Origin of the sequence: Streptomyces paludis (assembly GCF_003344965.1) — a bacterium.
GTDB classification, from domain to species: domain Bacteria; phylum Actinomycetota; class Actinomycetes; order Streptomycetales; family Streptomycetaceae; genus Streptomyces; species Streptomyces paludis.
The window spans coordinates 4,012,806-4,127,775 of sequence record NZ_CP031194.1; the positions used below are offsets into that span (position 1 = coordinate 4,012,806).

Here is a 114,970-nt window from a genome sequence, read left to right on the forward strand (position 1 = left end):
ACGAGCGAGCCGCAGAGGCGGCGCCGCCCCACACTGCGCCACGCCGTCGGCCTCTGCGCCCTGCTGCTCGGCGGCGCGCTGCTGCTGGGCGCGGGCGCCGGTCTGGCGGACGTACGGGGGACGACGGCCGACGAGCGCGCGTTCCGCGCGGCGGAGCCCTGCCCGGCGGCGGCGCGGGCCGGGGCCGACTGCCTGCGCGCGGTGCCCGCGTCCGTCGAACGTACGGTGACCAGGGAGAACGGGCGGGCCGGGACGACGTACCGGCTCCGGCTGACCGGGGGCCCGGACGTACCCCACGAGGTGGACCTGCCCGACGCGGGCCCGTTCCTGAAGCGGCTCAAGCCGGGCGACGGTGTGACGGTCACCATGTGGCGCGACTACGCCACCACCGTCACCAAGGACGGACACGTCCAGCGGACCACCGACACTCCGGAGGGCGAGCCGCAGTTCATGACCGCCCTGTCACTGGCCCTGCTGGCGTTCGGTGTCTACGCCTGTTATGCCGGTGTGGTCCTTGTCCGCCCGTCCCGGACGGTGGGCGGGGCGCTGCCCGCGCACATGGTCCCGCTCGGGGTGTTCGCGATGGCCGCCGCCGTGTTGACGATCCCCACCGTGATTGTGGGCGATGTCGCCAACCCGCTTGTACAGGGCCTGAGTTGGCCGGTGTTCCTGCTTCCCGCCGGATGGCTGCTGCGCCACCTGCACCGCAGGGGCCGCGCCCGCCGCCGTGTGCGAGTGGGTGGTGTGTAAACGAACACACCACCCACCTGCACAGAAGACGACCGAGGCGCCGAACTCGGCACTCAGAAAAGCCCCTTGTACCCCTGCCAGCCCGTGGAGATCTTCTTCCGGGCCCCGAAGGACCCCTTGCCGTTGCCGTGGTAGCGGTAGAGCACACCGGCCTTGTCGCGCGCGACCAGGTCGTTCCGGCCGTCGCCGGTGATGTCACCGACACCCACGATCGCGTTGTACGAGGCTCCCCAGCCGGTGGACACCGCCACCCGCGCCCGCAGCGTGCCCTTCCCCGTACCCTTGCCCGTGCCCTCGAACCGGTACAGCGTGCCGTTCTTCCCCCGGGCCAGGATGTCCCCGAAGCCGTCGCCGGTCAGATCGCCCGCGCCGACGATATGCGTGTACGCCGACCAGCCGGAGCTGATCTTCTTGCGGGCGGCGAGCTTGCCGTCGCCCTTGTTGGCGAAGAGGTAGAGATCGCCCGTCGACTTCTTGCGGGCGACCAGGTCCGTACGCCCGTCGCCGGTCAGATCGCCGGGCGCGGTCAGCATGTCGTACGCGTTCCAGCCGGTGCCCAGCGAGGTGTGTTTGTGGGACGGGGTGTACGGGTTCCCGCAGCGGCCCGCGTACCGGCGCAGCTCGCCCTTCGGCATCCGTACGAGCAGCTCGGAGCAGCGGTCGCTGCCCATGTCGCCGAACGGCACGGCGACCGAGCCGGCGGGCCAGCCCGAGCCGGACAACTTCGAGTCGAAGGCGCCCTTGCCCTTGGTGTAGTGCAGGGAGAGCGTCCCCTTGGCGTTGAGCGTGAGCAGCTCGCCGTAGCTGTAGCCGCCCTGGTCGTGATGGCCCTGCCGGGCGCCGGACAGAACGATCTTGCCGCTGGTGCTGTACGTTCCGGCGCCCTCGGTGGCCGTGGCCGTCAGCGTCCAGGTGTACGAGCCGTTGTAGGCGTAGGCGCCTGCCGCGTCCTTGCCGTTCCAGTCGACGTTGGCCTCAGTGGTGCCGGCGCCAGTACCGGGGCCGGTGAACGTACGGACAGCGCGCCCGTTCGCGTCCTTCACGCGGAAGGTCCACTTGACGGGCTTGCTGAAGCCCCAACTGCTTTTCCAGTTCGTGTACTTGAGATCCACGCCGGGTTCGTCCACCTCGGACTCGGTCCGGGTCAGCGACTGGGACGGCACTCCGCTGGGGACGATACGCACACTGTCGTCGGGGCCGACATAGGCGATGTCCCCGCCGAACTTGTCCACGGCCCAGGTGAACCGGCGCTGGTCGGCGGTGTCACCGGCCGGCAGCTCCGCGATCGCGCGCGGTGCCGCGCTCCTGCCGGTGTGGAAGTCGGTGAGCAGCAGCTTTCCGGCGGTCCTGTCGTGCTGGACGAGGTAACCGTCACCGACGAGGGCGGGCCCGGACGGCACGGTGAAGCTCTTCTTCGCCGTACGGTCGTAGACCCCGGCGCGCGCGGCCGGGCCTGGGCCGCAGTTCCAGTAGACGAAGCGGCCGACGGCCCGCAACTCCTTGATGACACAGCCGGATCCGGTGGCGTACGACCCGAGGGCCTTGCCGCTCTTGATGTCGGTGAGGGTGACCGTACCGGCCGTGGCGCTCGCGCTCCAGAGCTGGGCGGCCCAGATGGAGGCGGCGACGGGGGTGCGGGTGATCCGCTTCACCAGTCGGCGGTACTGCGGGACGTTGTCGATGTACTGCTTGCCGGTCGACTGCGCGTCGTAGACGAAGTAGCGGCCGGAGATGTCGACGATCCGCGCGCCGGTGACGGCGGGTTCGATGCCGTGGTGGCTGTTGGGGCCGGTGAGGATCTGGACGCGTTCCTTGCCCCTGTCCATGAAGACATGGCCCGCATTGCCGTTGCCGGCCCCCACCAGGGGTATGCAGCCACCCATGTCGCAGGGCACTTCCTTGGCGTACGCGTCGTCGCCGAAGGGGCCGACGTATCCCATGGAGGTACGGGCGGACGCCGTCGAGCCGTCCGCCGCGATCTTCCGGACCGCGACGAACCGGTCGCCGTACGCGCCGCGTTCGACGGTGTGCAGGATGCCGCCCGAGAAGTCGATCCCCCAGACGCCGTCCGTCGGTACCGGGGTAGATATATCAGCCGCGCCGCCGGCACCGGCCGCACCGGCCGCGCCCGCCGTCCCCGCCCCGGTCAGCGAGGTGAACCCCGCGACCAGCGCGGCCACGGCGGCCAGGGCCGTGCCCCGGCGGGCCGGCTTCCGATTGCCCAACAGGGCAAGACGTCTCAAAGAGGATTCCCAAGTGGTCGATCCGCCGGAGCGGTATGTCCGACCGCCGTTGCGGCGGTACGGGTGGAACCAGGGTGTGGGGCCCCTTGATCGTCCCTGATGGGGACATTCGGATCCTAGCAACTGGCAACCCTCCGCGCATTGGTGGCGACTTGAAGCTGCCACACCATCCCCAACCCCCCACCGATCCCCTACCCAGGGAGCCCCCCATGCGCAGACCCCTTGCGCGGCTTCTCACCGTCCTGGCCGCCTTCATCGCCCTCGTCGCCACCCCCGTCACGTCCGCGTCCCCCGTACTCGCCGCGTCCGCCGTACCCTCCGTACCCGCCGCGCAGGCCGCCGACAACTGGAACCCGCCCTCGAACCTCACCCAGCCGCTGAACGAAGTGTGGAACCACGTCTCCACGACCTACCCCAACCTCTACGGCTTCCGCAATTACGGCTGGGACCAGGTCATGGCCAACAGGGGCAGCATCAACTACTGCGTCCGCTGGGAGTCCGACGCCCCGGTCAGCGCCGCCCTGCGCGACAGCGTCCACGCCGCGCTGAAGCGGCAGTTCGCCAAGTGGGCGGCGGCGATGGTGGAGAACGGCACGGGCCACAACGCCTGGCCGTACACCACTGTGCCGGTCAACATCGTCGGCTGGGCGGTGAAGAACCGTTCCACACTCCAGTGGACCGACAACTCGGTCGACATCTACGCCGGCAACCTCGACGGCGGCGGCGCCCCGCAGTGCGCACCGGACTGCGGACGCTTCTTCCACCAGAACGGCGACTACTCGCGCTGCCCCGGCGGCGCGGCCCGCCACTACGACCAGTCGCTCTGGCTGACCAAGGGATTCCAGGGCGGCGCGGGCGGCGACTGGGGTCAGCGCGTCGGACAGGAGTACTTCACGGGCGCGCTCAGCCAGGAGAACATCCACATCTATCTGCACGAGGTCGGCCACACCTTCGGGCTCGACGACTTCTACGACTGGACGCCGACCGGGCAGTGCTGCTTCCTGATGAAAGCGGGCAGCGCCACGCAGATCACGGAGTTCGACAAGTGGATGCTGCGTGACTTCTGGCGCCATGTGAAGAGCCGCTACGGCCTCTGACAGCAAGGCTGTTGGGTCTCTGGCGGCCGTCCGGTCGCGAGAGACCCAACAGCCGCCCGCGCAGTCGCCCCCGCCCTTGCCCGCGCCCTCGCTACGATCGGCCGTGTGCGCGCAAACATCGTGATTGCCGAGGACGACGTCAAGCAGGCCGAACTGGTGCGCCGCTATCTGGAGCACGAGGGCCACACGGTCACGGTGGTCGAGGACGGCCTCGCGGCCCTTGAGAAGGTACGGCAGGGAGACCCCGACCTGCTTGTGCTCGACGTGATGATGCCCCGGGCCGACGGGCTCGACGTCGTACGGATACTGCGTGCCGAGGGGCGCGAGGTGCCGGTGCTGATGCTGACGGCGCGCAGCACCGAGGACGATCTGCTGCTCGGCCTGGATCTGGGCGCCGACGACTACATGACGAAGCCGTTCAGCCCGCGTGAGCTGATGGCCCGCGTACGGACACTGCTGCGCCGCAACCGGCGCTCCCCAGAGCCGAGTTACGCGCCAGCGCCAGCGCCAGCGCCCGCTCCCGCGCCCGCCGCGCCCACACCCGCATCCGCCTCCCCCATCCCCGCGCCCGTCTCTACGCCTGTCCCCGCTCCCGACGCGGCCGGCGAGACGCTGTCGGTGGGCACACTCACGGTGGACCTGGCCCAGCACGAGGTCACCGTCGACGGCGCGCGGGTGCCGTGCACCCCCGGTGAGTTCCGTATCCTCGCCGCGATGGCGGCGGAGCCCCACCGTGTCTTCACCCGGCAGCGGCTCCTGGAGGAACTGCACGGCTTCGACAAGTACGTCAGCGGCCGTACCGTCGATGTGCACATCATGAATCTGCGCAAGAAGATCGAGCGCGTCCCACGGCGGCCGGACCGGCTGCTCACCGTCTTCGGCGTCGGCTACAAGCTGACGGACCCCGCGAAGGGCATACGTCATGCACCGTCCTGACCAGCAGCGGGAGAGCGACCAACGGCCGTCGCGGCAAACGCTGTTGAGGCTGCCCCTCCGTAAGAGCCTGCTCGGCCGGATGCTGACCGTGTCCGTGCTCGTGGCCTTCTGTTCGGTCGCCGCCACCGCCTGGCTCGCGGTGCAGACGACCTCCGGCGCGATCCGCCAGCAGCAGGGCCAGAGCCTCAGCTCCGACGCCAAGATCTACAACACCCTGCTGGGGTACGCGGCCACCCACCCCGGCTGGGAGGGCGTCGACGCCACCGTACGGAAGCTGGCCCGCGAGTCCCACCGCCGGATCGCGCTGACGACCCAGGACCGGCGGCTGCTGGCGGATTCCGCCCTGGCAGCGCCGCCGGACGCCTCGTCCGGGGCCGCGTCCTCTGCCCACTCCAGCACGTCGGCCGGCACCTCGCCCGCCGCCCCGCTGCCGGCGCAGGCTTCGGCGGTGGTCGATCCGCTCTCCGTCGACACCGTACTGGTGCCCGGCGCCACCACCACGACTGTCGCGACCATCGCGACCGCCGCGGGCGCCGACCGCGTAGATCCGCGCGCCGTGGGGCCGTTCCTGCTGCCCGAGACGGAACGTGCCGAGCTGCGCCGGGCCGCCAGCGCGAGTGTGGAGTGCCTCAACGCGATCGGCATCGCCGCGGATGTCGTAGAGAGCCCGAGCGGACGGCCCCGGCTCCAGTTCGTGAGCAGCGGCACCAACAGCGCCACGGAACAGAGGTGTCTGACCTCCGAACCGGACGGTCCCACCGCGACCGAGAAGAAGGCCCTCAGGGCGCTCAACGGCCTGGCCGACGCCTGTCTCGAACGCCAGGGACGCACCGGCGTGAAGCTGAAGCTGAACCTGAATCTCTCCTGGGACCGGGGGTACGACAGGGCCGACGCGGGGGACGGCGTGTATGTGGGGTTCGACAATGTGTACCCCGTCCCCGTGGACGAGTCGGACGCGATGAACGCCAAGAGGGAGGCGGCCAAGCGGCAGGCGGCCGATGAGCAGGTGACCGAGGCGCGGGTGGCCGAGGCACGGGCGGCCAAGGAGCAGGCGGCTGAACAGGCGGCACCTGAGCAGAAGGATGTCCCGGGGCCCGAGCCCGAGCCCACGGCCGAGACCCCCTGGACCGGCACCCGGCCCGCGCAGAAGCCCGTGGCCCGTGACAGCGGATACGACCGGGCCATCGCCACCTGCGTCGGCAGCGCCCGCCGCGAACAGCTCACCTCGTACGTCGCCGGGCCCGCCCTGCTGTTCATCGACGACCCCGGCGCCACCGCCAGCGCCCCCGGCTTCGACCTCTCGCCGGCGAACACCGGGCGCATCGTCGGGGTCACCGCGCTGGTCCTCGCGCTCACCGTCGGCGCCTCGGTGATCGCCGGGGCCCGGCTCGTACGCCCGCTGCACGCGCTGACCGGCGCGGCACAGCGGATGCGGGACGGTCTGGACTCGGCGCCCGTGCCGGTCGGTTCGGACAACGAGATAGGCCGGCTGGCGGCGGCCTTCAACGACATGGCCGTACACCGCGCCCGGCTTGAGGAGCAGCGCAAGGCGATGGTCAGCGACGTCGCCCATGAACTGCGTACCCCGCTGAGCAATATCCGCGGCTGGCTGGAGGCGGCGCAGGACGGTCTGGCCGATCCGGACCCGGCGTTCGTCTCCTCGCTCCTCGAAGAGGCGGTGCAGCTTCAGCACATCATCAACGATCTCCAGGATCTGGCGGCGGCCGACGCGGGCGCGCTGCGGCTGCACCCGGAGCCGGTGTGCGTGGACGAACTCCTGGGCCAAGTCGCCGCCGCGCACCAGGCGTTGGCGGATTCGGCGGGCGTCGCGCTGGCGGTGTCCCCGCCGGAACCCGGCACGGATCAGCCACGGCCGCATGGCGACCCGGTCCGGCTGCGCCAGGCCGTCAGCAATCTGGTCTCCAACGCGGTACGCCACACCCCGCCCGGCGGCCGGGTGACACTGCGTTCGTACGTCACCGACCCCGGGGACGAGGTGGCCCTGGAGGTGGCCGACACCGGCAGCGGTATCCCGGCGGACGACGTTCCGCATGTTTTCGACCGCTTCTGGCGGGCAGAGAAGTCCCGCAGCCGGAGTACCGGCGGCAGCGGTCTCGGTCTGGCGATCGTCCTCAAGCTGGCCGAGGCGCACGGCGGGACGGCGGGTGTGGTGAGCACCGAGGGGGAGGGTTCGGTCTTCACACTACGGCTGCCGGTCGCGCCTGACGGAGCCCAGGCCCAGAACGCGGTCGAGAACACCGTCTCGAAGGCCGTCGAGAACACAACAGAAACCTGATGCGATACGCATGGCGTTCTGACAGCTTCCTCACAAGTTGTCGCCAGTCTTGAGCCCTGCCCGGACCCGGTGTGTTCCACCGTCCGGGTACCACGAAGGCCGAGCTGGAACTGGAGCCATACATGTCCCGCCACTACCGCCTGCACTTCGCAGTCCTCACCGCCCTCACAGCCGGTGCCCTGCTGGTCCCGGCCGCCGCGGCCGTCGCCTCCGACGGATCCGGCCCGGCCACCGGGGCGTCCGCGGTGCCGAAGGAGTCCGTACCCGACAAGGAGCGCCTGGCGGAGAAGGAGAAGGCCGCCGCCGACCAACGGGCGAAGGAGCCCGCCGACCAGCGGACCTTCCCGAAGGAAATCGCGACCGGGGAGATTCCGCCGGAGAAGGCGAGGCAGATCGCGGCCGAGAAGGCCAGGGCCGACGGCGTGTGGCCGCGCGGCTCCGTCGCCGCGGGCGAGGCCCCGGCCGGGAGCACCGGCACGGCCGCCCTCGCCGGCTCGGCGGCCGGCACACTGCTGCTCGCGGGCGCCGGCACCTTCGTACTGCGCCGCCGCTCGTCCCAGCGCCCCACCGCCTGATACGGCACAGCGGTGGCGCCGCCTTACACCGGGCGGCGCCACCGCGCCTTTCCCGTACCCCGCCGGTATCCCGCCCGTACCCGTCCGTCCCCCACCTTCTCGGCAGCCCCGCTCTGGAGTCCGCTGTGTCCCCTGCGCTTGCCCGACTGGCCCTCGTCGTCCCCGCGGTCCTCACGCTGCTGACCGGCTGCTCGTCGACGCCCAATACGGCCAACACGGCCGGGACGGCCGCCCCGCGCCCCTCCACTTCCCTCTCCAGCCCCGCCACCACCACGGTCGGCACTCCCACCCCCTCGCGCGGCGCGCCCACCGAGGTCACCATCCCCTCGATCGGGATCAGCGGTCCCCTGATGGAGCTGGGTCTCAACGCGGACGGCACGGTCGAGGTCCCGCCGCCCGAGAAGGGCATGACGGCCGGCTGGTACGTCGGCGGTCCCGCGCCCGGCGAGGCCGGTCCCGCCGTCATCATCGGCCACAACAGCACCCGTTTCGGCAAGGCCGTCTTCCACGACCTCCACAAGATTTCCAAGGGCGCGGACATCACCGTCGCCAACGACCGCGGAAAACCGGTGCACTTCACCGTCACGGACACGGAGAGCGTCGGCAAGGGCACCTTCCCCACCGAGAAGGTCTACGGTCCCACCGACGAACACGCGCTGCGGCTGATCACCTGCGACGGCGACTTCGACGCCGAGGGCCACCCGGTGAACAACCTCATCGTCTACGCGACCCGCACCTGACCTACCCCCCCCCGCTCCCCCCACGCCCGTGTCACAGTGGGGGGAGTGTGTTGCCTGCGGGAAAGGGGATCCGGCCCATGCGCATCGGCGACGTGGCCGCGGCAGCGGGAGTCAGCACCCGGGTGCTGCGCTACTACGAGCAGCAGCGGCTGCTGACCTCGACCCGGACACCGGCGGGGCACCGTACGTACGAGGGCACGGCGGTGGAGCGGGTCCGGCTCATTCAGTTGTTCTTCCGCGCCGGGCTCTCCAGCCGGACCATCCGCGAGGTGCTGCCCTGCGTGGACACAGGCGAGGCCACACCGGAGCTGCTGACGCTCCTGGCCGCCGAACGCCAACGCGTGGAGGGGCAGATCTCCGACCTGTTCACGGTCCGTGACCAGCTGGACATGGTGATCCAGGCCACGGTCGACCCGGACTACGACTGTGACGCCGCGATCAACCACTAGCTACCAGCGGACTTGCACTTGACATTGGTGTCAAGTCTTAGCGTCCGGAGTGGAGCCGGCGAGCGCGCCGGAATCCATCAAATGGGTGCAGGAGATGACGACGATGAGTGAAGCGTTCGGTTTCCGTACATTCGGCGGCCCGGAGGTCCAGGAGTTCTTCGACCGCCCGGACCCGGTGCCGAGTCCGGCCGAGGTCCTGGTGCGGGTCACGGCCGCCGGGGTGAACCCCCTTGATTTCAAGCTGCGTTCCGGTGCCCTGCCGGGGTTCTACGGCGAGCGGCCGTTCCCGCAGGTGATGGGGGCGGAGGCGGCCGGTGTCGTGCTGGCGGTGGGCTCGGAGGTCGAGGGGCTGGCGGTGGGTGACGCGGTGTTCGGCATGGCGTACACCGGGGCCGGCGCCTACGCCCGTACCACGCTCCTGCTCGGTTCCCACACGGCGCGCAAGCCCGAGGGGCTCCGCGACGACTGGGCGGCGACCATCCCCGTCGCGGCCACCTCCGCGCTCGACGCGGTGGACCAGCTCGACCTGCCCGAGGGCACGACCGTACTGATCAACGGGGTCGGCGGCGGTGTCGGTATCGCGACCGCGCAGGTCGCGCGCGACCGTGGCCTGAACGTCATCGGTACGGGCGGCCCCACCAAGCGGGCGCTCGCGGAGGCCGTCGGTGTGACGTTCGTCGACTACACCGAGGGCCCGGTCGTCCCCCGGCTGCGCGACCTCGCGCCGGACGGGGTCGACGGCCTGGTGGACCTCGTCGGCGGCGCGTCCCTCCGTACGGTGGCACCGCTGGTGCGCGAGCCGAAGTACATCGTGTCCGTCACCGACGGGACGGTGACCGAGCTGGGCGGCGAGATGGTGCGCCGCCGGGCGGCCCGGGCGGACCTGGAGCGCGCGGCGGCGCTCATGGTGGAAGGGCGGCTCGACCCCCATGTCGTCAGGACGTACCCGCTGGCGCGGTCGGCCGAGGCCCTGGCCCTCCTGGAGGACGGCCACGCCGTCGGCAAGATCGTCATCGACATGACGGAGTGACCCGGCGCTCCGGTGACCCGGTGACCAGGTGATCCGGTGACCCCATGACTGAGGGGCGCCCGGGGCGACCATAGCGGCCACCCCGAACGCCCCGTCGTACCGCATCAGACGCGGTACGGGCAGGTCACGTCAGACCAGGTCGAACCGGTCCAGGTCCGACACCTTGGCCCACGCCGCGACGAAGTCCTTCACGAACTTCTCCTTCGCGTCGTCGCTCGCGTAGACCTCGGCGAGCGCGCGCAGCTCCGAGTTCGACCCGAAGACCAGGTCGGCCCGGCTGCCCGTCCACTTGACCTCGCCCGTGGCGTCGTCGCGGGCCTCGAAGGTGCTCTGGTCCGGCGAGGTCGCCGTCCACGTCGTACCCAGGTCGAGCAGGTTGACGAAGAAGTCGTTGGTCAGGGTCCCGGGGGCGTCCGTGAGGACACCGAGGGACGACTCTCCGTGGTTCGCGCCCAGGACACGCAGGCCGCCGACGAGGACCGTCAGCTCGGGGGCGCTCAGATTGAGCAGGTTGGCCTTGTCGACCAGCAGGTACTCGGCCGGCAGCCGACTGCTCTTGCCGAGGTAGTTGCGGAACCCGTCGGCGGCCGGCTCCAGCGCGGCGAAGGACTCCACGTCCGTCTGGTCCTGCGAGGCGTCCACCCGGCCCGGGGTGAAGGGGACCTCGACGTCGAAACCGGCGTCCTTGGCGGCCTTCTCGACACCCGCGGCGCCCGCGAGCACGATCAGGTCGGCGAGGGAGACCTGCGCGCCGCCGGTCCGGGCGGAGTTGAAGGACTCCTGGATGCCTTCCAGCGTACGCAGCACGACCGCGAGCCGGTCGGGCTCGTTGACCTCCCAGCCGGCCTGCGGCTGGAGGCGGATCCGCGCGCCGTTGGCGCCGCCGCGCTTGTCGCTGCCGCGGAAGGAGGAGGTGGCCGCCCACGTGGTGGAGACCAGCTGGGACACCGTGAGGTCCGAGGCGAGGACCTGCTCCTTGAGCGCGGCGATGTCCGCGGCGCCGAGGGTCTCCCCGTCGGCCTCGGGCAGCGGGTCCTGCCACAGCAGGGTCTCGGACGGGACCTCCGGGCCGAGGTAGCGCACGACGGGGCCCAGGTCGCGGTGGGTCAGCTTGAACCAGGCGCGGGCGAACGCGTCCGCGAACTCGTCCGGGTTGTCCAGGAAGCGCCGCGAGATCTGCTCGTACGCCGGGTCGAAGCGGAGCGAGAGGTCGGTCGTCAGCATCGTCGGGGCGAGGCTCTTCGACGCGTCGTGGGCGTGCGGGATCGTACCGGCGCCCGCGCCGTCCTTCGCGATCCACTGGTGCGCGCCGGCGGGGCTCTTCGTCAGCTCCCACTCGTAGCCGAACAGGTTCTGGAAGAAGCCGTGGCCCCACTGCGCCGGGGTCGACGTCCAGGTGACCTCAAGGCCACTGGTGATCGTGTCGACGCCCTTGCCGGTGCCGAAGGTGCTCTTCCAGCCGAGGCCCTGCTCCTCGATCGAGGCGCCCTCGGGCTCGGCGCCGACGTGGTCCGCCGGGCCGGCGCCGTGGGTCTTGCCGAAGGTGTGGCCGCCCGCGATGAGGGCGACGGTCTCCTCGTCGTTCATCGCCATCCGGCGGAAGGTCTCCCGGATGTCGCGGGCCGCGGCCAGCGGGTCCGAATTGCCGTTCGGGCCCTCGGGGTTGACGTAGATGAGGCCCATCTGGACCGCGCCGAGGGGGCTCTCCAGCTCGCGGTCGCCGGAGTAGCGCTCGTCGTCGAGCCAGACCTTCTCGGGACCCCAGTACACGTCCTCGTCGGGCTCCCAGACGTCCGCGCGGCCGCCGCCGAAGCCGAAGGTCTCGAAGCCCATCGACTCCAGGGCCACATTGCCCGCGAGGATCATGAGGTCGGCCCACGAGAGGCTCTGGCCGTACTTCTTCTTGACCGGCCACAGCAGCCGGCGGGCCTTGTCGAGGTTGCCGTTGTCCGGCCAGCTGTTCAGGGGGGCGAAGCGCTGCTGGCCGGCGCCGCCGCCACCGCGGCCGTCGCTGATCCGGTACGTACCCGCGCTGTGCCACGCCATGCGGACCATGAGCGGGCCGTAGTGGCCGAAGTCGGCCGGCCACCAGTCCTGGGAGGTGGTCAGCACCTCCGCGATGTCCTGTTTCACGGCCGGGAGGTCGAGGGATTTGAACGCCTCGGCGTAGTCGAACTCCTCACCGAGCGGGTTTGCCACGGCGGGGTTCTTGGCGAGGATCTTGAGGTTGAGCCGCTCCGGCCACCACTGGCGGTTTCCGCCGCCCTGAGTCGGGTGCGGGGCGCGCCCGTGCACGACGGGGCAGCCCCCTCCGCCCTCGGTCTTCGCGTCTACGGCGGTTGCGTCATGGTTCTCGGTCATGGGAATCCTTCCGGACCAGCTCGATCGCGGTGCTCACGGTGCTCAGGGACTGCGGTGGTCTGCGGGGTCTGCGGTGGTCTTTTCGGCTCTCGGGCTCTGCGGCGGTCTGCGGGTGGAGGCCGTAGTGGAGTCGTCCCGCCCTCTTGGCTTATCGCCGGAGTCGATCCTACAATGGACAGAGTCCAAGTCAAGAAGCGAGCCAGCTCCACATTCCATCGGAATCAGGACAGCACCCACCGGCCGCCCGCCGGCGAACGGCGAGTGTCGCGGGTGTGAGCGATGAGCAATGAGCGATTGAGGTGAACCGACCGACATGAGTGATCTGCTGGAGCGGCTAAGAGGGCGTGGCTGGCGGCTGACCTCCCAGCGGCGCGTGGTCGCGGAGGTTCTCGACGGCGACCATGTACACCTCACGGCCGACGAGGTGCACGCCCGTGCGGCACGGCGGCTGCCCGAGATATCGCGTACGACGGTTTACAACGCGCTGGGCGAGCTGGTCGCCCTCGGCGAGGTCATCGAGGTCTCGACGGACGGCCGCGCCAAGCGCTACGACCCCAATGCGCGCCACCCGCACCAGCACCTGGTGTGCTCCGGCTGCGGCACGGTCCGCGACGTCCACCCGACGGGCGACGCACTCGCGGACCTGCCCGTGGAGGAACGATTCGGCTTTACGGTGGCGCAGGCGGAGGTCACGTACTGGGGCGTGTGCCCGGAGTGCGCTGGAGCGGCGGGCAAGGGCGAGTAGCGGCCGGGGGCGAGTGGCAGCAGGGGCGAGTGGCCGGCCCCTGAACCGGCCCCCGCCGCGACCCTGCGCCCCGTAGCGCGCTCCCGTAACGCTGCCGCCCCGGCAGCGCTCGGCGGCTCACACGGGCGTCAGCCGAAGCTCCACGCCTGGCTGCGTGTGCCCCGGCAGGCCCACATCTGCAACGGGCTCCCGTTGGTGGTCCGCCCGTCCAGGACGTCCACGCATTTGCCGGTCTGGGTATTGATCACTTCATGCGCCGCGCTGAGCCGGAACTGCTGGGCCACAGACCCGTTGCAGGTGGTCAGTTGGACCCCCGCGCCATCGTCCTGCGAACGCCCGACGACATCCATGCACTTGCCCCGGGTGCGAATGGTCCCGTCGGACAGGGACTTCCAGGTCTGGTTGGCGGACCCGTTGCAGTCCCAGAGCTGGAGCGGCGTGTACTCCTCGGGATCCGCGTGAGTGAGGTCGACGCAGCGGCCCGACGCGTCGCCCCGGATGGCGACCCCATCGGCAGGGTTACGCGGTGCCGCCTTCTCCGTGGAACCGCCGCTGCCGGTCCCGCTGTCGGTCCCGCTGCCGGCGGCGGGCGAGACGGGCGGCGATGACGCCGCGGAAGGCGTTACGGACGCGGACGCGGAGGTGTCCGAGGAGGGATCCGCGGAAGCCGATGACGAGGCGGAAACCGATGGCGACGGCGACGCCGAAGGCGATGCGAGTTCGTCGGTCCCGGCCTCGCCCAGCTCGTCGTCACCGCGCTGCTCCATGGCCGGAACCGTACGTGGCTCCGAGGCGCTGAGGCGGTCGTCACCCCCCGACCGTAAGAGAAACGCGGTGCCGACAAGCGCCGCGCACAGGACGACCGCCCCCGACACCAGAACCCCGCGAGCCGCGAACCACGACCGACCGCCGGACGCCCCGGAAGCCCCCGCGAGGCCCGCCGGAACCTCCGGGGCGGCGCCACCGCCACCGGTCCCACCACCCCCGCCCGCTGCCCCCGCGCTCGCCGCGAAAGCGAGCCCGGCGGCGAAGCCGTCCGCGTACACGGTGTCCGCCGAGGCGCTGTCCGCGCCGGTCGCGGGCTCCTCGATCACCTCGGACACGGCGGCGGCCCGCCTGCCCCCGGGCGTTCGCGCCGGCTTGTCCGGCTTCTCCTCGGGCCTGGCCTTCCCGGCGGCGGCCGTGGCTATCGCGGAGGATCTCGTCGTCCGACGGGGGAGGGACGGACCTGCCGTCGGGTCGTCGGGAGGAGCGGTCATGGGGTCCTTCCAGGGGTGAGCCTTCGCATCGATGTCGGCCCCGTCGCCCCGGCCGTGCCGGAAGCGGTCCGTGTATCCCCAACTCCTGCTGCCGTCAAGGCAGTTACGTCGGAGAGGCCGGATGCAGAATATCCGAGCCCCCGGAACGCACCACGACGGCGCGCCCGGCACGAAAGCCCGTCGGCCACCGCCCGGCGGTGACGGCAGGTCACCCCGGGACCGCGATACGTACTTCCTTCGAGTCGGCGCGTTAATGCGCACTTTGCTTCATTTGCGTTGACCTCCGGCGTCACGGGAAACAATTTCCCAACGAGCCGAAAGATGTCGAAAGATGAGAGCGGAGGAAGGGCGGAGGATGCGAACGGGCGTGTAACGAAAAGGAGTTGAGCGTCTTCATGGTAGGGTATTAATGAATTCACAGGGCGCCGCGAAAAAAGGGGAATGGCGTGAATACCGAGAAGGTTACGGCTCGACGTCTTACGGCCGAGGAGGTTTCAGGGTTGGGTCTCCAGGACGGCATCTTCGTCTCGGCAGAGACGGATGGCCTTCCTCTCGACTGCTACGCCCCGGCTTTCCTCACGGAGCCGGGCAAGAATTTCGAGGGAGGGTCCTTCACCGCGAGGACGGCTTTCGGTGAGGAAATTCATATCCTCCCGGACAACGCCGAAGAGGGCGGTATCTGGATCGCGGACAAGGCGGGGGAGGAGATCGAGGTCCTCCAGAGCGCCGGTGTTCTCCTGAACCTGGCCCTCTTCGTACCGAACGGCAACAAGGAATCCCTGGAGGCGCTCTACGCCTCCGCGCGGGACGCCTTCGGCGCGGGGATCGTCCAGCGCTGGAGCGAGGAGACCGTAGAGGTGCCGGACGTCAAGGTCGACCTCTACGAGGAGCCGGCCCGGGGCCGCAAGAACACGAACGGTCAGAACCGCGACCGCCGCGCCCTGGACATCTACCCGACCCGAGTGCGCTTCCTGGAGCCCAGCGAGGGCTGGCGGTTCATCGTCGAGCCGCACAAGGAGATCGTCGACGACACCCCGACGATCTGACCCAGCAGCACCCAGCAGCACCCTAGAATCCGCAGAATCCGCGCCGGGGCGGTAGACCCCCTCCCGGCGCACCAGACGCCCGGCCGGAACCTCCGGCCGGGCGTCCGCGTCGTATCGGCCTTTCAGTCTTTCGCTCTTTCCGCCTTCCGGACGGCTCAGTTGGCGCAGCCGCTGGCGTTGTGGCGGCAGAGAGAGCCGATGGTGTACGTGCCGGCGAGGTTGCCCTGACCGCCGGAGAGCGTGCTGCCGATACGGTCCTGGTAGCTGAAGGCCCGGTAGTAGTGGTAGCGGTAGGACGTGCGGTTGTAGACGGACTTGGTGACGGTGCCGTTGTTCATCCAGGAACACTGCTCCCGGGCCCGCGGGTTGAGCGCGTCGTTCCACTGACACCTCGACCCCGTACCGCCCGTCCCGGACCAGAAGCAGATCCAGCCGGAGGCGCAGTCGGAGTACGCCTGGGCCCCCACCTCGCCGGCGGCGGTGTCGAAGCCGATGGCCTCGCCCGCACCCAGCGAGACCGCGGTGACCGCCGCGGGGGCGGGTGCCGCGGGCGCCTCCTGGGCCTGTGCGGTCGGGGCGATCACGAGGCCGATGGCCATCAGACCTGATGTCGCGAGAACGGCGAGTTTGGCACGGAAGGACACGGTGATTCCTTTCACGAAGGTGAGGGGCTGACCGCATACCGACGACTTCGCGGCATTGGCGAGAGGGCGTCGGTTCCGGGTTGGCACGGAGTCTGCCCCCGAGAAGAAGGCGGGGGGAATGCTGAGCGCCTGTCCCGGACAGGCCGCGCTGTCCGGCCTGGTCATAGCCCTGTCCGGACGCTTCCGGACAGCTTCGGACGCTTTCGGCGGCCGTCCGGCGAGGGGCCCGTGGCAAGGGAAAGGCCGAAAAGGGGCATTGTGCGTATCGGGGAAGTCGGTGAGGATGCCCGTTATGCACGACAAGGGGGATGCTTCACCATGTACGTCGGCGGAAACCGCCGAATTCGTCGCACAGTTACGGTTGCTCAAGCAGCGTTCGGGGCTGACCTACCGGCAGTTGGAGCAGCGGACAGCACGGTGCGGGCACCGACTCGCGCGCAGCACCCTGGCGGACACGCTCCGCCGGGAGACGCTGCCAAGAGCCGAGTTCGTGGACGTGTTCGTCCGGGCCTGCGGGCAGGGGTCGCGGGTACGCGTATGGCTGGGCGAACGGGAACGCGTCGCGGGGACCGAACCGACGGAGAACCCAACCGCCGCCCCCACCACCAACGGAGGCCCACCCCCTCCCCCCTCCTCCCCACCAGAGCCGGCGCCCAAGATGCCACAGGGCCGCCGAAGGCCAGGCGGGCCACCGCCCTGGCGCCGCGCATCGCTCCTCGCCTGCATCACGGCGGTCACGGTCCTGGGAGTAGTCCTGTGCGTAAGGCTCTTCACCACCGGCGAGACGGCACGCGAGCGCGCGCCCGGCGCCGACTGCTCGGAGACCCTCAGCCCGGGAGCGTACGGCCCCTGCGTACGCCAACTACAGCTGAACCTGCGGCGCCACTCCCTGGACCTCCCCGTGGACGCCTCCTTCGGCCCGATCACCAGAGCACGCGTAGCGGCCTTCCAGGCGGCGTCCCAACTCCCGGTGACCGGCGTGGTCGACGCGACAACCAAGGAGGCCATCGACCACCAGGACTCCCCGATCGCCGCCCAGGCCGACCGCTGGGGCCCGGACCGAGTGGAACAGCACCTGCGCGCGATCTTCCCCGAGGCCCCCGAGACCGCCGTCGCCCTGATCCGCTGTCTGTCGAACCTGGACCCGATGTGGGTCCGACAGACGGACGAAGAAGTACGCACAGACGAGGGAGAGCCAACGACCTGGCGCTGGGGCCTGTTCCAGCTCACCGACCAGCAAATCAAGGACTCCGGCGGATCACGCCGCTCCGCACTCGACCCCGAATGGAACATCCGAGCCGGCCGGGATTTCTGGGAACGCAACCAGGGCTTCGGCTCTTCAACATGCCACTGACAACCCCGAGATCCACGACAAAGCACGGTACCCAAGCGGCGACGACGGACGCGCGGGCATCCTTCCCGGACGATGAAGCATGGCCGCGGACCACCGGCGCGACGAGGCTTGCGGCATGACACAAAAAGACACAACGCAGACGCCCACAACACACACGGCCACGCCCCGTACGGAAACGACGAGCCCCGCAAACACGGCGGTGCTGGTGACCGGCGGCTCCGGCAAGACCGGCCGGAGGACGGTGGCGCGCCTCCGCGAGCTGGGCGTGGAGACCCGGGCGGCCTCACGGTCCGGGGAGACCCCCTTCGACTGGGCGGACCGGACGACCTGGCAGGCGGCCCTGGACAAGGTCGACGCCGTCTACATCGTCCCGCTGGACACCTCGCCCTCCCCGACGCCCGCCTTCGTAGAGCAGGCCGTCGCGAGCGGGGTGCGACGGCTGGTGCTGCTCTCGGCCCGGGGCGTGGACGTGCCCGGCTACTTCGGCCCCTCCTACGAGGGCGGCGGCCCGCACATGGAGAGCGAGGCGGCGGTCCGGGCGTCCGGTGTCGCCTGGACGATCCTGCGGCCCGGCTGGTTCGCCCAGAACTTCAGCGAGGGCTTCTTCCTCGACGGCGTACGGTCCGGCGAACTCGCCCTCCCCACCGGCAGCGGGACCGCCGCGTTCGTCGACGCCGACGACATCGCGGCGGTCGCCGTGGCGGCCCTGACCGAGGACGGTCACAACGGCGAGGTGTACGAACTCTCCGGCCCCCGGGCGCTGGGCATCGCCGACGTACTGGACGAGATCGCGAAGGCGACCGGCGTACGCGCCACATACGTTCCGGTGCCGGAGCCCGCTTTCCGGGCCGGGCTGGTGGCACAGGGACTGCCCGAGGAGGAGGCCGCGCTCTGGACCGACGCGATGAAGCCGATTCGCACCAGCCAGGAGGCCCCGGTCACGGACGGCGTACACAGAGCCCTCGGCCGCCCACCCCGCGACATCACCGACTTCGTCCGCACGGCGTCCGAGGCAGGCGCCTGGTCCTGAAAAACAGCGGGTGCCGCCCACGACTCCTCAGCCCGCCGGCACGTTCGGGTACTTGCTCACGCTCCGTGAAGTGTGCACCGTAAGCGACGGTTGACCGCGACAGACCAGGGCCGACGATCCGCTCCCACCCAGGCGCCGGGGCTGTCGGCCCGAGACGCTCCAGTAGGCTGCGGCGGCCATGGACACGCACGCCGAACCCGAGCAGACCTGGCACAACACGAATGCTGCTGGTCCGCCGATCCGGCAGCTGTTCCGGGACGTCATCGCCGACCGTCTGCCGGGCCCCAGGCCGCCTCAGGCCGCGATGCTGTTCGGCGCCGAGGCCGACCCCTTCTGGGACGACCGGAGCTTCCTCGGCGATTTCTACAACGAGATCCTCCACCAGGACACCTGCCGGCCCGCCACCGCTGACGGCCTCGCTCTGGTCACAGCCCTCGCAGTCGACGACCGTATTCCCGCCCGACACCGGTTCCAAGCCGTCGAACTGCTGGTCAGAGCTGCCACTGTCAAACACTGCTCCTGGAAGGATTCTGGCTCAATTCCGTGAGGCGGGCACGGAGTGTGACAGCCGAGTAGATGAGCCACCCAACGGCGCATGGACCGCGGTCAGTCCTAGCGCCCTCCCGGCGGCTGCTTGGTCAGGAGTTGTTCAGCTGCCTCGATCGCTTCTTCCTTCAGTGCCTCGACGGAGGCATCCCAGCTGTCGTCCCAGCTATCCAGGTTGAGCGCGCACGAGACGAGTGCCTGGAGGTCTTCGGGATGGTTGAGGTCGTAGGCGACGTCGGTCCGGATCAGGTGGGTGCCGGTCGCGGGATCGAGAGATCCGTCCACGATCTGACCGGCGATCCAGTAGGCCATGGCCCACTTCGCGGCCCGGGGGTCGGCTGGCGGCTGGAAGAGGAGTCCGAGTTCTTCCAGGACCTGGTCGAAGAGAGCAGGGGCTTCCGGTTCTTCGCTCTGCAGGAGGCCGGCGAGCATCGCGAGCGATGGACTCTCAACCCCAGCTATGAGTGCGTCCAACCCCACCTGGATGAGACGGTCGGATCCAACATGCTGGCCGAACGCCCTCTCGTGAGCTATACGGCTGAGCTGCTGGAGAGCATCGTCGTGGTGCATCTCGGTCTCTCCATTGGCGACATTGGCGACTGTGGCGAAAGCCTTTTCCACAGTCGTCAAGCTAACGCCATCCAGTTCCCTCATCTGCCGTTTGAGGATCTTGATCCGGTTGAAGTGTTCTTCGACCACGCCGGAGTTCCAGGACAGGGGTGAGGCCGGCGATCACAGCGTCTCGGTCTCTGTCGATGCCTGGGCAGGCCGTTCTGGCGACGGCACCGAGTTGTTCGGAGCACCGTTTTCCCTGGCGCTCGGTGAGCATCTGGGTGAAGGACCGGACGTGGCTGGTGAGCGCGTCAAGTTCGGGGCAGTTGGCCAGTGCCGCCTCCGCGGGACGCGGCCCCGGCCGTGGCACCACTGGCTTCGATACGTACGGTCTCGTCGCTCGCGTCCACGGACACCACCGTTACGTCTGCGACCGACGGGAACAGCAGCTCCATCCCAAGTCGGTTGCGGGCGTCAGCCATCACTCAACGTCCGTATTTCACGGAAGTTGAGCCAGAACCCGTAGAAGTGAACGAAGCCACGCCCCGGCCCGACACGGCGCCGTCAGGTACGGGGGCGGTGGCGGCCCCCTGCCGGCCGGTGGCCGCCTCCCGCTGAGCGGTGGCCGCCTCCTGCCGGTAAGCGCTCGGGCTCTCGCCCCGGAGTCGCTTGAACGCCGTACTGAAGCCGAACGCGTCCGCGTAGCCGACCCGCCGGGCCACCGCCGCCACGGTCAGTTCCGGGCGGGTCAGTAGATCGGCGGCGAGCGTCATCCGCCACTCGGCGAGATACGCCACCGGCCCGCTGCCGACCAGTTCCGTGAACCGCTTCGCCAAGGTCGTCCTCGACACCCCCGCCCGGCTCGCGAGCCGCGCCGTCGTCCACGGGTGCGCCGGATCCTCGTGGATCGCGCGCAGGGCGGGCCCCGCCACCTCGTCGCCGAGCGCGCTGTACCACCCCGGCGGTTCGGCCTCCGGGCGGTCGAACCAGTCCCGCAGTGTGCACACCAGCAGCCAGTCCAGCAGCCGGTCGAGTACGGTCTGGTCCCCCGGCCGGCCGGTGCCGATCTGCGTCTCCAGGTAGTCCCACATCGGCGAACAGTCCTGCTCGTCGGAGACCACCAGGACCGGCGGCAGGGCGCGGAGGAGCCGCTGCGGAACCTGCTCCCGTACGTCGTAAGCGGCAGCCAACAGCACAGTAGAACCACCGAGTTCGCGATCCCGGCCTGCAGAGTCCGCAGTGTCGGTGTCGGTGTCGGTGAAGCAGAACGGCGCGGGCCCCCGGACGACCGCCGTCTCGCCGAGTGCCACGTACCGCGCCTCTCCGTTCTCCGGCACGATCCATCCGGCGCCACGCAGCGGTACGAGCAGAGTCAGATACGCGCCGTCCGTGAACGGCAGCGACCACGGCGGCCACAGCACCGAACGGCCGAACACCGCGCCCTTGCCCCGTACGCCCCGCAACAGCTCGTCGAACACGTCCATGGAGCCAACGATAGGCAGCACCACGGGCGGACCGGACGATCACCTATGCACGACGGACGGACAACCGTGGGCCCGACTCGCCGCCCGGCTGCGCGACACGAGCACCGCCAAGATCCGGTCCGCTTCCCGCCGACAAAAACGCCCCGAGCCCCGCGGCACCGGCATATCAGCCCTGCACGCCACCGCCCGCCTGCGCAGCGCCCTCGCCGACTCCTTCGGCCGCGCCAGCCTTCTCGCGCATCTTGCGCACCAGCTCAGCCTTCTGGTCGGCGGCCCCCTTACGGTCCAGGTTCCGGTGCGGACCATTGTTCTGCCGCTCGGCACGAGACAGCCTCTTACGCTGGCCGCCCCCCATGCCCACGGGGTTGTTGATGTTCTTGCTCACGGTCATGGTTTCTCCCGGAATGAGGTCAAAACGACAAGGAAGCCCAGGTCCCTGCCCTGGGGCTTAAGTATGGAGCGGGTGACGAGAATCGAACTCGCGCTCTGAGCTTGGGAATCCACGGCGCTCCGGAGCGCCGGGAATCCACGGCGCTCCGGAGCGCCACAGGGCTCTGGCCAGGGATTACTTGGGTCTACGGGCCGTGCTGGTTGCGGTCGACTGACCGCTTCTGACCTCGGCGTACCGCCCTAAAGGGCTGGGATGGGGCTGGAGCCATTGGGGGGACCGAAGACTGCTCCGGCGGCCCGGTTCCGCTTGTGGCGAGGGACGATGCGGCCAGTGTTGCCGCGCGGTGTGTTGAAGTGAACACATCCATCGGGGTGCAGTCGTTGGTGTTCCCGCCGATGAGGGTGAAGGCGAGCGGCCGGCCGACGGCGTCGCATGCCAGATGGATCTTGCTGGTCAGGCCACCCCGCGAGCGTCCGAGCGCCGTGTTGCGGAGCCCCCTTTTCGGGCCCCGGCGGCACCGACGGTCCTCCAGCCGCTTCCGCCCCCGCAACGACTCGGGCAGCAGCGGCCGTACGAACTCCCACTTGACAGAGGTGCCACCGCTCATCCAGGTCGGTGACCCGCACTCCCTGACCGTCGCGCCCGACGAAACGGGCCCGACCGGGTGCTGCCCGAAAGTACCAGGGACCGGCTCCTCCGCGTCCCGTCCGGACAGGAGAAGAGAGGGGTGCCGATCGGACGCCGCGCCCGGGTGGGACCCCCGCCAACAGACGCCGGGGATCCCACCCTGTGCAAGGGCGGACGGCCTTCACGTGCCGCGTCTGACGCCCTCGGGAGTGAGGGCGTATCAGGGACGGACGACGCAGGTCGCCAGCAGACAGATATTCGCCCCCTGCGTCTGGCTGGATCCGCCACTCCCGGCAGAATCACCGACGGTGCAGCGTGCCAGCAGGCACAGATTCCCGCCTTGTATTCCGCGGTAGATGTTCGACAACGGCCTTGAATCGGTGCTTTGTTGGCCGCGGTCTTCGGCACTTGTCGTCGTGCGTGCCGAATCAACGGCACCGAATGCGTTCGCGCCGGTCGACACCGACATGAGCAGAGCGCCGGCGGCCACTGTCGCGGTGGCCAGGCGGGTGATGGATACAGGAATCCTCAACTGCACTCCAAGTCTCCTACCGAACAGATGTGTTGCGCACAGATTCGAAGCCGCGTGCTGTCGGGTTTGGTGTCCCACTCATCTGTGACGCAGGTCTCATCCTTCCCGTCTTGTGCAGTTGTGAAGAGTGAATGACCAGCTCGTGTGCACTGGGTCACATGGGCAATCCAGTTGATCCGCGACTCCGAACCTCTTCTTGCTAGCGCGATTGCGGCGATGTCGATGACGGGCGCGAGGTCTGTGTGCTTGAAGGTCCGGTCCACTTCGCGAGCGCGTACAGCATCCGAGGCGCCATGTGACGGCGTCGGCCGGACCGATCCGGCCCTGTTCTCAGCCCTGCCCTGCGGCTTCCCTCATTTCCCCAGCCGCTTCCCAGGCCCAGTGCAAAGGTGAAAACGGCGTGACCGCATCGCAGGACCCCACTTCGGCGAACAATCCCACTCGCACTCTTCCCCTCACTGCCGCGCAGCGCGGCCTGTGGTTCGCGCAGCAGCTCGATCCGGCCAATCCGGCGTACAACATCGCCGAATACGCTGACGTAAGGGGCGATTTGGACACGATGCTCCTCGGCAGAGCCGTACGGCATGTCAGCGAGGAGTCGGAAGCCCTGCGGGTGACATTCGGTGAACACGACGGCGTTCCTTTCCAGGAAATCCACCCGGACATTCGAATAGACGTTCCTCTGGTCGATCTCTCCGGCCATCCGGAGCCCCTGCGTGAGGCTCAGCGCCTGATGGAGGCGGATCTCGCTCGGCCCGCCGACATCGCCACTGGCCCCCTGGTGCGGCTGACGCTGTACCGGCTCGCCGAGGCACACCATCTCTTCCACCAGCAGGTGCACCACCTCGCGCTGGACGGGTACGGCGCGGCTCTCGCGCTCGCCCGGATCGCCGAGGTCTACACCCACCTGGCCACTGCCCCCGACGAGCCGGTGGAGCGGCGTGCCGCCCCTCTCGGTCCCGTCATCGACGAAGAGAACGCCTACAGGTCCTCCGACAAGTACGCGGAGGACGGGCGCTACTGGGCTGACCACTTCGACGGCGCCCCCGCTCCGACGAGCCTGCACGACGGCTCCACGACGGTTGCCGGTCCGGGGCACGGGTTCCTCGCCGTGCGGCGGGAGCTGGACACCGCTCGCAGCGAGCGTCTGCGCGCGGCGGCCAAGACCGCGGGCGTGGCCTGGCCGACCTTCTTCATGGCCGCGATGGGTGTCTACCTGCACCGGAGCCGCGGACTGGGGGATGTCATCCTCGGGCTGCCGGTGACGGGCCGCCGTACCGCTGTCGCCCGCACCACTCCGACCATGCTGTCCAACGTCCTGCCTCTGCGGCTGGAGATCTCTTCCTCCGACACGGTGGCGGACATCGCCAAGCGGGCCTCCGCCGAGGCCAGAAGGGTGCTCAAGCACCAGCGCTACCCGTCAGAGGGCCTCCTGCGCGACCGCAGGCAGGACGGCTCCACCGCCACTGGTTCCGGCGGTGCACCCATCGGCGCCCGTGAGCCCCTGACAGGCCCGTCCGTCAACGTCCTCGCGTTCGACGACCGGCTCCGCTTCGGCCCGCACACCGCGACTCTGCACAACCTCTCCGTCGGTCCGGTCGACGACCTGGTGATCGCCGTGCACGCGTCGTACGCGGACGGCGGGCTGCGGATCGACCTGCTGGGCAATCCCGGTCTGTACACCGCACGCGAGTTGGAGCAGCACCACGACGCCCTGTGGCGGCTCGTGGAGGCGTTCGCCGACGACCCCACCGGCCAGCTCGGCGCGCTGCCCATCGTTCCCGAAGACGAGCGCCGGCGGGTCATCGGGCTCGGCTCGGGAGAACCCGCGGCCGAGCCGCGGGAGGGATCCCGGACCGGCACGCTTCCCGAACAGTTCGCCGAGCAGGCGCGGCGGACGCCGCATGACACCGCTGTCGTGTGCGCGGAGACCCGTCTGACCTTCGCCGAGCTGGACGCGCGTGTGTCGGCGCTCGCGGCCGAACTCGGCGGCTGCGGCGCCGGACCCGGTACGCGCGTGGCTGTCGGGCTGCCGCGCTCCACCGACCTGGTGGTGGCGATGCTCGCGGTGATGCGCTGCGGCGCCGCCTATCTGCCGCTGGACCCGTCCTATCCCGCCGACCGCGTCGCGTTCATGCTCGCCGACTCCCGGCCGGTGGCCCTGGTCGCCACCACCGGCACGGCCGCCGCCACTGATCCGGGGCGCACGCTGCCGCTGGTGGACCCCGCTGCTCCGGTGGCCGAGCCCGCCGGCCGGCCCGTACATACGGCCATGCCGGGACCGAAAGACGCCGCGTACGTCATCTACACCTCCGGTTCGACCGGCCGTCCCAAGGGTGTCGTGGTCGAACACCGCTCGCTGGCCAACCTTCTGGAGCACCACCGCGGTGAGGCCCACGCGCACGCGGAGCAGTCCCTCGGGCGCCGCCTGCGTGTCGCACTCACCGCCGCGACATCGTTCGACGCCTCCTGGGACCCGGTCCTGTGGATGGTCGCGGGCCACGAACTGCACATCGTGGACGACGAGACGCGCCGTGACCCCCAGGCGCTCGTGGACTTCCTGGTCGAGCGGCGGATCGACGCCATCGAGACCACCCCCACCTACCTGCGGCAGATGATGGCCGCCGGACTGCTGTCCGCCCCCGCGCACCGGCCCCGGGTCATCGCGCTCGGCGGCGAGGCCGTCGACGACGGGCTGTGGAACGAACTCGCCTCCCACCACGATCTGGTGGTCTTCAATTTCTACGGCCCCACAGAGACCACGGTGAACGCGGTCACCTCACGTATCGCGGGCGACAGCCCCGTCATCGGCCGCCCGGTCGCCGGCGCCCGCGCGTACGTGCTGGACACCGCCCTGCATCCGCTTCCGGTCGGCGCGGCGGGGGAGTTGTACGTCTCCGGCGAAGGTGTCGCACGCGGGTACGCGGGGCGTCCCGGACTGACCGCCGAGCGGTTCCTGCCGGACCCGTTCGGCCCGCCGGGGCTGAGGATGTACCGCACCGGCGACCTCGCGCGGTGGAGCGAGAGCGGCGCGCTGGAGTTCCTGGGGCGCGGTGACAGCCAGGTCAAGATCCGGGGCTACCGGGTGGAGACCGGCGAGATCGAGTCGGCGCTGAGGTCACTGAGCGGGGTGCGGGACGCGGCGGTCGTCCTGCGCCCGTCACCAGACGGCACGGAACGGCTCGCCGCCTATCTGGTCACCGGGCCTGACCGGGACGACGAGGCCGTGGACACCAACGCGTTCGATCAGTACGACGCGTCCGGCCTCCACGCCGTGCGCGACGCCCTCGTCGAGCTGCTGCCCGAGCACATGGTGCCCACCGCGTACGCCGTCCTCCCGCGGCTGCCGCTCACCCCCAACGGCAAGCTCGACACCGGCCTCCTCCCGGCCGCGACCCCGCTCGCCGCACGCGGCGGCGCGCCGCGCACCCCCGAGGAGGAGTCGATGTGCGCCGTCTTCGCCGAGTGCCTGGAGGTGCCGGCCGTCGGGCGGGACGACAACTTCTTTCTCCTGGGCGGTCATTCCCTGCTCGCGACCCGGCTGGTGAGCCGTGTCAGGGACCGCTTCGGCTCCGAGGTGCCCATCCGGGCGCTGTTCGACCACCCGACTCCCGCCGGGCTGGTCACCGCCCTGGACACGAGCGCTCCGGTACGGCCACCGGTCGCCGCCGTCGAGCCGCGCCCCGCGCGGCTGCCGCTCTCCTTCGCCCAGCAGCGGCTCTGGCTGCTGGACCGGATGGGCCAGGCAGGCACCGCCTACCACCTGCCGATCGCGTTGCGTCTGTACGGGCGGCTCGACCGTGCCGCGCTGGCGGAGGCCCTGGGGGATGTGATCGGGCGGCACGAGAGCCTGCGAACGGTCTTCGGGGAGGACGAGGACGGGCCCCACCAGCGTGTGCTGCCCGTCGAGCAGGCCGGCGTCCCGCTGGTGACAAGGCCGTTCCCGGCCGGAGGCGACCCGGTGCGACCGGACGACTCCGACTTCCCGCTCGGCTCCGAACCGCCCCTGCGGGCAGAACTGTTCACCGGCTACCCGGGTTCGGACACCGCCGACGAGCACCTCCTGGTACTGACGCTCCACCACATAGCCGCCGACGGCTGGTCCATGGGCCCGCTGTTGCGCGACCTGTCCGACGCGTACGAGGCCCGCCGCCATCTCAAGGCGCCCAACTGGACGCCGCTGCCGGTCCAGTACGCCGACTACACGCTCTGGCAGCGTGACCTCCTCGGGGACCCCCGCCAGGCCGGCACCCTCGCCGAGGGACAGCTCGCCCACTGGTCCGCCGTGCTCGACGGTCTCCCGCCCGAGGTGACCTTCCCGGCCGACCGGCCGCGACCTGCCCGGCACTCCGGCCGGGGCGGGGCCGTACCGGTCCGGATCGACGCGGTCACCCATCGCGCCCTCGCACGGCTCGCCGGGGAGTCGGGCACCAGCACCTTCATGGTCCTGCACGCCGCGCTCGCCGCGCTGATGACCCGGCTCGGTGCCGGTGAGGACATCAGCGTCGGCACCCCGGTGGCCGGCCGCCCGGACGACGCGCTGGCCGACATGGTCGGCTTCTTCGTCAACACCCTGGTGCTGCGCACCGACACCTCCGGCGACCCGGACTTCCACGAGCTGCTCCGACGTGTCCGCGCGGCCGACCTGGCCGCCTACGCCCACCAGGACCTGCCCTTCGAGCGGCTGGTGGAGGAGCTGAGGCCGTCCCGTTCGTCGTCCAGACACCCCCTGTTCCAAGTGATGCTCAGCCTCAACAACGCGCCCGGCGCTCGCGGTTCACTCGCGGACCTCACCCTCCGGCACGACACGTCGATCGGCCGGTCCGGCGCGAAGTTCGACCTCACCTGGGACCTGGCCGAGCTCAAGGACGCCGAAGGGGAACCCAGCGGTCTCACCGGTGAACTGGAATTCGCCGAGGATCTCTTCGACCGCAGGACGGCCGAACGGTTCGTGACTCACTTCGGCGCGCTCCTCAGCACGCTGGTGGAGCGTCCGGACCAGCCTGTGACCGACTCCGTGTTCCTGTCGGGAGAAGAGCGCAGGGCCGCCGTCGACGAACTGCCGAGGGCGACGGCCGAGCCGTCCACCTCCTCCGGGATGCTCCTCAACTCGCCCGCGCACGGGCCCGACTGGACCATCACGGACATCCTCACTTCGCGGGCCACCGCAGATCCCGGCCGTACCGCCGTGGTCGACGGGGCGGACTCCCTCACCTTCGGCGAACTGCTGGCCCACAGCGAGCGGCTCGCCAGGACCCTGTCCGAGGCGGGCGTGGAACGCGGCGACCGGGTGGCCGTCGCGCTGCCCCGGACGGCACGGTACATAGCCGCCCTGCTGGGCGTGCTGCGCGCCGGGGCCGTCCATGTACCGCTGGACCCCGCCCATCCCCGCGCCCGTAACCAGCTCATCCTCGACACCGCCGATCCACGGCTCGTGCTGACCACACGCGCGACACGCGACGCGCTGCCCGGGACGACGCACCCGAGGCTCGAACTCGACGAGCAGGCGTCTCCCGAGGACCCGGCCGGCCTGCTGCCCGAACCGCCGCGCGCGCAGGACGCCGCGTACGTCCTCTACACCTCCGGCTCCACCGGCCGGCCCAAGGGTGTCGTGGTCGAGCACCGCTCGCTGTCGAATCTCCTCGCGAGCCACCGGGAGAGGCTGATGGGCCCGGCGGAGGCCGCGAACAACGGCCGCCCGCTGCGCGTCGCCCTCACGGCGGCCACCACCTTCGACGCGTCCTGGGACCCGCTGCTGTGGATGGTCGCGGGCCACGAACTGCATCTCGTTGACGACGCGACCCGGCGCGATCCGGAAGCGCTCACCGCTTTCCTCCACCACCGCTCCGTCGACGTGGTCGAGACCACCCCCTCCTTCTTCGAGCAGCTGCGCGCCTGCGGACTGTTCGCCCAGGGCAGGCCGCGCCCCCGGGTCCTCGCGCTCGGCGGAGAAGCCGTCAACGACACGCTTTGGGACGAACTCGGCGCACTGCGCGACGTGGCCGTGTGGAATCTGTACGGGCCCACCGAGGTCACCGTCGACAGCGTGATGGGCCGGATCTCGGCGGGCACCCGCCCGCACATCGGCCGACCGGTCGCCCACACCCGCGCACGAGTGCTCGACGCGCGGCTGCAGCCCGTGGCGCCCGGCGCGACCGGTGAGCTGTATCTCGCGGGCGCGGGGCTGGCCCGCGGGTACGAGAACGCGTCGGGTGCCACCGCCGCCCGCTTCCTGCCCGACCCGTACGGTGCTCCCGGCGCCCGGATGTACCGCACCGGCGACCTGGTCCGGCGCCGCGAGGGACGACTCGAATTCGTCGGCCGGGCGGACGGACAGACCAAGGTGCGCGGCTTCCGGGTGGAGACCGGCGAGGTGGAGGCGGCGCTTCTGCGCCACAGCGACGTGGTCCAGGCCGCCGTCGCGGTGCGGACTGACGTCGCCGGAGCGGGACGCCTCGTCGCCTGGGTCGTCCCCTGCGACGGGCAGCGGCCGGCCGCTCGTGCGCTGCGGGCCTTCGTCGCCGAGCGGCTGCCGGAGTACATGGTGCCGTCATCGATCGTGCCCGTCCCCGGCCTTCCGCTGACCGTGCACGGCAAGGTCGATTTCGACGCGCTGCCGCACACGGCTGCGGAGGGCGAGCGGGACGGCATCGACCGACCGGACAGCGGCGCGCCGCGCTCGGCACAGGAGGAGATCCTGTGCGCGCTCTTCGCCGAATGCCTGGAACGCGAAGAGGTCTCCCGCGACGACGACTTCTTCGAACTCGGCGGCCACTCGCTCCTCGCCGTCCACGTCATCGGCCGTATCCGGGGCGCCTTCGGTGTCGAACTGTCCGTGCGAACCCTCTTCGAGGCGACCACCCCGGCCGCGCTCGCCGAGCGGCTGGACGACGCGGGCGCCGCGCGCCCCGCCCTGCGGCGGGCCTCCCGGCCGGCCCGGCCACCGCTGTCACCGGCCCAGCGCAGGCTGTGGTTCCTGCACTGCATGGGGTCCGACGACGCCGACTCGGACGCCGCCTACCACATACCGATCGCCGTACGGCTGACCGGGCACCTGGACCGCGACGCGCTGCGCGCCGCACTCGGCGACGTCGTGGCGCGGCACGAGAGCCTGCGCACGCTGATCCGGGAGAACGAGGGCGAGCCCTTCCAGGCCGTACTGGACCCGGGCGACGCACGCCCCGAAATGCCCGTGACGCCCTTGGCCCAGGCCGTCGGAACGGCGCACGACGGGACCGACGAGGACATGCTCAACGGGGCGCTGCGCGCGTCGGCTGCCCGGCGGTTCGACCTGTCGGCCGGGATACCGCTGCGAGCGGAGCTGTTCGAGCTTGCTGCCGACCGGCACGTACTTCTGTTGACGGTCCATCACATCGCGGCCGACGGATGGTCGATGGGCCCCCTGGCCCAGGACCTCGCCGGCGCCTACGCGGCCCGTGCGGGAGGCCGAACCCCCAACTGGGCTCCGCTGCCCGTGCAGTACGCCGACTACACACTCTGGCAGCGTGCCCTCCTCGGCGCCGACGACGAGGCCGACTCCCTCTCTGCCCGTCAACTCGCCTATTGGGCGGGTCAGATGCGCGGAGCCCCGGAGGAGACCGCGCTGCCCGTCGACCGGGCCCGGCCCCAACGGTCCACCGGACGCGGCGGCACGGTCGGCGTCGGCCTCTCCGTCGGCACGGCCCGCGCCGTCGCCGCGCTGGCCAGGCAGTCCGCCACCAGCACCTTCATGGTCCTGCACGCCGCGCTGGCGGCGTTGCTGAGCCGGATCGGCGCGGGGGACGACGTCACGATCGGCACACCGGTCGCCGGGCGCACCGATGAAGGACTGGACGGACTCGTCGGCTTCTTCGTCAACACCCTTCCGCTCCGGGTCGGCTTTGACAGCTCGGCCGGCTTCCGCGAGCTGCTGGCCGAGGTACGGGAGACGGATCTTGCCGCGTACGCCCACCAGGAACTGCCCTTCGAACGCCTGGTGGAGGAAGTCCGGCCCAGCCGCTCACTGAGCCGCCACCCGCTCTTCCAGGTCATGCTCACCCTCAACAACACCCGTACGCCTCAGCTCGACCTGCCCGGACTGCACGCCACGATGGACGGCGTCGAGACGGGCGGAGCCAAATTCGACCTGTCGTTCAGCTTCACCGAACGGCCCGGGAGCGACGACGGCGAACGGCTCGACGGCACACTGGAGTACGCCCGCGACCTGTTCGACGAGTCGACGGCACTGCGGATCGCCGACTGGTTCCGCCACCTGGTGGACGCCGCCGTCGCCGAGCCCACGACGCCCGTGCGCGATCTGCCGCTGTACGGCAGCGCGCAGGAGGCGTCACTCATCGGCGACACCGAGGTACCACCCGCCGTCGAGCACACCGTGCTCGACCGTTTCGCCAGGACGGTGGCACGCTCCCGCAGCGGCGACATCGCCGTGAACGCGCCCGACGGCAGGCTGTCCTTCCCCGAACTGGCCGCCCGCTCGGACCGTGTCGCGCGGCTGCTCACCTCGGCGGGCGTCGCGCCCGGCGACGTGGTCGCGGTGCTGCTGCCCCGTTCGACGGACTCGATCGCGTCGCTGCTGGGTGTGCTCAAGGCGGGCGCCGTCTACGCGCCGATCGATCCGGGCCTTCCCGCGGCACGCGTCGAGGCGATCCTCGACGACGCCCGTCCTCGCCTGGTCCTGACGGCGCCGTCCACCGGCGACCTGATCCCGCCGGGGAGTCCCCGGCTGATCCTCGGCGCGGACGAAGGAGCCGGTGAGCCGGTGGACGTGGCCGAGAGCGGAGTTCCGGGTGGCGGCACCGGTCGCCGTACACCCGGCCCCGACGACGCCGCCTACCTCATCCACACGTCCGGATCCACCGGGCGGCCCAAGGGGGTTCTCGTCGCACACCGCTCCCTGGCGCGGCTGCTGGAGCACCACCGGCGGGACCTCTTCGCTCCCGCCGTACGCCGTACCGGCCGGAGCCGGCTCACAGCCGCTCTCACCGCCGCCCTGTCCTTCGACGCCTCGTGGGACCCGGTGCTCTGGATGATCGACGGGCACGAGCTGCACCTGTCCGACGACCTCACCCGGCGCGACCCCGAAGGGCTCGTCACCGCCGTACGCGCACACAGGCTCGATGTACTGGAGACCACGCCCAGCCACGCGCGCCAGCTCCTCGACGCCGGCCTGCTCGACGGTGACCACCGCCCCGCCGTCCTGATCCTCGGTGGAGAGGCCGTACCGCCCGCGCTCTGGGCCGAGTTGCGCGCGGTCCCCGGCCTGGACGCCCGCAACTTCTACGGGCCTACCGAAGCCACCGTCGACACCTTGACCGCCCAACTCGTCCACTCCGAGCGGCCGGTGCTCGGAACGCCCGTCAGCGGAACGCGGATCCGGATCCTCGACGACGGACTGCGGCCCGTACCGACCGGAGTCACCGGGGACCTCCACCTCGCCGGTGACAGCCTGGCCCTCGGCTACCTCGGCCGTTCCGGCGAAACCGCCGCCCGCTTCCTGCCCGACCCCTACGGTCCCCCCGGCACCCGGATGTACCGCACCGGGGATCGCGTACGGAGATCCGCGGATGGGGGAATGGAGTTCGCCGGCCGTACGGACGGCCAGATCAAGGTGCGCGGCTTCCGGGTCGAGACCGGCGAGATCGCCGCCGCACTGCGTGCACACCCCGACGTCGCGCAGGCGGTCGTCGTCCCGGGGCCGGACGGCGCGGACGACGGCGCGGACATCCGGCTCGTCGCCCACCTCGTTCCCGCCGATGCCGACGAGAAGGCAACCCTCGACCTCGCAGCCGTACGCGCGCACGCCGCACGCCACCTGCCCGCCTACATGGTCCCGTCCGCCTGGACGATCCTGCGCACGATCCCGCTCACCGCCAACGGCAAACTCGACCACGCCGCACTGCCCGTCCCAGTCACCGCGCCACGGACCGACGGAACCGCCCGCGGGCCCCGCAACCCCCGCGAGGACATCCTCTGCACCCTCTTCGCCGAAGCCCTCGGCGTCGAACAGGTTCTCATCGACGACGACTTCTTCATGCTCGGCGGTCACTCCCTCCTCGCCACCCGGCTCATCGCCCGGATCCGCGCCACCCTCGGTGTGGAGGTGAGCATCCGCGCGCTCTTCGAGGCGCCAACCGTCGCCGCCCTCGCCGAGCGTCTCCGGGAGGGAAACGGGAACGCCACCGAGGGCAGCTCCCTGACCACGCTGCTCCCGCTGCGCACCACCGGCGCCCGGCCGCCGCTGTTCTGCGTCCATCCGGCGGGCGGCCTCGCCTGGTCGTACGCGGGGCTGCTGCCCCACCTGGACTCCGACCAGCCCATGTACGGTCTCCAGACCCCGAATCTGGACGGCACCGCTCCCTTCCCCGACAGCATGGAGGAGATGGCCGCGGTCTACGTGGCCGAGCTGCGCCGCGTGCAGCCGCACGGCCCTTACCACCTGCTCGGCTGGTCCTTCGGCGGCAACCTCGTCCAGGAGGTCGCCGTACAGCTCCAGGAGGCCGGCGAGCGGGTCGCGCTGCTCGCCATCCTGGACGCGTTCCCGCTCGCGCCCCTCGACGATCTTGACAGCGCCGGCCGCGACACCGTCTTCCGGGCGCTGCTCAGCAACCTGGGCGTCGACGCAGCCGCGCTCGACGGAGCGGCAGCCGTGGACGCGGCCTCCGTGCGCGAGGAGTTCCGCCGCATCGGCAGCCCGCTCGGCGCGCTGGAGCCCGTCACCATCGACGCGATGGTCGACAACTTCGCCGGCCAGGCGCGGCTGATGCGTGTCTACACCCCGCGTGTCTTCCAGGGACCCGCGCTCTTCTTCACCGCCACCGAGGGCCGTCCCCGCGACACCTTCGGCCTCGGCCTCTGGGCGCCGTACATCACCGGCCACATCGAGAACCACGACGTGGCCTGCGCCCACGCGCAGATGATGCAGCCCGCCGCGCGGGAACAGATCGGCGCCACCGTGGCGGCAGCCCTGCGCGCCACACACCACACCACACCAGGAGAAGCGTCATGACAAACCCGTTCGACGACCCCCGCACCCAGCACCGCGTCCTCGTCAACGACGAGGGCCAGCACGCCCTGTGGCCTTCCTTCGCCGCACTCCCGGCCGGCTGGGAAGAGGTCTTCGGCCCGGCAGCCCAAGACGCCTGCCACGACTACGTCGAGCAGAACTGGACCGACCTCACTCCCAGGAGCGCACGCATCGCGGCCGTCTGACCCCACCGCGACCACCACCCGTCGCCTGCCGCACGCCGAAGAAAGGCTGAGATGACGTCCTCACCGATGCCCCCCGTGGCGCCGATGCCACCCCCGCAACGGCCCACCCGCCTCACGGGCCAGGACCACGGTCACGCGATCCGCGCCGAGGGGCTGACAAAACGCTTCGGTGACAAGAAGGCCCTGGCCGGGGTCGACCTGGAAGCGAGCGCCGGGACGGTCCTGGGCGTACTCGGCCCGAACGGTGCGGGCAAGACCACCACGGTCCGCATCCTGTCCACATTGCTGCGCCCCGACAGCGGCCGGGCCTGGATGGCGGGCCGCGACGTACTGAAAGACCCGGAGGGCGTACGTGAGAACCTCGGCCTCTCCGGGCAGTACGCGGCCGTCGACGAGAAGCTCACGGGACGCGAGAACCTGTACCTCGTAGCCCGCCTCTACGGCATGCGCCGCTCGACCGCCAGACGCAGGGCGGCCGAACTCCTCGCCCGGTTCCGGCTGGAGGACGCCGCGGACAAACCCAGCGGCACCTTCTCCGGCGGCATGCGTCGCCGGCTCGACCTCGCGGGTGCCCTCGTGGCCCGCCCCGCCGTCGTGGTCCTGGACGAGCCGACCACCGGCCTGGATCCACGAGGCCGGGCCGACACATGGGTGTCGATCCAGGAACTCGTCGCGGCCGGCACGACCGTGCTCCTCACCACCCAGTATCTGGAGGAGGCTGACCAACTGGCCGACTCCATTGTGGTGATCGACCAAGGGAAGGTCATCGCACGAGGCTCGGCGGCCCAGCTCAAAGCACGGGTCGGCGGCGAGCGGCTGACCCTGACGGTCGGGAACTCGCAGGCGTACACGCGGACGTACGAAGTGCTCGACGCCCTCGGTCCGCACCGACCCGAACTCGACACCCGCACCGGCCGGTTCACCGTCGCCACCGAGCGCGGGGCACAGACACTGGAGCACGCCCTGAGCTGCCTGCGGCTGGCGGGCATAGCCGTACAGGAAGTCGAACTCGCGCCTCCCACACTCGACGACGCCTTCCTGGCACTGACCGGACAACCCGCCACCGGTCCGCAAGGGCCGCCGGAAGAACACGAGTACCCGCCGGCCGGATCCCCACCGGACGCTTCGGCCGAGACACCCGCCGAGCAGACCGTCCAACTCCTCGCCACCGGGCGCCGCCCATGAACCGCGTGGCGCGCGACGCGTGCATCATCGCCTGGCGGAACCTGCTCAATCTGCGGCGCACACCCGGCTCGGTCATCGCCGCGCTCGTCCAGCCGGTCATGTTCGTCCTGCTCCTCGCGTACGTCTTCGGCGGCAGCCTCGGAGGCGCCGACTACCGCACCTTCCTGATGGGCGGCATCTTCGCCCAGGCCGTCACCTTCAACGCCGCCTTCACGGCGCTCGGGCTGGCCAACGACATGGACAAGGGGATCGTGGACCGGTTCCGCTCACTGCCCATGCCGCGCATGGCGGTGATCCTCGGCCGCACCCTGTCCGACCTGATCATGAGCGTCGTGACCCTGGCCGTCACGTCGCTGTGCGGTCTGCTGGTCGGCTGGCGTATCGGGACATCGCTGCCCGAAGCCGCGCTGGCCTACTTCCTGATCCTGCTCTTCGCGTTCGCCATGTCCTGGGTCGGCGCCACCATCGGACTGATGGCGCGCAGCGTGGAGGTGGCACAAAGCGCCGGCCTGATCTGGCTGTTCCCGGTCACCTTCGTCTCCTCCGCGTTCGTCTCCACGGCCACTATGCCGGGCCCGTTGCGTACGGTCGCCGAGTGGAACCCGGTGTCGGCCACGGCCACGGCCGTGCGGCAACTCTTCGGCAACCCGCCCCCCGCCGGCATCCCGCTCGGCGAAGCGTGGCCGGTCGTCAACGCGCTGCCGTACGCCCTGGTGTGCGCGTTCGTCATCACCGCCGCCTTCATGGGGCTGGCACTGAGCAGATTCCGCAGGATCGTGGTGAGCTGAACACGCGGCTCACCACGCTCTCCCTGGTCGTACCGGCGGGAACGGTCTTGTACGGCGTGGACATGGGGAAGCGCAGTGTGGAGCGGTCGCCGGAGGCGCCGTGCACGGTGACCGACGGCTGGCTCAACGATGCCTGGATCACGCGCAGTCCGGCACGGTCGGTGGAGGCGGAGAGCTGGCCGGACAGCTTGATACTGGGACGAATGGTCCCGGAGGAAGCAGTCACAGGTAGTGAGCAGTAAGAGCGGCATGAGTAAGCGGTACGCGGCCGAGTTCAAGTGGGACGTGGTCGCCTTGGTGTTGTCCTCAAAGAAGACGGTCACCGAGGTCGCGAGGGATCTGGGAGTGAGTCCGGAAGGGCTGCGCGGGTGGGTGAAGCAGGCGAAGGCCGACCGCGGTGAGGGACCCGCCGGGGCTTTGACCAGCGCGGACCGTGGGAAAAGCGACCGCCTTCTTCGCTCAGGACAGGATGAGGTAGACACCGTGGCGCGGTGTCGTTTCATCGATGCGGAGAAGGCGCCGGAGGGTAATTCTTCAGGTCACAGCGTTGCGTTTCTCTGCCGTGTGCGGGGAGTGCCCCGGTTCCGCCTCCCACGCGCGCAGGGCGTCGCGGCCCGCCCGGACGGTGCGGGAGCGGGCCGAGGAGGTGCTGGTGGGCGAGATCCGAGTGCTTCACGCCGGATCTCGCGGTGCCGCAGGGCCCCGCGGATCCACGCCGCCCTGCGACCGGGACTTCACCGCGCCCCGGCCCGGGATGCGGCTCGTCGGTGATATGACTGAACTCGGCACGCTGGAAGGGAAGTTGTATCTGGCGACCTGTATCGATCTCGCGACGCGGGAGGTGGCCGGCTGGGCGATGGCCGACCACCACCGCGCCGAGCTGCCGGTCGCCGCCTTGCGGATGGCGGCCGGGCGTGGCGGTCATGCACACGGATCGCGGCAGCGAGTACACGAGTGACGAATTCCGCAGCGGAATAAGCACGTTGCGCATGAGGCAGTCGATGGGGCGCGTCGGCTCTTGTTACGACAATGCCGCCGCGGAAAGCTGGTTCGCCCTCCTGAAAGCGGAGACCGGTACGACCGTGTGGGAGACCCACCAGGCCGCCCGGGCCGACATTTTCCGCTACGTCGAGGTCGAGTACAACCGCAGCCGGCTCTGTCGGCACCCCGACTACGGGTACGTCACCCCGTTCGAAACGAGATCCTTGCTCAGGCAGAGCCTCGCCCCGGCAGCGTAAACACCCGCTGTCCAGTTCGCGGGGGGAACTTCACATGCCTTGACGATGCTGGCGAGCTTGCGCTGGGTCTGTGCCCGGCGGGTCTCATTGCCTAGTTCCCGGCGCCGCCCGAGCTGCGCCGCCACCTTCAGTGGTTCGCCGAGAAGGAACCGGACGGACTGCTCATCGTCGGAGAACGCGGAGCCGCCTTGCGCCGGTCATCCTTCGGGCGCAAGTGGCGCAAGGCGCGGACCGCGGCGGGCCTGCCGGACAGCTTCCGCTTCTACGATCTCCGCCACACCGGCAACACCCTGGCGGCGGACTCGGGCGCGAAGCTCAAGGACCTCATGGTCCGGGCGGGCCAGTCCAGCCCCAAGGCACAGCTGATCTACCAGCACTCCAAGAAGAAGCACCAGCGCAAGCTCGCGAAGAGCATCGAAGCCGAAGTCCGGCAGCAGCGCGGCGAAGCAGCCGAGCAGGCCCAGGCGGAGACGCGGAAGCACTCCGGCTGAGGTCGTGGCGGCCACGTCCGTCGCGTTGTGGCGGAGGCGGCACCGTTCAGCAACAGCGGTTCTGTCTCCGCTCCACGCTCCCGGCGGGGTTTGCGGGCAGCCGCATCGCTTTCGCAATGCCGCAACACCCCACACCCGTGTGACCCAGTTCACAGGAAACGCGTCTCGCCATTCGAGGAGTTCGGCGCAGAAAGGCTGGTGGAGGGCTGGCCGGACAAGAAATGGTCTAGGCAGCAACGAAGCCCCGGGCCGCTGGCCTGGGGCTCTTCTTTGGAGCGGGTGACGAGAATCGAACTCGCGCTCTGAGCTTGGGAATCACCCGGTACTCGGGTAGGCGTGTAGGTCCTGACCTGCGAATACGCCCGCTGACGGTGCCGTTCAGGCTGCGTCGGCGCAACCCTTGTTGACCGCTGTTTACCGCTCCTACTGGCACGTTATGGCACGCCCCCTCCGCGGTCGGGAGAGACGGGATCGCCTCGCGACTGCTGCTGAACGAATCAGCAGCAGTCGCGAGGTGAGTTCCGTCGGTGACGGGTGGCATGCTCGCGGCCATGAGTCTGAACATTTCGTTACGGCGGGCGCGGTGGGGTCGGCGTAGAGACCGCTACTGGACCAGGCGGAGCACCGGCCTCTGTTCCTGGACACCCAGCAAGTCCCGCACCCTCGCGCTTGTCCAGGCCAGTTCATGTGCCAGTTGAGGAACCGAGAGGCTCGCTTCCTTGGCAGCCAGCTCGAAGGCTTGCCCAAGCAGCGAAGGCCGCTCGCCGGGGAAGTTCGAGACTGATTCGGCGGTGAAGCCCGGCTGGCCGTCGAGGGCGCGTAGGCGTTGATACGTCCTGCTGGCGGTGGCGTCGGAGATCAGCCCCAGCTCGCGGCATCGGTAGACGAGCGAGTGGAGGGAGACTCCCCAGATTCCCCTGAGCTCGGCCAGGCGTGCAAGATCCATTCGCCGTGGCAGGAACGGCAGGATGCTGTCCTGGGGGGTCAGGAACTCGGCGGCGAAGGCATCAGCCTGCTTCTCCTGACGGCTGTCACCGGTGGCATCGCCGTGGAGCACAAGGTGGCCCAGCTCATGGGCAGCCGTGAACCGGTGTCGGTAGATGTCATCGGCCCGGTTGGCGGTCAGAACGACGAGCGGCCGCGCGGCCCGGGTGGAAAAGGCGTCCACGCTCGCGGCGGAAGGATCATTGGCAGGTGGCATGACCACCACGATCCCGTGAGATTCCATCCGCCTCACCAGGTGCGTGACAGGGCCGTCGCCGAGGCCCCAGCGCCTGCGCAGTTCGCGGGCGGCGGACGCGGGGTCGGTAGACAACTCCTCGCCGGGGTGAACCTCCCCGCCGGCGAAACCGGGCAGATCGACGATAGGCAACTGGATCCGCTGTTCCAGCGCGTACGTGAGCTCCCAGACCTGCTCGGCGAAGGCGAGCGCACGCTCTCGCTGGGACTTCGGGGTGCTGCGCAGGCTTCGGAAATGCGCCATGGAAGCGTCGAGTCGATTGGCCGGCCTTCCCAGCAGGAAGAACGTCACCGGAACTCCGAGGATCTCCGCGAGCCGGGGGATCAAGTCAGGTCGTGGCTTCGACACTCCTGTCTCGTACTGACCCACGGCGGCAGGCGTCACCCCGAGCTGGGCGGCCACGTCCTTCTTCGTCATCTCCGCCAGCCGACGGGCTTGTGTCAGCCGGGTGGGATCGAAGGCGTCGGAAACGGCACGTGGCGTGGCGCCTCGTTCTTCCGTACCGGGAATGAGGTCTTGCTTAATGGGTCGCATCGCCTTCGCTGGTCTGGTCCTTGACGGGTTCTGCCTCAGTCTGCGCGGGTACGTGCAGGGCCTGGTCCGAGGCCGTACGAGAGGACAGCGTAAGGGTGGGTTCGGTTCCGTCGGCGAAGCTGGTGTGTGCGGTGACCTGGTTCGGAATGCTGATCGGCCGCAGGGTGTACGAGGTGACCGCCTGAGGCAGGTGGAGCGGCTCTGGATCGGTGGCCCATTCCAGCTGCCGGTTCATCCCGAGCGCCGCGATGCCCCAGTACGCCTCAAGAAGCTCCGAGGCGTTGCAGGCGAAGGGCACCAGGATCAGCTGGGTGCCCTGCGGGACGGTCGCCAGAGCACCGCGCGGTTCGGCGGTCGGGACGGCCGGTCCGAAGTCGAGGTCGAACGGGTCCTGGGTGTGCTTCGGCGCCGGTGCGAAGGTGAAGAGCTCCTGTACCAGCTGGGACTCACTGGGGATGCGCGCGGTGCGTACGTCCGACTTGGTCTTGGAGTACCGGAACGGGTAGAGCAGCCCGTTGCCGATGAGCATCAGCTCGTAAGAGAACCCGAACGGCTTGACCGCGCGGGCGCCGGGCAAATCCTTGAGTTCGTCCTGCAGCCGCTCGTACTGGTTCTCATATCGGCTGGTGCCGTACGTGCGGGTGGTACGGGATGCGGCTTGTTCCTGTGCGGCCTGTGCGTTGGCCTGCATGTTGCGAAGGCCCTGCCCGACGCCGAGGCGTACAGCTGCTGCTTGCTTGCCGAACACGTCGGTCGCCCACTGTGAGGAAGGCATACTCATGCGGACGACTCCTAGGGTCGGACTACGCATCGAAGCATTTCAGTGCAGTCTCGACTTTAGTTGATGTCGAAGAATTTGCAAAACTGCTTTGGTGCTCGGCGTGCTCTTGCCCACGGGCCGAGTCCAGGAGCCTTCTCTCCGACTGCTGTGGCATGCCAACGAGGCCGATCTCGGAGTGTGTTGGCCCGGCAGGGCGTCATGGAGGATTTCCCGGGCGTAGGGGGCGTCGAGCACAGCGCGTGCGGCGGCTGCTGGGTGGGGTGAGCTGATCGGACTGGGCGCGGGGCGTATGCCGCTTCCCCTTGGGAGGATTGCATTGGCCGGTCCGAGAGTTGGCTTGGATGCCGCATCGGTACTTCGCTGACGGATGCGGCGGTGCCCAGCTCTCTTCGGGTGGAAGCCTCAGCGAGTACGGCAACTGGTCCCCGTAGAGGCTGCGACGCTGCTGCGGATGACGCGGTCGCTGACGTGTATTGCGGTTGTCATCTCGTCGTGAGGATGGGCGGGGACCGCGCCCACGCCGAGCGCGCAGGCATGGAGGAGAGCACGGCAGTTCCGCGCTTCTCAATCGGTCGCGAGGGCGGTGAGCGAGGGGTGCACGAGGATCTCCCGGGCCGCGTACCCGTCGGTCGTTTTCATTGTCCGGCGGTGCAGGTCCGCGACCACCAGTCGCGCCGCCGGGTCTTCGGGGGAGGCGATTGCGTCCAGTGCTGTGAGGCCGAGCCGGGTGTTGAAGACGGTCATGCCCGGCTCGGCCGCGCGGTCGAGGCAGTTGGACACCAGGTCCCGCAGATGGCGATGGAACGGCTGGCCGGCGGCCCGGCGGGTCAGTACAGTCAGGCAGTTGGTAACGGCGTCCTCCCACGGCTGGCCCGGTTCTGTGCAGGACAAGAGGTCCTCAGCGGCGGGTGCGTCACCGGCGGTGAGGGCCGCGAGGACGGCGACCTGGCGGTCGTCGACGTGGACGAGCGCCTCGGCCCAGCGCCCAGCGGTGGTTAGGGCGCGTGTGCCGTCGGCGGGGAGGACGCTCTCACAGCCAGGTGCGGACGTCGTGGCGGTCGGCGGCGGTGGCTACGAGGTCCGCGGGTATGGCGATGCCCTCGACCTGGATGGAGTTCGCCGTGGTGGCGGCGTTGAACAGGATCAGGAGGCGGTGGCGGGCGTCATCGGCCTGCCTGGCTCGGAGCTGGAGGCGGCCGACGTTGACGACGGGTTCGAGGGCGCGGATCGCGGCCGTCGCGTTCAAGGGGGCGGCGTGCAGGTAGGCGGTGGTGTGCTGGTGGCACATCGTGCGGGCGATGGCCAGGGTGCCGACGTCTGAGGCGAGCAGGGCGGCCTGGTTGTAGACCGTGGAGGCGATGCTCGGGTTGTTCTGATTGATGGCGGTGTTGGCGAGTTCGGACAGTGCCTGTACACGCTGGGGAAGGGGGAGGTAGGTCGGGCGGGGGCGAGCGACGAGGGGGAAGCGCCGGGCTAGGGAGTCAGGGAGTTTCCACACGGTCTGCGGTGCTCCTCTCGGTGGTGGTGGGGTTGGGGCCGAAGATGACGGTCGTAGCGGCGGCCGTGAGCGTGGCCTGTGTGGCGTAGGGCAGGCCGATGCGGTTCCAGGCGAAGATCACGTGGTGGGCCTGGACGTCACGTAGGCCGCGGTGGAGTTGCCCAGAGTCCGAGAGGCACGGACTGCCGTGCCAATGCCTTCCGGCAACTCGTCCCTCAAGCTGTTCGTCGCACTGCTGAACGTCCGGGGCCCTCCGGCTCTACTCGTCCCGAGAGGCCCCAGGCAAGGTGTACACAAACTCCTTGCCGCCGCCATCGGGGCCGGTAGTACGTTCACGCTTGAGAGCCCCTGCTTCGACCAGACGCTTCAGCCGGTTGTTCGCGTTGGATGGCGAGACGCCCATGGCTTCGGCGAGAGAGGTCGCCCGAAAGCTACGGAGCTGACGTGCATGCTCGTATGTGTCTGCCAGCAGTGTCACGTCTCCGAGAAGGAGACCCTTGTCGCCGTCTACCGCGATCTGCTTGCGCCGCTCCAGGCAGACAGCAACTGCATCACGTGTCTCTTCATCCAACCCGACCAGGTGGACACCTGCGACGCCGCTATCACCCGCGGCCAACGAGAGGTAGAACTTCCCGAGGAATTCGTCGGTAAAGCTGTTCGTCATCGCCGTGACGCCCGTGAAGTCAATGATCAACAGGGAGGCCGAGCCGCATGCGCGGACGTGGGTCTCCAGCGCAGTACGCGTGCTGGCGCCGTCATCACGAGTGAAGAGAAACGTGCCGCGGTCACGGACAGTGAACCTGGACGACAGCTTATCCTTGGTCGGTTTCATTGAACAAATTTAAGCACGCGCGCCTATGGCGCGAGGGCTACTCGCAACCACGCCCAAGTGCCCTCTACCCAGTCGGGGGAAGACTCCCTCCGGGATCCGCGAATGGTGGCCGGTCGCAGGCGAGTACGGACAAGTCCATCACCGCTGCGCAGCACGAGACGTGCGGGGTTGGAGGCTCCCGCCTGGGCCAGCGCATCAGTTAGTCCATGACCTCGCAGTTCGTCGGTTCCGCTTACGCCCGGTTCTAGCGCCCGACGCAGTGCGTCAACGCTCGTCATGACCCCTTCGTGTATCGGGTTCCTCCGCAGGTGACCTAGTACGCCGACACCGGTGTCACAGATGGCCACCTCCAGCCCCCGTTCGCCGGTCGTCCTGCCGGTATAGGTCTGAGCGGCGATGAACGCCGCCGATGAGTCGGCGCCATGGCTGACCGCGTTGTCGATGAGTTCACCAACGCTTCGGGAGACTCGCCTGCCGGCAGCCTCGCCCAGAGCGGCTTCGGCAAGTCGTCCAATCCGCTTCCCTACGTTCCCGACCGTGTCAACGGTCAGGGGGCTGGTCTCAAGCAACACGGACCTGCGGTCGTTGCGGATGTCGAAGGGCAGATGACCAACGATCCGTGTCTCAGGTGGTAGGCACCCGATGAGATTCATGCGCTGGACATAGGACGCCACGCCGGCGCTGGCCGGAAGTCTCAGTTCAATTCCCAGCCCGGCCGTACTCCCCTTACGGGCAAGTGCAGCAACCGCAGCAAGGTCGAGAGGGCTGGCGAAACACAGTCGTCTGGCGTCGACGACAAGATCTGGGCCAGCGTCAGCGAAAGCACGCAGCTTCCTCCGAAGCAAGGGGCGGCGACCGACCAGTTCGAGCATCACAGCACGTCACGATGCCAGTCCAACCGCTGTGAGCGCGAGGAGATCACCCGATCGTGTGAACGTGGCCCCTGAAGGGGCATCAGACTGATACGCTTTCAATGACGTCAATGAAAGCGAGGGAAAATGCAGCACACCACGTACTTCGACGCCTTCCTCAAGGGCCGGGTCAATCTCAGCGATGCCAAGCTGAACCTGCTTGACGTGCGAGTCGATACGATCTTCGGGGTTCTCAAGGCTGACGCGGAGATCGGCCACCTGGTCAGGGGCAAGAAGCCCCAAGGCTCGTGGGCCCAGCGCACCATCATCAACCCGGTTGGTGACAAGGAGTTCGACGCCGACTTCATGCTCGACATGAAGGAGAACGCCGACTGGGCGCACAGTCCTAAGCTCTACATCGAAAGCGTCTATGCGGCACTCCACCGGCACAGCACCTACAAGGGCATGCCCCACACTCGCAAATGTCGGTGCGTCCAGCTCAGCTACGCGAACTCGATGCACGTTGACATCGTTCCCTACGTCCGGCTCGCCAGCGGTCGCGAGGTCATCGTGAACCGGGACGAGGACCGGTGGGAGGACACTAATCCGGCAGGCTTCACGGCTTGGATGCAGGCGAAGGACGCGATCGCGGACGGCAATCTCCGTAAGGTCATCAGGCTGATGAAGTACCTGCGCGACCACAAGGGATCCTTCACCGGCACCAGGTCGATCATCCTCACCACCCTGCTCGGCGAGCGGGTCTCCGAGTTCTCCAAGCCCGCCAACCCCGGCTACTACGGCAACGTCCCCACCGCCTTGCTCCACATCGTCAGCGACCTCGACGACTGGCTCCAGCAGCGCCCCTTCAAGCCCTCTATCCCTGACCCTTCGGGCTCGGGGGTGACCTTCGATCACCGGTGGGACCAAACCACTTACGCGTACTTCCGCGCGCGGATCCACGTCCACGCGGCACAGATCCAGAGTGCCTACAGGGAGACCGATCCGGCGAAAAGCGTTCGTCTGTGGCAAGAGGTCTTCGGCGACCGCTTCCAGGCACCGGTCACTTCAGGCGGTTCCAAGTTCTTCGTACCGGTACCTGCCATCACGACGGTTACCAGGACCGGACGCGCGGGATGACCAAACGCAAGCCGCTCCCCACGAGACTGACACCGTGGCAGACCCAGGTCCTGAACGACCTGCGGTCTCTGGCTGCCAAGCAGCCACACGATCTGCGCGTCACCGATCAATCTGCAGCGACCAAAGGCGGTCTCGTCGGCTTTGGGATCCGGCTTTGCACCGCTGGATTGGCCGCAGAAGAAGCGGGGATGCCGCTGGAAGACGAGGAAGATTTCCTCGTGGTCGTATCGGACGACTCGCTACAGGCTCCTATGGTGGAGGTAGGTCACGACCGTTTCGCCGGCCATCCGCATGTGCTGCAAGGCCGACGGCTGTGCCTGTACCTGGATCCCTCCCGTGAATGGGATCCGGCGGGCGGCATCACCGCCGTTCTCAACAGGCTCTGGGACTGGCTTACGGACGCCTCATCTGGTCGTTTCAATGCATCCACAGCGATGTATCACGCCGTAGGCGGGGTTCTTCACCGCACTCCGGGCACACCGACCATCGTGGTCCGCGAGTCTGGCTCCGATCGGAGCCTCCAGTCTGGATGGTTGAAGCCCAGGACATCAGACCGACTAGACCTGACCTATCAGTGCGAGGGTGAGGACGGGATGCGGGTTCCGGTCCTCACCTCCACGACTCATCTGCCATACGGGGCAGGGACCACCCTCGCGGAGTTGGTCGCCCTCCTCAACGCACCGTCCTTCGGTCAGAACACGGCCCGGCTTTCGCACCTTTCCGAGCGATCCGCAGCTTTTCTGACCGCGCTCGCGGCCGGCGCTGCCAAGAGTCCACAGGACAGCCCGCAGTACTTCGTCGTGGCTGTGCCCCATCCAGTGGGAGGACCTCATCATCTGCTGGGAGGTCGCCTAGCCCCGCCCACCGCCAACGTCTTTCGGCAGCGGGTGAGGCAGCATGGTGCGGCCGCCGTCCCTCTCAGCCTCAGGGCGGTCGACCTAGAGGCTCCCATTGAATGGTGCACGATGTCCGACGAACGCCAGGCAGTAACGACCCGACGGGATACCGGCCGGCCCGTCAGTTCATTCCGCGGCAAAAACGTGCACGTGTGGGGATGTGGCGGCATTGGATCTTGGGCAGCCGAATTTGCTGCCCGCGCCGGAGTTGCTCAGATCACCCTGTGCGACCCGGGAACCGTCACCGGCGGCTTGCTCGTCCGCCAGAACTACACCGAGAACGATATCGGCCGCGCCAAGGCTGACGCACTGGCTCGCCGCCTCAGCGATATCAGCGATCGTCTTATCGTGAAAGTCATACCGTGGCTCTCGCTCGAAGCAGCCACGCGGGCTGTGAATACAGCAGATGTCGTCATCGATGCCACAGTGAGTCTTTCCGTCAGTCGCCTTCTTGACGGGCTCGCCAGCCACTCCGACCGTAGTGCAGTCCTTGCCCAGATCGCGACCGATGTACGGACCGGGAGCCTTGGCATCCTGGCCGTGTCAGCCCTCGGTGACAGTGCCGGCCCGGCCGCCATCGACCGTCAGGCCGGGCCGGCAGTCCTGGGCGATCCGCAGTTGGAGCTCTACCACTCGTTGTGGCAGGAGCCTTTAGAGGGGGACGAAATGGTACCCACGCGCGGCTGTTCGGTGCCCACTTTCCACGGCTCGGCCGCCGACGTGGCCTCGGTGGCCGCCAACCTGGTCATTCTTCTGGGCACCCATCTGAGCACGCAGCTCTCCGGTACACACCTCTGCGCGCTGCCGCACGCGCATGGGGGGCCCGCACACCGCTTCCTTGAGCACTCGTGAATCCTGGCCCGTCGGAAGCTTCAGTCTCCCCTTTGTCGGTGCTGAGCCCGATATCCAAGGTGCGCCAGTATCTGCCATCCAATCGTTCGTAGATCGCCAGCTCGGGATGCACTTGATGGTGATGGAGACGCCCGAGCGCTATGGCGGCGGACAATGGGAGAGCCGGGAACATGTGGAGCCGACGGATAGTTGTGGGGGCTGACTCCAAATCGGCCAGGAAAGTGCGGACACAGGCGACAAAATTCTCCAAAGAGCTTCGGTGCCCGAGGACATCGGGAGCGCTAGGTATTGCTGCGGGCCTGATTTCGTAACGGCGCAGGCCCGCCAACTCAACAGGTACCTCAGCCGGGTTGACAGTGCCCGAGATGCTCAACACAACAACTTCATCAGGCCCGTGCGGGGCCGCATGGTCGAGACGGCTCACGAAATCAACGACTGGAGCCGAGTCCTGCCAGCACCAGGATTCGTCGTGGCGATGGCGCTGATAGATCTCGGTAGGCACCGTGTCATCAAGGCGCGAGCCGAGGTGAATCAGCAATGGCAGCCGGGCGAAGCCGAAGACGCTGAGGTGCCTGACATTGTCGCTGGCGATCCCCCGTTTCAACTGGTGTTCGATCACATCATCGATCACTGCAGTGGCGAGCCGATAGTAAGAACGGCTCCGGTCCCCAGCACTCCACGTCACGTCCGGCCGCCTGGCGGACTCGCCAGGTAGGGGCCGCAAGTCAATCTCAATACCGTGCCGGGAGTACGACTCCAGGAACAGCGGGTACCGCTTCGCGGCGACTACGACGGTTGCCGCCGTCTGCCTCGACAGCTCGACCTCGTGGCCGTGGACCTGGCCAACCATCCGAAGCACGGTGGTTGTGCGGTCTGCGCTCAGCCCAGTGACGTATCGGATTCGGTCCTCGTGTGAGCGTTTGAGTTCTCTGAGAACACCCACGGTGAAAACATCCAAAGTTTCGACTGCATCGAACTCTTTGTGCTCGTCCGCACAGACCAACATCAAGTTGTCTGCCGATTCACGGTCATCCAGCTCGCTTGCACCCCGCGGTGAGAGAGGACTGTTGTGCCTGCCGACGATGTGAGCAAGTTCGCCCAACCGCAAGGTCCTGGCGGTCATACCCCCGTCCAGGAGATATCGGTTGCAGATCGCGCACCGCCCACCAGCGCGGACCCACACCTCCTGTCGCACGAGGTTGGAGATGGAGCCTCCGCGCTGCGAGCGTTCTGTCCTGCTCATGGCTTCCTACCGTGTCACAACTGGTTACGGACGCACGACGCTACGCCTGGGATGTCGGCCTCGGAAACTACTAGGTTCGATCGTCCACAGAAGTTTGGCAGCTTGTTGACGGGTCCTCATGAACGAGCTGGGCAAATGTGCGGGGATCCGGCCTCCGAACTATTCCCGCGTCGGCCTCGGGGTGGGGGCTTCCCCATCTCGCCAGCTCTGTTGCTCTCGAGGAAACTGCGGCAGACTCCAGTCGCACTCACTAGCATGTGGGCAAGACTCCCCGCTGAGAGGCGTACGTGGCCAACACCCGTAACCAGCAAGTCCTGGCAGCGCATAAGGCGAAGTTCGAGCAGCGAGTCCCCGGCGGACGGGAGTTCAACAAGATCCTACGGGATATGGGCGCAGAGGCATATCGGTTCAAAGAGGATCAATTGGACCGGGCGCGCTGGTGGATCTATATCACCCTGCCCGCCAACGTCGGAGAGACCTTCGACCTACGCCTCGATGTCCTTTGTCTTTCTGTTGCGTATGAGAGGGTGGAGCCACGAATTCTCACCCTGGTCGCGGAACGACTGCACGACCGCGACGCCCGGGTCGACCCGGACTTCGCCATCCTGCTGACCTCAGATCCGGGCGCGGCTGACCTTGTTAAACGACGCCGTGGCCAGCTCGCTATCCTGACAATTAACTCGGACGAGCTGATCAACGGGTCTGGGACAGGGCTTCGCGATCGAATTGCGGAGATCATGGTCACTCACGACCACTACGATCTAACGCGTCCCATCACCGAACCCGCTGCGTTCTACGGCCGGCAGGCCGAGGTGGCAGAGCTCGATTTCGCCTTGGATCGGGGGCAGTCTGTCGGCATCTTCGGACTGCGCAAGGCGGGCAAGACCTCGTTGCTCAACTTCGTTTCCCGACAGCGTGAACGCATTGGCAAGCCGGTGATCTGGTTGGACATCAGCGTGTTGCAGACAGCCGAGGCGTTCCATCTTGCCTTGCTGGAGAAGTGCCACGAGATCGTCCGGAAGCTCGGGGGAAAGCCACCTCGGTTGATGACGCTCACCCGGGACGGCAACCCCAATCCGGCAGTTCAGACCAGCGGCTACTGGATTCGCGACCTAAATGTCCTGTTGGATGCACTGCCAGACCGCTTGGAACTATTCATTGACGAGATTGACCAGGCGTGGCCTAGCCGCTCCAATCTCGGAGTGGAACAGGCGGCCGCGGTGATGAGGTGTCTCATCCAGTTGCGTGGTGTGGTCCAGAGCCGAGAGGCCGAGGGTAATCACGGTATCGGTATTGTCTGCGCTGGGGTGGATCCCGCCATCTTTGAGAGGCCGCTGCACGAAGGGCGCGACAACCTGCTGTACAAGTTCGCGAGGCTGGCCTTCCTTTCCCCGATGAAGCGTAGCGAGATGGGGGAGATGGTCCGTAGTCTCGGCAAGCGTATGGCGCTGCGCTACTCGGACCATCGCACGATCGACTTCCTCTTCGAAGAGTTCGGCGGCCACCCACTCCTCACGCGGAAGGCGTGCTCCGTTGCGGCCCGCAAGCGCCCCCGGAACGAGATCCCCTGGCATGTCCCACTTTTCGCGCTGGAAGAGGCATCAGAGATGCGGGGGCCCAACACGCCCCAGTCGGAGGTGGCGGACGTGTTGGCTTCCTTCACCGAATGGTTCGGAGACGAAGCCGCCATGCTTCCGCTGTTGTGGTCCGACGAGCCGCAGGAGAGCGCAGAGGCTAAGGAATGGGCTCGGAACGAGCCCGACATGGCCGCGCACCTGATGTCGTACGGCATTACTGACGAAAACTGGGCTCCGCGGATTCACGCCATGCGGGCACTGGTGGTGAAATGAAACTCTTGCCCTCGCAGCGGCAATGGGTCCAGGCCGTATGCGAGTACTTGATTGACGGGGAAATCGTCATTGTCCGGGGGATACCGGGCTCGGGCAAGACCACTCTACTCAACGCGGTGGCGCGGGAGCTGGGGGATACCAGCGTGTCCACCTGGGGGCGCAGTTACACCGAGCAGGACCAGGACACGCGCGGCGCGGACTTCCAGAAAGGGGTCCGCGAGGCGCTCGACAGACACGGTACGGCGCATCTCCTCTTCGATGACTACCCACATGCTCTTAGGCGGTCACACGGACTGCGGTTGCAGCGGCAGCTGCTGCATCTGCTGGTCGACGGCGAGGGTGCGGTCGACATTGGCGCCTTGCTGACGGGGCGCTGGGCGCGAAGCATGCACCTGGTCAGCAGTGGTTCTCCTCTGGTGGCGCGGGCTCGGGTGATGCCTTTGCCCCGCACGGCCGAGACCGACTTCAAGGCCGTCGGTTACACCCAGTCGGTGGATGCCGTCGTGGCCGTAGGAGGCAATACCGCGCTGCTGGGGATGGTGACCTCGGTCTTGGGCAGGCCCGCCCTCCACCAGGTCTGTGAGGCAGCTGAGCTGCGTGCCCCTGACTGGGTCAAAGACGTACCGTGGGATGCAGTCCAATGGATCAAGGAGGTGGTGCGCGACGGGCCTGCCACGTTACCTCCAGACGACTTCGCGGCCGAAGCCCTGGCTCCTTTGGTCTTCTCGGCGAGCGACGGGCGGTATGACGTGGTGAGCGCGTTGCGTTCCAGCGCGGCTCTCGCCGAGCTGGACGGCCGGGCTCCGACATGGCCCGATCGCTGGGTGGAGTCGGTCGCCACCTTCTGCGGGCTCCTTTCCGGTGCACCGGCGGTCCTGTGGGTGGATCGCTACTTGGCCGTCGACCCACCAACGCTGCTGCGGTTCATGCAGGATGTTCGTGCGACCTGCGGCACCCAGATCCGGATGCTGATCGCTAAGGACAAGGCCCAGAGAGTCGACGCCTCCGTTGCGGCTGCCTTGACTGCGCTGGACTGCGAGATCAAGACAATGCATCCAGGGGATCGCAAGCAACTCCACGACCGACACCTCATCTTCCTGGGAGGTGGTCAAGGCGGTGTGGTGATGCCAACGGGTGGGGTCGTGCTGTGTAAGGATCCCCCCGGATCGGCTATGGCCGTTCAGGCCCGGCTGCTTGACCAGAACCTGATACGCGGCGCCTGGGACAGGGGCTGTCTGCTTGGCACGCTCTGAACTCCGATTCGCGACCACCGTATTTGCGGTCTGTTTGGGACGATTGACGGGTTACGCGATGCCCCGCCAGCGCCAAGGCCCTTGCCCTGCGCGGCCTCGGAGGCAGTCCACCCGGTGTTGGGCTTCCTGGCGCCATTCGGGGTGGGTCGCCGCGTGTTGGGCGGCGTAGGTCGTCATGCGGAGTTCTCTGGTACGGCGCATGGTGTTGTAGCCGGGCCATTGGAGTACGTCGGTGCCGTACGTCGTGCAGAACTCGTCGTATTCGGTGGGGGTGATGGTGCCTGTGGTGGTGAGTTTGATCGCGGTGGAGACGAGGTCCCATTCGGGTGGGCCTTGGGAGCAGCGTTCCAGGTCCAGGAGGATCGCATCGGCGCCGTTGAGGGGGCGGGCGATGTTGCCGGTCCAGGCGTCGCCGTGGACTACGCATTCGGGGAGGCCGGGTGGTAGTTCGGTCCAGGCTGCTCGGAGTTCGGTCAGGAGGCTGTGCAGCCAGGTGCGGTCGGGGGCCGAGAGGGTGGTGGCGGCGTCGATGCGGTCGCTGATGCGGATGAAGGGGTCTAGGTGGCCGATGGGGAAGTTGGGGAGGGGGAGGGCGTGGAGTTGTTTGAGGAGGGTGGCCACGTCTAGGACTGTGCCGGTTCCGTGAGGTGGTAGTTCCTCCCAGAAGGTGACGGGGCGGTCGTCGGCGAGGACGGGGGAGTGCAGCCCGGGGTAGGGGCGTACCGCGGGTATGCCGGTGGTGGTGAGCCAGCGGGCCAGGCGTAGTTCGCGTGCGGAGTGGTCTTGTTGGCCGGGTTTGGCGATTCTGGCGACCAGGCCGCCGGGTAGGCGCCAGATGGCGTTCTCGGCGAGGCGTATGGGTTCTGCGCCGGTGGCGTCCAGGCCGGCGGTGGCGCAGGCGGCCAGGAGTGCGGCGTACGTCTCGTGGCGGGAGCGGCCGGTCATGCGGGGACCGTGGCGGTGACGCGTTCGCGCAGGGTGGTGGCGTTGTGGTTTCTGGGGTGTTTGGCGGCGAGGCGGCCGAGTTCGCGTACGTCGTCGGCGGCGCGTCGGGAGTGGAGGTTGCCGACTTCGGAGAGGGCGCGGTGGCCGATGGCGGCGGCTTGGTCGGGGTCGCCGGTGGCCATGGTGAGGGAGGCGAGCTTGGTGCGGCTGATGGCGCGGGAGCGGGCGTAGAGGTCGTCGTGGCCTTTGACGGCGGTGGTGAGGCGGCGGGTGGCGTGGCGGGGGTCGTGGCCCAGGAGGGCGAGGTCGAAGAGGGCGTGGCCGGTGTCGCCGTGGTGCTGGGCCTCGTCGTAGTACGTCATCCAGGGCGGGTCCTCGTCGGGGCGGGCCTGGGCGAAGGCGTCGTCGGCGGCGCCGACCGCGGCGAGGGTCTGCTGGGCCTGGCCCATTTTGGCGAAGGCGCGGGCGCGCGCGGAGTGGAGCATGGCGCGTTCGGTGGCGGTAAGGCGGTCGGAGCGGGCGAGGCCCAGTTCGGCGTAAGTGAGGCCCTGGTCGGGCTCGCCGATCCAGACGGCCTGGCGGGCGAGGAAGGAATACGACTTGGCGCGCAGATGCCATTCGTTGGCTTCCTCGGCGCAGACGGCTGCGAAGCGGAAGGTCTGGCGGGCGTCCGCGTGGGCGTAGGCGTCGAAGTGGCTCGCGGCGACAACGATGCCGAGGCGCGCGACCGCGGCGAAGAGCACGGGGCGTAGCTCCGTCGGGCACTTCACATGGAGTAGGTCCTCGGCCCACAGCATGGCGGTGGTCGCGGTCTGCTTGACGATGCCGTCGCCGCCGTACTGGTTGTCCAGGCGTGAGATGAACGCCGCGGCCTCGATCAGTTCGCGGATGTCGTGCGGCCGGATCTCCGTGGGGAGCCGTGCCGGCTGGGTTGGCTGGAGCAGGCGGGCGGCGCCGGGCACCGCGAGCGCGGCCAGTCCTGGTACGGCGAGGAAGCTACGGCGGTCCACAGATTCGATGCCCCCATGCGTGAGCGATGCGTCTGCTGCAAGCATGCGTCCGCGCCGGGAGAGATTCCGAACGGGGGAGGGTTGTTGGGCGGAAAAGTTGTCATCAGCGGCCTTTTTGTTGTCATCGCCGAAGGCGTGACCCCACCCCCTTTCGAAAACTCCGCCCGTTCCCAACGCCTTGTCCAGGGCGAGTGCCGTCTCGATACGGCAGTTGTAGTCGCCGACCTCGATACGGCGGATGACCTCGCGGCTGACGTGCGCTTTCGCGGCCAGTTCCTTGATTGACCAGCCGACGACCTTCGTCCGCCAATAGCGCAGCTCGACGCCGAACCAGGCCCTGGGTGACGTGCTCCCATCGAGTTCCTTCGGCGGCTGCGGCATGCCCTCTCCTGCCCTTCTCATGACAACTCTCCTGAAGTTGCCATTGGTTACTGCACGGACGCGCTTCGTGAGGCGCACATTGAAGTTGAACCATTCGTACCCAGTACACAGCGCTCCGTGAACTATCCGCTGCAGAAATGGAATTCCCGATGCCTGAACTTCTCGCCCAGACGGCGGTGCAGGACGCGTTGGGCCAGTCACCCTCCGGTCGCTCGCGCACCCTCGGCGCCCAGTGGGAGGCCACGCTGACCGTCACGGAGCGCGGCATCGCATACATACGGCATGCCGTCCGCGCCCACCTCCGGCGCTGGGACCGGGAGGACGCCGAGGCGGTCACGCTGCTCGGCGTGTCCGAGCTGCTGACGAACGTGCTGCGGCACGCCGGCACTCCGGAGGCGCGGATCGCCGTACGGGCCGAATCGGCCGCCGTGTACGTCGTCGTCAGCGATCTCGACCGGCGGTTTCCGGTGGTCGGCGCCGCCGATCTCCTCAGCGAGGACGGACGCGGGCTCGCGATGCTGGAGGCCCTGGCGGACGGGTTCGGGGTGACGGCTACCCCTTCGGGCAAGGACGTGTGGTTCCGCGTCGCCCGTAGCGGAGCGCGGCGGCCAGGTGGTCGGGGAGGCGGCACATGACGTGTCCGGAGAGCCGGGAGTGGACCGGTCTGACGGCCCTTGTCCACCGCCCCTGGGAGAGCACGCACCTCGTGGGCCCGGGAATGCTCCGCGCCTCTCTGGACCGACACCGGCCCGCGCTGCCCACGATCGACGTCCCGTCCCCCGGTCGCCTTGCCTGCCGGCTGCCCGTGAGCACTTACGTACCTTGATGAGGAACAGCCAATATGGAGCAGTCGCGCACCACCCCTGACCAGCGGAGACTTCACTTTCCGGAATCCAGCACCGTGCCGTTCGTCGCCTCTTGGAGCGGTGAGAAGGCCGCCGCCCCGGGCGTGATCGCCACCCGGCGTGGCGTCGCCTACGCGGACGAGACACTGCACGATCGCGACACCGCCGGCGTTCTGTGGACCCGGTACGGCGTCGCCCAGGGGCGCGGCGAACCGCTGTACGGCAGCATCCATCCGCTGCGGCAGCGACGCGCGATGCGGCGCGGCCTTTGCCAGGTGTGCGCCGGTCCGCCGGACCGGGACGAGCTGGGCGTGCTGTGGTTGCTGGACGACGGCCGCGACGAACGTTCCGACTGGCCCGAAGGCGAGGTCACCACCCATCCGCCGGTCTGCCTCCCGTGCGCGAAGCGAGCGGTACGGGCCTGTCCTCGCCTGCGTATCGACCATGTCGCCGTACGCGTAAGGCACTTCATCCCCGACGGCGTGTACGGAACCCTGTTCCGGCCGCGCGGTGGGCGCCTGGAAGCGGGCGAGGACGTCGTCACGTACTACGGCGACCCTGCGATCGGGTGGGTGATCGCCGGACAGCAGACGGCGACCCTGATCGGTTGCACGGTCGTGAACCTCACTGATTCAGGGGGGGGTTGGAATTCGTGACAGCGCACGGAGCTGGCAAGCCCACCTGGGCGGTCGACATCGGCGGTACCAAGACCCTGCTCGGCCGTCTCGGCGGTGGCGTACTGACGGTGGTGGCGGTGATCCGTACGCCGGATGATCCCGCTGTCCTCGCTGCCTGGTTGAGGCGCCAGGTGCCCGGACGAGTCGCTCGGCTCGGCGTTGCCTTCCCCGGCGGGCTGGACGAGGACGGTCGCGTGACCGCGTGGCCGAACCGCCCGGAGTGGGTGGGGTACGGGCTGCGCGACGCGCTCGGCCGGATCGCGCGCGCCGTCGTCCTCCGCGATGACGGCGAGAGCGCCGCCGCCGCTGAGGCCATGTACGGGATCGCGCAAGGGCGCCCGGACGCGCTCGTGGCTGTCCTTGGGACCGGGCTTGGTGGCGCGCTGGTGCTCGACGGGAAAGTCCGCCGATCTGCGCCGGCTGATCCACGCACCTTGGGGCATCTCGCTGCACTACCCGAGGGCTCGTGCGGCTGCGGTGGTACGGGCTGCGCTCAGCTCGCGCTCCGTACACTCCCGCCCGACGACCGGCTCGGAGACGGGCTGGAGGGCTGGCCGGACGGCCTGAGGCTGGTCGCTTTTCTCGGGGATCTGGTCCGGTTCCTGTCCGTACCGACGGTTGTCCTGACCGGTGGCCTGCTGGCTCGGCCGGTACTGCGCGCGCAGATGCGCGTACGGATGGCCGCGTGCGGTGTCGAAGTCCTCGTCCCCGCCCGACCGGGGCTGTCGAGCCTCCTTGGTGCCGCAGCACTGGAGATGGCGGGATGAGCGGCGCGAGCGACCTTGTGAGAGCAGTGCTGTTCGACCTGGATGGCACCCTGGCCGAGACCGCGCACATCACGGCGGCGGCGCTGACGTGGGCATGTGATCAGACGGGCGTGGCCGGTGGTCCGCCGACGGCGGAGTTCCACGCGCTGTCCGGTCTGCCTCTGGAGGAGATCGTCGGTCGGCTGGGGCTGCCCGAGGCGGTGGCCGAGCTGTACCGGAAGGCGGCCGGCGCCAGGGTCGCCGAGGCCCGGCTCTTCCCCGGCGCGCTCACCCTGCTCAGCGTCTTGCGCGCCCGGGGTGTACGGGTCGGTGTGATCACCGGCAAAGACCGTCCCCGGACCCTCGCCACGCTCGACCACCTGAAGATCGCCGATCTGGTGGAGGCCCTCGTTACCCCGGCCGATCCACCGGCTCCGAAGCCTTCGCCCGAGGGTGTGTGGTGGTTGTGCCGGCACTTCGGGGTTCCAACGGAGTCTGCGCTACTGGTCGGTGACTCCGAGGCCGACATGGCGGCGGGGCGTGCCGCCGGCATCCGTACCGTCGCCTGCGGCTGGGGAGTCGGCCGCTCCGAGGCGTTGGCCCGGCACCGCCCCTGGCGCGCGCTCACTCGTTTCGGTGAGCTGACGGTCCTGCTGGACGGCCTCACCACGCCCCCGACCAGGCTGGACGGAGGCGCACCGCGCACCTGATGGCCCAGCCCTGCCCCTTACCGACTGACCAGGAGATCACCCTCATGGTTGCCACAGCTGTACCCGTCCCCGGTTCGAAGTCGATCACGAACCGCGCCCTCTTCCTGGCCGCCGCCGCGCAAGGCCGGACCGTCCTGCGCCGACCGCTGGTGGCCGACGACACCGAAGCATGTGCCGAGGCCCTGAACCGGCTCGGATACGCAGTCAGTACGGCCGACCCGGACCGGTGGGAGATCGTCGGCCGCCCGGTCGGACCCGCGCCGAAGGCCGAGGTGCACACCCGGGACGGCGCGACCGGCGCCCGGTTCCTGCCGGGCCTCGCCGCCGCCGGGTACGGGGTGTACCGCTTCGACGCCTCGGAGCAGATGCGCCGCCGCCCCATCGCCCCGCTGCTGGACGCCCTGCGCCAACTCGGCGCGCGGATCGACGGCGACCGGATCCCGTACACCCTGTACGCGGACGGCCTGACCGGCGGCGAACTCACCCTGGACGCAGGGGTGTCGAGCCAGTACCTGACCGCGCTGCTGCTGGCGGGACCGCTGACCCGGGAAGGGCTGACCATCAAGGTCACCCGGCTGGTGTCCGCCCCGTACATCGAGATCACACTGCGCCTGATGCGCACCTTCGGTGCCACCGTCGAGCGCGCAGGCGACATCTTCCGCGTCGAGCCGGGCGGCTACATCAGCCCGGGTACGCTCGACATCGAACCGGATGCCTCGACCGCCAGCTACTTCCTGGCAGCGGCGGCGCTCACTGGTCGTACGGTCACCGTCCCCGGCCTGGGCGCCGACTCACCCCAGGGTGATCTCGGGTTCGCGACCGTCCTGGCCGACATGGGCGCTGACGTCTCCATCCAGGCGGATGCGGTCACCGTCACCGGGCCGGAACGGCTCGCCGGCATCACCGTCGACATGCACCACATGTCCGACACCATGCCCACGCTGGCCGCGATCGCGCCGTATGCCACCGGTCCCGTACGGATCGAGAACATCCACAACACCCGCGTCAAGGAGTGTGACCGTCTGGAGGCGTGCGCGGTCAATCTGCGGACGCTCGGGGTACCGGTGACTACGGGCGACGACTGGATCGAGATCAGCCCCGCGCAGCCCATCGGCGGCCGGGTGGAGACGATGCGCGATCATCGCATCGCGATGGCGTTCTCCGTTCTCGGACTGCGCGCGCCCGGCGTCGAGTTGGACGACCCGGAGTGCGTGATCAAGACCTGCCCCGACTTTCACGGGTTGCTGTCCGGGCTCGTCGAGAGCTGGGAGCGCGCGCAGTGAGCCGGGGGTGGCGTGTGCTGGTCGTCGGCTGCGGCTGGATATCCAGACATGTCCACCTCCCCTACCTGGCCGGACTCCGCGCCACGGGCGGACTGCGCTCCCTGTACGTGGCCGACGCCGACCCGGACCGAGCGACGCGGGCCGCTCGGGACTTCAGCGCCGAGGTGCACACCGGGCCGCTGGAGCGCGCTAGAGCCGATCTTGTCCTGGTGGCCACACCGCCGGCCGACCATGCCACCCTCACCCTCCGGGCGCTGGCCACCGGCGCGCGGGTGATTGTTGAGAAGCCGCTTGCGCTCACCACCGGCGACGCGGCGGCGGTCCTGGCCGCAGCGCGCCGTCATGGGGGCTGGGTCTACCCCCTCTATACGATGCGCCACCGCCCGGAGGCTGCGCTCATCCGCCGCAGCGTGCTTGCTCAACGCATCGGTCCAGTAAGGGAGATGCGCGCCTCGTGGCTACGCCGAGACGGGGTGCCCGCCACACAGGGAGGCACGGAGGCTGGCGTGTTGTGGGACCTCGGCTCCCATCTGGTGGATCTCGCGCTGTGGCTGCCGGACTGGTACGGAAACACCGGTAAAGCACGTGCCGAACACCAACATCCGGCGGCGGCCACCGGCGAAGTCCCTCATGCCGGCTGGCAGCACCGGGAGCGAGCGAACCAGGCAATTGCGGCGCCGAAGTGGCACGGCGTACGGGCCGAGGCCACCCTCGACCCGGAGCGCCGCCTGCACTTAGAGGCGTCCTGGGCCGCCCCGGGAATCCGGCGGGATCAGTCCCGTATCGACATTGTCGGCGAGCAGGCGACGCTGACATGGCACACGGTGTTTGGCTGGAGCCCCGACCGGCGCACCGTACCCGCCCCCACTCTGTGGATCACTGACGCCGACGGCCGCGAACAGGTACTTCTCCACCACCAGCCACGCGACCCGTATGCCGAGTACACCGCCCAGCTGGACACCGCCTTCACCGCTCTCACCGCTCCCACCAGCGACGATGCCGTGGGCCCGCTGGAGGCGGCGTACGCGAGTACCGCCCTCCTGCACGCGATGCAGACCAGCCTCGACACGGCCGCGCCGGTCCCTTTCGACATTCGCAACTGACCACCCCGACTCCCCGAAGGAGCACCGAACCATGCCCCTTGCCCTCCTCGACGGCCCGCCGACCCGCACCCGCCCCTTCGCGCCCTGGCCGTCCGTGAACACCGCCACCCGCAAGGCCCTCGTCGCCGCGCACGACTCCGGCACGTGGTGGCAGAACGGCAACAGCGCCGCCGAGGAACTGGAGGCGTGGTTGGAAGCCGAGTTCGAACGCCGGGCCATCGCCGTCTCCAGCGGCACCGCTGCCCTCGGACTCGCCCTCGCCGCTCTTGGCATTGGACGCGGCGATGAAGTCCTCGTGCCTGCTTGTACGTTCGTCTCCTCGGCTGCCGCCGTCAGTGCACGCGGCGCGGTGCCGATCCCGGTCGACATCACCTCGGACACCCTCACACTGGATGCAGGGATCGCCGAGACGGCGGTCACCAGCCGCACCCGCGCGATCGTCCCCGTCCACCTGGCCGGACACCCCGCCGACCTGACAGCCATCACAGCTCTCGCGCGCCGTCACCACCTCGCGATCATCGAGGACGCGGCGCAGACCGTCGCCGCCTCTTGGGCCGGCACCCGCGTCGGTACCGCCACCGATGCCACCATCCTGTCCTTCCAGGCCGCCAAGCTCTTACCCGGTGGCGACGGCGGAGCCCTGTTGTTACGTGACGAACAGACCGCCCGCCGAGCCGAACGACTAGCCAACTGCGGTCGCCCGCGCGGCAGTAGCGCCTACGACCACGAACTCCTCGGGAGCAACGCCCGCATCAGCGTCTTCGCCGCCGCGCTGGTCCTCGCCCACACCCGGACGTACGAGCACATGTGGCGCGCCCGCGAGGGCCAGTGGCACGCACTGGCCGAAGCGCTGGTGGGACAGGGGCACGGCGGGCTGCTCGCCGAGCCGCACCCGGAGGCTACCCGTCACGACCACTACGCCGTCCTCGTACGACTCCCGGCTTCCCTGACCGAGCGCGGGGTACGCGCTTCCACCTTGGCGGCGGCACTGGCGGCGGAGGGGATCCCGTCCAGAACGCTATTCCCGCCGTGGCAGGCCACCCCCGCCTACCGCGACGATCCGCAGGTCAACGCCGTGCCGACCCCGCGAGCGGTCGAGGTCGCCGCTACGACCGTAGCTCTGCCGCATCAGCTTCTGCTGGACCCGTACTTCCCCACGCAGACGGCCGCCGCCCTCACCAAGATCATTGCGGCCGGGGATGACCTGATTGCGTGGCAGCAGGTCTGATGCTGCCTTCGACTATCGATCCTGAACGAGTGGTCCTCGAAGTTCCGCACCTCGGCCATGCCCGGCCGCCGTGGCGGTGGTTCGAGATCGACCTCGACCACATCACCGACCACGACCTCATACGTACGCCGCCCACGACCCATCCGGTTCGGGCGAGCGCCATGACCCGGCACCACGAGCCCGAGGCCATCGCCCGCCACCTGGCGCGCCCACGCAGCTCGGCCGTCACTCATGTGCAGTTCGAGGTAAGGAACTTGGGCGAGGCGCGCCGTACCACCGAACTCATCCGTGCTGCGGGCTTGATACCGCTCCCCGCAATCCACTGCTCTGAGCCACCGCGCGACACAGACGACTTACGGCGCCCGATCGCGCTCCTCGCTGATCTTGGAGCGCCGCTGATCAAGCTGGCCTACCCGGCCCTGGACCCGCCCCACATTGCCGCCGGAATCGCCATCCTCACCGAGCCCAGAGCATTCGCAGCCGAGTTGGCGCTGATTCCCATGGGCAAGCCCGAAGGCCGCGCCGCCGCCTACGGGGCCGGTTCCCGGCTGATCTGGGCCCCGCCCCAGCCCGACGGCGAACGCTGGACCGCCGACCAGCTTTTCCCACGCCTCGTCCCTTCCCCTTTCCTCTGATCCGAAGGAAGGTCGTCATGCCTCACCCGCAACACGCCGACGTCCTCGTAGTCGGCGCCGGAATCATCGGCGCCACCACAGCCCTCGCTCTCGCGGACCACGGCCGGACTGTGCTCTGCGTCGGCGAGCCCGCTGCTGTCTTGGGTACGGCGTCCAGCGCCGCAGGGGCCATGCTCGGTGTCCTCGGCGAAGTCACCGCCGACCAGGACACCGTTACGGACAGCCTCGACGAGGCCGAACTGCACCTACGCCACGACTCGTCAGCAGCCTGGCCGGCTCTCACCGAGCGGATCGCCGAACTCACCGGTGCCCAACCTCAGATCCATCGGGGTACGGCGGTGATCGCCACTACCGCCAAGGCCAGCGACCGTACGAACCTGGCCGCGATCCGCTCCGCCGCCGAGCGCCTCGACCTGCCCTGCCACTCCATCGCCCCTGCCGATGTTCCCTACCTGGCGCCCGCACCCGGCCACGAGACGACCGACGCGCTGTGGCTGCCCCACGAGGGGCACGTCGACACCAGCACCCTGCTGCCCGCTGTCCACCGAGCCCTCGCAGCTCACCCACGCATCCACCTTCTGACCTCCCGTGTCCGCGAGATCAGCCACAACGGCCGCCACACCACCGGTGCCCAGCTCTCCGACGGCACACGCGTCCGCTCCGAGCACATCGTCCTGGCCGCCGGAGTGGCCACCCAAGAACTCCTCGACGGCCTCGGCCCGATCACCGGCGTCGTTCCCAGGCTCCTGCCGGGCAAGGGCACCAGCCTGGTCTTCCGCGAGCCCGGCCACCCGCTGGAGAACATCGTCATCCGCACGCCCAACCGCGACTTCGCCTGCGGTACCCACCTGATCGGCCGCGCCGACGGCCACCTCTACCTCGGCGCCACCAACCGGATCGCCGACACCCCGGGCGCTACGGACCTCCCCACCGGCGGCGAACTCCTCGGCCTGCTCGACGGCGCCGTCCACGAAATCAACACCGCCCTGCGCACCAGCGCCGTCACCGAGTCCCGCCACGGCATGCGACCCCTGGCCACCGACGGCCGCCCGCTCATCGGCGCCACCGCGCTGCCCGGCCTGTACCTGGCCACTGGCACGTACCGCAACGGCATCCTCCTGGCGCCGGCCATCGCAGAACTCCTCACGCAAGCGATCACAGCTCCGAACAAGACCGCCGATACGCCCTTCGTCCCCACCGCGCCCTGGCGGAACACCGCCCCCGACATCCCCGCCGTCCTACGCGCAGGCGTCCCGCACATCGTCTCCTTCCTCCTGGAGCCCAGAGGCCACCTTCCGTACAACCGCCAACGCGAGCTAGAAGCAGCCCTGTTCAGCCTCTTCCGCCTCGCCTTCACCACCGGGGACAGCGCCCTGCGCGAACGGTGCACCACCCTGCTGGCCAGCGCACATGTAGCCGAGGTCGTTCCCCAGGTCTACTACGAACTCGCCGCCGCGATCGCACCCCGATGACCACCAACCCGCCTCCCGCAGCCCACCCCGCCACACAGGCGGTCACCACCTTCACCGGCCGTCGGCTCAGCCTCGTCACACCTCTGCACGGCGGCCGGTCGCACACCACCCTCCTCGCTTACGACACCACCACCGGTGCCCCGGTCGTACTCAAAACCGGCGGCGACCCCCTGAAGATCCACCACGAGGCCCGCGCACTGACCGCGCTCGCGGCTCTCCCCAGCACCCCGTGCCCGCAGCTTGTAGAGGCGTCCCGGATCCGGATGCCCCACAGCCGTCCCCCTTCACAACCGTGCCTCGTCCTGAGGCACATCCCCGGCCGGCACCCACGAACTCCGGACGACTACCGCGCCCTCGGCGCCGCTCTCGCCCTCTGGCACACCACGCCGACCACCACCTTCCGCGCTTTCGCCATCAGCCCCACCGACCTCATACGACCGGCTCGGAGCTACGCCGCCACCACGGCACCCCACCTCACCCAGCTCCTGGACACCCTCGTCCCACTCCACGCACACAGCTGGGCGGAACCGGTACTCACCCACGGAGACGCGGGCCCCGCCAACACGCTCGTCAACCGAGGCCGAGCCGTCCTCCTCGACTGCGAGAACAGCGCTCTCGCCCACCCCGGGCTCGACCTCGGACGGGCCCTGTTCCTCACCGACCTCGAAGAGCCGACCGACCAGAACCCCTCCCGTATCGAATCCCTCCTGTCCGGCTACACCAGCCACCGCCCTCTACCCGACCGGCTCACCCAATGGATGTCAGCCGCCGGCCTCGGCATCGCGGCCTGGCGCCATGCGCACCGAGCCCGTATCGACGTCCCGCCACCGGATGAAGCCCTCGCCCGAGCCGAGTACTGGGTGAGAGCCTCCCCGTTCTGAGCCCGGGTGGTGAGTAGGGTTTCGGGCATGCGCCTGGCACTCTTCGACCTCGACAACACCCTCGTCGACCGCACCGAGGCGATCACCCGCTGGGCCCAGGAATTCGCCGCCGCCAAGTCACTCGGCCCTGCCGCCGTCGACTGGCTCATCAAGACCGACGACGACGGCCTCCTCCCCAAGCCGGACTTCTTCGCGCAGGCCCGAGCACACTTCGGGCTCCCGGAATCGGCTGCCGAGCTTCAACTGCGTTACGAGCGGCGCTATCCGTCGCACATGCGCTGCCCCGCCGCCGTACTCGATGGCCTCACCGCTCTCCGTACGGCCGGATGGCGCCTCGGCGTCGTCACCAACGGCCTCACCACCGTCCAACAGGCCGTCCTCGACCACACCGGCCTCACCGCCCACCTCGACGGCTGGTGCATCTCCGAAACCGAGTCCATCCGCAAACCCGACCCCGAGATCTTCCACCGCACCGCCACCCGCTGCGGCACCGACTTCACCGACGCCTGGATGATCGGCGACAGCCCGGAAGCCGACATCGTCGGCGGCCAGAACGCGGGCGTACCCACCATCTGGATCAGCCGCACCCGCACCTGGCCCGGCAGCCTCCAGGCCCCCGACCACACCACGGCCGACATCGGCGCGGCGCTCGAACTGCTCCTCGCCCTGCCCCCGTCCGTACATCGCTGAGCGCCAGCAGCAACGGCGTCTCGCCGGTGCGTCGTCGGCGTTGAATGTCGCGCCGCTATTGTTCGTCGACGTGGACGCTGCTGATCTTGAACGACGGGCCCGTACCTACGACGGGTGGATACCGCCCTGGACGGTCTCGGTGATGGTCGAACACGGCTACCTCGACGAGGTGGCGGTTCAGGCGGGCAACGGGGACTGGTACTGCGCGAAGGCGTGGTCGCAGGCGCTGATCGAGCAGGGCCAGCGGGACGCGGCGCTGGACGTGCTCGCCCCGTTCGCCGAGGCGGGCTGGTGGGGTGCGGCCGGAGTGGTCGCTGAGATTCTTGACGGCTGGGGACGTACCGACGAGGCGATCGCCCTGGCACGGCCGTACGTGGCGGACGGCGAGCCGCTCGCCTTGGCGTATCTGGCGAGGCTGCTGGCCCGGCACGGCCGTGGCGAGGAGGCGTTCGAGCTGCTGCGTACGCACACCAAGGACTGGTTCCTCGCCGAGGCGTTGGTCGATGTCTCTGCCGGCCTGGGCCGGGACGAAGAAGTGGCCGACCTACTGAAATCGCACGTCGAGGCTCTGCAGGGGGCGGACGTGTGGCGCGCCGAGCCCTGGAACGCCGTGGAGCTGCTGGCCACGGTACGTGAGCGGCAGGGCCGGGTCGATGAGGCGGTGACCCTCTTGCACACTCGCTGGGCCACGCTGGTCAACGGTCAGGACCAGCTGGCCGACTTGCTGGCTCGTCACGACCGTCTGCCCGAACTGAGGGAGTACATCGCCGGGCAAGGCGGTGAGGATGCCGCCCGCCACTTGGCCCAGCTGCTTGAGGAACGAGGGGACGTCGAAGGCGCCATCGAGGTACTTCGGCCTTTCGCTGTGGCCGGTTCACCGAACGCGGCGTTCTGGCTGGCCGAGTTGCTGACCCGGTACGACCGCGTCGATGAGGCCGTCGAGGTTCTGCGCCCGGTACCGGGCCAAATCGGCGATCCCGAGTGGGTGGTCCGAGCACTGTGGACGCTGCTGGTCGACCACGGCCGCGAGGACGAGGCGCTGGCGTTCATCGACGAACTCGCGGCGCAGTCCGGCGGCATGTGGTTCGAGCTGTTCTGCGAACGCGTCTGGCTCCTGTCCCACTGCGGCCGAACAGAGCAGGCGATCACGGAGCTGCGCGCCCGTCCCGAGGCCGGCACCTGGTACGGGGTATCACGCCTCGCCGATCTGCTGGCCGACGCAGGCCGACTGGACGAGGCCATCGAGGTCCTGCGGCCCACCTGCGAGACCGGAAGGAACGAGACCGACTTGGCGCAGCTGCTCATCCGCCAAGGACGCATAAAGGAAGCTGTCGCCCTCCTGCACCGCCGAACGACCAGCCTTCCACCCGATGCGGATCCTTGGGCGTCGGCAAGCTGACAGCGACAGTCAGCCGAGTGCCAGCGCGCTTTGAGCGGTGTGCTGTCGACAGTCCTCCAGCGCTTTTTCGACGCTGGCCAGGTCTTCCCTGTCACCGGATTGCAGAAGCTCACCGGCGGCCACCAGGGCGGCCCAGTAATCTGACGCGCTGCTGTGGCCTGGCCGGGGGCCGACGCGTGCGAGTGACAGGAAGGCACGGGTCAGCTGTCCGGTGCGGAATTGACGCGAGAGACTGAACGCATGGCCGCTTCGTAGTTTGCCCAAGGCGCCGATGGCGGTCTGCAGGAGACGCTTTACCTCCTCGTCTTGTGGGTCCAACGTCCGGGGAACGTCGAACAGGCCGGTCATCTCAAGGACACCAGCGCACTCGGTCTCCTCCCCGGGTTGAAACTCCTCGCACAGCCCGGCAAACTCCTCGTCCAGCCGACGCTCCGCCTCCGTCGCCGGTATTCCGAGTGCCAAACACACTGCCAGGGCTGTCGCGTGCCAGTCCGCAGTGCGCTCGGCGAGCACGGCGAAGACTTCGACGGCCGTCGCGCCTGCCCCCAGCGTGGTCCGAGCCTCGCCGACCAACCAGCCGTCGGCATCCGCATCATTCCTCGTCATGCTCATGCCCTCACTGATCCGCTGATCAGACGCACCTCGATGGTGGTCGCCATCATCTCCCGGGTCCATGACGCCCAGGTGCCCCGGTTCCCCAGATGGTCAGCGATGCCGCTGCGGCGGCGGCGCCGACATCGGTGGCTGCGGGACGCTCGGCAGGCTTCGGGCAGGGCGTACCGTCGCACCGGGCACGGTCGTACGAGCCTGGGCGGCGAGCGCGCGAGCGCTTGGAGCCTGGCGCTGGGCGAGTCGGTGTACGCGCCAGACGAGAACCTCGCCGGGGGACCGCGCATCGTCCAACGGCTTTATCTGGGCTGCCTGCTGGAGAATCCTTGCGGGGTCGTGGCCTGCCTCCTCGGCGGTCGCGAGCGCGCCGGCCAGGGCATCCCACGACGGGTCCGCGGTGATCCGGTCGGCATGGGCGGGGACCACGGAACGTAGTTGCTCCGCATAGCGCTCGACGGTCCTCGGCGGTGTGTTGTTCCGGACGAGAGTGGCGAGTGGCTCGGGTGCGGCCTGTGCGTACGCGGTGCGCAGGTGCTCCAGAGTTTCCCTGGCCGCGATGGTCTGTTGCTGGTGATGGCGGAGGTCGTGCCAGCGGGTGGCGGCGATGACAGCGAGGATCGCGGCGTCGAGGAACATGGCGAGGAGGGCTCCGTCGCCGGTGACGGGCTGGGTGCGCATGGCGCGTACGGCGCCGCGCAGGGCGCGGGCGTGGTGGTGTTCGGCGTGGATACGGGAGCGGGTGGCGCGTTCGAAGGCGGTGGCCGCTTGCCGGAGCTGGGGCCGGATGTGCTCGGGCGCGAGGCGGGGGAGGGCGTCGAGGGCCTCGCCGAAGGCGGCGAGGTGGGCCTGGGCGGCGTTGTCGTCGCCGTGGTCGAGGTGGGTGGGGATGCGTTCGGTGGTGGCGGTGGCCTGGTGCCAGGGGTTGGTCCTGCGTCGGTCGACGGGCTCGACGGCGGTCAGGCGTTCGTGGATCTTGGGGTACGACAGGTCCGGTGCGAGCTTGGAGCCGGAGAACCAGACCGGTTCGCCCGCGGCGTTGGTGTCGTCGGGGAGCGCGACTTTGTAGCCGCGGATGTCGCCTGAGGGGAAGCGCTGGATCTCGACCAGCATGCTGTCGATTCCGGTGAGCAGGGCGAGGAATTCCTCGGGGCCGGCCGCGATGGATACGGCGGTGCGGACCGTGGTGCGCAGTTGCTCGCGCGCCGTCATCACCTGCCCCGCTCGCTGGGCTTTCTCCTTCTCGGCGCGGGTGGGGCGTGGGGCGGCGGTGCGGTCGCCGCGTACGACCTCGCGTAGCCCGTATTCCTTCTCGATGGTAGCGAGTTCGCGGTCCGCGGTGAGGTAGTCGTTCCAGTGTCGGGCGGGGCGGAGGTCGCCTCGTACTTTGGTGGCGGCGATGTGGATGTGGTCGGGGGCGTGGCGTACAGCGATCCATCGGCAGCCGTCGGGGTCGTCGTCGGGTGCGATGCCGGTGGCGGCCACAACACGGTTGGCGATGGCCGCCCATTCGTCGTCGGTGAGGAGGCGGTCCTCGGGTGCGGCGCGGACCGAGCAGTGCCACACGTGCTGGTCGGGGGCGTGGTCGCCGGCCTGTTTCACCCGTAGGTCCAGGGCGTTGGCGAGGCGCTGCTTGGTCGCCTTGAAGTTGTTGGTGCGGCCGGGGTCGGGGGCGAAGCCGTCCCAGGAGGCGACCAGGTGGGGGTCGGTGTGTTCGTTGGCCCGTCCTGGGCCGTAGAGGTAGCCGATCAGTTTGGCGGTGTTCTTGCCGCTGGTGATTTTGGCGATCATTCAGGCGGCCTGCTTCGTGGAAGCCGTGTGGTCTGAGGTGACGTCGATGGCGGTGACGGTGGTGGCGACGGCGTTCAGGGTTCGTTCGGCCTGGGCGAGGACGGTGGTGTCCTGGGGGTGTGGGTGGCCGCCGGAGTTGAGGACGCGGGCGATCTGGTTGATGTTGGTGCCGATCTTCGCGACCTGGGTGCGCAGGGCGTTGAGTTCGTCGATGAGGTCGTCGACGGGGGTGCGGTGGCCGGGCAGGGCGAGGTCGCCGTGGACGTGGGCCATGACGAGGGCGCCGACGTAGTGGGCGGCGGCGATGTTCAGCGACCGGGCCATGGCGAGGATGTCGGTCTTCTCGTCGGTGCTGTAGCGCACGTCGACGCGTTCTTTGCGCTGGGTTTCTTTACGGGCGCGGCGGCGGGCGACGCGGTGCAGCGCGGCTTCGTCGGCGGCACGAGGGAGCCGTGGCTCCGTGACGACGGGCGTCTCCTCCTCGGGCACCCCCTGGTGCCCGAGTGCCTCCGCCACCCCTGGGGCGGAGGCTTCCCCGTTGGACCGGCCGGTGGACGGTCCAACGGGATACCTTGCTCCGCCTGAGGCTGGGGTAGAGGTCATCTCCTTCTGTGTGGAAGGGAGTTCGCGGTGGCGGTCAGTCATGAGGGCTCCTGGAAGAGGTGTGGGGTGGGGCCCGCCGCTCTCGTGCTGATTCACGGGAGCGGCGGGCCGGGTGACGTGGGCTGCGGGGTTCAGCTGGTGCAGGTGCCGGCCTTGTCTCGTTCGGCCTGCAGTAGCTCCTTGACCTCGTCCAGGCGGCTTCGGGCGATGCCGAGTTCCTCGGCGTGGACTGCTTTCTCGATGTTGCGGCGCGAGACGCGGCCGGCCCGTCCGAGCGGGGCTGTGCGGCCGATGTCCATGGCCTGCTTCAGGGAGATGCTGGGGCGGCGACCGCCCGTCGTATCGGGTCGGCTGTCGGGTTCCGCCACTTGGTTCGTGGCGGCCTTCGCCACGTCGTCGGCCTTCGCGACTGGCAGCGGTGACGAGCCGCTGTCCTGGCCTCCCGCCGTGGTTTTGTGGCCGGCGTCTGGGGTGTGGCGTTCGCTGTTGTGGCCGTGGGGAGCTGCCGGGCGGCGGGCGACGAGGAGGTAGAAGTGGACGGCTCCGGCGAGGGCGAGTGGGGCGATGGCGGAGATGACGCCGACGGTGATGTCGTCGAGGGCGAGGCCGGTGTGGCGGTCCTGTTGGTTGAGGCGGATGGCGTGCAGGACGTTGGCCCAGATGCTTGTGGCGGTGGCGATGCCGACCAGCGCCGAGACGTAGAGGCGGGCGGAGAGCGGCGCGGTACGCAGGACGAGCAGGGCGCCGATCCCGATGGCGATGAAGCCGTCGATGACGAGCGGGAAGGCGTAGGTGAGCGCCTGGTGGATGTGGCTGGCGGCGGCCATCTGGCGCAGGGCGTCGTAGGAGAGCGCGAAGGCTGCCACGGCCAGCAGCGCCACACCGGCACGTATCGCGGCGGCCAGAGGCAGCAGCGGCGAAGCGGACGGGGGCATGCCGGTGACGGCGGTGGTGGGTGAGGGCAAGGTGGTGCTCCAGGAATGCGGGGGTGGCTGGTGGGACCCGTGGTGTGGGGACACTCGTCGCGACTCGTTGCGTACCTGGTCAGGGCAGGTACGGGTGCGGCGGTGATGTCGGGTCGACTCGTTGCCGGTCGTCGACCCGTCCCCGCGCTGACCTGCGCGGAGACGAGTCGCGACGGGTCGTGCCGGGTCAGGCGCCGGTCGCGCGTTCCGGCGTGGGCGTAGCCGTAGGCGTGGACTCGGGGCAGTAGCGTGCCCAGGAGTCGGCGAACTGCAGGCGCGTAAAGCCCTTGGCCTGGACGTCGCCGTGGAAGCGGCGGTTGGCCGAGCTGATGCCGTAGTCCCTGAGCAGGAGTTGCAGCCCGCGGGGGGTGAGGCCGTTGGCGGTGTACTCCGGCCAGGGGGTCTCGTCGTCCTTGTTGAGGATGTCGAGGAGTCGGCTGGTGCGGATCACCGGCGGGTTGCCCTCGGCGGTGAAGGCGCGGCGGATGTCGAGGAGCAGCCGGATTCCCAGGCCGCTGGTGTCCTGGTCCTGCTGGGCCTCGTGCTGGGTCATGGCCAGGCAGGCGGCGCGGGCGAGGCCGGGCCATGGGCCGCCGCCGAGATCGGCTATGGCGACCAGCGGTTGCCAGGTGTCGGCTGCCCGGTCCTCGACCGGCATGGCCGGAGTCAGCTCCATCGCCTCGGTGTGGAGCGGGGTCAGCCATGCCAGGAGCCGGTCGCGCAGCGCGTGGAGCGAGGGGGTGTCGCGGACGGTACGGAACTCCGCGACCTTCTCGCCGGGCCTGCGGCGGCGCATCCGTATGACGACGGAGCGGTCCATGATCGTGTCGGGCAGGTCTCCGATGCCCGCCAGGGCGGCCATGGCGAAGGTGGGGAACTTCGCGACCTCGTGGTTGGGTCCGGAGACCCGCAGGGTGGGGCGGTTGCGCTGGTGCCCGGCGTTGAGCAGTCCGCGCATCTCCTCGTTCTTCTCCGCGACCTTCGCGGAGCCGAAGAGAGTGTCGGCCTCGTCGACCAGCAGGGTGGGCGGGGTCGCGGTGATCGACCGGAACACCGCTGCGGCCGAGGCGTTGACCGTGATCAGTGGATCGTGGACGGTCTCGGTGATCACATCCAGCAACCGCGACTTCCCGCACCGCTTCGCCGGTCCGACCACGGCCAGTCGCGGGGCGTGCTGCCACGCGGTCTGCAGGTGGGTGGCCGCGACCCACAGGGTGACGGCGGTGAAGGCTTCCTCGTTCGGCAGCACGACGTACCGCCGGATCTGCGCCCGCAGATCTGCCAGTACCTGCTCGCCTTCGGAGGCCGGGGCAGGATCGGGTCCGTCCACGGGCGGTCCAGGCTCGACGGGCCGGCCGGGTATGGCGACGGGCGGCCATACGACGGGTGTGGCGGGGAGGGATGGCGTTTTCGGGGTGGCTTCGTCCATACTGGACACGAGCTCCTCTGCTTGCGGGCCATATGGGACGGCAATCCCGGCCTCGCAGGTTGATCGCTAGGGATGGCGGTTGAGAGGCTTGCGCTTGGCCCCCCGGTTCTGCCGGGGGGCTTTTTCGTGCGGTCGTGTGGCTCCTTCGGTCTGCTGCGGCTTGCACTACCAGTATGCCACATGAATTGCGGATCGCAGAAGTGTTCTGCATCTCGCAGTGGCGTGCTACTGTTGATCTACTTGCGAATCGCAGCGCCGTACTACGTATGGAAGGAGGTGGGCATGGCTGATGGAGACTCTTCCCAGGGGGTCCTGCTCAGCGGCGAGGAGAACGTCGCGGTACGGATCAAGCTGGAACGCGAAGCGCGCGGTTGGAGCACCAACTCCCTGTCCGACCGCATGAACGAGGCCGGCTTCGACATGAACCCGTCCGCGGTCTGGCGCATCGAGAACCGCAAACGCCGCATCAACGTGGACGAGGCGATCGGCTTCGCCGAGATCTTCGGCGTCCCGCTGCGCAACCTGGTCGGCCCTCCCCGGCTCGCGGCCATGGCCAGAGCCATGGAACTCATCGACGACGTCGTGGACGCGTACCGCCAGACCCAACGCGCCAACGCCGCTTTCACCCGGGCACGCGACGCCCTTGACGCCTACCTCACCGAACACCCCGACATCCACGAAGAGGCCGATGTCATGGTCTCCAACGCGATGGCCGAAGCAGCCACCAGCCACATGCTGCAGACCTACGGACCCCCACCCGGCGACCAGCCCAACCCCTCCGCGTAGTCCCGAACTCCTTCCGTCCTGGGTACGCAAGCCCTCAGAACGGGTCAACAACCGCCATCCCTTTCGATCAACCCGGCAGACCGGCGGCGTTGCCGCGCCCCGACTGCCAGGAGAGGACTCCCCTTGCGCCGCCCGGCGATACCTCCTGCCTCCACACAGGCCACGCGTGCCGCAGAGGAGGTGACACACACGGCTGATCGCCTCCTCACCGTGGAGGAGGCCGCACAGCGCCTCGGAACGGGCGTCCGCTTCATCCGGCGCCTTATCCAGGAACGCCGTATCCGCTACGTGAAGCTCGGCAAGCCCGTCCGCATCCCGGAAAGCGCGCTGGCCGCGTACGTAGAAGAGCGCACCGTTGACCCTGTGCGCAGTAACCGCTCGCGGTACGGGAGGGCGGCTTGATGGCACGCGCGCAGAAGAGGGCGCCTCGCCGCAGCTTCGGTGCAGTCCGTAAATTGCCCTCCGGCCGGTACCAAGCGCGCTACCCCGGCTCGGACGGAGTCCTGCGCCCAGCCCCGGACACATACGAGACGAAGCGCGACGCCGAGGTCTTCCTCGCCCAGGTCCAGGCCGACCAGACGCGCGGTAACTGGATCGACCCGACCGTAGGCGAGGTGACGTTCGGCAAGTACGCCACGCGCTGGATCGACGAGCGAGGCGTCGCGCCCACCACGGACGAGCTGTACCGCAGGCTGCTGCGGCTGCACCTTGAGCCGACGTTCGGACAGCTGTACGTAAACGTGATCAGCCCGTCCAGGGTCAGGACCTGGCGCGCGGAGCGGTTGAAAGCCACGGGGGCTACGACGGTCGCCAAGTCGTACCGTCTGCTGAAGGCCATCATGGAGACGGCGGTCGAGGACGACATGATCCGCAAGAATCCGTGCCGAATCCGTGGCGCAGGCCGCGAGGAGGCGGACGAGCGCCCCGTCGCCACGGTCGTGCAGGTCTTCGCCCTGGCTGACGTGATCGGGCTGCGCTGGCGCCTGATGGTGCTGCTGGGAGCCTTCGCCTCGATGCGCCCGGAGGAACTGGCCGAGCTGCGACGGGGCGACATCGACCTGGACGCCGGCTCGGTACGGGTGCGCCGTGCCGCGCCCGAGCTGAACACCGGCCGCCGAGCCGTCGGTGCCCCCAAGTCCCGTGCGGGGAAGCGGGAGATCGTGCTGCCGGCCTTCGTCCACATCGACGTGCGGCGACACCTGGACTGGTTCGCCCAGCCCGGACCCGGTGGGCTGGTGTTCGTCGGTGAGAAGGGGGCGGCCCTGCGGGGCACCACCTTCGGCCGCAAGTGGCGCAAGGCGCGCGAGGCGGCCGGCCTGCCCGAGGGCTTCCGGTTCTACGACCTGCGCCACACCGGCAACACGCTCGCCGCCGACACCGGTGCCAAGCTGAAGGACCTCATGGTCCGTGCGGGTCAGTCGTCCGAGAGGGCACAGCTGATCTACCAGCACTCCACCAAGGAGCACCAGCGCAAGCTCGCCGCCGACATCGACAGCGACGTACGCCGTCAGCGGGCGAGGACGGCTGACGGCACTGCCGACGGCGCGACCGTCCACCCACTCGTTCCGCGTGCGCGTGACGCCGACGGACCGGCCGTGCGGGAGGCGTGACCCTCCTCCGAGCGCCGGACCGGCACCCCGCCGGTCCGGCGCTTCGCGCAGGCAGACGTAACCGGGCTCAGGTCCAGTCGTTGATCGGCGAGCAGAGGCGCACGGGGCGCGAGCCTGCCAGGGACTGTGGAGCGTGACTCATGACCGCGATGGCGGCCGCACCAGCCGGTGGACTGTCCGGTGCTCGCGAGCGCGATGCCGGCTCGGGCCGCCCTCGGTGGGCGGGTGGTCGGGGCGCGTACAGCCGGATCACACAGGTGGCCGTCCACCTGCCCGCCGGCCGCCAGAGCGCGCAGGCCGTAGAGGAGACGCTGCGCGAGCACAGCCCGAGCCTGCGAGTTCCGGCCGGGTTGGTGCGGCGGCTGTTCGGGCTGGAGGAGCGCTTGGTCGCCCCCGAGGGCGAACTGCCGTCCGACCTCGCGGCCCGCGCCGTCGACCTGCTGCTGGACCGGGCGGGCGTGGAGCCGGGCCAGATCGACCTGCTGCTGTTCGCCGCCGTCAGCGCCGATGTCCAAGAGCCCGCCAACGGCCATGTCGTGGCAGCGAAGACGGGCCTTACCTGCCCGGTCTTCGACATCTCCAACGCTTGCAACAGCGTGCTGAACGCCCTCGAAGTCGCCGATGCCTTCATCCGCGGCGGCCGCTACCGACGGATCGTCATCGCATGCGGCGAACTGGGAACCCGGTTCAGCCGGTGGTCACTGTCCAGCCAGGACGACCTGCGAACGGCCATCGCCTCCGTGACCGGCGGAGACATGGGTGCCGCCCTCCTCGTCGAGGCATCCACCGAACCCGGGATCACCGCCAGCGTCTTCCTGGCGAACTCCCAGGGCTGGCCCGCCGCAACCCTGTTCAACCCCCACCAGGTCCAGAACAAGCCGCTGGGCCTGCACATCGACCCCGCGCGACTGCTCGCCTCCTTCCACGACCTGGACATCCAGGCCGGGCAGTGGCTCAAGGAGCAGGGCGTCAATCCGAACGAGCTCGGCCTCGTCTGCGTTCACCAGCCGTCCGTTCCCTTCGTCCGCACCTTCTGTGAACGCATGGGAATCGACGTCAACACCGTCGTGCCCACCTTCGCGCACACCGGCAACGTGAGCGCTGCCACACTCCCCCTCCAGCTCGCCCGTGCCCTCGACGAGGGCAGGCTGCGCCGGGGAACACGGGTGGCGCTGTTCGGCCTGGCCAGCGGTGCCAGCGTCGGCGTGATGCTGATCGACTGGTGACGATCCCACGGGACCACGGAGCCGATGATCCGCCCACTCGCCGAGCCGAGGTGGCTGACGCGTCGGCGGGCGCCAGAACGGCATCAGTCTTCGGCCGATCAGGCGGTGCCATGCCCCGGGTCGACAGGCGCACGCCGTGCGGGCGCCCCACTTCATCTCGCCCCGGGCGGCGAACGAGGCCCGCCGACCACCCGCGACCTACCTTGCGACTGGTGCCCGAGCCGGGACACCGGAGCCATGATCCGGTCGCCATGTGGCGCAGGTCACCTGAAATGGATCTCGCGATGTGAGATGGCCGGGCGTCAGTTCACCGCCCGGGGGCTTGCGATTCTCAAATCGGCGCGGTAATCGGCCCCTTATGGCACGCGAATGGCACGCGGCCCAGAATTGGTCTGGACCACAAGAAAGGCCCGGGTCTGCGACCAAGGCCTTTGTAATGGAGCGGGTGACGAGAATCGAACTCGCGCTCTGAGCTTGGGAAGCTCATGTTCTACCATTAAACTACACCCGCGTCGCAGAGCCCTGAGGGCTGTGCTTCGTCGGACACTCTACCTCATGGCGGGCCCCAGGCGATTTGTGCCGTGGGGGTCTTCTGCGTTTTGGGGGGTGGGGAGTGGGGGTGGATGTGGGGGGTGGGGGCGGGAGTTGGGGCGTAGGGTGCCCGTGCGGAGTGCCGGTGGGGGTGGAGTGGGGGGATCCTCTAGGGTGGCGTTTGTCCGCGTTTGTTGGGGAAAGGACCTGATGGACTTGATGGAGCGCACCGTCGTCCGCTGTGCCGAAGGCCATGTGTTCAGCACCGCTACGTTCCCGATGCAGCAGCTCGACGCCGGGAGGATCGGGCCCGGGAGACTTATCCGGTGTCCGAGGTGTGCGCGGTTGCGGCATGCCGTGATCGTGGAGCCCGCGGTGGCGGAGGCCGAGCGGGGCTGACGTTGTCGGCGCGGAGCGTGCGGGCTGCCCGATTGGGGTGGGCTCGCGCGCTCTGCGTATCCTCAGGACGTGCTTCTCTCAGACAAGGACATCCGGGCCGAGCTGGATTCCGGACGCGTACGCCTCGATCCGTATGACGCATCGATGGTGCAGCCCTCCAGCATCGATGTGCGGCTCGACCGGTATTTCCGGGTGTTCGAGAACCATCGGTATCCGCATATCGACCCCGCCGTCGAGCAGGCCGATCTCACCCGCACGGTGGAGCCGGAGGGGGACGAACCGTTCATCCTCCACCCCGGGGAGTTCGTGCTGGCGTCGACGTACGAGGTCATCTCGCTGCCCGACGACATCGCCTCCCGGCTGGAGGGCAAGTCGAGCCTCGGCCGGCTGGGGCTGGTGACGCACTCGACCGCCGGGTTCATCGACCCCGGTTTCTCCGGGCATGTCACGCTCGAACTGTCGAATATGGCGACGCTCCCCATCAAGCTCTGGCCGGGGATGAAGATCGGGCAGCTCTGTCTCTTCCGGCTCAGCTCGGCGGCGGAGTTCCCGTACGGGTCCGAGAAGTACGGCTCGCGCTATCAGGGGCAGCGGGGGCCGACCGCGTCCCGTTCGTATCTCAATTTCCACCGGACGCAGGTGTGACACAGGCATGAGCGAGAACCGAGAGAATCTGACGTACGAGAAGTTCGGGCGGGCCGTCCGTGAACTCGCGCAGATAGTCGCCGACGACGGTTACGAGCCGGATGTCGTGCTCAGCATCGCGCGCGGCGGTGTGTTCGTCGCCGGCGGGCTCGCTTACGCACTCGACTGCAAAAACATTCATCTGGTGAATGTCGAGTTCTATACCGGGGTCGGCACCACACTCGCGATGCCCGTCATGCTCGCCCCCGTGCCCAACGCCATCGACTTCTCCAACAAGAAAGTCCTCATCGCCGACGATGTCGCGGACACCGGCAAAACGCTGAAACTCGTGCACGACTTCTGTGTCGACCATGTCGCCGAGGTGCGCAGCGCCGTCATCTACGAGAAGGCGCAGTCCCTCGTGAAGTGCGAGTACGTCTGGAAGCGCACCGACGACTGGATCAACTTCCCCTGGAGCGTCGAGCCGCCCGTCGTGCGGCGCAGTGGGCAGGTTCTTGACGCCTGAGAGGCTCTTGGTGGGTAGTAGTAGGTGTAGGTGGTAGGTGTGTGCTAAAAGGGCTTTCAACCCCTCCTGACGGAGGAAAGTTGAAAGCCCTTTTCTGCTACAGCGTGCCCAGTTTCAGCAGCGACAGCAGCGCGATCAGCTGAATCGCCGACGCCCCCAGCGCCTTCGGCCACGGCAGATCGTGCGACTTGCTCACCATTACCGTGAATAGCGCCCCCGCGCCGATCCACGTGAGCCAGCCCAACAGCTGCACCAGTGAATTCTCGCCGCCCAGGAAAAGCGCGAAGAGCAGTCGCGGGGCGTCCGTGATGGACATGATCAGCATGGAGAGGCCGACGGTCGGCTGCCACGCGCCGTCGCCGCCGAGCTGGCGGGCGAGCGTGTGGGTGACCACGCCCAGGAGCAGACCGCCGATGACGAAGGCGACCGCCGTCGTCAGGGCGTACGGGATGGCCGTGGACAGCGTCGAGTTGATCGCGTCCTCGCGCGCCGTGTCGAAGCCGAAGAGCGCCAGCAGACCGTAGACGAACGTCACGATCAGGGCCGGGCCCCAGACCGGGTAGTCGCGCATCTGGAAGAACGTCGGACCCGGGCGCGTGACGATGCCGCTCAGCAGCTCCTTCCAGGGGAGCTTCGGACCCGAGGGGCCGGTGGCCTGGTAGCCGCCACCGCCACCGCCACCGTCGCCGTGCCCGGCGTCGTGGTACTGGCCGTCGTGGACGCTGAACGCCTGGGTGTGACCCGCGCTGTTGGCGTACGGGTCGGTGCCCTGCGCCGGGCGTCCCCCGTAGGGGCCGGGCTGCGTCTGGCCGTACGGGTCGCCCAGGTACTCCGGCTCGCCCTGCCCGCCGTACCCGCCGCCGTAGCCGCCCTGTCTGCCGTGCCCGCCGTGTCCGCCCTGTCCGGCGCCCTGCGTACCGCCCGCGGGAGGCCACTGCTGCTGCCCGTACGGGGGCGCGGTCTGCTGACCGCCTCCGTAGTTCGGGGGCGGCGCCTGCCGTCCGTACGGCTGTTGCTGCGGGGGGTACTGCCCCTGCTGCTGCCGCTGCGGTTGTTGTTGCGGGGTGCGGTTGTCCCGGCCGCGTCCGATCCTGAATCCAGCCACGCGATCGAACGTACCCGCTCGCGGCGGGCGCGGTGGCTGCCCTGGGGGAACGGGCGGGTCTTTGCTGCCGAGCTGTGACATCCCCTAAGGGCCCCCTAAGGGCCCCCTAAGGGCTCAACAAGGGCTCCCACGGGTTAACCCAAGGGCTCCCTCAGAGCATCCTCGGGCCCCTAAGGGGAGGCCGTCGGTGTCCCCGAGGACGCCCCCGCCAGGAAGACCGACGTGCTGAACGTGGTCACCGGGCGCCGCCCGCCCGCCGCGTACACCGCCACCACATCCGTCGTCTCGCCCCGGTGCGTCCGCGTCGCCAGGCCGCCGCCGAACCCCGGCCGGATCGCTTCCGTGACGGTACGGCCGCGGCCCGCCGGGAGCTTTGGCGCCGGCGGCAGTCGTGTTGCTTTGAAGCCGTACGTGGCCCCCGCGCCCCCGAAGCCCTTCGGGCCGCCCGGGAGCAGCCTGCCCCGGGCCGCCCGTCCCGGCGTACGGGCGCGGCCCAGGACGACCAGGTCGTCGTATCCGTCGCCGTTGACGTCCGCGCTCCCGTCCGCGCTCGCGTCCGCCTTCGGCTCGGGTGCCGCCAGGACCGGGCCGCCCGCCGGGACCGGCGCCGCCGCGGAGCGCGGTGCCCCGGCGCGGGTGAACGGGCCGCGCAGGAAGCTGACCTGGCCGCCGCTCGCGGTTACCGCGAGGTCCGTCTTCCCGTCGCCGTCGAAGTCGCCGCAGACCGGGTGGTCGGGCCACTCGTTGCCCGCCCGCGCCACGGCGGGGATCTTGAGGACGACCGCCCGCCCGGTCAGCCCGGTGGGGCCGCCGAAGAGGATCTGGAGCGGTACGGGCGGCATCCCGATGCCGTTGTACGGCGGGTCCGTGGTGATGATCAGATCGCCGTACCCGTCCCCGTCGAGATCACAGGCCGCCTCCGCCTCGAACGCCGCCGGCAGCACCCCGTCCACCTTCGCCGCCCGCTCCCGGGGCGTCAGGAGCTGCCGTACGGACGGATCCACCCCGGCACCGCCCGCGGTGCCGTACACGATCCCGATGCCCGCGTCGTCCCCGTACGTATCGCCCTCCGCCTTGACCAGGTCGTTCAGTACGAGGTCGGGGAGGCCGTCGCCGTTGAAGTCGTCCGGCAGGGCGCTTCCCCTGCCGCGCGGTACGGCTCGGCGCGCCGCCGCGTCCGCGGCGCCGTTCTTCGCCTCCAGGGAGTGTCGGCCGGCCGCCGCGTCGGGGGAGGCGGACGTACAGCCCGTCAGCAGCAGCGCCGTACAGACACCGACCACCGCGATACGTATGCGCATACGCACTACCAGTATCAGTGGCCCCAGTGGTGCAGCAAGGCAGGTTCCGGGCGAGATGGAGAGATAAAGAGCGAGACTGATCCAGAACGCGCGAGAAATGACCGAAGCGGTCGGATCCACGCTACGGATCCGACCGCTTCAGCCATTCGTTCACGCGCTACTTCACCGGCTCGGGCTCCTGCTCCGGCTCGCTCTCCACCGGCTCCGTCCGTACCGAATCCAGCAGCAGCTGCGCCACATCCACCACCTGGAGCGACTCCTTCGCCTGGACGCCCGTGGCGGAGCCACTGTCAGATGCTGCCTTCTTGCCGTTGACGGAGTCCGTCAGCATCACCAGGCAGAACGGGCACGCCGTCGACACGATGTCCGGGTTCAGCGAAAGGGCCTCGTCGACACGCTCGTTGTTGACGCGCTTGCCGATCCGCTCCTCCATCCACATCCGCGCGCCGCCCGCGCCGCAGCAGAAGCCCCGCTCCTTGTGGCGGTGCATCTCCTGCTGCCGCAGACCGGGAACGGACGACATGATCTCGCGCGGCGGCGTGTAGATCTTGTTGTGCCGGCCCAGATAGCACGGGTCGTGGTACGTGATCAGGCCCTCGACCGGGGTCACCGGGATCAGCCGGCCCTCGTCGATCAGGTGCTGGAGCAGCTGGGTGTGGTGGATGACCTCGTACTCGCCGCCGAGCTGCGGGTACTCGTTGGCGATGGTGTTGAAGCAGTGCGGGCAGGTCGCGACGATCTTCTTCGACGCCTTCGGTTTCCGCGTCGCCGGGTCCTCGTCGTCCTCGCCGTACGCCATGTTGAGCATCGCGACGTTCTCCTGGCCGAGCTGCTGGAAGAGTGGCTCGTTGCCCAGGCGGCGCGCGGAATCACCGGTGCACTTCTCGTCGCCGCCCATGATCGCGAACTTCACGCCCGCGATGTGCAGCAGCTCCGCGAACGCCTTCGTCGTCTTCTTCGCCCGGTCCTCCAGCGCGCCCGCGCAGCCGACCCAGTAGAGGTAGTCGACCTCGCTCAGGTCCTCGACGTCCTTGCCGACGACCGGGACCTCGAAGTCGACCTCCTTGGTCCACTCGACGCGCTGCTTCTTGGCGAGCCCCCAGGGGTTGCCCTTCTTCTCCAGGTTCTTGAGCATCGTGCCCGCCTCGCTGGGGAACGCGGACTCGATCATCACCTGGTAGCGCCGCATGTCGACGATGTGGTCGATGTGCTCGATGTCCACCGGGCACTGCTCCACGCACGCGCCGCACGTCGTGCACGACCACAGGACGTCCGGGTCGATGACGCCGTTCTCCTCCAGCGTCCCGATCAGCGGGCGCTCCGCCTCCGCGAGCGCCGCCGCGGGGACGCCCGCGAGCTGCTCCGCCGACGCCTTCTCCTCGCCCTCCATGGTCTTTCCGCCACCGGCCAGCAGATACGGCGCCTTGGCGTGCGCGTGGTCGCGCAGGGACATGATCAGCAGCTTGGGGGAGAGCGGCTTGCCGGTGTTCCAGGCCGGGCACTGCGACTGGCAGCGCCCGCACTCCGTGCAGGTCGAGAAGTCCAGCAGGCCCTTCCACGAGAACTGCTCCACCTGCGAGACACCGAAGACGTCGTCGTCGCCCGGCTCCTCGAAGTCGATCTCCTTGCCGCCGCTGGTCATCGGCTGGAGCGCGCCCAGGGCCGTACCGCCGTCCGCCTCCCGCTTGAACCAGATGTTGGGGAAGGCGAGGAAGCGGTGCCAGGCGACGCCCATGTCGGTCTTGAGCGCGACCGTGATCATCCAGATGAAGGAGGTCGCGATCTTGAGGGCGGCGAAGAAGTACGTGAGGTTCTGGAGGGTGCTGAAGCTGAGCCCCTTGAGGGCGGCGACCAGCGGATACGAGACGAAGAACGACGCCTCGTAGTGGTCGACGCCGTGCTGGGCGCCCTCCAGGGCGTGCAGCATCATGATGCACGTACCGACGATGAGGATGACGGCCTCGACGAAGTACGCCTGGCCGAAGTTGGAGCCCGCGAAGCGGGACTTGCGGCCGGCCTTGCCGGGCGTGCTCAGCTGCCGGACGACGATCAGGGTCAGGATGCCGAGCACGGTCATCAGGCCGAGGAACTCGACGAAGACGTTGTACGGCGCCCATTCGCCGATGACCGGCAGCAGCCAGTCGGCCTTGAACAGCTGGCCGACGGCGTTGACGATCGTCAGGAGCAGCGAGAAGAAGCCGATCGCCACGAACCAGTGCGCCACACCGACGACGCCCCAGCGGTTCATACGGGTGTGGCCGAGGAACTCCTTGGCCACGGTGAGGGTGCGCTGCGCGGGGTCGTCGGTGCGCGAGCCGGCGGGTACGGGCTGGCCGAGCCGCACGAAGCGGTAGATCTGGGCGATGGCACGGGCGAACAGCGCCAGGCCGACCACGATCAGGACCAGCGACACGATGATCGCGGCGAGTTGCATTTCGGGGCTCCTCGGGCCTGCGAGGCGGAAGCTTGATATGAGCTGATTACTAAGCGGTAACTTATGGAACTCGTGCTGAGGGTACCCACTTATTCCGCCGCAATGTAACGCCCGGTCGGTGATCTGTGTCGCTCAGGTGACCCTGACTCCGACCCTGACCGTAGCCCCGGCCGCGCCGGGCCAGTGCGGCCGGGGTCGCGGCGAGGACCGCCAGGTCCAGCCCGATCCAGTGGTGCTCCACGTAGTGCTGATCGAGCAGCGCAGGCTCGTCCCACGGCAGCGCCGAGTCCCGCCGTACCTGCGCCAGACCCGTCAGGCCGGGCCGTACGAGCTGACGCCAGGGCGCCGCCGCCCGGGGGGTGCCCGCCGGCAGCGGGGCCGGGCCGACCAGGGAGAGATCGCCGCGTACGACATGGGGCAGCCGGGACAGCAGGTCCAGCCGGTAGCGGCGGGTGCGCAGGGAACTCAGCGGGAAGGTTTGTCCGTTGAGTCCCGTGTGCGGGACGCGCACGAAAACACCGCCGGCGGGCCGGGAGAGGGCGACGGCGAGGGCGGCGGTGGCCAGGACAGGGGCCGCCAGCAGGAGCAGGATGGAACCGAGGGTCAGGTCCAGCAGTCGCTTCGTGGCCATGAATGACCGTTCTGTTGCGTTTCCTTAGGCTTTGGTACGGAACGATCCCAGGCGGGGCCGCGCCCGCCGCGCAGGCGCTCCGGCCGTACCCCTCGCCCCCCGGTACTACCTAGCGACTATCACGATAGTTGAGCCACACCGACTCAGGTCTGTTGACGCCTCGTGATCTGTGAGGCATCCTTGAGCCTGTTCCACTCAAGTCAGCTGGAGGAATCGAAATGGCACGTGCGGTCGGCATCGACCTGGGCACGACAAACTCCGTCGTCAGCGTTCTCGAAGGCGGCGAGCCCACCGTCATCACCAACGCAGAGGGCGCCAGGACCACGCCGTCCGTCGTCGCCTTCGCCAAGAACGGCGAGGTGCTCGTCGGCGAGGTAGCCAAGCGCCAGGCAGTCACGAACGTCGACAGGACCATCCGGTCGGTCAAGCGCCACATGGGCACCGACTGGAAGATCAACCTGGACGGCAAGGACTTCAACCCGCAGCAGATGTCGGCCTTCGTGCTGCAGAAGCTGAAGCGGGACGCCGAGGCGTACCTGGGCGAGAAGGTCACCGACGCGGTGATCACCGTCCCGGCGTACTTCAACGACTCGGAGCGCCAGGCCACCAAGGAGGCCGGTGAGATCGCGGGCCTCAACGTCCTGCGTATCGTCAACGAGCCGACGGCCGCCGCCCTGGCGTACGGCCTCGACAAGGACGACCAGACGATCCTGGTCTTCGACCTCGGTGGCGGCACCTTCGACGTGTCGCTCCTGGAGATCGGTGACGGCGTCGTCGAGGTGAAGGCCACCAACGGTGACAACCACCTCGGTGGTGACGACTGGGACCAGCGTCTCGTCGAGTTCCTGGTGAAGCAGTTCGCCAACGGTCACGGCGTGGACCTGTCCAAGGACAAGATGGCTCTCCAGCGTCTCCGCGAGGCCGCGGAGAAGGCGAAGATCGAGCTGTCGTCGTCCTCCGAGACCACGATCAACCTCCCGTACATCACGGCGTCCGCCGAGGGCCCGCTGCACCTGGACGAGAAGATCACCCGGTCTCAGTTCCAGCAGCTGACCGCGGACCTCCTGGAGCGCTGCAAGACCCCGTTCCACAACGTCATCAAGGACGCCGGCATCCAGCTGTCCGAGATCGACCACGTGGTCCTCGTCGGTGGTTCGACGCGTATGCCCGCCGTCGCCGAGCTGGTCAAGTCGCTGACCGGCGGCCGTGACGCGAACAAGGGCGTCAACCCGGACGAGGTCGTCGCCATCGGCGCCGTGCTCCAGGCCGGTGTCCTGAAGGGCGAGGTCAAGGACGTCCTGCTGCTCGACGTCACCCCGCTGTCCCTGGGTATCGAGACCAAGGGCGGCATCATGACGAAGCTCATCGAGCGCAACACGACGATCCCGACCAAGCGCTCCGAGATCTTCACGACGGCCGAGGACAACCAGCCGTCCGTGCAGATCCAGGTCTACCAGGGCGAGCGCGAGATCGCCGCGTACAACAAGAAGCTCGGTATGTTCGAGCTGACCGGTCTGCCGCCCGCCCCGCGCGGTGTGCCGCAGATCGAGGTCGCCTTCGACATCGACGCCAACGGCATCATGCACGTGGCCGCGAAGGACCTCGGCACCGGCAAGGAGCAGAAGATGACCGTCACCGGTGGCTCCTCGCTGCCGAAGGACGAGGTCAACCGGATGCGCGAAGAGGCCGAGCAGTACGCGGACGAGGACCACCGCCGCCGCGAGGCCGCCGAGACCCGCAACCAGGCCGAACAGCTCGTCTACCAGACGGAGAAGTTCCTCAAGGACAACGAGGACAAGGTCCCGGGCGACGTCAAGGCCGAGGTCGAGACGGCGATCGTCGACCTCAAGGAGAAGCTCAAGGGCGAGGACACCGCCGAGATCCGCACCGCCACGGAGAAGGTCGCGGCCGTCTCCCAGAAGCTCGGCCAGGCGATGTACGCGGACGCCCAGGCGTCCGGTGCCGCCGCCGGCGGTCCCGAGGGCGCGGCCGGTGCCGGCCAGGCGCCGGGCGGCCAGGACGACGACGTCGTCGACGCCGAGATCGTGGACGACGAGAAGCCGAAGAAGGACGGTGCGGCGTGACGGAGGAGACCCCGGGCTTTGACGAGAAGCCCGACGTTCCCTCCGGCGCCGGTCCCGAAGACGCCACGCCGAAGGCCGCCGAGTCGGACTCCCTCAAGGAGTCCGGCCCGGCGGCCCCGGCCGGGGACGCACACGACGTAGCCCTGACAGCGCAGCTGGACCAGGTCCGTACGGCGCTCCACGAGCGCACGGCCGACCTCCAGCGGCTCCAGGCCGAGTACCAGAACTACCGCCGCAGGGTGGAGCGGGACCGCGTCACGGTCAAGGAGATCGCCGTGGCGAGCCTGCTGACCGAGCTGCTGCCGGTCCTCGACGACATCGGCCGGGCACGCGACCACGAAGAGCTGGTCGGCGGGTTCAAGTCGGTCGCCGAGTCGCTGGAGGCGGTCACGGTCAAGCTGGGCCTCCAGCAGTTCGGTACGGAGGGCGAGCCCTTCGACCCGACGATCCACGAGGCCCTGATGCACTCGTACGCGCCGGACGTCACAGAGACGACGTGCGTCGCGATCCTCCAGCCGGGGTACCGGTTCGGCGAGCGGACGATCCGGCCGGCCCGGGTCGCGGTCGCGGAGCCCCAGCCCGGGGCCCAGCCCAAGTCCGCGGACGAGGCGGGGGCCAAGGACGAGGAGAACGGTGGCCCTGAGGAGGGCTGACGCGGTGTCCGGCGCGGTGCCGGGCAGCGGCAGCCGCGAGGGGCGCTGTGCGGGTCGCCGCGCGGGTTGTTCAGGTGAAGTCGGAGAGGAGGGACGTCGGGAATGAGCACCAAGGACTTCGTGGAGAAGGACTACTACAAGGTTCTCGGCGTCCCCAAGGACGCCACCGAGGCCGAGATCAAGAAGGCGTACCGGAAGCTCGCCCGCGAGTTCCACCCGGACGCCAACAAGGGCGACTCGAAGGCCGAGGAGCGCTTCAAGGAGATCTCCGAGGCGAATGACGTCCTCGGCGACCCCAAGCGGCGCAAGGAGTACGACGAGGCGCGCTCGCTGTTCGGCAACGGCGGCTTCCGCCCGGGGCCGGGCGCGGGCGGCAACGGCAACTTCAACTTCGACCTGGGCGACCTCTTCGGCGGCGGCCAGGGCGGTCCGCAGGCCGGCGGACCCGGCGCCGGCGCCGGTGGCTTCGGTGGCGGACTCGGGGACGTCTTCGGCGGGCTGTTCAACCGGGGCGGCGGTCCCGGTACGCGCGCCCAGCCGCGCCGTGGCCAGGACATCGAGTCCGAGGTCACACTCAGCTTCAGCGAAGCGGTCGACGGGGCCACGGTCCCGCTGCGCATGTCCAGCCAGGCACCCTGCAAGGCGTGTTCGGGCACGGGCGACAAGAACGGCACCCCGCGGGTCTGCCCGACCTGTGTGGGCACCGGACAGGTGTCGCGCGGCTCCGGCGGCGGCTTCTCGCTGACCGACCCGTGTGTGGACTGCAAGGGCCGCGGGCTGATCGCCCAGGACCCGTGCGAGGTCTGCAAGGGCAGCGGGCGCGCCAGGTCCTCGCGGACGATGCAGGTACGGATCCCGGCGGGCGTCAGCGACGGCCAGCGGATCCGGCTGCGCGGCAAGGGCGCGCCGGGTGAGCGCGGCGGCCCGAACGGCGATCTGTACGTCGTCGTCCACGTCGACGCGCACCCGGTCTTCGGCCGCAGGGACGACAACCTCACCATCACCGTGCCCGTCACCTTCGCGGAGGCGGCGCTCGGCGGCGAGGTGAAGGTGCCGACCCTGGGCGGTCCCCCGGTGACGCTGAAACTGCCCGCGGGCACGCCCAACGGCCGTACGATGCGGGCCCGTGGGAAGGGCGCCGTCCGCAAGGACGGCAGCCGCGGCGACCTGCTGGTCACCGTCGAGGTCGTGGTGCCCAAGGATCTGGGCGCCGAGGCGCGCGACGCGCTGGAGGCGTACCGGAAGGCGACCGCGGACGAGAATCCGCGGGCGGAGCTGTTCCAGGCGGCGAAGGGAGCATGACCCGATGGACAGGGACGGGCGGCGACGGCAGCCCTCAGCGGCGTTCGGCGGGCCCTACCAGCTGACTGAGGAGACCCCGGTCTACGTCATCTCGGTGGCGGCCCAGCTCTCCGGGCTGCACCCGCAGACCCTCCGGCAGTACGACCGGCTCGGGCTGGTCTCCCCGGACCGTACGGCGGGCCGGGGGCGGCGTTACTCGGCCCGCGACATCGAGCTGCTCCGCCAGGTGCAGCAGCTGTCGCAGGACGAGGGGATCAACCTCGCCGGCATCAAGCGCATCATCGAGCTGGAGAACCAGGTGGCCGCGCTCCAGTCGCGGATCGCCGAGCTGTCCTCGGCGGTCGACGGCGCGGCGGCGGCGATGCGGCAGCGCGAGGCACAGGTGCACGCCTCGTACCGCCGGGATTTGGTGCCGTACCAGGACGTGCAGCAGGCGAGCGCGCTGGTGGTGTGGCGGCCCAAGCGGCCGACGGACTGACGGGGACGGCGCAGGCGGTTGGCTGCGCCGGCGGCAGCGCCGCGCTGACGGCGCGCTGAGCGACGCGGGCGGGCCGGGTGGGACCGGGACACCGGGCCCCGCTCCGGCGCGCCCAGCGGCGCCCGGGAGGCCGTCTCCGGCCCGCTCGGCCGCGCTCGGCCGCGTCCGCGGGCCGGTCCTCAGCCCAGCTTGCGTTCCTTCGCCGCCGCCTCCGAACTCCACCACGCGCCGAGCGCGAACATCGTGTCGACGCCCACGGCCTCGTAGAGCTTGGTCAGGTCGTTGTTGACGGTCCGCAGGCTGACCCCCAGCTCGCTGGCGATCTGCTTGAGCGTACGGCCCTCCCTGAGCTTGTTGAGGATGCGCCGGGACCTGCTCGTCGTGAGCGTCTCCTCGCGCCGCCTGAACCGGCCCCCCGTCCACGGCTCGGCCCGCTCCCACTGGTGGTCGTAGACGTGGTGCAGAAGCGCCACCATGCCCGGATGGGTGATGCGGAACGCGTCGTCCCGCCCCGCGTCGGCCCGGTGGTCCGGGACGACGGCGAAATTGCGGTCCACCAGGATCATGCGGACGAAGCCGGTGGCGCTCGTCCGTATCTCCGCGCCGTGCGCGCCCACCTTCGCGACCCACTCCTGCTCACCGGCCCGGGAGCGCGCCGTGTCCGGATAGAGCGTGCGGTACGAGATCCCGCGCCGCAGGATCGCGAGGTCGGAGACGGCGGCGCTGCGCAGTGTCCCGGCCGGTCTCTCGCCGGGGTGCGCCGTGCGGATGGTGCTCTTCGCCTTGTCCATCGCCCGGGTGATGGCCGCGGTGATGAGTTCGTTGCGGTCGAGGAACTCGACGCCGTTACCGCTGGGCAGTTCGGCGTTGCGCATCTGCCGGTGCAGCTCGGACAACTGCTCCATACGTCGCAGATGGCGCGCGATACCGGCGCGCTCCCGCGCCAGGGCCGTCTGCTCGGCGTGGTAGAGATCGGCCGCGCTCCACCGCCCGTGGTGCGGGTCGTGCACGGCCAGCCCGAGCGCGGCCAGCTCGGCGCACCCGGGGGCGGAGCCCTCGACGAGTTCGCCCTGGACGAGCCGGCGCAGCAGCGCGCGGGCCTCCGCCGACAGGTCGGGCGACGGCATGGGGAGGGAGGGCGACGGCACGGAGGGGGAGGGGGACGTGCTCTCGCGCGACGTTATGTCCGGTCCTTTCGTTTGATCCCTGCACGTTTCCGCAGCGCACATCAGTGCAGCCGCTTGTCACTTGAACGGTACGGGCCGAACGCGCAGGGTGGAGAAGGCCGATGGCGTACAGGGGTCGCTGTCGGCCCGGGGTGGCGTGGGCGGTGGGCTGTCAGCCGTCCTGGTCCAGGATCTGCGAGTGGGCGATGAGATAGCCGAGCTGCGCGCGGCTGCCGCTGCCGAGGGTGGTGGCGAGCTTGGCGATATGGGCGCGGCAGGTCCGTACGTTCATCCCCAGCCGGCGGGCGATGGCCTCGTCCACGTACCCCTCGATGAGCAGCTTCGCGATCGACCGCTGGACGCCCGTGATGCCGTCGGGCGTCGGCTCGTACGCGACCTGCTCGGTCAGTGGGGTGGCCCGGCGCCAGAGCAGCTCGAAGACCTGGGCCAGATAGTCGACGAGCCCCGGGTGGCGGAGTTCGAGGGCGACCTGCCGGTCCGAGCGGGCGGGGATGTACGCGACCGTGCGGTCGAAGATGATCAGACGCTCGGTCAGCTCCTCCAGCGTGCGGATCTCCATCTCGTCCCTGGCCAGCTGCTCCGCGTAGGCCATGGTGCCCTGGCTGTGCCGGACCGTGTGCTGGTAGAGCGTGCGGATGCTGACGCCCCGGTCCACCACCGTACGGCCGCGCTCCAGGGCCTGGGAGAGCGAGTGCTCGCTGCGCCCGCCGCCCGGCTGCACGGTGAGGACCTCGGTCCGGCACTCGGCCGTGGAGAGGTCCAGCGCGGCGTTGATCCGGCTGTCGCCCTCCAGCACGGTGATCGCGTGGGTGGTGGGCGGGTCCTGGGCGGTGATGTTCATGAACGGCTCGAAAGCGTCGGTCAGCTCGATGGCGAAGTGCCGGCGCTCCTGGATCTCCCGCTCGACCGGATTGAGCCGCTGGGCGAGGGCCGCGGACGGCGGGACCGGGCGCAGCCAGTCGGAGTCGTCCGGGTCGGGATGCAGCAGGGGGAATTCCATCAGGCAGGGGGCCTGCTGGGCCTCGCCGCGGGTGATACGTCCCGAGCGCAGCGCGCTGGCGTAAAGCCGTCTCCCGTCATCGCACAATTCGGTGACGGGGTGGGGATGTGTCTGTTTCGCGTTGTTTGTGGTCAAAGCTCCACCCCCCAGGGTCTTGAACATGCAGGAACATGATGCCTCGTCCCGGTGGTGTTGACGTGTCCGGATAGGACATCGTTCAGATGGCGGGGGAGAGGAATCCATCAAGTGAGGACGAAGCCGACTATGTATAAGAGAATGCTTCGCGCGGTGGTTGCCACTGCTTTCTCTGCGGCTCTGGCCTTCGGTGCGCTGGCCGTCGGCGGGGACATCGCTTGGAACGCGCCGGCCGGCACCACCACGCAGGCCGAGGCGCCGGGCGACATCGCATGGAACGTTCGGGCCGCGGGAGCGGGCGACATCGCGTGGAACTCCGTTCACGGCGACATCGCCTGGACAGCGCCGGCCGACATCGGCGCATGACTGTCCCGCCGGACGACCGGGTCTTCCGGCGTGAGATGGCTACGGCATACCGATCGGGGTGGCACTTCATCGATCTGGTCACGGCCATCCCGCACCGGGGTGACTCGTTGATGGTCACTCTCTTCGGGGAGCCGGTCGTCGTCGTGCGTGAGGACGACGAGGATGTCCGTGCCTACCGCTGCCTGCGCAGGCCGCGAGGGGCCCCGCGTCCCGTCCGATGTGCCATTCGATACGACATGATCTTCGTCAACCTCGACCAGCGTGATCACCAGCTGGTCGGCCCAAGAACCACCATCGCCACCCCCCGCAGCGCCTGAGCGATTCCCCCGTCGTTGTAAATCGCTCAGACGCTTCCCCCACACAGCGGCGCCATCGTGGACCTGAAACTCGATGGCGCCGCTGTGCTGCCCGGGTACGGCGCGGAGCGCTCGGACGGCCCCGTCCGGAGCCGCCCCGCCGTACCCGGGCCTTTCCGTGCCCTCCGGAGCCACCGCGTACGTCAGCCGCGGCCGAGGGCCCGGTCCAGCGCGATCTCGATGACCACCCGGTCCGGGTTGGGCGCCGGTGTGCGGCCGTAGCGCTCCGCGTAACGGCTCACCGCGTCCGCGACGGTCTCCGCGTCCGTACGGACCGTGGCCCGGCCCTCCAGCGTCGACCAGTAGCCCTGCTTGACCTGGCACACGGCGACCCGGGGCGCCTCCGGGCCGGTCGCCGCCAGGATGTTCGCGACCTTGCGGCTGTGCCGGTTCGTGATGACGCGCGCGATCCCGGCCTCCGGGTCGTATGTCACCCCCACCGGGACCACATGCGGGCTGCCGTCCGGCCGCAGGGTCGTCAGGGTGCACAGGTGGTGCTCGCGCCAGAACGCGAGAAGATCGGGACTGGGGGCGCGTACGTCAGGGGCCATGCCCGAAATCCTAGGGTGATTGCCCTTGAGTGACGCCTTGAGTGGCATAGACTCAACTTTGCGCAGGCTGTGAGAGTCAGGGTGAGTCCCGGGACGGGATTCCCCGTACGGGAGCGCACCAGGGTTACGCACAGGTGAGGAGAGAGCGCAGTGGACGCCGAGCTGACGAACAAGAGCCGGGACGCGATCAACGCGGCCACCAGCCGTGCGCTGGCGGCCGGACACCCCGATCTGACCCCCGCGCATCTGCTGCTCGCGCTGCTGGCGGGCGAGGACAACGAGAACGTCACCGACCTGCTGGCCGCCGTGGACGCGGACCAGGCCGCCGTACGGGCCGGGGCGGAGCGGCTGCTCGCGGCCGAGCCCAGCGTGACGGGGTCGACCGTCGCGCCCCCGCAGCCCAACCGGGAGCTGCTCACCGTCCTCGCCGACGCGGCGCGCCGGGCCAAGGAGCTGGGCGACGAGTACGTGTCCACCGAGCATCTGCTCATCGGTATCGCCGCCAAGGGCGGCCAGGCGGGCGCGGTCCTCGCGGAGCGCGGCGCCGCCGCCGAGAAGTTGCTCGACGCGTTCGAGAAGGCGCGCGGCGGGCGCCGGGTCACCACGGCGGACCCGGAGGGCCAGTACAAGGCGCTGGAGAAGTTCGGTACGGACTTCACCGCCGCCGCGCGCGAGGGCAAGCTCGACCCGGTCATCGGCCGCGACCAGGAGATCCGCCGCGTCGTCCAGGTCCTCTCCCGCCGTACGAAGAACAACCCGGTGCTGATCGGGGAGCCCGGCGTCGGCAAGACCGCCGTGGTCGAGGGCCTCGCGCAGCGCATTGTCAAGGGCGACGTGCCGGAGTCCCTGCGGAACAAGCGGCTGGTTTCGCTGGACCTCGGCGCGATGGTCGCCGGTGCGAAGTACCGGGGCGAGTTCGAGGAGCGGCTGAAGACCGTCCTGTCCGAGATCAAGGGCAGCGACGGTCAGATCATCACTTTCATCGACGAACTGCACACCGTCGTCGGCGCGGGCGCCGGCGGCGACTCGGCCATGGACGCGGGCAACATGCTCAAGCCCATGCTCGCCCGCGGCGAGCTGCGCATGGTCGGCGCGACCACCCTCGACGAGTACCGCGAGCGCATCGAGAAGGACGCCGCGCTGGAGCGCCGCTTCCAGCAGGTGCTGGTCGCCGAGCCCACCGTCGAGGACACCATCGCCATCCTGCGCGGGCTCAAGGGCCGCTACGAGGCCCACCACAAGGTGCAGATCGCGGACGCGGCCCTGGTCGCCGCCGCCACCCTCTCCGACCGCTACATCACCTCGCGCTTCCTGCCCGACAAGGCCATCGACCTGGTCGACGAGGCCGCCTCCCGGCTCCGTATGGAGATCGACTCCTCGCCCGTCGAGATCGACGAACTCCAGCGCTCCGTCGACCGCCTGCGGATGGAGGAGCTGGCGCTCAAGAACGAGTCCGACCCCGCCTCCAAGCAGCGCCTGGAGAAGCTGCGCCGCGACCTCGCCGACCGCGAGGAGGAGCTGCGCGGCCTCAACGCCCGCTGGGAGAAGGAGAAGCAGGGGCTGAACAGGGTCGGTGAGCTGAAGGAACGCCTGGACGAACTGCGCGGACAGGCCGAACGCGCCCAGCGCGACGGCGACTTCGACACCGCCTCCAAGCTGCTGTACGGGGAGATCCCGGGCCTCGAAAGGGAGTTGGAGGTCGCCTCGGAGGCCGAGCAGGAGGCCGCCAAGGACACGATGGTCAAGGACGAGGTCGGCCCCGACGACATCGCGGACGTGGTCGGCTCCTGGACCGGCATCCCGGCCGGCCGGCTGCTGGAGGGTGAGACGCAGAAGCTGCTGCGGATGGAACAGGAGCTGGGCCGCCGTCTGATCGGCCAGTCCGAGGCCGTACAGGCCGTCTCCGACGCCGTACGCCGCTCCCGCGCGGGCATCGCCGACCCGGACCGGCCCACCGGCTCCTTCCTCTTCCTCGGCCCGACCGGCGTCGGCAAGACCGAGCTGGCGAAGGCGCTCGCGGACTTCCTCTTCGACGACGAGCGCGCCATGGTCCGTATCGACATGAGCGAGTACGGCGAGAAGCACTCGGTGGCCCGCCTCGTCGGCGCGCCTCCCGGCTACGTCGGCTACGAGGAGGGCGGCCAGCTCACCGAGGCAGTGCGCCGCCGCCCGTACAGCGTGGTGCTGCTGGACGAGGTCGAGAAGGCCCACCCGGAGGTCTTCGACGTCCTGCTCCAGGTGCTGGACGACGGCCGGCTCACCGACGGCCAGGGGCGGACGGTGGACTTCCGCAACACCATCCTGGTGCTGACGTCCAACCTCGGCAGCCAGTACCTGGTGGATCCGCTGTCGACCCCGGAGCGCAAGAAGGAGCAGGTCCTCCAGACCGTACGGGCCTCCTTCAAGCCGGAGTTCCTCAACCGCCTGGACGACCTGGTCGTCTTCTCGGCCCTGTCGCGCGACGAACTCGCCCATATCGCGGGCCTCCAGATCGCGCGGCTGGCGAAGCGGCTGGCGGAGCGCCGGCTGACGCTGGAGGTCACCCCGGCGGCGCTGGAGTGGCTCGCGGACGAGGGCAACGACCCGGCGTACGGCGCGCGCCCGCTGCGGCGGCTGGTGCAGACGGCGATCGGGGACCAGCTGGCGAAGGAGATCCTGGCGGGCGAGATCAGGGACGGCGACACGGTACGGGTGGACCGGGCGGGGGAGCGGCCGGAGGCGGGGCTGATCGTGGCGTCGGGGGTGGCGGGGTCGGTGGGGACCTCGGGGCCGGTGGGAGCGGTGCCGTGGGAGAAGGCGCCATAGGATCATCCGCAATTGGCGTAATGGTTCGATAACGGGGAGTACGTACCTATGGGCGACGAGCGACGGGTCACTGTTGTCACGGGCGGCAGCCGGGGCATCGGCGCCGCGATCTGCGAGCGGCTCGCGGCGGACGGCCACCACGTCGCCCTCGGGTACCACTCCGACGAGACGGCGGCGGAGGCCGTCGCCGAGTCGGTACGGAAGGCGGGCGGGCGGTGTGCGGCCGTACGGGTCGACACCGCCGACGAGGCGGCCGTCGACCGTCTCTTCGAGACGGCGGCGGCCGAACTCGGCCCGGTCACCGGCCTGGTGAACAACGCCGGGGTCAGCGGCCCCGTCGGCCCGCTCGCCGACGCGGACGCGGCGGGCATCCGGCGGGCGCTGGACGTCAACGTCGTCGGCTATCTGCTCTGCGCCCGGCGCGCGATCCGCGACATGACCCGTACGGGCGGCGGCGCGATCGTCAACATCTCGTCGGCCGCCGCCACGCTCGGCAGCCCCGGCGAGTACGTGCACTACGCGGCGGCCAAGGGCGCCGTCGACACGATGACCGTCGGCCTCTCGCAGGAGGTCGCGGCGGCCGGTATCCGCGTCAACGCGGTGGCCCCCGGCGTCATCTGGACCGGGTTCCACGCCGACCCCGAACGCCCGCGGAAGCTCGCCCCCGGCATCCCGCTGGGCCGCGCCGGCCGCCCCGACGAGATCGCCGGCGCGGTCTCCTGGCTGCTCTCGGCGGACGCCTCGTACACGACGGGCACGATCCTGCGGGTGGCGGGCGGGCGCTGAGCGCGCCGGGATTGCTTGACAGAATGAGTCTATCGAGTAAAGCTCGTATTGCTTGACATGTTCGGGGGTGGGGATCGGGGGCATCAGCCAGCATCGGCAGCGGAGAACCGCGGAGAAGGAGTCGGCCATGACGCGCTGGACGTTCGACGACATTCCCGACCAGACCGGCCGGACGGCCGTTGTCACCGGAGCGAATTCCGGGATCGGCTACGAGACGGCACGGATGCTCGCGCGGAAGGGCGCGCGGGTGGTGCTGGCGTGCCGGAGCGCGGCCAAGGGGGAGGCGGCGGTGCGCACCCTGCGGTCGGAAGGGGCGGGGGCGCCGGGGCCGGCGGAAGGCAGTGTGTCGGTGCAGGGCGGTGTGTCGACACAGGGCAGTGTGGAGTTCGCGGCGCTCGATCTGTCGGATCTGGACTCGGTGGCCGCGTTCGCCGAGCGGTTCACGGCGGAGAACGACCGGCTGGACCTGCTGGTGAACAACGCGGGCGTGATGGTGCCGCCGTTCACCCGTACCGAGCAGGGCTTCGAACTCCAGCTGGGGACCAACCACTTCGGCCACTTCGCGCTGACCGGACGGCTGCTGCCGCTGCTGGAGCGCACGGCGGGCTCCCGTATCGTCACGGTCTCCAGCGCGGCCCACAGGATCGGGCGCATCGACTTCGACGACCTGAACTGGGCGCGCCGTACGTACAAGCCGATGGCGGCGTACGGACAGAGCAAGCTCGCGAACCTGATGTTCACACTGGAGCTGCGGCGCCGCCTCACGGCAGCCGGTTCCGCGGTACGCGCGACGGCCGCGCACCCCGGCTTCACCACGACGAACCTGGGGCGGACGGCCGGCGCCCCGGTGCACTTCCTTGAGCGCCTGGTCGGGATGGCATCCCATGACGGCGCCCTGCCGACACTCCTCGCGGCGACCGATCCGGCGGCGGAGAGCGGCAGTTACTGGGGCCCGGCGCACCTCTTCGAGTCGCGGGGCGCTCCCGTACGCGCGCGCGTGTCGCGGCGGGCGAGGGACGAGGCGGTCGCGGGGCGGCTCTGGGAGGAGAGCGAGAAGGCCACCGGTGTTACGTTCGCGTTCACGTCGAACGGCGGCGACAGCGGTGGTACAGGGGTGTGAACGTGAGCGCGAATCCGGGTGCGGACGCGGGTGCGGGTGTGAGTGCCGGTGTGAGTGCGGGCGCGAGTGAGCGGGACATGGCGTCGGCGCGGCGCGACGAGATCACCGAGGCCGCGGCGGGAGTGTTCCTGAGGTACGGCTTCAAGAAGGCGTCGATGGACGACCTCGCGCGAGCGGCACGCATCTCCCGGCAGGGGCTCTACCTGCACTTCCGGACGAAGGACGCGCTCTTCGAGGCGGTCCTCGTACAGCTCGTGGCCCAGCTGCGGGCGGCGGCGGTCGCCGCGATCGACCGCGACGACCTGGAGCCGGAGGACCGGCTCGTGGGAGCGTTCGAGGCGTTCTGCGGCTACGCGGTCAGCAGCGTCGCGAGCGAAAGCTTCAACGAGCTTATGGAGACGGCGACTTCGGTGGGCGGCCCGCTCGTACGCGAGGCCGAGACCGAGTTCGTACGCGGCATCGCCGGCCTCCTGACCCGTACGGGAGTGGCCGAGACCTGGGCACCCGCCGGAATCCCACCGGAGGAACTGGCCAACCACCTCTACGCGACCTCATCCGGCCTGAAACACCTGCGCACACCCCCGGAGGAGTACCGAGCCCGCATGCGCACCGCGGTGAGGATCGTACGGGCGGGGGGACCGGGGGCGGGGTCCGGGCTGGGGTCTGGATCGGCCGCTTGAGACGGAGGCGGCCTGTGGGCGGACGGGTGGTGGACGGGTGGGTGGAGAAGCGGGTGGGGGATCGGGTGGGGGATCGGGTGGAGCCGTCGCGGTGAAGACCAACCCGTGCTCCGATCCGCTCGCGGACGTACGCGCGGATCGTGGTGGGTGAGGGGGAAGCCGCGATCCGAGGAGGAACGTCATGGTGTCCGAACTCACCCAGGCGATGATCGTCAATGGCGCTGTCCTGGCCGCCGTGTTGCACAGCGACCTCGGCCGCGCCCGCAGGATCGGTCCGATGCGCATCCTGCGCCCGCTCGTCATGGCGGGTGCCATCGTTCCGCTCTTCATCGAGCGGCCGGTCACCCACGGCACGGGACTCGCCCTCGAACTCGCCGGCGCCGCCGCGGGCGTCCTGTGCGGCCTCGCGGCCCTCGCCCTGATGCGCGTCCACCGCGCCGGGGACACCGGACAGCCGGTCAGCGGCGCGGGCGCGCCGTACGCGGCCCTGTGGATCGTGGTCATCGGCGCCCGCGCGGCCTTCTCGTACGGTGCCTCGCACTGGTTCCCGGCGCAGCTGACGGCCTGGTGCGTCACCCACCAGGTCCCGGGCGCGGCCCTCACGGACGGTCTGATCCTCATGGCCGTCGCGATGCTGCTGACCCGCACGATCGGCCTCGCCGTCCGCGCCCACCGGCTCCCGCCGACGACGGGCCGGGGCGCCCGGGCGCGGGGCGGCGCGGTGGCCGTCAGCCGCTGAGGGACGGGCTCGCTCGGGCCGCGGACCGCGGATGACGAATCCGTGACCCGCTGAGATGCCGATGGGGTTGCCACCCGTGGCCCGGGATGGGGGAGGATGGCAGGAACCGTACGAAGGGAAATTCACGGTGAGCATCGACCCGTCCTCGATTCCGAATTTCGGGGGCAGCCAGCCCCAACCGCAGGGTGCAGGACCGGCGGGCCCCGTCGTCCCTGACCAGGACCTGGTCAAGCAGCTCCTGGAACAGATGGAGCTGAAGTACGTCGTCGACGACGAGGGTGACCTCGCGGCGCCGTGGGAGGAGTTCCGGACGTACTTCATGTTCCGGGGCGAGGACGACCAGCAGGTCTTCTCGGTGCGGACGTTCTACGACCGCCCGCACCCGGTCACGGACAAGTCCAAGATCCTCGACGCGATCGACGACTGGAACCGCCGCACCCTGTGGCCCAAGGTCTACACGCACGTGCACGAGGAGGGCGACGGTCCGCCGACCGTGCGGCTCATCGGTGAGGCGCAGATGCTGATCGGCATGGGCGTCAACCTTGAGCACTTTGTGTCGTCCACGGTCAGCTGGGTGCGTGCATCGATCGAGTTCGACAAGTGGCTCGTCGAGCAGTTCGGCCTGGAGCCGGGCGACGAGAAGCCCGAGGACGTCTGAGCCACGTGGGCTGAGCCGTCGGGGCCGGACTACGGTCTGCCTGTCCGGCCGGGGGTGCGATCACTGGGATCGTGCCCCCGGCCGGTGTTTTTTTATCCGGTCGCGGTCCGGGGGCGTGCGCTCTAGGGTCGTCCCCCGTGACTGAACCCGAGCTCGAAGCTGAAGCCGAAGCTGGACGCGCGCCGGAGTCGGCGGAGTCGCCGGAGTCTCCGGAGCCGGCGTACTCGGCGTACTCGTCGTATCTCTCCGTGACCATGGATGCCTACGACGCCATCGCCGTTCTCTACGCAGGTCTCGCCCGCGACGACCTCAACACACTCCCGCTGGACCGCGCGATCCTCGCCGCGTTCGCGGAGCGGGTGCGGGCCACCGGTGCCGGGCCCGTCGCCGAGCTGGGGTGTGGCCCCGGGCCGGTGACCGCACATCTGCGGGACCTGGGGCTGGATGTCTCCGGTGTGGACCTGTCTCCGGTGATGATCGGCCTGGCCCGGGAGACATACCCCGACCTACGCTTCGAGACCGGGTCGATGGACGCCTTGGAGATGGCCGACGGCGAGCTGGGCGGCGTTGTGTCCTGGTACTCGGTCATCCACGCTCCGCCGGGTGAAGTCCCTTCGTACTTGGCCGAGTTCCGCCGCGTCCTGGCCGTGGACGGCACACTCCTGCTCGGCTTTTTCGAGTCCGAGGGCGGCCCGGTGACATCGTTCGACCACAAGGTGACGACGGCGTACCGCTGGCCGATCGACGACCTCGCCGGGCTGGCCCGGGAGGCCGGGTTCACCGAGATCGGCCGGATGCTGCGCGAGCCGTGTGAGGGGGAGCGGTTCCGGCGGGGGCATCTGCTGATGCGGGCGCGGTAGCGGTAGCAGTAGCGGTGACGGGCTACCGGGCGTTGTTACGCAGGGCCAGTTCCTCGGCGATACGGGGCAGGAGGGCGGTCCCTCCGGAGGTGGCGAGCGCCTGGTTCTGGCGTACGAACTCCCTGATCCGGCCCTCGTACGCGGCGAAGGCGGCCGAGTGGGCAGCCAGGCCGGTGCGGGCGGAGCGGCCGGCGCGCCCGGCGTGGGAGGGGACGTACGCGCCCACCAGCGCGAGGCTCGAACCCTGCCCCGAGAGGAACGACGGGGCGTGTGCGGCATCCCCGACGAAGGCGACGAGGCCGGTGGACCAGCGGGGCAGATGTATCGTCCACACCGCCGTCGTGGTCGTGGAGGGGTGGTGATCGAGTCCTCGAAGAGGAACTCGACGTCGTGGCGGACGGTGTCGTAGAGGGCGTCGGCGAGATCGCCACGGGGCACTTCGATGTCACGGCCCTCGACACTGCCGGTGAGGGTCGCCGGCCGTAGCGTGGCCACTCGGCCGCCGTTGGCGTCGACGAAAGAGATCTCACGGCTGTCGATGTGCGCCGCCCGGAGCCGCGGGAGGAGGCCCATCCGCGCGACCACCTCCAGCGCGGTGCCGCGGATGTCGATGGGGTAGCCGCCACCGCGTATGGCGTCGGCCTTCTCCACGACGGTGACGTCGAAGCCGTAACGGTGGAGCCAGTGGGCGAGGGCGGGTCCGGCGATGCTGGCGCCGGAGATGAGGACGGTCCGGGGATACGTAATTTAGGTACGTTTGTCGAGCGCGCGAGGGACTTCGGGCGTGCGCGCCGACCTCGCCGTGGAGGCCGCCGCGATCCACGTGGACCGGTCGGCGCTGTCCGTGCTTCTGTCGCTGCACACGGCGGACCGCCCGCTGCGGATCGGCGAGATCGCCGCGCGGATGCAGGTCGTGGGCCCGCACGTCACCCGCCAGGTGAACGAGTTGGAACGGCGCGGTCTGGTCGTACGCGTCACCGACCCCGACGACCAACGGGCCCGCCTCATCGAGGCGACCCCCGACAGCGCGAAGGCGACCGAACGCTACATCGGCGCCATCATCGACTGGCTCGCGGACGCCTTGGCCGACGACATCACCACACGCCTCACGGCCTTGGACGACGAGCCGCCGACTGCGTCTTCGGGGTGAGCGGGGGGCGTTGTGTTGTTGGGTGCGTTGTCGGGTGCGGGTCAATACGGGCGCCAGGTGTGGTGGGCGCCGGCGAGCGTGGAGTGCGGGGCCGCCCCTCCTGCTTTGAGTGTCGCGTCTCCGGTGGAGGTGTAAAGGGCGCTCCTTCGTCGCGTCGCTGCGCGATGGGCTGCGCCCACCCTTGACACCTCCCCCGGAGTCGCAAGTGCAGGTGCGGGAGGGGCGGCCGGGGGGAAGGGGGGCCCAGGAGGTACGCGGGAGCGCGGGCCGGTTCAGGGTCCGGCGGCCGGTGGGCCCTGCGGGGCGCGCGGCAGAGGAATGGGGCTGCCCGGCTCGTCTCAGCGTCTGACGGCCGCCCGTTGGCCGGGACACATGCGCCGCTGGTCACCGTGGTGTGGGTTGTGGGGTTACTGGGACGCGGGTGGCGGCAAGTGGGCCCCTGAAGGCCGTCCATGCGTCTAGGAGGGCCGCTAACGCACCTGAGGACACATGTGCCGTCCGAGGGAACTCCCAACAGCTCACCAAACCGCCCTATATTGGACAGGCTGGCAAGGGGGCGGCCCGCAGGCCCGGCCCGGGCCGCAGAACCCGTCCGCCTTCCGGGCGCCACAACGCAACGGTGACCAGCGGGGCTTGAGTCGCAACCAACAGCGGACGGTCGGCCGCTGAGCCGGTGTGGGGCCGCCCCATTCCTCTGTCGCGTAGCCCCGCAGGGCCCACCGGCCTGCCAGCCCCTGAGCCGAGTGGCAGTACGGCGGACCCCTTGGGCCCCCTCCCCCCGGCCGCCCCCCCTCTTCCGTACGCGCGCCGGAAGGGGAGGTGTAAGTAGCTGTTGTCTTTCCGGACATGGTTGGTGGGTTTTTGCTGGTCGGGCATGGGTTCTGCGGCATTGAGGAAGGGTCGGGCTGTCGTGTTTGCCCGGGGATGGTGCGGAGGTTGTCGGTGGTTTCGGTCATGGGTTTGCTGGAGGCGCGGGAGAGGGCTGCGTTGGTTCGGGTTGAGGAGCTTCGTGGGGAGGTGGAGCGGGTGCTGGCGGGTCTTGCCGAGGCGGAGGCGGTGTTGGAGCGGCGGGTGATTGCGCGTGTGGAGCTGGCTGAGGCTCTGGCTTCGCCGGGGCCGGGGTTGGAGGCCGACGGGGAGCCGGTTGCGGTGGCGGTGGTGACCAGGGTTCCGGTGGTGGGGTCGGTGGTGCCGTACTGGCGGGAGGGTTTGTCGGTGGAGGTGCTTGCGCCGGATTATCGGCGGATGGTGGGTGTGGTGGCGGAGGCGGGTGGGAGTGGGGTGCGGGCGCGGGAGTTGGCGGGGCGGTTGGGTTTGGAGGTGGTGCCGTTGAGGATCGAGGGGTTGCGGAGGAAGGTGAAGCGGTTGGTGGAGCGGGGCTGGGTGGCTGAGGCGCGTCCCGGGGTGTTCACGCCGCGGCGGGCGACGGCAGGGTGACATTGCGGGTGCGGGTGAGTCTGCGGCCGAGGGGCATGGTCATTGACCACAGGACGGCGGCTTCGCTGCTGTCTGGCCGCCTCTCGTAGTCCCGGGCCAGACGTCGTGAGCGCATCAGCCAGCCCAGCGTTCTTTCCACCACCCATCTGCGCGGCAGGACCGTGAACCCGCGTGTACTGTCGCTGCGTTTCACGATTTTGAGGGTGAGCTGGAGTGTTTCGGCCGTCCAGTCGACCAGGCGGCCGGAGTAGCCGCCGTCGGCCCAGACCAGGCGGATCTTCCGGTGCCGGGCACGGAGCTGTTCCAGGAGATCGCAGGCGGCCTCGCGGTCGGTCACATCAGCCGCTGTGACCTGCACTGTGAGCAGCAGGCCGAGGCAGTCCACGATGATGTGGCGTTTGCGTCCGTTGATCTTTTTGGCGCCGTCGTAGCCGCGTGAGGCGGCGGGCACCGATGCGGCTGCTTTGACCGACTGGGAGTCGATGACTGCGGCTGTGGGCTCCGGGCCGCGGCCCTCGTTCTCGCGGATTTTCCCGCGCAGCCGGTCGTGGAACTCGGCGGTCAGCCCTGTGTCGCGCCAGCGCCGCCAGAAGGCGTAGACCCGGTCCCAGACGGGGAAATCGGCGGGCATCGACCGCCACTTGATGCCGTTGTCGACCAGGTAGCGGACCGCGTCGATCATCTGCCGGTGGCAGTAGCCCTCCGGCCGGCCACCCCGCCCGTTCATCCACGCTGGCACCGGCAGCAGTCCCCGCACCGCCGCCCACTCCTCATCCGTCATGTCCGACGGATACCGCCGCACACGATCACCATGATCAGCGGCATTCCCGTACAGGTGCGCGAGACAATCACACGACCGGGCAACCGAGCTGGACTCACGCCACGCGAACACGCAAGACTGCAACAAGCAGGGCCTCCTGTTGCTCGAAGGACTTCAACACCCACGAGCTGCACAGGAGGCCCTGCCTTCATGCACCCACCACCCCACGACCACCCCACCGGGAACCCCCGTTCGATCGCCAAGCGAACCTTCCGGTAGAACAACGGCTTCTCAAGGGCGGAGCGCAGCGGAGTCGGCGTAGCCGACGCGACGGAGGAGCGCCCTTTACTCCTCCCCTGGAGGCGCGACACTGGCAGGAGGAGGGGCGGCCCGGCAGGCACCTGGCGTTCAGCTTCTCGCTCCCGTACACCCCGGTCTACCTCTTGGTACTGACCCGCAGCCGACGGCTCTAGGGACGTTGTGACGGGACCGGTTGGAGTGTGGGCCAGTGGGTGAGCATCGATTCGCGCAGGGTCCTGGCGAGCCGGCCCAGTTCCTCAAGCTCGCTGCCGTTGGTGGCCATGCCGCCGATGACTCCGAGCCGGTGGACGAGCCGTTGCCGGGCCGTCGCCGTCCCCCATTGCCAGTCCTCGTGGGGGATCTTGGCCAGATGGTCGGTTGCCCCTCGGTACGTGCGCTGCACCAGCGCGTCGCCGCGAATCAGCCAGCCCGCGCACGCGTCGGTGAGGTTGCCACCGGCCTCTGTGCCCGTGGCGTGGCGCCAGGACGTGCGGTAGGCCGCCTCTGCCGCGTCCAGCAGCGGTTCGGCGGGAGCGGTGACGCACCAGCAGGTCGGAAAGCCGATCCGTAGGTAGGCGAGTTCCATGAGGCCGTCGCCGAGTGCGGCCTGTTCGAAGTCGATGAACCTGATGCCGCCGCCCGCGCTGCTGGTGTGCAAGTCGTTGCCGGGGCAAGGGTCTCCGTGCAGCAGGGCGGGCCGGCCCGGTGGCCGCGCCAGGCGGTCGACGAGGTCGGCCAGTGCGGTCCGTACTCCGGAGGACACCGAACAGCCGAGCGTCCGGGCCAGCCCGAGGAAGGACTCGACGTCCTCGTGGGTGGGGCCGGACCACTGGGGGAGGACCGTGGTGGCGGCGGTTGTGGCCGTGGTTGTGGCCTTGGCTGTCGTCGTGGCGGGGGTGTTCGCGGCGTGGAGCCGGGCCAGTGCTTCGGCGTAGTCGACCACCCAGTCGTCGGCCGGTGGCCGGTGTTCCACGTACTCCAGGACCAGCATCCGCTCGACGGGGTCGGTCCCGAGGAGCGTGGGTACGACCGGCGGCTCCACCCTGGACGCCAGCCGCAGCGCAGTCGCCTCGCGCGCGTACCTGTCGGCCGCCTCCGGCCCCTCGATGAGCTGCTTGACCACGACCGGTGTGCCCGACAGCTCGGCCTGCCAGACCCGTGATCGCGGGCTGCTGGTCAGCCGTCGAGCGTTGCGCGGCGAACCCAGCTCGGCCCGCAGCTTCTCACTGAACAGCAGTGGTGACTCCATGGAGCGATTATCCGGCGGGGCGGGGCGGGGCCGAAAGCTATTCGAGAGCTGCGGGCGCTGGTCGAGAATCGTGGCTTCCGGCGCCTTGCGTCCTTCTGGGATTCGCGTGAATTCGGCTTTTCTGTAAGGGAGTTGACGAAACGAGTTGAACTCGGGTGCAGGGAAATGAGGGAGTTGACCGGTGGGCAGCGGTGAGGCCCGCACGGTGCAGCAGTTGGGGCCGGGGGCTGATCGTGCGGCTCGTGTGGGCCGTTACGCGGTGCGCGGTGTTCGGGCTGGGTATGTGGTGGGGCCTGTTTAGGTAGTTCTCCGCGCCGGTAAGGTGCTTGAGCCGTCGTCGGCGGCGTGCTGACGGGCGCGCTCGTGCGATGCCACGGTTGGCATTGTTCGGGCAGCGCATTTATGCGTGGCAGCGTGGGGAGACGTTCCTTTCCGCGCGGTTGCGAGCGGACGAAGACGCCTTGTACGCAAGGATTTTCGGTTCTGTTCCGCAGGGAGAAGGACGTCGAGGATGACAAGAGCGACGATGGTTCTGCTGTCGGCCACGGATTGCCGTTACTGCGAGGCGTGTTGGGTCAATCCCGTCGCGCGGGCGCGGATGAGGGTGGCGGTCGACGAGGGGGAAGGCGTGCGGGATCTGCTGTGCGTGCGTTGCGCGCAGGGGAATTTCTCCCGACGGGTCGATCTCTTCCCGCCGTTCGGAATCTACCGGCTCACCTGCCGCATGGTGCCGCTGTGCAACGGCAAGCACGGAAAGCCGGGGCCGCCGAAGATGCCGCCCGACCAGGGGCCCGCGCTACCGCCCGGCCCCAAGCCGCAGAGCCCGCCCGGGACTCCGCCGGTGTAGTCGCCGTCCGGCCGTATCCCCAGGGCCCGGGCCAGGGGCCTGAACCTGGGCCCGGACCCGGGCCCAGGCCGGGAACCGGCCCCCGCCTCGCCCCCGTACGGCACGCGCCCCCGTACGGCACGCGCCCCCGTACGGCACGCGCCCCCGTGCCGCCGGGGGGCGGCGGGGGCGGCCGCCCGTCGTGGGCCGTAACGGGGGCGCGGGTGGGGTTACTTGAGGGCGGCGAGGGCGGCCTCGTAGTTGGGCTCCTCGGTGATCTCTTCGACCAGCTCGGTGTAGATGACCTTGTCGTTCTCGTCGAGGACGATCACGGCGCGGGCCGCCAGGCCGGCGAGGGGGCCCTCGGCCAGGTCGACGCCGTAGTTCTCGACGAACGCGCGGCTGCGGAAGGTGGAGAGGGTCTTGACGTTCTCCAGGCCCTCGGCGCCGCAGAACCGGCCCTGGGCGAACGGCAGGTCCGCCGAGACGCAGAGCACCGCGGTGTTCTCCAGGCCGGCCGCCACCTCGTTGAACTTACGGACCGACGCGGCGCAGGTGCCCGTGTCGACGCTCGGGAAGATGTTGAGGACCTTCCGCTGTCCGGCGAAGGTCTCCAGCGTCGCCGTCGAGAGGTCGCCCGCCACCAGGTCGAAGGCGGGGGCCTCGGAGCCGACCTTGGGGAAGTCGCCGTTGACGTTGACGGGGTTGCTCTTGAAATTGACGGTGCTCGGCATGTGATCCTCCGGGATACGGATACGGGAAACGGGAAACGGACTCTCTCCCCGACGCTACCGCCTTCGGATTTCATCCCGTGCCAAGGCTCCCGTGTCAAAGCTCCCGTGCTCAGGGCTCCCGTGCTCAGGGCTTCCGCGCCGGGGCTCCCGCCCCGACGCTCCCGCGCCGGTCCTTCGGCCGGCGCGGGAGAGGGTCGCAGTGGTGCTCAGCGGCACTCAGTAGTAGCGGGTGTGCCTTCCGCTGGAGCTGCCGCCACCGCCGTGGTACCCGCCGCCGTTCGAGTAGCGGTCGTTCCGGTACGGGTCATCCCGATCCCTTGTCGACAGGTGCTGCATTCCGCTGGAGATGATGTCGATATCGTCCCGGTCCATACCGTAGGAACCCCGCCCGCCGCTCCGGCCGCCCCACCCGTTCGTGTCGATGGTCATGTAACCCATGTTTTGGGTTATTTCGTCCACCGGGTCGTAGTCTCTCGTTGACAAGTGCCTCATACGGCTGGTGATGTCATCGACCGGGCCTTGGGGCCGGAAGGAGTAGAAGTCGCCGTCGATGATGTCTATGTCGCCCTCGTAGGTGTGTCTGACCATCGCCGTGGAGCCGAGGACCGTGGTCTGGAGGATGTTGGCGATGTTCCGGGCGGGGGCGGAGTGGGCGTCCACGGCGCGGCGCCCGGCGTTGCAGACCACCAGCCGCACTTCTCTGCCGCCCCCCGGCCGGAAGCCGGCATTGAGGACCGCGCGTGCCGCGCTGCTGCCACTGCCGATCTCCGAGCCGTGCCCGATGATTCAGAGGACTTCGCCTGGGCGTACGCCAGCCAGGTCGCTGCTCAGTCCGTAGCGATTCCTGAAGTTCTGCGCGAGCGCCACGGATTCGCCGGCGCCCGTCGCGATGTAGGCACTCCTGCGCTGGATGGGCGCCGCCGCCGTGGAGGCGGCGGAGGCGGGGTCGGAGGCGTTCTGTACGGCGTGGCTTTCCGTGACGTGCGCGTGTGCGTGCGCGTGCGCGTGCTGAGGATCCTGCGTGGCGCCGCCCGCGTCCGTACCGAGGGTGGGAGCCGGTCCGCGCATCACCCGCTGGGCGTTGGCCTCGGCCTCGCGCTCGAACCGGTCGGAAGGGTCGCTCACCCGCAGGCCGCTGCCGTTGTCCGTACCGGCCACGGGGCCCTGCCGCTGCTGGATGACATGGGTGAGTTCATGGGCGAGGGTGTGCTTGTCCCCGCCGCCCCGGCCGATGACGACATGGCTGCCGGACGTGTTACGCGCGCGCACCCAGCTCCGACGCGGAAGCCTGCGCGGCGCTGCCCGTGTGGAGGGTGTCTCCGTGTGGCCGCAGCCGGAGCCGTGCTCGTGCCGCTCCTCGGCCCACTGGTGGCCGGTCTGCCGCAGCATCTGGACGACCGCCGCGTTCCCGGCCGTGCTCTGGAGTCCGGGAATTCCGCGGGCGCTTTTGGATGCCGGACGGGCCGGAGCCGCGGGGCGGTGGCGACGAGCTGTCCCGGTTTCTGCTACGGACGCTTTGTCCTGTGCAGAAGCCATAGTTCTCCCTCAGCTTAGTGAGTCACCAAGTTCTAACTTGGGTCACTGGGTGCGGTCCAGGTAGGCAAGGGCAGACTCCGGCGCTTCAGGGGCAGCCCCCTCGTCCGGCCGGACTCCGCCTGCGGGACTCTCAGGCGGAGTCCCGCAAACCCCGCAGCCGCTCCGCCGCCTCGCGCAGCACCTCGTCCCGCTTGCAGAACGCGAAGCGCACGAACGGCGCGCCCTCCTTCTCGTGGTCGTAGAACACCGCGTTCGGGATGGCCACCACCCCGCAGCGCTCCGGCAGCGCGCGGCAGAAGGCGAAGCCGTCGGTCTCGCCCAGGGGGCGGATGTCGGTCGTGATGAAGTACGTGCCCGCCGGGCGGTAGACGTCGAAGCCCGCGGCGGTCAGCCCGTCCGCGAGGATGTCGCGCTTGACGCGCAGGTCCGCGCGCAGGGTGTCGAAGTAGCTGTCGGGCAGGCTCAGGGCCTCCGCGATCGCGTACTGGAACGGGCCGGAGGCCACGTACGTCAGGAACTGCTTCGCCGACCGTACGGCCGTGACCAGCGCCGGTACGCCGGTGACCCAGCCGACCTTCCAGCCGGTGAACGAGAACGTCTTGCCGGCGCTGCTGATCGTCAGCGTCCGCTCGCGCATGCCGGGGAAGGACGCGAGGGGGAGGTGCTCGCCGTCGAGGACGAGGTGCTCGTAGACCTCGTCCGTGACGACGAGCAGATCGCGCTCGACGGCGAGTTCCGCGACGGCGGCCAGTTCGGCGCGGGTGAGGACGGTGCCGGTGGGGTTGTGGGGGGTGTTGAGGAGGATGAGGCGGGTGCGGTCGGTGACGGCGTCCCGCAGTTCGTCCAGGTCGAGGTGGTACGCGCCGTCGCGGGGGCGCAGGGTGACCGGCACCCTGACCCCGCCCGCCATACCGATGCAGGCGGCGTACGAGTCGTAGTACGGCTCCAGGGCGATGACCTCGTCGCCGGGGCCGACGAGCGCGAGCAGCGTCGCGGCGATCGCCTCGGTGGCGCCGGCGGTGACCAGGATCTCGGTGTCGGGGTCGTACGTCAGGCCGTACCGCCGCCGCTGGTGGTCGGCCACGGCGGTACGCAGCTCGGGGACGCCGGGGCCCGGCGGGTACTGGTTGCCGCGGCCGTCGCGCAGGGCCCGGACCGCCGCCTCCCGTACGGATTCGGGGCCGTCGGTGTCGGGGAAGCCCTGGCCGAGGTTGATCGCACCGGTCCGCAGGGCGAGTGCCGACATCTCCGCGAAGATCGTGGTGCCGCCGAGCCATTCTTTCGTCATGGCGGCCATCCTGCGCCGAACCTCTGGAGTTGCTCAAGTCGGCTTTGGGCCCGCGGCGGCGCGGGGACAACCCACTCACGTACAGCGGGAAGCGGACGGAGCGGAAGCGGAAGCGGAAGCGGATACGGGGGCGGCGGGCGCGGGCGGGGGGCGTGCGCGACGCGGCGGGTGTGCGTGACACGGACGGTCTGCGCGACGTGGGGGCTTCTCGCTTCGGGGGAACGGAAGGACGGGGGAGAGCGACAGTGAGTGCGAACGGGGTGGTGGCTCTGCTGATCGCGATCGCGTTCGTCGGGGTCGTGTCGAGTCTGGGCAGCCGGGACAAGCGCAGGACCCGCCGCCGCCTGACCGCGGCGAGGCGGAGCACGGCGGGCACGGGTGCGGCCGACAAGAGCGCGGCCGGCGTGAGCGCGGCCGGCGTGAGCGCGGCGGGCGGGGGCGCGGCGGATCGTGTGCTGAACAAGGTCAACAAGGGTGGGCCGCGACGTCGCCCGCGGGGCGGGCGGTCGAGCGAGCGCAGCTGGTGGGCCACCGGTGGTGGCGGGGGCGTGTCGGGTGTCGCCGGCGGCGCCCCGGGCTGTGGAAGCGCAAGCTCCTCCGACGGCCACTCGGGCGGTCATTCGGGCGGTCACTCCGGTGGCCATTCCGGTGGCCACTCGTGCGGCGGAGGAGGCGGGCACTCGTCCTGCGGGGGCGGCGGGGGCTGCGGGGGCGGCGGAGGCGGCTGACACGGGGCAGTCGGTCCGTGGTGCCCGGCGGGGAGCAAATCCCGCCGGGCACCGTCGCGTTGGGCTTTCGGCGGTGGGCGAGTGCGCCGACGCGCGCCGTGAATGCACCTGTTTCTTGTGAACAGTTGAACTCTTGGGCCCCCGAGGGGATGGAAACCCCGCCAAGTTGGGTAAAAACACTGCGAGCGTCGCGTACCTCGTGATTCCCTCGTCGTTGAGAGCTTCCTGCCCTCGGGCCTCATATGGCACCGAGTCGGCGATCTCCCCCCACAAGTTCCCTCGCTCATTGTCCGGGACGTCCGACGTGACGCCTCCCGGTTCACCGTCAAGCGTGTTTGCGGAGCCGACCCATGCTCACCACCCTCAATACCGCCTACACCGACACCCGTGCCGCCGATCTGGCCTGGGCGTTGGGCCGGGGCCCCGTCCCGGCGCTGGCCGTCCTCGACCTCGATCTCGCCGGCGCCGGGGTCCAGCTGAGGCTGCTCGGCGCCTCCCACCAGGTGATTCTGGAGGAGGAGGGAGGCACCTGCTCCGAGACCGTCGCCTGCATCCCCGGCAGCAGCACGCCGCTGCCGCTCGGCGTGTCGAAGCGGGTGGGGGAGTGGGAGTACGAATTCGCCGCGCGCGTCGAGACGCTCTCGCACAGCTCGTTCGCGGGGCGCGCGCAGGAGCTGCTCGCGCTGGTCGCGGATCACCCGAACGGATTAGCCGGTACGTTCCCGGGCGACCCCAACGCGTTTACGGCGATGCTGGCGCAGCGCGACGAGGGGCAGGTGAGGTGGCGTACGTGGCACGCGTATCCACAGGAAGGCCGGCTCGTCGTGACGCGGACGCGCGTCGGCGTACGTATGCCTGCCGTGGCCTGATTACACCCGTGTGGGTGACAAACCGGAATGTATTCGTGACGTAGCGTTACGGGTGTGATCGAGCAGCAGTCCGCGTCTTCGCCGCCCCGGGATGGCGCGCGGCTGCCTCGGGGCCGGTTGCCGGGGTCGCGGTTTCGGTCGCGGTTTCGCTCACGGCTGGGCGATCGGGCCGCCGCCGCCCGCTTTCTGATCCTCACGGTGGTCTTCATCTGCTCGGCGTGCGGACTGGTGTACGAACTGGAGCTGGTCGCGCTCGCCTCGTATCTGATCGGTGATTCCGTCACCCAGGCGTCCGTCGTGCTGTCGGTCATGGTCTTCGCGATGGGCATCGGGTCGCTCTGCGCCAAGCGGCTGCGCTGCCGGGCCGCGTTCGGGTTCGGGCTGCTGGAGGCGGGTCTCGCGCTGCTCGGCGGCTGCTCGGCCCTCGTGCTGTACGCGGCGTTCGCGTGGACGGGCGAGGCGCGGTACACGCTGGTGGGGTTCTCGCTGGCCATCGGCGGGCTCATCGGCGCGGAGATCCCGCTGCTGATGACGCTTATCCAGCGGTTCTCCCGGCAGGAGGTGGACGGGACCGTCGCGGATCTCTTCGCCGCGGACTACGTGGGCGCGCTCATCGGCGGGCTCGCCTTCCCGTTCCTGCTGCTGCCCCGGCTCGGGCAGTTGACGGGCGCACTGCTGACGGGCGCGGTGAACGTGGTGGCGGGCGGGGCGCTGGTCCTGTGCCTCTTCGGGCGCGATCTGACGCCGCGCTCGCGATGGGTGCTGGTGGTCGTGAACCTGCTGGTGCTGGCCGCGCTCGCCACGGCCGCCGTCCTGGTGGACGACTTCGAGCGGGCGGCGCGGCGCGCGGTGTACGGGGACGGGGTGCGGGTCGCCGTCCATACGGAGGTGCAGGAGGTCGTACTGACCGGGGGCGGTGCGGGGGGAGGGGCTGGTGGGGCCGGCAGATCCGGTGCGGCTGATGGATCCGTTGGGGCTGGTGGATCCGGTGCGGCTGGTGGTGCGGGGAAGGCCCGGGACGCGCCGGATGCCCGGGACGCGCCGCTGGAGTTGTATCTCGACGGGCGGCTGCGGGTCAGCGCGCGCGACGAGTTCCGCTACCACGAAGCGCTGGTGCACCCCGCGATGTCCGGGCCCCACGCGCGCGTGCTCATCCTCGGCGGCGGCGACGGGCTGGCCGCGCGCGAGGTGCTGCGGTACGGGGACGTGCGCTCGGTCACCGTGGTCGAGCTGGACCCGGGCGTCGTACGGCTGGCCCGTACGGACCCGGCGCTGTCGGCGCTCAACGGGCACGCGTACGACGATCCCCGGGTGCGGGTGGTGTACGGGGACGCGTTCAGCAGGCTGCGTTCGGAACGGGCGGGGCGATTGCGGCAGTCGGGGCGGGCACCGGCCGTGTACGACGTGGTGATCTGCGATCTGCCGAATCCCGGCATCACGCCCAGCACGAAGCTGTACTCGGAGGAGTTCTACGGTCTCGCCGCGCGCGTGCTCGCGGACGGCGGGCGGCTCGCGGTGCACTCGGGGTCGCCCACGGCCCGGCCGCGTACGTACTGGACGGTCGACGCGACCCTGCGCGCGGCCGGTTTCGGGACCAGCCCGTACCGGGTGGCGGGCCGGCCGCCCGGCTTCACGGCCGGGCCCGACCGGGCGAAGCACGGCGGGGCGGCCCCGGACGACTGGGGCTTCGAGCTGGCCCGCATGGGCGCGCGCCCACCCCTCGCGCTCGCCCCGGACGCGCCCGCGCTGCGGTCGCTGACGGCGTCCGCGCTGGCGGCGGGAGCACGGGAGGCGGCGCGGACGCGGGTGCCCGGGCTGGAACCGTCGACGCTGGTGCATCCGCGCTACGCGGAGTGAGGCGGCAGCGGCCGGGGTACGGGACGGGCGGGGTACGGGACCGGCGGGACGGGACCGGCGGGGCGGGCCTTCCGGCTCCCGGTCTTCGGCCCGGTCTTCCGGCTTCTGGCCTTCGGCTTTCCGGCCTCCCGTACGACCTGTGCCAAGAAGCTCCCCGCTCCGGCCGTACGGCACTACGCTCGGGTTCCATGGAGCTTGAGGTGTTCGTTCCGGTTTCGGCAGAGGCTCTTCGGCAGACGTTGCGGGACCCCGCCCGGGTCGCCCGCTGCGTTCCCGGGCTCCAACAGGACGCCCGGGACGGCGAGGCCGCCCCGGAGTCTTCGGTGGGCGCGCTGGCCGGACGTATGAAGGTGCGGATCGGCGGCCATACGATCACCTACCGCGGCGCGCTGACGCTCACCGAGCGGGACGGCGCCTTCGACGTGGCGGGCGAGGGCGTGGCGGTCCGGGGTACGGGCTCCGCCAAGTTCACGCTCGCGATCCGGGTGACGGACGCGCCCCAGGACGACGACGGCGCGAGCGGGGCGACGGTCGTTCTTACGGGGAGTACGCGGGCGGAGGGCCGGCTGGCGGAGCTGCCCGCCGAAACGGTCACGGCCGCCGCGAGCCGCCTGCTGGACCGTGTCGTCACGCGGCTGGCTGAGGAGGCCGCGGCCCTCGCCGCCGAAGACCCCGACGGGGCCGATGGTGCCGAAGACCCCGGTGGAGCGGACCCAGTGGACCCGGCGGACGGGCTGGGGGAACTGGCCGATCTGGCGGATCTCGAAGGGCTGGAACGGTTGGAGCGGCTGGAAGGTCTGGAAGGGCTGGAGCAACTGGGTGGATTCGACGGCCCCCAGGGCGAGACCGTCTACAGCACCGGGGACTTCCACCTCCCCGGCGGCCCCGGCACCCCCGGCGCCTCCTCCGACGAGCCGCCCGCCGAGGCCGCGCACGCGCGCCGCACCATGATCGGCCGCAGCGCCGAGGAGGTCGACCACGCCCCGCCGCGCGGCCGTTACGCACCGGTGCCCGCGCCCGACACCGTCGGCGGCGGAGGCACCATGCGCTGGATCGCGCCCGCCGCGGCGCTCGCGCTCGCTTCGGCCGTGGTGGTCGGGCGCGCCCTGCGGCGTCGCCGGTAATGTCGGAGTGTGAGTAGCAGCGAAGAGAGCATCCGACTGGCGGCGGGCGACGCCGAGTTGACCATCACCCCGGCGAACGGCTGCCGTATCAGCAGCCTGCGCGTCGGCGGTACCGAACTGCTGCGCCAAGGGGAGCGGTACGGCTGCTTCCCGATGGTGCCGTGGTGCGGACGGATCGGGAACGGGCAGTTCAGGAACGGCGGCGAGCAGCATCAGATGCCGCTCAACTCCCCGCCGCACGCCATCCACGGCACCGGCCGCAACACCGCCTGGAGCACCGTACGCGCGGACAAGAGCGAGGCGGTGTTCTCGTACGACCTGGCCGCCCCGTGGCCGTACAGCGGCCGGGTCACCCAGATCTTCGAGCTGACCGAGGACGGGCTGACGCTGACTCTCGGCGTAGAGGCGTCCGACACGTCCTTCCCGGCGCAGGCCGGCTGGCACCCCTGGTTCCAGCGCAGTCTGGCGGGCGGGCGCGAGGTGGAGATCGACTTCTCGCCCGGGTGGCAGGAGGAGCGCGGTGACGACCATCTGCCGACCGGCCGCAGGATCACGCCGCTCCCCGGGCCGTGGGACGACTGCTTCGGGATGCCGGACGGCGTGGATGTGAAGCTCACCTGGCCGGAGCAGCTGGAGCTGACGGTCAAGAGCCGCGCCGAGTGGGTGGTGGTCTACGACGAGCAGGCGGAGGCGGTCTGTGTGGAGCCGCAGTCGGGCCCGCCGAACGGGCTCAACACGCTGCCCCGGCTCGTCACGAAGATCGACCCGCTGGAGATCGCGTCGACATGGAGCTGGCGACGCCTCTGAGGGAGCTGCGACGCCTCCGAGGAGCGCCGGCGACGGCTCCGGGAGGCGCGGCGCGGTCGGTGGCGGGGTGTGGAGGGGTGCTCCCCGGGCGGACGTAAGCTCATGGCCATGACTGACGTACGGGCTGAGCTGCTCCAGCTGATCAAGGACAAGGCCGTGGTGCACGGCAAGGTGACCCTCTCCTCGGGCCTGGAGGCCGACTGGTACACCGACCTCCGCCGGATCACGCTGGACGGCCACGCCGCGCCGCTGGTCGGGCAGGTCATGCTCGACGCCACCGCCGAGCTGGACTTCGACTGTGTCGGCGGGCTGACGCTGGGCGCCGACCCGGTCGCGACGTCGATGCTGCACGCCTCCGCCGCGCGCGGGAAGCGCCTCGACGCGTTCGTCGTCCGCAAGGCGCAGAAGACGCACGGCCTCCAGCGCCGGATCGAGGGCACGGACGTCAAGGGCCGCCGCTGCCTGGTGGTCGAGGACACCTCGACCACGGGCGGCTCGCCGCTGACCGCGGTGGAGGCGGTACGGGAGGCGGGCGGCGAGGTCGTCGCGGTCGCGGTCATCGTGGAGCGGGGCGCGGCGCCGGCGATCGCGGAGGCGGGGCTTCCGTACCTCAATGTGTACGGGCTCGACGAGCTGGGTCTCGACTGACGGTCGGGCGACAGCCCCGTATCGGTCTCTGAACTGCGGCTTCTTCCCGTATTCCGGCTGTTTCACGTGAAACAGCCAGGACCACCGTGGAGCCCGCGGAGGAGTCTGGAAAGATGGGGGCGACGATGACGTCGCCACCGGGGGATGCCCCCTAGGTCAGGGACAAGCACCTCATACCCGCACATCACAAGGAGCGGCCCGATGCCCATCGCAACCCCAGACGTCTACAACGAGATGCTCGACCGGGCCAAGGCAGGCAAGTTCGCCTACCCGGCCATCAATGTCACCTCGTCCCAGACCCTGCACGCTGCGCTGCGCGGCTTCGCGGAGGCCGAGAGCGACGGCATCATCCAGATGTCCACGGGTGGTGCGGAGTTCCTCGGCGGCCAGTACAACAAGGACATGGTGACCGGCGCGGTCGCGCTCGCCGAGTTCGCGCACATCGTCGCCGCCAAGTACGACATCACCGTCGCGCTGCACACCGACCACTGCCCCAAGGACAAGCTGGACGGCTATGTCCGGCCGCTGCTCGACATCTCCGCCGAGCGTGTGAAGGCCGGCCGTAACCCGCTCTTCCAGTCGCACATGTGGGATGGCTCCGCCGAGACCCTGGCCGACAACCTCGCCATCGGTGAGGAGCTGCTCGCCAAGGCCGCCGCCGCGAAGATCATCCTTGAGGTCGAGATCACCCCGACCGGTGGCGAGGAGGACGGCGTCACCCACGAGATCAACGACGAGCTGTACACCACCGTCGATGACGCGCTGCGCACCGCCGAGGCCCTCGGCCTGGGCGAGAAGGGCCGCTACCTGCTGGCCGCGTCCTTCGGCAACGTCCACGGCGTCTACAAGCCGGGCAATGTCGTGCTCCGCCCCGAGCTGCTCAAGGACCTTCAGGAGGGCGTCGGTTCGAAGTACGGCAAGCCCGCCGGCAGCCAGCCCTTCGACTTCGTCTTCCACGGCGGCTCCGGCTCCACGGCCGAGGAGATCGCCACCGCGCTGGAGAACGGCGTCGTGAAGATGAACCTCGACACCGACACCCAGTACGCCTTCACCCGCCCCGTTGTGGACCACGTGTTCCGCAACTACGACGGCGTGCTGAAGGTCGACGGCGAGGTCGGCTCCAAGAAGACCTATGACCCCCGCACCTGGGGCAAGCTGGCCGAGGCCGGCATGGCCCAGCGCGTCACAGAGGCGTGCGCGGCGCTCCGTTCCACGGGCACCAAGCTCAAGTAGTGCGGCAGATCAAGTAGTGCGGCAGCCGGGCCCGTAGGGCTCGCTCCGTGGGTGCGCCGGTCCGCTGTTGAGCGGGCCGGCGCTGTTTTATGCGCGCGCGGCTTCTCCGGTGCTTCGGGTTCTGGTGCGGGCGGTACGGGCCGCGTACCGGCCGGGGGTGGTGCCCACGATGCGCTTGAAGTGCCGGGTGAGGTGGGACTGGTCGTAGAAGCCGGCCGCGCTCGCCACCTCGCCCGCCGGCTGTCCGTCGAGCAGCAGCCGGCGCGCCAGGCCGACGCGGCGGGACATCAGGTACTGGTGCGGGGCGATCCCGAAGGCGCCACTGAAGGCCCGTACGAGATGCGCGGGGTGGGCGTGGACCAGACGCGCGGCCTCCTCCAGGGCGATGCCGTCGAGCAGCCGCTCGTCGAGAAGGTCCCGCAGGCCCCGGGCGATACCGGCGCCCGCGGGCGCCGGGCCGCCGAAGTCCGGCCGCGGGCGCAGATGCGCGCGCAGCCGCTCGCTGATGAGGGCGAGCCTGCTCTCCGCCTCGAACTCGTCGCCCGGCTCCGCGAGAGCTGTGTGCAGTTGTCCGACGCGCTGGCGCAGCACGGGATCGGTGAGGTCCGGGCCGGCCACCGCGGGCCCGATGAAGCGCTCGTCCAGCTGCGTCATGTCGAGGTAGATCACGCGCTTGCGGAAGCCGTCCGGGGTGGCGGGCGACCCGTTGTGCGGGACCTGCGGCGGGAGCAGACTCACGGTGTCGCGCGGGGTGGCGCGCTCGTAGCGGTCCAGGTCGTAGCGGACCGTGCCGTCGTCGACGATCAGCAGGGTCCAGGAGTCATGGACATGCATGGGGTACGCGTGCTCGGTGAAGTGGGCGTGGAAGACCTCCACGACACCCGCGACCCGCGGGCGCCAGGCGGAGATCTCCGGCCGAGGCGTCACGCATAAAACGTACAAGACGGGACGGGTGCGTGCGCGGGAGTCTCGACGCATGAGAGATGACCCGAGAGATGACCCGAGAGACGACCCGAGAGATCAGGACGCGCCGGTGCGCTTCGACACCAAGATCGCCGTCCTGCTGCGCGACGACCTGGAGTCCTGGCAGCGGCTGAATGTGACCGCCTTCCTGGTCAGCGGGCTCGGTACGACGGTCCCCGAGGTGATCGGCGAGCCGTACGCGGACGCCGACGACACCGCGTATCTGCCGATGTTCCGCCAGCCCGTGCTGGTCTTCGAGGGGGCGAAGGAGACGCTGACCGCCGCGCACGGACGCGCGCTGTCCCGTGCGCTGCCGAGGGCCGTGTTCACGTCGGATCTGTTCGGCACGGGCAACGACCGGGACAACCGGGCGGCGGTGCGGGCCGTGGGCAAGGATCAGCTCGACCTTGTGGGGCTGGCTGTTTACGGGCCGCGCAACGCGGTGGACAAGGTCCTCAAGGGGGCGCGGATGCACCACTGAGACGTGTCCTTCCTCCCTCGGCGGTGTCTCTGGGCCGACTGCTGCCGTCCGCTCGCTGCCCGTTCGAAGGGCGGGGATGATTCCCGT

The 114,970-nt window shown here is 69.6% G+C and carries 100 protein-coding genes, 1 tRNA gene and 3 pseudogenes (1 of these 104 running past the window's edge); 67 read left to right on the forward strand and 37 right to left on the reverse strand.

The window, feature by feature from the left end; translation table 11 throughout:
• A protein-coding gene (locus tag DVK44_RS17745) for a hypothetical protein (protein WP_162793909.1) crosses the window boundary here: on the forward strand, positions 1-750 show its 3' portion. Its footprint begins 18 nt before the window's first position; the window shows 750 of its 768 coding nt (coding positions 19-768); its start codon lies beyond the left edge, outside the window; its stop codon occupies positions 748-750.
• A 53-nt stretch (positions 751-803) separates the two neighbouring features.
• On the opposite strand, the gene DVK44_RS17750 is transcribed toward DVK44_RS17745, so the two are convergent.
• Positions 804-2,993, reverse strand: coding sequence for an FG-GAP-like repeat-containing protein (locus tag DVK44_RS17750; protein ID WP_228447224.1), 2,190 nt, complete (start codon positions 2,991-2,993; stop codon positions 804-806).
• 209 nt (positions 2,994-3,202) lie between these two features.
• On the opposite strand from DVK44_RS17750, the gene DVK44_RS17755 reads away from it, so the two are divergent.
• The 7 genes from DVK44_RS17755 (at position 3,203) to DVK44_RS17785 (ending at position 10,116) form a co-directional block, all read left to right on the forward strand.
• Positions 3,203-4,090: a hypothetical protein gene (locus tag DVK44_RS17755; RefSeq protein ID WP_114660534.1), complete on the forward strand. Its 888-nt coding sequence runs from the start codon at positions 3,203-3,205 to the stop codon at positions 4,088-4,090.
• Positions 4,091-4,210: 120 nt separating this feature from the next.
• Positions 4,211-5,026 carry a response regulator transcription factor gene (locus DVK44_RS17760; RefSeq protein WP_181957648.1) on the forward strand — a complete coding sequence of 272 codons (816 nt, stop codon included), beginning with the start codon at positions 4,211-4,213 and terminating at the stop codon, positions 5,024-5,026.
• The gene (locus tag DVK44_RS17765; protein ID WP_114660535.1) at positions 5,013-7,322 is read left to right on the forward strand and encodes a sensor histidine kinase; all 2,310 of its coding nucleotides are present in this window, start codon (positions 5,013-5,015) and stop codon (positions 7,320-7,322) included. The genes DVK44_RS17760 and DVK44_RS17765 overlap by 14 nt, the downstream gene beginning before the upstream one ends.
• Positions 7,323-7,444: 122 nt before the next feature.
• Positions 7,445-7,897 carry a hypothetical protein gene (locus DVK44_RS17770; protein ID WP_114665232.1) on the forward strand — a complete coding sequence of 151 codons (453 nt, stop codon included), beginning with the start codon at positions 7,445-7,447 and terminating at the stop codon, positions 7,895-7,897.
• 125 nt (positions 7,898-8,022) lie between these two features.
• Positions 8,023-8,637, forward strand: coding sequence for a class F sortase (locus DVK44_RS17775; RefSeq protein ID WP_228447225.1), 615 nt, complete (start codon positions 8,023-8,025; stop codon positions 8,635-8,637).
• 77 nt (positions 8,638-8,714) lie between these two features.
• Complete coding sequence (locus tag DVK44_RS17780) at positions 8,715-9,086, forward strand: MerR family transcriptional regulator (protein WP_114660536.1); 372 nt, start codon at positions 8,715-8,717, stop codon at positions 9,084-9,086.
• A 103-nt stretch (positions 9,087-9,189) separates the two neighbouring features.
• Complete coding sequence (locus DVK44_RS17785) at positions 9,190-10,116, forward strand: NADP-dependent oxidoreductase (RefSeq protein WP_114665234.1); 927 nt, start codon at positions 9,190-9,192, stop codon at positions 10,114-10,116.
• Between the two features lie 129 nt (positions 10,117-10,245).
• On the opposite strand, the gene katG is transcribed toward DVK44_RS17785, so the two are convergent.
• Positions 10,246-12,477, reverse strand: a complete 2,232-nt coding sequence (katG, locus tag DVK44_RS17790; RefSeq protein WP_114660537.1) for a catalase/peroxidase HPI — start codon at positions 12,475-12,477, stop codon at positions 10,246-10,248.
• Between the two features lie 313 nt (positions 12,478-12,790).
• Between katG and DVK44_RS17795 the strand changes: the two genes are divergently transcribed.
• On the forward strand, positions 12,791-13,222 hold the full coding sequence (locus DVK44_RS17795; protein ID WP_114660538.1) for a Fur family transcriptional regulator: 432 nt from the start codon (positions 12,791-12,793) through the stop codon (positions 13,220-13,222).
• Positions 13,223-13,350: 128 nt separating this feature from the next.
• Here DVK44_RS17795 and DVK44_RS17800 read toward each other — a convergent pair whose 3' ends face one another.
• Entirely contained in the window at positions 13,351-14,481 is a 1,131-nt protein-coding gene (locus DVK44_RS17800; RefSeq protein ID WP_162793911.1) for a ricin-type beta-trefoil lectin domain protein, read from the reverse strand.
• A gap of 446 nt (positions 14,482-14,927) precedes the next feature.
• On the opposite strand from DVK44_RS17800, the gene DVK44_RS17810 reads away from it, so the two are divergent.
• Positions 14,928-15,527, forward strand: a complete 600-nt coding sequence (locus tag DVK44_RS17810; protein WP_114660541.1) for a hypothetical protein — start codon at positions 14,928-14,930, stop codon at positions 15,525-15,527.
• Between the two features lie 155 nt (positions 15,528-15,682).
• Here DVK44_RS17810 and DVK44_RS17815 read toward each other — a convergent pair whose 3' ends face one another.
• The gene (locus DVK44_RS17815) at positions 15,683-16,171 is read right to left on the reverse strand and encodes a peptidase inhibitor family I36 protein (protein WP_162793913.1); all 489 of its coding nucleotides are present in this window, start codon (positions 16,169-16,171) and stop codon (positions 15,683-15,685) included.
• 658 nt (positions 16,172-16,829) lie between these two features.
• Between DVK44_RS17815 and DVK44_RS17820 the strand changes: the two genes are divergently transcribed.
• The 3 genes from DVK44_RS17820 (at position 16,830) to DVK44_RS17830 (ending at position 19,102) form a co-directional block, all read left to right on the forward strand.
• Positions 16,830-17,525, forward strand: coding sequence for a peptidoglycan-binding domain-containing protein (locus tag DVK44_RS17820; RefSeq protein ID WP_114660543.1), 696 nt, complete (start codon positions 16,830-16,832; stop codon positions 17,523-17,525).
• Positions 17,526-17,640: 115 nt separating this feature from the next.
• Positions 17,641-18,555, forward strand: a complete 915-nt coding sequence (locus DVK44_RS17825; RefSeq protein ID WP_114665235.1) for an NAD(P)H-binding protein — start codon at positions 17,641-17,643, stop codon at positions 18,553-18,555.
• 178 nt (positions 18,556-18,733) lie between these two features.
• Positions 18,734-19,102 (forward strand): hypothetical protein, encoded by a 369-nt coding sequence (locus tag DVK44_RS17830; protein WP_114660544.1) that lies wholly within the window; start codon positions 18,734-18,736, stop codon positions 19,100-19,102.
• A 65-nt stretch (positions 19,103-19,167) separates the two neighbouring features.
• Here DVK44_RS17830 and DVK44_RS17835 read toward each other — a convergent pair whose 3' ends face one another.
• From DVK44_RS17835 to DVK44_RS37910, 4 genes and pseudogenes are all read right to left on the reverse strand, one after another.
• Positions 19,168-19,800 (reverse strand): hypothetical protein, encoded by a 633-nt coding sequence (locus tag DVK44_RS17835; protein WP_228447226.1) that lies wholly within the window; start codon positions 19,798-19,800, stop codon positions 19,168-19,170.
• 338 nt (positions 19,801-20,138) lie between these two features.
• The gene (locus tag DVK44_RS17845) at positions 20,139-21,137 is read right to left on the reverse strand and encodes an AraC family transcriptional regulator (protein WP_114660546.1); all 999 of its coding nucleotides are present in this window, start codon (positions 21,135-21,137) and stop codon (positions 20,139-20,141) included.
• Between the two features lie 166 nt (positions 21,138-21,303).
• Positions 21,304-21,528 (reverse strand): DUF6243 family protein, encoded by a 225-nt coding sequence (locus tag DVK44_RS17850; protein WP_114660547.1) that lies wholly within the window; start codon positions 21,526-21,528, stop codon positions 21,304-21,306.
• 366 nt (positions 21,529-21,894) lie between these two features.
• Positions 21,895-22,030, reverse strand: a pseudogene (locus DVK44_RS37910) (IS5-like element ISNeu3 family transposase); the annotation flags it as partial.
• Between the two features lie 1,057 nt (positions 22,031-23,087).
• Here DVK44_RS37910 and DVK44_RS17865 point away from each other — a divergent pair.
• The 8 genes and pseudogenes from DVK44_RS17865 to DVK44_RS17905 form a co-directional block, all read left to right on the forward strand.
• Positions 23,088-33,692: a non-ribosomal peptide synthetase gene (locus DVK44_RS17865; RefSeq protein WP_114660549.1), complete on the forward strand. Its 10,605-nt coding sequence runs from the start codon at positions 23,088-23,090 to the stop codon at positions 33,690-33,692.
• Complete coding sequence (locus DVK44_RS17870; protein ID WP_114660550.1) at positions 33,689-33,895, forward strand: MbtH family protein; 207 nt, start codon at positions 33,689-33,691, stop codon at positions 33,893-33,895. The genes DVK44_RS17865 and DVK44_RS17870 overlap by 4 nt, the downstream gene beginning before the upstream one ends.
• 84 nt (positions 33,896-33,979) lie before the next feature.
• Positions 33,980-35,080, forward strand: a complete 1,101-nt coding sequence (locus DVK44_RS17875; RefSeq protein WP_114665238.1) for an ATP-binding cassette domain-containing protein — start codon at positions 33,980-33,982, stop codon at positions 35,078-35,080.
• Positions 35,077-35,868, forward strand: a complete 792-nt coding sequence (locus tag DVK44_RS17880) for an ABC transporter permease (protein ID WP_114660551.1) — start codon at positions 35,077-35,079, stop codon at positions 35,866-35,868. Before DVK44_RS17875 ends, DVK44_RS17880 begins: the two co-directional genes overlap by 4 nt.
• A gap of 249 nt (positions 35,869-36,117) precedes the next feature.
• Positions 36,118-36,639 carry a transposase gene (locus DVK44_RS37915; protein ID WP_114665239.1) on the forward strand — a complete coding sequence of 174 codons (522 nt, stop codon included), beginning with the start codon at positions 36,118-36,120 and terminating at the stop codon, positions 36,637-36,639.
• The gene (locus DVK44_RS36435) at positions 36,623-36,826 is read left to right on the forward strand and encodes a DDE-type integrase/transposase/recombinase (protein WP_228447638.1); all 204 of its coding nucleotides are present in this window, start codon (positions 36,623-36,625) and stop codon (positions 36,824-36,826) included. Before DVK44_RS37915 ends, DVK44_RS36435 begins: the two co-directional genes overlap by 17 nt.
• A gap of 31 nt (positions 36,827-36,857) precedes the next feature.
• Positions 36,858-37,106 carry an IS3 family transposase gene (locus DVK44_RS17900; RefSeq protein WP_162793919.1) on the forward strand — a complete coding sequence of 83 codons (249 nt, stop codon included), beginning with the start codon at positions 36,858-36,860 and terminating at the stop codon, positions 37,104-37,106.
• A 107-nt stretch (positions 37,107-37,213) separates the two neighbouring features.
• Positions 37,214-37,597 (forward strand): annotated as a pseudogene (locus DVK44_RS17905) (tyrosine-type recombinase/integrase); the annotation flags it as partial.
• A 604-nt stretch (positions 37,598-38,201) separates the two neighbouring features.
• Here DVK44_RS17905 and DVK44_RS17910 read toward each other — a convergent pair.
• From DVK44_RS17910 to DVK44_RS17930, 5 genes are all read right to left on the reverse strand, one after another.
• Positions 38,202-39,371: a helix-turn-helix domain-containing protein gene (locus DVK44_RS17910; RefSeq protein ID WP_114660555.1), complete on the reverse strand. Its 1,170-nt coding sequence runs from the start codon at positions 39,369-39,371 to the stop codon at positions 38,202-38,204.
• Entirely contained in the window at positions 39,358-40,152 is a 795-nt protein-coding gene (locus DVK44_RS17915) for a hypothetical protein (protein ID WP_162793921.1), read from the reverse strand. The genes DVK44_RS17910 and DVK44_RS17915 overlap by 14 nt, the downstream gene beginning before the upstream one ends.
• A 564-nt stretch (positions 40,153-40,716) precedes the next feature.
• Complete coding sequence (locus DVK44_RS37800; RefSeq protein ID WP_331461607.1) at positions 40,717-41,043, reverse strand: hypothetical protein; 327 nt, start codon at positions 41,041-41,043, stop codon at positions 40,717-40,719.
• 139 nt (positions 41,044-41,182) lie between these two features.
• Positions 41,183-41,650, reverse strand: coding sequence for a hypothetical protein (locus tag DVK44_RS37805; protein ID WP_331461608.1), 468 nt, complete (start codon positions 41,648-41,650; stop codon positions 41,183-41,185).
• A gap of 259 nt (positions 41,651-41,909) precedes the next feature.
• Positions 41,910-42,482, reverse strand: coding sequence for a MarR family transcriptional regulator (locus DVK44_RS17930; RefSeq protein WP_114660557.1), 573 nt, complete (start codon positions 42,480-42,482; stop codon positions 41,910-41,912).
• A gap of 998 nt (positions 42,483-43,480) precedes the next feature.
• On the opposite strand from DVK44_RS17930, the gene DVK44_RS17935 reads away from it, so the two are divergent.
• Together DVK44_RS17935 and DVK44_RS17940 are read left to right on the forward strand one after the other, a co-directional pair.
• Complete coding sequence (locus DVK44_RS17935) at positions 43,481-44,470, forward strand: SMODS domain-containing nucleotidyltransferase (RefSeq protein ID WP_114660558.1); 990 nt, start codon at positions 43,481-43,483, stop codon at positions 44,468-44,470.
• On the forward strand, positions 44,467-46,218 hold the full coding sequence (locus DVK44_RS17940) for a ThiF family adenylyltransferase (RefSeq protein WP_114660559.1): 1,752 nt from the start codon (positions 44,467-44,469) through the stop codon (positions 46,216-46,218). Before DVK44_RS17935 ends, DVK44_RS17940 begins: the two co-directional genes overlap by 4 nt.
• Here the strand turns inward: DVK44_RS17940 and DVK44_RS17945 are convergent.
• Positions 46,112-47,341, reverse strand: a complete 1,230-nt coding sequence (locus DVK44_RS17945) for an SAVED domain-containing protein (protein ID WP_228447227.1) — start codon at positions 47,339-47,341, stop codon at positions 46,112-46,114. The genes DVK44_RS17940 and DVK44_RS17945 overlap by 107 nt on opposite strands.
• Positions 47,342-47,748: 407 nt before the next feature.
• Between DVK44_RS17945 and DVK44_RS17950 the strand changes: the two genes are divergently transcribed.
• Together DVK44_RS17950 and DVK44_RS17955 are read left to right on the forward strand one after the other, a co-directional pair.
• A complete protein-coding gene (locus tag DVK44_RS17950; protein WP_162793923.1) occupies positions 47,749-49,311 on the forward strand; it encodes an ATP-binding protein in 1,563 nt (520 codons plus the stop codon).
• Complete coding sequence (locus DVK44_RS17955; RefSeq protein ID WP_114660562.1) at positions 49,308-50,564, forward strand: ATP-binding protein; 1,257 nt, start codon at positions 49,308-49,310, stop codon at positions 50,562-50,564. The genes DVK44_RS17950 and DVK44_RS17955 overlap by 4 nt, the downstream gene beginning before the upstream one ends.
• Positions 50,565-50,615: 51 nt before the next feature.
• On the opposite strand, the gene DVK44_RS17960 is transcribed toward DVK44_RS17955, so the two are convergent.
• On the reverse strand, positions 50,616-51,509 hold the full coding sequence (locus DVK44_RS17960) for a phosphotransferase (protein WP_114660563.1): 894 nt from the start codon (positions 51,507-51,509) through the stop codon (positions 50,616-50,618).
• Positions 51,506-52,921 carry a helix-turn-helix transcriptional regulator gene (locus DVK44_RS17965; RefSeq protein WP_228447228.1) on the reverse strand — a complete coding sequence of 472 codons (1,416 nt, stop codon included), beginning with the start codon at positions 52,919-52,921 and terminating at the stop codon, positions 51,506-51,508. Before DVK44_RS17965 ends, DVK44_RS17960 begins: the two co-directional genes overlap by 4 nt.
• A gap of 128 nt (positions 52,922-53,049) precedes the next feature.
• Here DVK44_RS17965 and DVK44_RS17970 point away from each other — a divergent pair, with 128 nt between their 5' ends.
• The 12 genes from DVK44_RS17970 to DVK44_RS18025 all read left to right on the forward strand — a co-directional run bounded on the left by DVK44_RS17970 (position 53,050) and on the right by DVK44_RS18025 (position 64,569).
• Positions 53,050-53,535 (forward strand): ATP-binding protein, encoded by a 486-nt coding sequence (locus DVK44_RS17970; RefSeq protein ID WP_162793925.1) that lies wholly within the window; start codon positions 53,050-53,052, stop codon positions 53,533-53,535.
• A gap of 206 nt (positions 53,536-53,741) precedes the next feature.
• On the forward strand, positions 53,742-54,401 hold the full coding sequence (locus tag DVK44_RS17975) for a hypothetical protein (RefSeq protein WP_114660566.1): 660 nt from the start codon (positions 53,742-53,744) through the stop codon (positions 54,399-54,401).
• Complete coding sequence (locus DVK44_RS17980; protein ID WP_162793927.1) at positions 54,398-55,189, forward strand: ROK family protein; 792 nt, start codon at positions 54,398-54,400, stop codon at positions 55,187-55,189. The genes DVK44_RS17975 and DVK44_RS17980 overlap by 4 nt, the downstream gene beginning before the upstream one ends.
• A complete protein-coding gene (locus DVK44_RS17985; RefSeq protein WP_114660568.1) occupies positions 55,186-55,878 on the forward strand; it encodes an HAD family hydrolase in 693 nt (230 codons plus the stop codon). Before DVK44_RS17980 ends, DVK44_RS17985 begins: the two co-directional genes overlap by 4 nt.
• A 44-nt stretch (positions 55,879-55,922) precedes the next feature.
• Complete coding sequence (aroA, locus tag DVK44_RS17990) at positions 55,923-57,161, forward strand: 3-phosphoshikimate 1-carboxyvinyltransferase (protein WP_114660569.1); 1,239 nt, start codon at positions 55,923-55,925, stop codon at positions 57,159-57,161.
• Entirely contained in the window at positions 57,158-58,264 is a 1,107-nt protein-coding gene (locus DVK44_RS17995) for a Gfo/Idh/MocA family protein (RefSeq protein ID WP_162793929.1), read from the forward strand. Before aroA ends, DVK44_RS17995 begins: the two co-directional genes overlap by 4 nt.
• A 31-nt stretch (positions 58,265-58,295) precedes the next feature.
• Positions 58,296-59,492 carry an aminotransferase class I/II-fold pyridoxal phosphate-dependent enzyme gene (locus tag DVK44_RS18000; RefSeq protein WP_162793931.1) on the forward strand — a complete coding sequence of 399 codons (1,197 nt, stop codon included), beginning with the start codon at positions 58,296-58,298 and terminating at the stop codon, positions 59,490-59,492.
• The gene (locus tag DVK44_RS18005; protein WP_162793933.1) at positions 59,477-60,127 is read left to right on the forward strand and encodes a hypothetical protein; all 651 of its coding nucleotides are present in this window, start codon (positions 59,477-59,479) and stop codon (positions 60,125-60,127) included. Before DVK44_RS18000 ends, DVK44_RS18005 begins: the two co-directional genes overlap by 16 nt.
• Before the next feature lie 17 nt (positions 60,128-60,144).
• Positions 60,145-61,599 (forward strand): NAD(P)/FAD-dependent oxidoreductase, encoded by a 1,455-nt coding sequence (locus tag DVK44_RS18010; RefSeq protein ID WP_114660573.1) that lies wholly within the window; start codon positions 60,145-60,147, stop codon positions 61,597-61,599.
• Positions 61,596-62,480 (forward strand): phosphotransferase family protein, encoded by an 885-nt coding sequence (locus tag DVK44_RS18015; RefSeq protein WP_114660574.1) that lies wholly within the window; start codon positions 61,596-61,598, stop codon positions 62,478-62,480. Before DVK44_RS18010 ends, DVK44_RS18015 begins: the two co-directional genes overlap by 4 nt.
• A gap of 27 nt (positions 62,481-62,507) precedes the next feature.
• Entirely contained in the window at positions 62,508-63,170 is a 663-nt protein-coding gene (locus tag DVK44_RS18020) for an HAD family hydrolase (protein WP_114660575.1), read from the forward strand.
• A gap of 70 nt (positions 63,171-63,240) precedes the next feature.
• The gene (locus DVK44_RS18025) at positions 63,241-64,569 is read left to right on the forward strand and encodes a tetratricopeptide repeat protein (RefSeq protein ID WP_228447229.1); all 1,329 of its coding nucleotides are present in this window, start codon (positions 63,241-63,243) and stop codon (positions 64,567-64,569) included.
• A 9-nt stretch (positions 64,570-64,578) separates the two neighbouring features.
• Here DVK44_RS18025 and DVK44_RS18030 read toward each other — a convergent pair whose 3' ends face one another.
• From DVK44_RS18030 to DVK44_RS18050, 5 genes are all read right to left on the reverse strand, one after another.
• The gene (locus DVK44_RS18030) at positions 64,579-65,181 is read right to left on the reverse strand and encodes a hypothetical protein (protein WP_114660577.1); all 603 of its coding nucleotides are present in this window, start codon (positions 65,179-65,181) and stop codon (positions 64,579-64,581) included.
• A 93-nt stretch (positions 65,182-65,274) separates the two neighbouring features.
• A complete protein-coding gene (locus tag DVK44_RS18035; RefSeq protein ID WP_114660578.1) occupies positions 65,275-66,966 on the reverse strand; it encodes a relaxase/mobilization nuclease domain-containing protein in 1,692 nt (563 codons plus the stop codon).
• Positions 66,967-67,482 carry a MobC family plasmid mobilization relaxosome protein gene (locus tag DVK44_RS18040; RefSeq protein WP_408055331.1) on the reverse strand — a complete coding sequence of 172 codons (516 nt, stop codon included), beginning with the start codon at positions 67,480-67,482 and terminating at the stop codon, positions 66,967-66,969. It lies immediately after the preceding gene.
• A 218-nt stretch (positions 67,483-67,700) separates the two neighbouring features.
• Positions 67,701-68,534 (reverse strand): DUF2637 domain-containing protein, encoded by an 834-nt coding sequence (locus tag DVK44_RS18045; RefSeq protein ID WP_114660580.1) that lies wholly within the window; start codon positions 68,532-68,534, stop codon positions 67,701-67,703.
• Between the two features lie 187 nt (positions 68,535-68,721).
• Entirely contained in the window at positions 68,722-69,963 is a 1,242-nt protein-coding gene (locus tag DVK44_RS18050; RefSeq protein ID WP_114660581.1) for a DUF3631 domain-containing protein, read from the reverse strand.
• A gap of 282 nt (positions 69,964-70,245) precedes the next feature.
• On the opposite strand from DVK44_RS18050, the gene DVK44_RS18055 reads away from it, so the two are divergent.
• The 4 genes from DVK44_RS18055 (at position 70,246) to DVK44_RS18070 (ending at position 73,585) form a co-directional block, all read left to right on the forward strand.
• The gene (locus DVK44_RS18055) at positions 70,246-70,749 is read left to right on the forward strand and encodes a helix-turn-helix domain-containing protein (RefSeq protein ID WP_114660582.1); all 504 of its coding nucleotides are present in this window, start codon (positions 70,246-70,248) and stop codon (positions 70,747-70,749) included.
• A gap of 210 nt (positions 70,750-70,959) precedes the next feature.
• A complete protein-coding gene (locus DVK44_RS18060; protein ID WP_231717289.1) occupies positions 70,960-71,151 on the forward strand; it encodes a helix-turn-helix domain-containing protein in 192 nt (63 codons plus the stop codon).
• Positions 71,151-72,359 (forward strand): tyrosine-type recombinase/integrase, encoded by a 1,209-nt coding sequence (locus tag DVK44_RS18065; RefSeq protein ID WP_114660584.1) that lies wholly within the window; start codon positions 71,151-71,153, stop codon positions 72,357-72,359. The genes DVK44_RS18060 and DVK44_RS18065 overlap by 1 nt, the downstream gene beginning before the upstream one ends.
• Before the next feature lie 140 nt (positions 72,360-72,499).
• Entirely contained in the window at positions 72,500-73,585 is a 1,086-nt protein-coding gene (locus DVK44_RS18070) for a 3-oxoacyl-ACP synthase III family protein (RefSeq protein WP_228447230.1), read from the forward strand.
• A 437-nt stretch (positions 73,586-74,022) separates the two neighbouring features.
• On the opposite strand, the gene DVK44_RS18075 is transcribed toward DVK44_RS18070, so the two are convergent.
• A tRNA-Gly gene (locus DVK44_RS18075) sits at positions 74,023-74,096 on the reverse strand.
• A gap of 230 nt (positions 74,097-74,326) precedes the next feature.
• Between DVK44_RS18075 and DVK44_RS37165 the strand changes: the two genes are divergently transcribed.
• The 3 genes from DVK44_RS37165 to DVK44_RS18090 all read left to right on the forward strand — a co-directional run bounded on the left by DVK44_RS37165 (position 74,327) and on the right by DVK44_RS18090 (position 75,665).
• Positions 74,327-74,515 carry a hypothetical protein gene (locus DVK44_RS37165; protein WP_114660585.1) on the forward strand — a complete coding sequence of 63 codons (189 nt, stop codon included), beginning with the start codon at positions 74,327-74,329 and terminating at the stop codon, positions 74,513-74,515.
• A gap of 69 nt (positions 74,516-74,584) precedes the next feature.
• Entirely contained in the window at positions 74,585-75,160 is a 576-nt protein-coding gene (gene dcd, locus DVK44_RS18085) for a dCTP deaminase (protein WP_114660586.1), read from the forward strand.
• Positions 75,161-75,167: 7 nt separating this feature from the next.
• On the forward strand, positions 75,168-75,665 hold the full coding sequence (locus DVK44_RS18090) for a phosphoribosyltransferase (protein ID WP_114660587.1): 498 nt from the start codon (positions 75,168-75,170) through the stop codon (positions 75,663-75,665).
• A 97-nt stretch (positions 75,666-75,762) separates the two neighbouring features.
• On the opposite strand, the gene DVK44_RS18095 is transcribed toward DVK44_RS18090, so the two are convergent.
• The 4 genes from DVK44_RS18095 to DVK44_RS18110 all read right to left on the reverse strand — a co-directional run bounded on the left by DVK44_RS18095 (position 75,763) and on the right by DVK44_RS18110 (position 81,133).
• Positions 75,763-76,770, reverse strand: a complete 1,008-nt coding sequence (locus DVK44_RS18095) for a Yip1 family protein (protein WP_114660588.1) — start codon at positions 76,768-76,770, stop codon at positions 75,763-75,765.
• Positions 76,771-76,940: 170 nt separating this feature from the next.
• On the reverse strand, positions 76,941-78,068 hold the full coding sequence (locus tag DVK44_RS18100) for an FG-GAP repeat domain-containing protein (RefSeq protein WP_114660589.1): 1,128 nt from the start codon (positions 78,066-78,068) through the stop codon (positions 76,941-76,943).
• A 157-nt stretch (positions 78,069-78,225) separates the two neighbouring features.
• Positions 78,226-80,502: a (Fe-S)-binding protein gene (locus DVK44_RS18105; protein ID WP_114660590.1), complete on the reverse strand. Its 2,277-nt coding sequence runs from the start codon at positions 80,500-80,502 to the stop codon at positions 78,226-78,228.
• 61 nt (positions 80,503-80,563) lie between these two features.
• The gene (locus tag DVK44_RS18110) at positions 80,564-81,133 is read right to left on the reverse strand and encodes a sugar transferase (RefSeq protein WP_114660591.1); all 570 of its coding nucleotides are present in this window, start codon (positions 81,131-81,133) and stop codon (positions 80,564-80,566) included.
• 218 nt (positions 81,134-81,351) lie between these two features.
• Between DVK44_RS18110 and dnaK the strand changes: the two genes are divergently transcribed.
• The 4 genes from dnaK (at position 81,352) to DVK44_RS18130 (ending at position 85,650) form a co-directional block, all read left to right on the forward strand.
• On the forward strand, positions 81,352-83,217 hold the full coding sequence (dnaK, locus tag DVK44_RS18115; protein ID WP_114660592.1) for a molecular chaperone DnaK: 1,866 nt from the start codon (positions 81,352-81,354) through the stop codon (positions 83,215-83,217).
• Positions 83,214-83,870 (forward strand): nucleotide exchange factor GrpE, encoded by a 657-nt coding sequence (grpE, locus tag DVK44_RS18120; RefSeq protein WP_114660593.1) that lies wholly within the window; start codon positions 83,214-83,216, stop codon positions 83,868-83,870. The genes dnaK and grpE overlap by 4 nt, the downstream gene beginning before the upstream one ends.
• A 102-nt stretch (positions 83,871-83,972) precedes the next feature.
• Positions 83,973-85,172, forward strand: a complete 1,200-nt coding sequence (dnaJ, locus tag DVK44_RS18125) for a molecular chaperone DnaJ (RefSeq protein WP_114660594.1) — start codon at positions 83,973-83,975, stop codon at positions 85,170-85,172.
• Between the two features lie 4 nt (positions 85,173-85,176).
• The gene (locus DVK44_RS18130; RefSeq protein ID WP_114660595.1) at positions 85,177-85,650 is read left to right on the forward strand and encodes a heat shock protein transcriptional repressor HspR; all 474 of its coding nucleotides are present in this window, start codon (positions 85,177-85,179) and stop codon (positions 85,648-85,650) included.
• Positions 85,651-85,829: 179 nt separating this feature from the next.
• Here the strand turns inward: DVK44_RS18130 and DVK44_RS18135 are convergent, their stop codons facing one another.
• Both DVK44_RS18135 and DVK44_RS18140 read right to left on the reverse strand, forming a co-directional pair.
• The gene (locus DVK44_RS18135; RefSeq protein WP_114660596.1) at positions 85,830-86,777 is read right to left on the reverse strand and encodes a LuxR C-terminal-related transcriptional regulator; all 948 of its coding nucleotides are present in this window, start codon (positions 86,775-86,777) and stop codon (positions 85,830-85,832) included.
• A 211-nt stretch (positions 86,778-86,988) separates the two neighbouring features.
• Entirely contained in the window at positions 86,989-87,999 is a 1,011-nt protein-coding gene (locus tag DVK44_RS18140; protein ID WP_114660597.1) for a helix-turn-helix transcriptional regulator, read from the reverse strand.
• Positions 88,000-88,113: 114 nt separating this feature from the next.
• Here DVK44_RS18140 and DVK44_RS18145 point away from each other — a divergent pair, with 114 nt between their 5' ends.
• Positions 88,114-88,338 carry a 5'-nucleotidase gene (locus DVK44_RS18145; protein WP_228447231.1) on the forward strand — a complete coding sequence of 75 codons (225 nt, stop codon included), beginning with the start codon at positions 88,114-88,116 and terminating at the stop codon, positions 88,336-88,338.
• Complete coding sequence (locus DVK44_RS18150) at positions 88,335-88,655, forward strand: Rieske (2Fe-2S) protein (RefSeq protein WP_114660598.1); 321 nt, start codon at positions 88,335-88,337, stop codon at positions 88,653-88,655. The genes DVK44_RS18145 and DVK44_RS18150 overlap by 4 nt, the downstream gene beginning before the upstream one ends.
• A gap of 182 nt (positions 88,656-88,837) precedes the next feature.
• On the opposite strand, the gene DVK44_RS36440 is transcribed toward DVK44_RS18150, so the two are convergent.
• Positions 88,838-89,245: a pyridoxamine 5'-phosphate oxidase family protein gene (locus tag DVK44_RS36440; protein WP_162793935.1), complete on the reverse strand. Its 408-nt coding sequence runs from the start codon at positions 89,243-89,245 to the stop codon at positions 88,838-88,840.
• Positions 89,246-89,395: 150 nt separating this feature from the next.
• Between DVK44_RS36440 and clpB the strand changes: the two genes are divergently transcribed.
• The 7 genes from clpB to DVK44_RS18195 all read left to right on the forward strand — a co-directional run bounded on the left by clpB (position 89,396) and on the right by DVK44_RS18195 (position 96,893).
• Positions 89,396-92,050: an ATP-dependent chaperone ClpB gene (gene clpB, locus DVK44_RS18160; protein ID WP_228447232.1), complete on the forward strand. Its 2,655-nt coding sequence runs from the start codon at positions 89,396-89,398 to the stop codon at positions 92,048-92,050.
• A 48-nt stretch (positions 92,051-92,098) separates the two neighbouring features.
• Positions 92,099-92,836, forward strand: coding sequence for an SDR family NAD(P)-dependent oxidoreductase (locus DVK44_RS18165; RefSeq protein WP_114660599.1), 738 nt, complete (start codon positions 92,099-92,101; stop codon positions 92,834-92,836).
• A 127-nt stretch (positions 92,837-92,963) separates the two neighbouring features.
• Positions 92,964-93,956, forward strand: coding sequence for an oxidoreductase (locus tag DVK44_RS18170; RefSeq protein ID WP_114660600.1), 993 nt, complete (start codon positions 92,964-92,966; stop codon positions 93,954-93,956).
• Between the two features lie 2 nt (positions 93,957-93,958).
• Complete coding sequence (locus DVK44_RS18175) at positions 93,959-94,636, forward strand: TetR/AcrR family transcriptional regulator (protein WP_162793937.1); 678 nt, start codon at positions 93,959-93,961, stop codon at positions 94,634-94,636.
• A 181-nt stretch (positions 94,637-94,817) separates the two neighbouring features.
• Positions 94,818-95,375, forward strand: a complete 558-nt coding sequence (locus tag DVK44_RS18180; protein WP_114660602.1) for a hypothetical protein — start codon at positions 94,818-94,820, stop codon at positions 95,373-95,375.
• Between the two features lie 127 nt (positions 95,376-95,502).
• Complete coding sequence (locus DVK44_RS18185; RefSeq protein ID WP_114660603.1) at positions 95,503-96,033, forward strand: YbjN domain-containing protein; 531 nt, start codon at positions 95,503-95,505, stop codon at positions 96,031-96,033.
• Positions 96,034-96,287: 254 nt separating this feature from the next.
• On the forward strand, positions 96,288-96,893 hold the full coding sequence (locus DVK44_RS18195) for a class I SAM-dependent DNA methyltransferase (protein WP_114665243.1): 606 nt from the start codon (positions 96,288-96,290) through the stop codon (positions 96,891-96,893).
• Positions 96,894-96,927: 34 nt separating this feature from the next.
• Here the strand turns inward: DVK44_RS18195 and DVK44_RS37170 are convergent.
• Positions 96,928-97,640: pseudogene (locus DVK44_RS37170) on the reverse strand (hypothetical protein); the annotation flags it as partial.
• Between the two features lie 37 nt (positions 97,641-97,677).
• On the opposite strand from DVK44_RS37170, the gene DVK44_RS18205 reads away from it, so the two are divergent.
• The gene (locus DVK44_RS18205; protein WP_228447233.1) at positions 97,678-98,043 is read left to right on the forward strand and encodes a MarR family winged helix-turn-helix transcriptional regulator; all 366 of its coding nucleotides are present in this window, start codon (positions 97,678-97,680) and stop codon (positions 98,041-98,043) included.
• A 942-nt stretch (positions 98,044-98,985) separates the two neighbouring features.
• Complete coding sequence (locus tag DVK44_RS18210) at positions 98,986-99,480, forward strand: hypothetical protein (RefSeq protein ID WP_114665244.1); 495 nt, start codon at positions 98,986-98,988, stop codon at positions 99,478-99,480.
• On the opposite strand, the gene DVK44_RS18215 is transcribed toward DVK44_RS18210, so the two are convergent.
• Entirely contained in the window at positions 99,452-100,261 is an 810-nt protein-coding gene (locus DVK44_RS18215; protein ID WP_114665245.1) for an IS5 family transposase, read from the reverse strand. The genes DVK44_RS18210 and DVK44_RS18215 overlap by 29 nt on opposite strands.
• Positions 100,262-100,709: 448 nt before the next feature.
• Complete coding sequence (locus tag DVK44_RS18220) at positions 100,710-101,789, reverse strand: phosphotransferase family protein (protein ID WP_114660606.1); 1,080 nt, start codon at positions 101,787-101,789, stop codon at positions 100,710-100,712.
• 526 nt (positions 101,790-102,315) lie between these two features.
• On the opposite strand from DVK44_RS18220, the gene DVK44_RS18225 reads away from it, so the two are divergent.
• Positions 102,316-102,636, forward strand: coding sequence for a hypothetical protein (locus DVK44_RS18225; RefSeq protein WP_114665246.1), 321 nt, complete (start codon positions 102,316-102,318; stop codon positions 102,634-102,636).
• 209 nt (positions 102,637-102,845) lie between these two features.
• Here DVK44_RS18225 and tpx read toward each other — a convergent pair whose 3' ends face one another.
• The 4 genes from tpx to DVK44_RS18245 form a co-directional block, all read right to left on the reverse strand.
• Complete coding sequence (tpx, locus tag DVK44_RS18230; RefSeq protein ID WP_114660607.1) at positions 102,846-103,349, reverse strand: thiol peroxidase; 504 nt, start codon at positions 103,347-103,349, stop codon at positions 102,846-102,848.
• Positions 103,350-103,565: 216 nt separating this feature from the next.
• Entirely contained in the window at positions 103,566-104,036 is a 471-nt protein-coding gene (locus tag DVK44_RS18235) for a hypothetical protein (protein ID WP_114660608.1), read from the reverse strand.
• 99 nt (positions 104,037-104,135) lie between these two features.
• The gene (locus tag DVK44_RS37920) at positions 104,136-104,738 is read right to left on the reverse strand and encodes an eCIS core domain-containing protein (RefSeq protein WP_408055332.1); all 603 of its coding nucleotides are present in this window, start codon (positions 104,736-104,738) and stop codon (positions 104,136-104,138) included.
• Positions 104,739-105,015: 277 nt separating this feature from the next.
• Positions 105,016-106,173 (reverse strand): pyridoxal phosphate-dependent aminotransferase, encoded by a 1,158-nt coding sequence (locus tag DVK44_RS18245; protein WP_228447234.1) that lies wholly within the window; start codon positions 106,171-106,173, stop codon positions 105,016-105,018.
• A gap of 1,078 nt (positions 106,174-107,251) precedes the next feature.
• Between DVK44_RS18245 and DVK44_RS18255 the strand changes: the two genes are divergently transcribed.
• The 6 genes from DVK44_RS18255 (at position 107,252) to fbaA (ending at position 113,439) form a co-directional block, all read left to right on the forward strand.
• Entirely contained in the window at positions 107,252-107,770 is a 519-nt protein-coding gene (locus tag DVK44_RS18255) for a DUF2617 family protein (RefSeq protein ID WP_114660611.1), read from the forward strand.
• 117 nt (positions 107,771-107,887) lie between these two features.
• Positions 107,888-109,627, forward strand: coding sequence for a spermidine synthase (locus DVK44_RS18260; protein WP_408055403.1), 1,740 nt, complete (start codon positions 107,888-107,890; stop codon positions 109,625-109,627).
• Between the two features lie 188 nt (positions 109,628-109,815).
• Positions 109,816-110,751, forward strand: a complete 936-nt coding sequence (locus tag DVK44_RS18265; protein ID WP_114660612.1) for an SRPBCC domain-containing protein — start codon at positions 109,816-109,818, stop codon at positions 110,749-110,751.
• 9 nt (positions 110,752-110,760) lie between these two features.
• On the forward strand, positions 110,761-111,558 hold the full coding sequence (locus DVK44_RS18270; protein ID WP_114660613.1) for an aldose epimerase family protein: 798 nt from the start codon (positions 110,761-110,763) through the stop codon (positions 111,556-111,558).
• A gap of 108 nt (positions 111,559-111,666) precedes the next feature.
• Positions 111,667-112,206 carry an orotate phosphoribosyltransferase gene (pyrE, locus tag DVK44_RS18275; RefSeq protein ID WP_114665248.1) on the forward strand — a complete coding sequence of 180 codons (540 nt, stop codon included), beginning with the start codon at positions 111,667-111,669 and terminating at the stop codon, positions 112,204-112,206.
• 201 nt (positions 112,207-112,407) lie between these two features.
• Positions 112,408-113,439, forward strand: coding sequence for a class II fructose-bisphosphate aldolase (fbaA, locus tag DVK44_RS18280; RefSeq protein ID WP_114660614.1), 1,032 nt, complete (start codon positions 112,408-112,410; stop codon positions 113,437-113,439).
• An 87-nt stretch (positions 113,440-113,526) separates the two neighbouring features.
• Here fbaA and DVK44_RS18285 read toward each other — a convergent pair whose 3' ends face one another.
• Entirely contained in the window at positions 113,527-114,366 is an 840-nt protein-coding gene (locus DVK44_RS18285; protein ID WP_228447235.1) for a helix-turn-helix transcriptional regulator, read from the reverse strand.
• A 49-nt stretch (positions 114,367-114,415) separates the two neighbouring features.
• Here DVK44_RS18285 and DVK44_RS18290 point away from each other — a divergent pair, with 49 nt between their 5' ends.
• Positions 114,416-114,883 (forward strand): DUF2000 domain-containing protein, encoded by a 468-nt coding sequence (locus DVK44_RS18290; protein WP_114660616.1) that lies wholly within the window; start codon positions 114,416-114,418, stop codon positions 114,881-114,883.
• Positions 114,884-114,970 lie beyond the last annotated feature (87 nt).

Excerpts from the sequence above, each read along its gene's own strand:
- DVK44_RS17755 (WP_114660534.1), top strand. The coding sequence starts at position 3,203 with ATGCGCAGACCCCTTGCGCGGCTTCTCACCGTCCTGGCCGCCTTCATC.
- DVK44_RS17765 (WP_114660535.1), top strand. The coding sequence starts at position 5,013 with ATGCACCGTCCTGACCAGCAGCGGGAGAGCGACCAACGGCCGTCGCGG.
- DVK44_RS17770 (WP_114665232.1), top strand. The coding sequence starts at position 7,445 with ATGTCCCGCCACTACCGCCTGCACTTCGCAGTCCTCACCGCCCTCACA.
- DVK44_RS17780 (WP_114660536.1), top strand. The coding sequence starts at position 8,715 with ATGCGCATCGGCGACGTGGCCGCGGCAGCGGGAGTCAGCACCCGGGTG.
- DVK44_RS17785 (WP_114665234.1), top strand. The coding sequence starts at position 9,190 with ATGAGTGAAGCGTTCGGTTTCCGTACATTCGGCGGCCCGGAGGTCCAG.
- katG (WP_114660537.1), bottom strand. The coding sequence starts at position 12,477 with ATGACCGAGAACCATGACGCAACCGCCGTAGACGCGAAGACCGAGGGC.
- DVK44_RS17795 (WP_114660538.1), top strand. The coding sequence starts at position 12,791 with ATGAGTGATCTGCTGGAGCGGCTAAGAGGGCGTGGCTGGCGGCTGACC.
- DVK44_RS17800 (WP_162793911.1), bottom strand. The coding sequence starts at position 14,481 with ATGACCGCTCCTCCCGACGACCCGACGGCAGGTCCGTCCCTCCCCCGT.
- DVK44_RS17820 (WP_114660543.1), top strand. The coding sequence starts at position 16,830 with ATGCCACAGGGCCGCCGAAGGCCAGGCGGGCCACCGCCCTGGCGCCGC.
- DVK44_RS17825 (WP_114665235.1), top strand. The coding sequence starts at position 17,641 with ATGACACAAAAAGACACAACGCAGACGCCCACAACACACACGGCCACG.
- DVK44_RS17830 (WP_114660544.1), top strand. The coding sequence starts at position 18,734 with ATGGACACGCACGCCGAACCCGAGCAGACCTGGCACAACACGAATGCT.
- DVK44_RS17845 (WP_114660546.1), bottom strand. The coding sequence starts at position 21,137 with ATGGACGTGTTCGACGAGCTGTTGCGGGGCGTACGGGGCAAGGGCGCG.
- DVK44_RS17850 (WP_114660547.1), bottom strand. The coding sequence starts at position 21,528 with ATGACCGTGAGCAAGAACATCAACAACCCCGTGGGCATGGGGGGCGGC.
- DVK44_RS17870 (WP_114660550.1), top strand. The coding sequence starts at position 33,689 with ATGACAAACCCGTTCGACGACCCCCGCACCCAGCACCGCGTCCTCGTC.
- DVK44_RS17875 (WP_114665238.1), top strand. The coding sequence starts at position 33,980 with ATGCCACCCCCGCAACGGCCCACCCGCCTCACGGGCCAGGACCACGGT.
- DVK44_RS17880 (WP_114660551.1), top strand. The coding sequence starts at position 35,077 with ATGAACCGCGTGGCGCGCGACGCGTGCATCATCGCCTGGCGGAACCTG.
- DVK44_RS37915 (WP_114665239.1), top strand. The coding sequence starts at position 36,118 with ATGAGTAAGCGGTACGCGGCCGAGTTCAAGTGGGACGTGGTCGCCTTG.
- DVK44_RS36435 (WP_228447638.1), top strand. The coding sequence starts at position 36,623 with ATGCGGCTCGTCGGTGATATGACTGAACTCGGCACGCTGGAAGGGAAG.
- DVK44_RS17900 (WP_162793919.1), top strand. The coding sequence starts at position 36,858 with ATGAGGCAGTCGATGGGGCGCGTCGGCTCTTGTTACGACAATGCCGCC.
- DVK44_RS17910 (WP_114660555.1), bottom strand. The coding sequence starts at position 39,371 with ATGCGACCCATTAAGCAAGACCTCATTCCCGGTACGGAAGAACGAGGC.
- DVK44_RS17915 (WP_162793921.1), bottom strand. The coding sequence starts at position 40,152 with ATGAGTATGCCTTCCTCACAGTGGGCGACCGACGTGTTCGGCAAGCAA.
- DVK44_RS17930 (WP_114660557.1), bottom strand. The coding sequence starts at position 42,482 with ATGAAACCGACCAAGGATAAGCTGTCGTCCAGGTTCACTGTCCGTGAC.
- DVK44_RS17935 (WP_114660558.1), top strand. The coding sequence starts at position 43,481 with ATGCAGCACACCACGTACTTCGACGCCTTCCTCAAGGGCCGGGTCAAT.
- DVK44_RS17940 (WP_114660559.1), top strand. The coding sequence starts at position 44,467 with ATGACCAAACGCAAGCCGCTCCCCACGAGACTGACACCGTGGCAGACC.
- DVK44_RS17945 (WP_228447227.1), bottom strand. The coding sequence starts at position 47,341 with ATGACCGCCAGGACCTTGCGGTTGGGCGAACTTGCTCACATCGTCGGC.
- DVK44_RS17955 (WP_114660562.1), top strand. The coding sequence starts at position 49,308 with ATGAAACTCTTGCCCTCGCAGCGGCAATGGGTCCAGGCCGTATGCGAG.
- DVK44_RS17960 (WP_114660563.1), bottom strand. The coding sequence starts at position 51,509 with ATGACCGGCCGCTCCCGCCACGAGACGTACGCCGCACTCCTGGCCGCC.
- DVK44_RS17965 (WP_228447228.1), bottom strand. The coding sequence starts at position 52,921 with ATGAGAAGGGCAGGAGAGGGCATGCCGCAGCCGCCGAAGGAACTCGAT.
- DVK44_RS17970 (WP_162793925.1), top strand. The coding sequence starts at position 53,050 with ATGCCTGAACTTCTCGCCCAGACGGCGGTGCAGGACGCGTTGGGCCAG.
- DVK44_RS17975 (WP_114660566.1), top strand. The coding sequence starts at position 53,742 with ATGGAGCAGTCGCGCACCACCCCTGACCAGCGGAGACTTCACTTTCCG.
- DVK44_RS17985 (WP_114660568.1), top strand. The coding sequence starts at position 55,186 with ATGAGCGGCGCGAGCGACCTTGTGAGAGCAGTGCTGTTCGACCTGGAT.
- aroA (WP_114660569.1), top strand. The coding sequence starts at position 55,923 with ATGGTTGCCACAGCTGTACCCGTCCCCGGTTCGAAGTCGATCACGAAC.
- DVK44_RS18000 (WP_162793931.1), top strand. The coding sequence starts at position 58,296 with ATGCCCCTTGCCCTCCTCGACGGCCCGCCGACCCGCACCCGCCCCTTC.
- DVK44_RS18010 (WP_114660573.1), top strand. The coding sequence starts at position 60,145 with ATGCCTCACCCGCAACACGCCGACGTCCTCGTAGTCGGCGCCGGAATC.
- DVK44_RS18015 (WP_114660574.1), top strand. The coding sequence starts at position 61,596 with ATGACCACCAACCCGCCTCCCGCAGCCCACCCCGCCACACAGGCGGTC.
- DVK44_RS18020 (WP_114660575.1), top strand. The coding sequence starts at position 62,508 with ATGCGCCTGGCACTCTTCGACCTCGACAACACCCTCGTCGACCGCACC.
- DVK44_RS18030 (WP_114660577.1), bottom strand. The coding sequence starts at position 65,181 with ATGAGCATGACGAGGAATGATGCGGATGCCGACGGCTGGTTGGTCGGC.
- DVK44_RS18035 (WP_114660578.1), bottom strand. The coding sequence starts at position 66,966 with ATGATCGCCAAAATCACCAGCGGCAAGAACACCGCCAAACTGATCGGC.
- DVK44_RS18050 (WP_114660581.1), bottom strand. The coding sequence starts at position 69,963 with ATGGACGAAGCCACCCCGAAAACGCCATCCCTCCCCGCCACACCCGTC.
- DVK44_RS18055 (WP_114660582.1), top strand. The coding sequence starts at position 70,246 with ATGGCTGATGGAGACTCTTCCCAGGGGGTCCTGCTCAGCGGCGAGGAG.
- DVK44_RS18065 (WP_114660584.1), top strand. The coding sequence starts at position 71,151 with ATGGCACGCGCGCAGAAGAGGGCGCCTCGCCGCAGCTTCGGTGCAGTC.
- DVK44_RS18070 (WP_228447230.1), top strand. The coding sequence starts at position 72,500 with ATGACCGCGATGGCGGCCGCACCAGCCGGTGGACTGTCCGGTGCTCGC.
- DVK44_RS37165 (WP_114660585.1), top strand. The coding sequence starts at position 74,327 with ATGGACTTGATGGAGCGCACCGTCGTCCGCTGTGCCGAAGGCCATGTG.
- DVK44_RS18090 (WP_114660587.1), top strand. The coding sequence starts at position 75,168 with ATGAGCGAGAACCGAGAGAATCTGACGTACGAGAAGTTCGGGCGGGCC.
- DVK44_RS18100 (WP_114660589.1), bottom strand. The coding sequence starts at position 78,068 with ATGCGCATACGTATCGCGGTGGTCGGTGTCTGTACGGCGCTGCTGCTG.
- DVK44_RS18105 (WP_114660590.1), bottom strand. The coding sequence starts at position 80,502 with ATGCAACTCGCCGCGATCATCGTGTCGCTGGTCCTGATCGTGGTCGGC.
- DVK44_RS18110 (WP_114660591.1), bottom strand. The coding sequence starts at position 81,133 with ATGGCCACGAAGCGACTGCTGGACCTGACCCTCGGTTCCATCCTGCTC.
- dnaK (WP_114660592.1), top strand. The coding sequence starts at position 81,352 with ATGGCACGTGCGGTCGGCATCGACCTGGGCACGACAAACTCCGTCGTC.
- dnaJ (WP_114660594.1), top strand. The coding sequence starts at position 83,973 with ATGAGCACCAAGGACTTCGTGGAGAAGGACTACTACAAGGTTCTCGGC.
- DVK44_RS18130 (WP_114660595.1), top strand. The coding sequence starts at position 85,177 with ATGGACAGGGACGGGCGGCGACGGCAGCCCTCAGCGGCGTTCGGCGGG.
- DVK44_RS18135 (WP_114660596.1), bottom strand. The coding sequence starts at position 86,777 with ATGCCGTCGCCCGACCTGTCGGCGGAGGCCCGCGCGCTGCTGCGCCGG.
- DVK44_RS18140 (WP_114660597.1), bottom strand. The coding sequence starts at position 87,999 with ATGTTCAAGACCCTGGGGGGTGGAGCTTTGACCACAAACAACGCGAAA.
- DVK44_RS18145 (WP_228447231.1), top strand. The coding sequence starts at position 88,114 with ATGCTTCGCGCGGTGGTTGCCACTGCTTTCTCTGCGGCTCTGGCCTTC.
- DVK44_RS18150 (WP_114660598.1), top strand. The coding sequence starts at position 88,335 with ATGACTGTCCCGCCGGACGACCGGGTCTTCCGGCGTGAGATGGCTACG.
- DVK44_RS36440 (WP_162793935.1), bottom strand. The coding sequence starts at position 89,245 with ATGGCCCCTGACGTACGCGCCCCCAGTCCCGATCTTCTCGCGTTCTGG.
- DVK44_RS18165 (WP_114660599.1), top strand. The coding sequence starts at position 92,099 with ATGGGCGACGAGCGACGGGTCACTGTTGTCACGGGCGGCAGCCGGGGC.
- DVK44_RS18170 (WP_114660600.1), top strand. The coding sequence starts at position 92,964 with ATGACGCGCTGGACGTTCGACGACATTCCCGACCAGACCGGCCGGACG.
- DVK44_RS18180 (WP_114660602.1), top strand. The coding sequence starts at position 94,818 with ATGGTGTCCGAACTCACCCAGGCGATGATCGTCAATGGCGCTGTCCTG.
- DVK44_RS18195 (WP_114665243.1), top strand. The coding sequence starts at position 96,288 with ATGGATGCCTACGACGCCATCGCCGTTCTCTACGCAGGTCTCGCCCGC.
- DVK44_RS18215 (WP_114665245.1), bottom strand. The coding sequence starts at position 100,261 with ATGACGGATGAGGAGTGGGCGGCGGTGCGGGGACTGCTGCCGGTGCCA.
- DVK44_RS18220 (WP_114660606.1), bottom strand. The coding sequence starts at position 101,789 with ATGGAGTCACCACTGCTGTTCAGTGAGAAGCTGCGGGCCGAGCTGGGT.
- DVK44_RS18225 (WP_114665246.1), top strand. The coding sequence starts at position 102,316 with ATGGTTCTGCTGTCGGCCACGGATTGCCGTTACTGCGAGGCGTGTTGG.
- tpx (WP_114660607.1), bottom strand. The coding sequence starts at position 103,349 with ATGCCGAGCACCGTCAATTTCAAGAGCAACCCCGTCAACGTCAACGGC.
- DVK44_RS37920 (WP_408055332.1), bottom strand. The coding sequence starts at position 104,738 with ATGCTGCGGCAGACCGGCCACCAGTGGGCCGAGGAGCGGCACGAGCAC.
- DVK44_RS18245 (WP_228447234.1), bottom strand. The coding sequence starts at position 106,173 with ATGACGAAAGAATGGCTCGGCGGCACCACGATCTTCGCGGAGATGTCG.
- DVK44_RS18255 (WP_114660611.1), top strand. The coding sequence starts at position 107,252 with ATGCTCACCACCCTCAATACCGCCTACACCGACACCCGTGCCGCCGAT.
- DVK44_RS18265 (WP_114660612.1), top strand. The coding sequence starts at position 109,816 with ATGGAGCTTGAGGTGTTCGTTCCGGTTTCGGCAGAGGCTCTTCGGCAG.
- pyrE (WP_114665248.1), top strand. The coding sequence starts at position 111,667 with ATGACTGACGTACGGGCTGAGCTGCTCCAGCTGATCAAGGACAAGGCC.
- fbaA (WP_114660614.1), top strand. The coding sequence starts at position 112,408 with ATGCCCATCGCAACCCCAGACGTCTACAACGAGATGCTCGACCGGGCC.
- DVK44_RS18290 (WP_114660616.1), top strand. The coding sequence starts at position 114,416 with ATGAGAGATGACCCGAGAGATGACCCGAGAGACGACCCGAGAGATCAG.